74 protein-coding genes, 6 tRNA genes and 1 rRNA gene are annotated in these 81,381 nt (G+C 55.4%); 61 read left to right on the top strand and 20 right to left on the bottom strand.

Annotated elements, in window-relative coordinates; genetic code table 11:
• The 3 genes from rrf to ACMWKA_RS20350 all read left to right on the top strand — a co-directional run.
• Positions 1 to 92: ribosomal RNA gene (gene rrf / locus ACMWKA_RS20360) — 5S ribosomal RNA — on the top strand; the annotation flags it as partial.
• A 55-nt stretch (positions 93 to 147) separates the two neighbouring features.
• A tRNA-Asp gene (locus tag ACMWKA_RS20355) sits at positions 148 to 224 on the top strand.
• Positions 225 to 277: 53 nt separating this feature from the next.
• Positions 278 to 353, top strand: a tRNA-Trp gene (locus ACMWKA_RS20350).
• Between the two features lie 102 nt (positions 354 to 455).
• Here the strand turns inward: ACMWKA_RS20350 and hdfR are convergent.
• The gene (gene hdfR / locus ACMWKA_RS20345) at positions 456 to 1,277 is read right to left on the bottom strand and encodes an HTH-type transcriptional regulator HdfR (RefSeq protein ID WP_020685959.1); all 822 of its coding nucleotides are present in this window, start codon (positions 1,275 to 1,277) and stop codon (positions 456 to 458) included.
• 118 nt (positions 1,278 to 1,395) lie between these two features.
• Between hdfR and ACMWKA_RS20340 the strand changes: the two genes are divergently transcribed.
• Positions 1,396 to 1,734, top strand: coding sequence for a DUF413 domain-containing protein (locus ACMWKA_RS20340; protein WP_013099290.1), 339 nt, complete (start codon positions 1,396 to 1,398; stop codon positions 1,732 to 1,734).
• A 32-nt stretch (positions 1,735 to 1,766) separates the two neighbouring features.
• Here ACMWKA_RS20340 and ACMWKA_RS20335 read toward each other — a convergent pair whose 3' ends face one another.
• Complete coding sequence (locus ACMWKA_RS20335) at positions 1,767 to 3,287, bottom strand: YifB family Mg chelatase-like AAA ATPase (RefSeq protein WP_414760549.1); 1,521 nt, start codon at positions 3,285 to 3,287, stop codon at positions 1,767 to 1,769.
• Positions 3,288 to 3,629: 342 nt separating this feature from the next.
• Here ACMWKA_RS20335 and ilvL point away from each other — a divergent pair, with 342 nt between their 5' ends.
• The 7 genes from ilvL to ilvA all read left to right on the top strand — a co-directional run bounded on the left by ilvL (position 3,630) and on the right by ilvA (position 10,180).
• Positions 3,630 to 3,728: an ilv operon leader peptide gene (ilvL, locus tag ACMWKA_RS20330; protein ID WP_023620831.1), complete on the top strand. Its 99-nt coding sequence runs from the start codon at positions 3,630 to 3,632 to the stop codon at positions 3,726 to 3,728.
• Between the two features lie 86 nt (positions 3,729 to 3,814).
• Entirely contained in the window at positions 3,815 to 3,865 is a 51-nt protein-coding gene (gene ilvX / locus ACMWKA_RS20325) for a peptide IlvX (RefSeq protein WP_102046757.1), read from the top strand.
• Positions 3,866 to 3,867: 2 nt separating this feature from the next.
• Entirely contained in the window at positions 3,868 to 5,514 is a 1,647-nt protein-coding gene (gene ilvG, locus ACMWKA_RS20320; protein ID WP_414760548.1) for an acetolactate synthase 2 catalytic subunit, read from the top strand.
• Entirely contained in the window at positions 5,511 to 5,774 is a 264-nt protein-coding gene (gene ilvM / locus ACMWKA_RS20315; protein WP_003860184.1) for an acetolactate synthase 2 small subunit, read from the top strand. The genes ilvG and ilvM overlap by 4 nt, the downstream gene beginning before the upstream one ends.
• 18 nt (positions 5,775 to 5,792) lie before the next feature.
• Positions 5,793 to 6,722, top strand: a complete 930-nt coding sequence (ilvE, locus tag ACMWKA_RS20310) for a branched-chain-amino-acid transaminase (RefSeq protein WP_013099287.1) — start codon at positions 5,793 to 5,795, stop codon at positions 6,720 to 6,722.
• Positions 6,723 to 6,782: 60 nt separating this feature from the next.
• The gene (gene ilvD, locus ACMWKA_RS20305) at positions 6,783 to 8,633 is read left to right on the top strand and encodes a dihydroxy-acid dehydratase (protein WP_414760547.1); all 1,851 of its coding nucleotides are present in this window, start codon (positions 6,783 to 6,785) and stop codon (positions 8,631 to 8,633) included.
• A 2-nt stretch (positions 8,634 to 8,635) separates the two neighbouring features.
• Positions 8,636 to 10,180 carry a threonine ammonia-lyase, biosynthetic gene (ilvA, locus tag ACMWKA_RS20300; RefSeq protein WP_014833732.1) on the top strand — a complete coding sequence of 515 codons (1,545 nt, stop codon included), beginning with the start codon at positions 8,636 to 8,638 and terminating at the stop codon, positions 10,178 to 10,180.
• 45 nt (positions 10,181 to 10,225) lie between these two features.
• Here the strand turns inward: ilvA and ilvY are convergent, their stop codons facing one another.
• A complete protein-coding gene (gene ilvY / locus ACMWKA_RS20295; protein ID WP_013099284.1) occupies positions 10,226 to 11,116 on the bottom strand; it encodes an HTH-type transcriptional activator IlvY in 891 nt (296 codons plus the stop codon).
• A 152-nt stretch (positions 11,117 to 11,268) separates the two neighbouring features.
• Between ilvY and ilvC the strand changes: the two genes are divergently transcribed.
• On the top strand, positions 11,269 to 12,744 hold the full coding sequence (gene ilvC / locus ACMWKA_RS20290) for a ketol-acid reductoisomerase (RefSeq protein ID WP_013099283.1): 1,476 nt from the start codon (positions 11,269 to 11,271) through the stop codon (positions 12,742 to 12,744).
• A gap of 85 nt (positions 12,745 to 12,829) precedes the next feature.
• On the opposite strand, the gene ppiC is transcribed toward ilvC, so the two are convergent.
• Entirely contained in the window at positions 12,830 to 13,111 is a 282-nt protein-coding gene (ppiC, locus tag ACMWKA_RS20285) for a peptidylprolyl isomerase PpiC (RefSeq protein WP_013099282.1), read from the bottom strand.
• Between the two features lie 85 nt (positions 13,112 to 13,196).
• Here ppiC and rep point away from each other — a divergent pair, with 85 nt between their 5' ends.
• The gene (gene rep / locus ACMWKA_RS20280) at positions 13,197 to 15,221 is read left to right on the top strand and encodes a DNA helicase Rep (RefSeq protein WP_013099281.1); all 2,025 of its coding nucleotides are present in this window, start codon (positions 13,197 to 13,199) and stop codon (positions 15,219 to 15,221) included.
• A 51-nt stretch (positions 15,222 to 15,272) separates the two neighbouring features.
• Here the strand turns inward: rep and gppA are convergent, their stop codons facing one another.
• Positions 15,273 to 16,757, bottom strand: coding sequence for a guanosine-5'-triphosphate,3'-diphosphate diphosphatase (gene gppA, locus ACMWKA_RS20275; RefSeq protein WP_048971960.1), 1,485 nt, complete (start codon positions 16,755 to 16,757; stop codon positions 15,273 to 15,275).
• A 6-nt stretch (positions 16,758 to 16,763) separates the two neighbouring features.
• Complete coding sequence (rhlB, locus tag ACMWKA_RS20270; protein WP_013099279.1) at positions 16,764 to 18,029, bottom strand: ATP-dependent RNA helicase RhlB; 1,266 nt, start codon at positions 18,027 to 18,029, stop codon at positions 16,764 to 16,766.
• Positions 18,030 to 18,173: 144 nt separating this feature from the next.
• Here rhlB and trxA point away from each other — a divergent pair, with 144 nt between their 5' ends.
• The 17 genes from trxA to ACMWKA_RS20185 all read left to right on the top strand — a co-directional run bounded on the left by trxA (position 18,174) and on the right by ACMWKA_RS20185 (position 33,325).
• Positions 18,174 to 18,503 carry a thioredoxin TrxA gene (gene trxA / locus ACMWKA_RS20265; RefSeq protein WP_004386384.1) on the top strand — a complete coding sequence of 110 codons (330 nt, stop codon included), beginning with the start codon at positions 18,174 to 18,176 and terminating at the stop codon, positions 18,501 to 18,503.
• Between the two features lie 340 nt (positions 18,504 to 18,843).
• Complete coding sequence (gene rho, locus ACMWKA_RS20260) at positions 18,844 to 20,103, top strand: transcription termination factor Rho (RefSeq protein WP_001054528.1); 1,260 nt, start codon at positions 18,844 to 18,846, stop codon at positions 20,101 to 20,103.
• Positions 20,104 to 20,345: 242 nt separating this feature from the next.
• The gene (wecA, locus tag ACMWKA_RS20255; RefSeq protein ID WP_014833726.1) at positions 20,346 to 21,449 is read left to right on the top strand and encodes a UDP-N-acetylglucosamine--undecaprenyl-phosphate N-acetylglucosaminephosphotransferase; all 1,104 of its coding nucleotides are present in this window, start codon (positions 20,346 to 20,348) and stop codon (positions 21,447 to 21,449) included.
• A gap of 13 nt (positions 21,450 to 21,462) precedes the next feature.
• Complete coding sequence (wzzE, locus tag ACMWKA_RS20250; RefSeq protein ID WP_028028025.1) at positions 21,463 to 22,509, top strand: ECA polysaccharide chain length modulation protein; 1,047 nt, start codon at positions 21,463 to 21,465, stop codon at positions 22,507 to 22,509.
• Between the two features lie 56 nt (positions 22,510 to 22,565).
• Positions 22,566 to 23,696: a non-hydrolyzing UDP-N-acetylglucosamine 2-epimerase gene (wecB, locus tag ACMWKA_RS20245; RefSeq protein WP_028028026.1), complete on the top strand. Its 1,131-nt coding sequence runs from the start codon at positions 22,566 to 22,568 to the stop codon at positions 23,694 to 23,696.
• Positions 23,693 to 24,955 (top strand): UDP-N-acetyl-D-mannosamine dehydrogenase, encoded by a 1,263-nt coding sequence (gene wecC / locus ACMWKA_RS20240; protein ID WP_095455721.1) that lies wholly within the window; start codon positions 23,693 to 23,695, stop codon positions 24,953 to 24,955. Before wecB ends, wecC begins: the two co-directional genes overlap by 4 nt.
• The gene (rffC, locus tag ACMWKA_RS20235; protein ID WP_414760546.1) at positions 24,952 to 25,629 is read left to right on the top strand and encodes a dTDP-4-amino-4,6-dideoxy-D-galactose acyltransferase; all 678 of its coding nucleotides are present in this window, start codon (positions 24,952 to 24,954) and stop codon (positions 25,627 to 25,629) included. The genes wecC and rffC overlap by 4 nt, the downstream gene beginning before the upstream one ends.
• A gap of 4 nt (positions 25,630 to 25,633) precedes the next feature.
• A complete protein-coding gene (gene rffA / locus ACMWKA_RS20230; RefSeq protein WP_414760545.1) occupies positions 25,634 to 26,764 on the top strand; it encodes a dTDP-4-amino-4,6-dideoxygalactose transaminase in 1,131 nt (376 codons plus the stop codon).
• 1 nt (position 26,765) lies between these two features.
• Positions 26,766 to 28,016, top strand: a complete 1,251-nt coding sequence (gene wzxE, locus ACMWKA_RS20225; RefSeq protein WP_414760544.1) for a lipid III flippase WzxE — start codon at positions 26,766 to 26,768, stop codon at positions 28,014 to 28,016.
• Positions 28,013 to 29,092: a TDP-N-acetylfucosamine:lipid II N-acetylfucosaminyltransferase gene (locus ACMWKA_RS20220; RefSeq protein WP_013099271.1), complete on the top strand. Its 1,080-nt coding sequence runs from the start codon at positions 28,013 to 28,015 to the stop codon at positions 29,090 to 29,092. Before wzxE ends, ACMWKA_RS20220 begins: the two co-directional genes overlap by 4 nt.
• Complete coding sequence (wzyE, locus tag ACMWKA_RS20215) at positions 29,089 to 30,441, top strand: ECA oligosaccharide polymerase (RefSeq protein ID WP_014833719.1); 1,353 nt, start codon at positions 29,089 to 29,091, stop codon at positions 30,439 to 30,441. Before ACMWKA_RS20220 ends, wzyE begins: the two co-directional genes overlap by 4 nt.
• Before the next feature lie 12 nt (positions 30,442 to 30,453).
• Positions 30,454 to 31,194, top strand: a complete 741-nt coding sequence (gene wecG, locus ACMWKA_RS20210; RefSeq protein ID WP_013099269.1) for a lipopolysaccharide N-acetylmannosaminouronosyltransferase — start codon at positions 30,454 to 30,456, stop codon at positions 31,192 to 31,194.
• A gap of 197 nt (positions 31,195 to 31,391) precedes the next feature.
• Positions 31,392 to 32,777, top strand: a complete 1,386-nt coding sequence (thrP, locus tag ACMWKA_RS20205) for a bifunctional threonine/serine APC transporter ThrP (RefSeq protein WP_251998735.1) — start codon at positions 31,392 to 31,394, stop codon at positions 32,775 to 32,777.
• Positions 32,778 to 32,879: 102 nt separating this feature from the next.
• Positions 32,880 to 32,956: transfer RNA gene (locus ACMWKA_RS20200), tRNA-Arg, on the top strand.
• Positions 32,957 to 33,023: 67 nt separating this feature from the next.
• Positions 33,024 to 33,099: transfer RNA gene (locus tag ACMWKA_RS20195), tRNA-His, on the top strand.
• A gap of 20 nt (positions 33,100 to 33,119) precedes the next feature.
• Positions 33,120 to 33,206, top strand: a tRNA-Leu gene (locus ACMWKA_RS20190).
• 42 nt (positions 33,207 to 33,248) lie between these two features.
• Positions 33,249 to 33,325, top strand: a tRNA-Pro gene (locus tag ACMWKA_RS20185).
• Positions 33,326 to 33,831: 506 nt separating this feature from the next.
• On the opposite strand, the gene ACMWKA_RS20180 is transcribed toward ACMWKA_RS20185, so the two are convergent.
• The 5 genes from ACMWKA_RS20180 to hemC form a co-directional block, all read right to left on the bottom strand.
• Positions 33,832 to 35,043 (bottom strand): MFS transporter, encoded by a 1,212-nt coding sequence (locus tag ACMWKA_RS20180; RefSeq protein ID WP_222169264.1) that lies wholly within the window; start codon positions 35,041 to 35,043, stop codon positions 33,832 to 33,834.
• 155 nt (positions 35,044 to 35,198) lie between these two features.
• Positions 35,199 to 36,398 (bottom strand): protoheme IX biogenesis protein HemY, encoded by a 1,200-nt coding sequence (hemY, locus tag ACMWKA_RS20175; protein ID WP_014833715.1) that lies wholly within the window; start codon positions 36,396 to 36,398, stop codon positions 35,199 to 35,201.
• A gap of 2 nt (positions 36,399 to 36,400) precedes the next feature.
• The gene (gene hemX / locus ACMWKA_RS20170; protein ID WP_038985260.1) at positions 36,401 to 37,597 is read right to left on the bottom strand and encodes a uroporphyrinogen-III C-methyltransferase; all 1,197 of its coding nucleotides are present in this window, start codon (positions 37,595 to 37,597) and stop codon (positions 36,401 to 36,403) included.
• Positions 37,598 to 37,618: 21 nt separating this feature from the next.
• The gene (hemD, locus tag ACMWKA_RS20165) at positions 37,619 to 38,359 is read right to left on the bottom strand and encodes a uroporphyrinogen-III synthase (RefSeq protein ID WP_029883127.1); all 741 of its coding nucleotides are present in this window, start codon (positions 38,357 to 38,359) and stop codon (positions 37,619 to 37,621) included.
• The gene (gene hemC, locus ACMWKA_RS20160) at positions 38,356 to 39,297 is read right to left on the bottom strand and encodes a hydroxymethylbilane synthase (protein WP_248725808.1); all 942 of its coding nucleotides are present in this window, start codon (positions 39,295 to 39,297) and stop codon (positions 38,356 to 38,358) included. Before hemC ends, hemD begins: the two co-directional genes overlap by 4 nt.
• Positions 39,298 to 39,647: 350 nt before the next feature.
• Here hemC and cyaA point away from each other — a divergent pair, with 350 nt between their 5' ends.
• Positions 39,648 to 42,191, top strand: a complete 2,544-nt coding sequence (gene cyaA / locus ACMWKA_RS20155; RefSeq protein ID WP_013099262.1) for a class I adenylate cyclase — start codon at positions 39,648 to 39,650, stop codon at positions 42,189 to 42,191.
• Between the two features lie 73 nt (positions 42,192 to 42,264).
• Here the strand turns inward: cyaA and cyaY are convergent, their stop codons facing one another.
• Complete coding sequence (gene cyaY / locus ACMWKA_RS20150; RefSeq protein WP_013099261.1) at positions 42,265 to 42,585, bottom strand: iron donor protein CyaY; 321 nt, start codon at positions 42,583 to 42,585, stop codon at positions 42,265 to 42,267.
• A 135-nt stretch (positions 42,586 to 42,720) separates the two neighbouring features.
• Between cyaY and lptM the strand changes: the two genes are divergently transcribed.
• The 8 genes from lptM to corA all read left to right on the top strand — a co-directional run bounded on the left by lptM (position 42,721) and on the right by corA (position 49,682).
• Positions 42,721 to 42,924 (top strand): LPS translocon maturation chaperone LptM, encoded by a 204-nt coding sequence (gene lptM, locus ACMWKA_RS20145; RefSeq protein WP_013099260.1) that lies wholly within the window; start codon positions 42,721 to 42,723, stop codon positions 42,922 to 42,924.
• A gap of 35 nt (positions 42,925 to 42,959) precedes the next feature.
• Positions 42,960 to 43,784 carry a diaminopimelate epimerase gene (gene dapF / locus ACMWKA_RS20140; protein ID WP_013099259.1) on the top strand — a complete coding sequence of 275 codons (825 nt, stop codon included), beginning with the start codon at positions 42,960 to 42,962 and terminating at the stop codon, positions 43,782 to 43,784.
• Positions 43,781 to 44,488: a DUF484 domain-containing protein gene (locus ACMWKA_RS20135; RefSeq protein ID WP_023621549.1), complete on the top strand. Its 708-nt coding sequence runs from the start codon at positions 43,781 to 43,783 to the stop codon at positions 44,486 to 44,488. The genes dapF and ACMWKA_RS20135 overlap by 4 nt, the downstream gene beginning before the upstream one ends.
• Positions 44,485 to 45,387, top strand: a complete 903-nt coding sequence (gene xerC, locus ACMWKA_RS20130; RefSeq protein ID WP_013099257.1) for a tyrosine recombinase XerC — start codon at positions 44,485 to 44,487, stop codon at positions 45,385 to 45,387. Before ACMWKA_RS20135 ends, xerC begins: the two co-directional genes overlap by 4 nt.
• Positions 45,387 to 46,103, top strand: a complete 717-nt coding sequence (yigB, locus tag ACMWKA_RS20125) for a 5-amino-6-(5-phospho-D-ribitylamino)uracil phosphatase YigB (RefSeq protein ID WP_013099256.1) — start codon at positions 45,387 to 45,389, stop codon at positions 46,101 to 46,103. Before xerC ends, yigB begins: the two co-directional genes overlap by 1 nt.
• A gap of 108 nt (positions 46,104 to 46,211) precedes the next feature.
• Positions 46,212 to 48,374 carry a DNA helicase II gene (uvrD, locus tag ACMWKA_RS20120; protein ID WP_094085291.1) on the top strand — a complete coding sequence of 721 codons (2,163 nt, stop codon included), beginning with the start codon at positions 46,212 to 46,214 and terminating at the stop codon, positions 48,372 to 48,374.
• A 149-nt stretch (positions 48,375 to 48,523) separates the two neighbouring features.
• Positions 48,524 to 48,580, top strand: a complete 57-nt coding sequence (ysgD, locus tag ACMWKA_RS20115; RefSeq protein ID WP_212743980.1) for a YsgD/CorL family protein — start codon at positions 48,524 to 48,526, stop codon at positions 48,578 to 48,580.
• A 151-nt stretch (positions 48,581 to 48,731) separates the two neighbouring features.
• Positions 48,732 to 49,682, top strand: coding sequence for a magnesium/cobalt transporter CorA (gene corA / locus ACMWKA_RS20110; protein WP_008501540.1), 951 nt, complete (start codon positions 48,732 to 48,734; stop codon positions 49,680 to 49,682).
• A gap of 70 nt (positions 49,683 to 49,752) precedes the next feature.
• Here corA and rarD read toward each other — a convergent pair whose 3' ends face one another.
• Both rarD and yigI read right to left on the bottom strand, forming a co-directional pair.
• Positions 49,753 to 50,649 (bottom strand): EamA family transporter RarD, encoded by an 897-nt coding sequence (gene rarD, locus ACMWKA_RS20105; protein ID WP_029883129.1) that lies wholly within the window; start codon positions 50,647 to 50,649, stop codon positions 49,753 to 49,755.
• 51 nt (positions 50,650 to 50,700) lie between these two features.
• Positions 50,701 to 51,168: an acyl-CoA thioesterase YigI gene (gene yigI, locus ACMWKA_RS20100; protein WP_013099253.1), complete on the bottom strand. Its 468-nt coding sequence runs from the start codon at positions 51,166 to 51,168 to the stop codon at positions 50,701 to 50,703.
• A 162-nt stretch (positions 51,169 to 51,330) separates the two neighbouring features.
• Between yigI and pldA the strand changes: the two genes are divergently transcribed.
• The 3 genes from pldA to rhtC all read left to right on the top strand — a co-directional run bounded on the left by pldA (position 51,331) and on the right by rhtC (position 54,802).
• The gene (pldA, locus tag ACMWKA_RS20095; RefSeq protein ID WP_013099252.1) at positions 51,331 to 52,200 is read left to right on the top strand and encodes a phospholipase A; all 870 of its coding nucleotides are present in this window, start codon (positions 51,331 to 51,333) and stop codon (positions 52,198 to 52,200) included.
• A 90-nt stretch (positions 52,201 to 52,290) separates the two neighbouring features.
• Complete coding sequence (recQ, locus tag ACMWKA_RS20090; protein WP_414760543.1) at positions 52,291 to 54,120, top strand: ATP-dependent DNA helicase RecQ; 1,830 nt, start codon at positions 52,291 to 52,293, stop codon at positions 54,118 to 54,120.
• 61 nt (positions 54,121 to 54,181) lie between these two features.
• Positions 54,182 to 54,802 carry a threonine export protein RhtC gene (gene rhtC / locus ACMWKA_RS20085; protein WP_414760542.1) on the top strand — a complete coding sequence of 207 codons (621 nt, stop codon included), beginning with the start codon at positions 54,182 to 54,184 and terminating at the stop codon, positions 54,800 to 54,802.
• Here the strand turns inward: rhtC and rhtB are convergent.
• Complete coding sequence (gene rhtB / locus ACMWKA_RS20080) at positions 54,799 to 55,419, bottom strand: homoserine/homoserine lactone efflux protein (RefSeq protein ID WP_013099249.1); 621 nt, start codon at positions 55,417 to 55,419, stop codon at positions 54,799 to 54,801. The genes rhtC and rhtB overlap by 4 nt on opposite strands.
• A 111-nt stretch (positions 55,420 to 55,530) precedes the next feature.
• Between rhtB and pldB the strand changes: the two genes are divergently transcribed.
• The 3 genes from pldB to ACMWKA_RS20065 all read left to right on the top strand — a co-directional run bounded on the left by pldB (position 55,531) and on the right by ACMWKA_RS20065 (position 58,331).
• Positions 55,531 to 56,523 carry a lysophospholipase L2 gene (gene pldB / locus ACMWKA_RS20075; protein ID WP_013099248.1) on the top strand — a complete coding sequence of 331 codons (993 nt, stop codon included), beginning with the start codon at positions 55,531 to 55,533 and terminating at the stop codon, positions 56,521 to 56,523.
• A 25-nt stretch (positions 56,524 to 56,548) separates the two neighbouring features.
• A complete protein-coding gene (gene yigL, locus ACMWKA_RS20070) occupies positions 56,549 to 57,349 on the top strand; it encodes a sugar/pyridoxal phosphate phosphatase YigL (RefSeq protein ID WP_013099247.1) in 801 nt (266 codons plus the stop codon).
• Between the two features lie 82 nt (positions 57,350 to 57,431).
• Entirely contained in the window at positions 57,432 to 58,331 is a 900-nt protein-coding gene (locus ACMWKA_RS20065; RefSeq protein WP_023621553.1) for a carboxylate/amino acid/amine transporter, read from the top strand.
• Here ACMWKA_RS20065 and metR read toward each other — a convergent pair.
• Complete coding sequence (gene metR / locus ACMWKA_RS20060) at positions 58,219 to 59,172, bottom strand: HTH-type transcriptional regulator MetR (RefSeq protein WP_013099245.1); 954 nt, start codon at positions 59,170 to 59,172, stop codon at positions 58,219 to 58,221. The two genes, ACMWKA_RS20065 and metR, sit on opposite strands and share 113 nt — an antisense overlap.
• A gap of 115 nt (positions 59,173 to 59,287) precedes the next feature.
• On the opposite strand from metR, the gene metE reads away from it, so the two are divergent.
• The gene (gene metE, locus ACMWKA_RS20055; RefSeq protein ID WP_284156435.1) at positions 59,288 to 61,549 is read left to right on the top strand and encodes a 5-methyltetrahydropteroyltriglutamate--homocysteine S-methyltransferase; all 2,262 of its coding nucleotides are present in this window, start codon (positions 59,288 to 59,290) and stop codon (positions 61,547 to 61,549) included.
• A gap of 59 nt (positions 61,550 to 61,608) precedes the next feature.
• Here metE and ACMWKA_RS20050 read toward each other — a convergent pair whose 3' ends face one another.
• Positions 61,609 to 62,415: a dienelactone hydrolase family protein gene (locus tag ACMWKA_RS20050; protein ID WP_013099243.1), complete on the bottom strand. Its 807-nt coding sequence runs from the start codon at positions 62,413 to 62,415 to the stop codon at positions 61,609 to 61,611.
• 255 nt (positions 62,416 to 62,670) lie between these two features.
• Between ACMWKA_RS20050 and udp the strand changes: the two genes are divergently transcribed.
• From udp to tatD, 9 genes are all read left to right on the top strand, one after another.
• Positions 62,671 to 63,432: a uridine phosphorylase gene (gene udp, locus ACMWKA_RS20045; protein WP_248048888.1), complete on the top strand. Its 762-nt coding sequence runs from the start codon at positions 62,671 to 62,673 to the stop codon at positions 63,430 to 63,432.
• A gap of 138 nt (positions 63,433 to 63,570) precedes the next feature.
• Positions 63,571 to 65,028: a DNA recombination protein RmuC gene (gene rmuC / locus ACMWKA_RS20040; protein WP_058683735.1), complete on the top strand. Its 1,458-nt coding sequence runs from the start codon at positions 63,571 to 63,573 to the stop codon at positions 65,026 to 65,028.
• A gap of 66 nt (positions 65,029 to 65,094) precedes the next feature.
• The gene (gene ubiE / locus ACMWKA_RS20035) at positions 65,095 to 65,850 is read left to right on the top strand and encodes a bifunctional demethylmenaquinone methyltransferase/2-methoxy-6-polyprenyl-1,4-benzoquinol methylase UbiE (RefSeq protein ID WP_013099241.1); all 756 of its coding nucleotides are present in this window, start codon (positions 65,095 to 65,097) and stop codon (positions 65,848 to 65,850) included.
• A gap of 13 nt (positions 65,851 to 65,863) precedes the next feature.
• Positions 65,864 to 66,469, top strand: a complete 606-nt coding sequence (ubiJ, locus tag ACMWKA_RS20030) for a ubiquinone biosynthesis protein UbiJ (protein WP_414760541.1) — start codon at positions 65,864 to 65,866, stop codon at positions 66,467 to 66,469.
• Positions 66,466 to 68,106: a ubiquinone biosynthesis regulatory protein kinase UbiB gene (ubiB, locus tag ACMWKA_RS20025; protein WP_020688734.1), complete on the top strand. Its 1,641-nt coding sequence runs from the start codon at positions 66,466 to 66,468 to the stop codon at positions 68,104 to 68,106. Before ubiJ ends, ubiB begins: the two co-directional genes overlap by 4 nt.
• A gap of 76 nt (positions 68,107 to 68,182) precedes the next feature.
• Positions 68,183 to 68,437: a Sec-independent protein translocase subunit TatA gene (gene tatA, locus ACMWKA_RS20020; RefSeq protein WP_013099238.1), complete on the top strand. Its 255-nt coding sequence runs from the start codon at positions 68,183 to 68,185 to the stop codon at positions 68,435 to 68,437.
• Between the two features lie 3 nt (positions 68,438 to 68,440).
• Positions 68,441 to 68,983, top strand: a complete 543-nt coding sequence (gene tatB, locus ACMWKA_RS20015; RefSeq protein ID WP_023621768.1) for a Sec-independent protein translocase protein TatB — start codon at positions 68,441 to 68,443, stop codon at positions 68,981 to 68,983.
• A gap of 2 nt (positions 68,984 to 68,985) precedes the next feature.
• Positions 68,986 to 69,756: a Sec-independent protein translocase subunit TatC gene (tatC, locus tag ACMWKA_RS20010; RefSeq protein ID WP_013099236.1), complete on the top strand. Its 771-nt coding sequence runs from the start codon at positions 68,986 to 68,988 to the stop codon at positions 69,754 to 69,756.
• A 41-nt stretch (positions 69,757 to 69,797) separates the two neighbouring features.
• The gene (gene tatD / locus ACMWKA_RS20005) at positions 69,798 to 70,580 is read left to right on the top strand and encodes a 3'-5' ssDNA/RNA exonuclease TatD (RefSeq protein ID WP_040021405.1); all 783 of its coding nucleotides are present in this window, start codon (positions 69,798 to 69,800) and stop codon (positions 70,578 to 70,580) included.
• Here the strand turns inward: tatD and rfaH are convergent.
• A complete protein-coding gene (gene rfaH, locus ACMWKA_RS20000) occupies positions 70,577 to 71,068 on the bottom strand; it encodes a transcription/translation regulatory transformer protein RfaH (protein WP_013099234.1) in 492 nt (163 codons plus the stop codon). The genes tatD and rfaH overlap by 4 nt on opposite strands.
• 173 nt (positions 71,069 to 71,241) lie before the next feature.
• On the opposite strand from rfaH, the gene ubiD reads away from it, so the two are divergent.
• Positions 71,242 to 72,744 (top strand): 4-hydroxy-3-polyprenylbenzoate decarboxylase, encoded by a 1,503-nt coding sequence (gene ubiD / locus ACMWKA_RS19995; RefSeq protein WP_161496900.1) that lies wholly within the window; start codon positions 71,242 to 71,244, stop codon positions 72,742 to 72,744.
• 30 nt (positions 72,745 to 72,774) lie between these two features.
• A complete protein-coding gene (fre, locus tag ACMWKA_RS19990; RefSeq protein ID WP_013099232.1) occupies positions 72,775 to 73,476 on the top strand; it encodes an NAD(P)H-flavin reductase in 702 nt (233 codons plus the stop codon).
• Positions 73,477 to 73,637: 161 nt separating this feature from the next.
• Here fre and fadA read toward each other — a convergent pair whose 3' ends face one another.
• Positions 73,638 to 74,801 (bottom strand): acetyl-CoA C-acyltransferase FadA, encoded by a 1,164-nt coding sequence (fadA, locus tag ACMWKA_RS19985; protein ID WP_020688730.1) that lies wholly within the window; start codon positions 74,799 to 74,801, stop codon positions 73,638 to 73,640.
• Positions 74,802 to 74,810: 9 nt separating this feature from the next.
• A complete protein-coding gene (fadB, locus tag ACMWKA_RS19980) occupies positions 74,811 to 77,000 on the bottom strand; it encodes a fatty acid oxidation complex subunit alpha FadB (protein ID WP_013099230.1) in 2,190 nt (729 codons plus the stop codon).
• Positions 77,001 to 77,190: 190 nt separating this feature from the next.
• On the opposite strand from fadB, the gene pepQ reads away from it, so the two are divergent.
• From pepQ to hemG, 4 genes are read left to right on the top strand one after another with little or no spacing between them, the layout of a single operon-like run.
• Complete coding sequence (pepQ, locus tag ACMWKA_RS19975; RefSeq protein WP_284156436.1) at positions 77,191 to 78,522, top strand: Xaa-Pro dipeptidase; 1,332 nt, start codon at positions 77,191 to 77,193, stop codon at positions 78,520 to 78,522.
• Positions 78,522 to 79,136: an IMPACT family protein gene (locus tag ACMWKA_RS19970; RefSeq protein WP_013099228.1), complete on the top strand. Its 615-nt coding sequence runs from the start codon at positions 78,522 to 78,524 to the stop codon at positions 79,134 to 79,136. The genes pepQ and ACMWKA_RS19970 overlap by 1 nt, the downstream gene beginning before the upstream one ends.
• A 40-nt stretch (positions 79,137 to 79,176) precedes the next feature.
• A complete protein-coding gene (trkH, locus tag ACMWKA_RS19965; RefSeq protein WP_013099227.1) occupies positions 79,177 to 80,628 on the top strand; it encodes a Trk system potassium transporter TrkH in 1,452 nt (483 codons plus the stop codon).
• Positions 80,629 to 80,638: 10 nt separating this feature from the next.
• The gene (gene hemG / locus ACMWKA_RS19960; RefSeq protein ID WP_048972348.1) at positions 80,639 to 81,184 is read left to right on the top strand and encodes a menaquinone-dependent protoporphyrinogen IX dehydrogenase; all 546 of its coding nucleotides are present in this window, start codon (positions 80,639 to 80,641) and stop codon (positions 81,182 to 81,184) included.
• Positions 81,185 to 81,381 lie beyond the last annotated feature (197 nt).

Here is an 81,381-nt window from a genome sequence, read left to right as displayed (position 1 = left end):
CCACCTGACCCCATGCCGAACTCAGAAGTGAAACGCCGTAGCGCCGATGGTAGTGTGGGGTCTCCCCATGTGAGAGTAGGGAACTGCCAGGCATCAAATTAAGTAGTAAGCCGGTGCATAAATCCGGTGGTTACAGCAGTCTTCGGTGGAGCGGTAGTTCAGTCGGTTAGAATACCTGCCTGTCACGCAGGGGGTCGCGGGTTCGAGTCCCGTCCGTTCCGCCACTTATTAAGACATTAAGCCTGCCTTATCGGCAGGCTTAATGGCAAAAAACTTTAGGGGCGTAGCTCAGTTGGTAGAGCACCGGTCTCCAAAACCGGGTGTCGCGAGTTCGAGTCTCTCCGCCCCTGCCATATAGAATCCTTTGCTTCGGCAAAGGATTTTTTTTGCCTTCAACACGGCCAAAATCCCTTCCTAATCAAAAACTGCAGCCAGCTATTATGCTGGCTGGTAAATCATTCCATAATATTGATTTTTAATAGATCTTTTATCTGCGATTGCTTATCGCTGTTCTGCAGCCAGATTGCATACAGCGGCCTGGAAAGCGTAGTGGAATCCAGTACGGTATGGAGTCCCGGTTTACTGTCTGCCCAGCAAACGGGTAACCACGTGCAGCCCTTTAGCAAGGAAAGCTGTTGGCAGGCGATCTCCGCTGAGCTGGTTGTTAACTGTGGAACATCGTCAGGGGCGATCAAACCGGTTTCATGCTGTTGAAAATCGGGGCCCCATTCAAGCCGCAGATAGGTTAGATCGGACTTCATCATCGCAGGCTCAGAAGCATACAGAGCCAGACCAAACTGCCCAACAATCTGGCTGCTAAATTCGTCCATCTTGGGGGCTTCAGTGGTGATCAGCAGATCAAGCTGGCGCTCGTGAAGTTGCTTAACCAGCGACTGCCGTTGCGCAATTCTGGCCTCAAATTGCAAATGCCCATGCGAATGGTATAACCGCGAAAGCCACTGACTGAGCATACATTCCCACAGGGAGGCGCTGGCCCCGATCGAGAACTCATTGTGCCTGGACGTATGAGCCACCTCTTTACGGGCCGCCTGCCAGGTATTCATCAACGTTTCTGCATACGGGAGCAGTTTCTCACCGGCCGGCGTTAAGCGGATATTGTTGCGGTGACGGGTAAATAGATTCACACCCAATTGATTTTCCAGCTGTCGAATACGAAAACTGACCGCTGACTGCGTCAGATAGAGGGCTTCAGCTGCTCGCCCGAAGTGGCGTGTCCTGCTCACTTCAAGGAAAGTTTTTAGCAATTCCGTATCCACATCTTTCTCCACAAAATTATTTGTCGTTATGATTTAAATGTTTTGTTTTACACTCTGTCAAGCGTAACTAATACTCCGCGCCATAAATAGCTCGGCCAAAGAATTAGGAGCGTGTAGGATGGCGGAAAGCTTTACGACGACTAATCGTTTTTTCGACAATAAAAATTATCCACGCGGGTTCTCTCGTCACGGCGATTTCACCATCAAAGAGGCGCAATTGCTTGAGCGTCATGGTTATGCCTTTAACGAGCTGGATCTGGGTAAACGTGAGCCTGCGACTGAAGACGAAAAACAGTTTGTTGCTGTTTGTCGCGGTGAGCGTGAGCCGCAGTCTGAAGCAGAACGTGTATGGATCAAGTACATGGCACGCATCAAGCGTCCAAAGCGTTTCCATACGCTGTCTGGCGGTAAGCCGCAGATGGAAGGTGCTGAAGACTACACCGAGTCTGACGACTAAGTTGATGAGAAAAGGAGCTTCGGCTCCTTTTTTTATGCCAGTAATTTTTGCAGGTGCAGCAACAACCGATCTATGGCGCGATAGCTCAGCGCTTCCTGCAGATGGTGTCTTTCAATCTCTGGGTCTCCTTCCACATCGGCAATAGTGCGAGCCACTTTCAGCAGGCGCTGCCATGCACGTATCGAGAGCCCAAATCGCGTCAATGTCTCTTCAAGCCAGCAGGCATCCTCAGCCTTAAGATGGCAAAACTGCCGAATCTCAGCATTATCCAGACGCGCATTCAGCTTATGTTGACGAGCGTACTGTCGGGCCTGTGAGGCGATAACCCGTTCGCGAACCTTCGCTGTGCTCTCACCGCGTATCGTTGTCTGGCTGAGCAAACCAGGGGGCGGTAATGGGATCTCCAGGGATAAATCAAAACGATCGAGGAAAGGGCCTGACAGCTTCCCCAGATAGCGCAGCGTCTGCTCAGGCGTGCAGCGATTATGATTTCCCTGATAATGGCCTGATGGGCTGGGGTTCATGGCGGCAACCAGCTGGAACTGTGCCGGGTAGCTTATTTTGGCGCGCGTGCGGGAGATATGGATCTCGCCAGATTCGATAGGTTCCCGCAGGGCATCCAGTACGCGGCGTTCAAACTCAGGCAGTTCATCAAGGAACAGGATGCCATTGTGTGCCAGCGAGATCTCTCCCGGCCCCGGAATGGAGCCCCCTCCGACCATGGCCATCAAGGAGGCACTGTGATGGGGAGAGCGAAAAGGGCGTCGTCGCCACTGTTTTTGCAATGATGCAGAGCTCACCAGGCTAAATATCGCTGCGCTTTCAAGTGCCTCATGATTATTGAGTGGCGGCAATAACCCATTCAGCCTGCTCGCCAGCATGGTTTTCCCTGTTCCCGGCGGGCCAATCAGCAACAGGTTATGTCCTCCGGCTGCGGTGATCTCCAGTGCCCGCTTCCCCTGTTCCTGCCCGATAATATCGCTGAGGTCGTCCGGGCTTTCAGGCAGGATATCTCCGGTTTCCTCTGGCTCGGAGAGGGTATGTCGGCCTTCAAGGTGCGCGCAGACTTCCTGTAAATGCCCCGCGACCAGGCATCCTTTCTCGGCAATCAGGCTCACTTCTGAGGCATTTTCATTGGCTACAATAATTTGTCGACCGGCATGAATGGCTTCCAGCGCACCAGAGATGGCGCCAGGAACGCCTCTTAACGCGCCTGTAAGCGCCAGTTCGCCAATGAACTCGTACGAGCCTAGCCTCGCAGTGTTGAGCTGCTCAGAGGCTGCGAGAAGCGCAATAGCGATAGGTAAATCGTATCGTCCGCCCTCCTTGGGCAGATCTGCGGGGGCAAGATTGATCGTAATCTTCTTTGCGGGGAAGGTATAACCGCTATTGATAATTGCGCTGCGAACCCGATCTCTGGCTTCTTTGACCGTGGTTTCTGGCAAGCCGACAAGCGTTAGCCCAGGGAGCCCATTACTCAGATGAACCTCCACAGAAATAAGCGGTGCCTTTACTCCGATCGCCGCACGCGTGTAAACAACTGACAGTGACATAAGCACCTCCTCAGTGAGTCACTATGTCAGTATTGATTTTGCCTGTTGAGCGTCAGTTGGCTGATTTACGACGCTCATTCCTGCTTTTTAGCGACATAGTGTAACTATTTTCACTCATTCGGAAGCCCTCTCGCAAAGAGAAGGACGGAACGTTGCAGAGTGCTAAAACACGCCAAAAAAATGAAAAATATTCACTATCTAATTTCCTTATATAAAACAAAGCTTTTCAGGAATATGATTTGCCTGCTAATCAAATCCGTCATAAATAAATCTTGTGTTTGGTTTGATAACTGTGATAACTCTTTAGGCATTCCTTCGAACAAGATGCACAAAGAACTGAAAATGACAGCCCTTCTACTAGTGATTAGCCTGGTCGTGATTAGCGTGGTGGTGATTATTATCCCACCGTGCGGGGCTGCACTTGGACGAGGAAAGGCTTAGAAATCAAGCCTTAACGAACTAAGACCCCCGCACCGAAAGGTCCGGGGGTTTTTTTATGACTAAAAAACTTAAACGAGGAGCAGAGAATGACAAATAGCACAAAATTCTGTTTCTCCCGATTTATGACGGGGAACTAACTATGAATGGGGCACAGTGGGTAGTACATGCGTTGCGCGCACAGGGAGTCGAAACCGTCTTTGGTTATCCGGGAGGCGCAATTATGCCGATTTACGATGCACTGTATGACGGCGGCGTGGAACACCTCTTGTGCCGACACGAGCAGGGCGCAGCCATGGCGGCCATTGGCTATGCACGTGCCACCGGTAAAACGGGTGTCTGCATGGCAACGTCTGGACCGGGCGCCACAAACCTGATCACCGGTCTGGCTGACGCGCTGCTCGATTCCGTTCCCGTGGTGGCGATCACCGGCCAGGTGGCCTCACCCTTCATCGGTACCGATGCCTTCCAGGAAGTCGATGTGCTCGGCTTGTCGCTGGCCTGCACCAAACACAGCTTCCTCGTGCAGTCCCTCGAAGAACTGCCAGGCGTGATGGCGGAAGCGTTCCGTATTGCCAGCTCTGGCCGTCCTGGCCCGGTTCTGGTGGATATCCCGAAAGATATTCAGGTCGCACTCGGCGAGCTGGAACCGCACTTCTCCACCGTTGAAAGTGACGACGCGTTCCCACATGCGGAAGTCGAAGAGGCGCGTCGGATGCTGGCGCAGGCAGCCCAGCCGATGCTGTACGTCGGCGGCGGCGTCGGCATGGCACAGGCCGTTCCGGCCCTGCGCGAATTCATCGCGGTAACGCAAATGCCTGCCACCTGCACGCTGAAAGGGTTGGGCGCAGTGGATGCTGACTACCCATACTACCTGGGCATGCTGGGGATGCACGGCACCAAAGCGGCAAACCTGGCGGTGCAGGAGTGTGATTTGCTGATTGCCGTCGGTGCCCGTTTTGACGATCGCGTGACCGGCAAGCTGAATACCTTCGCGCCAAACGCCAAAGTTATCCATATGGATATCGACCCGGCGGAAATGAACAAACTGCGTCAGGCGCATGTTGCGCTGCAGGGCGATCTCAACACGCTGCTGCCGGCGTTACAGCAGCCTTTGAATATCGGCGAGTGGCGCCAGCACACGGCTGAAATGCGTGCCGAGCACGCCTGGCGTTACGACCATCCGGGTGAGGCCATCTATGCGCCGCTGCTGTTGAAGCAGTTGTCTGACCGTAAACCGGCAGACAGCGTAGTGACGACCGATGTCGGCCAGCACCAGATGTGGTCTGCGCAGCACATGACCTACACCCGCCCGGAAAACTTCATCACCTCCAGCGGATTAGGCACGATGGGCTTCGGCCTGCCTGCCGCGGTGGGTGCTCAGGTTGCGCGTCCAAACGATACGGTCATCTGTATCTCCGGTGACGGCTCCTTCATGATGAACGTTCAGGAGTTGGGCACCGTTAAGCGTAAACAATTGCTGCTGAAGATCGTGTTGCTCGATAACCAGCGTTTAGGGATGGTTCGCCAGTGGCAGCAGCTGTTCTTCGAGGAGCGCTACAGCGAAACCACCCTGACTGATAACCCCGATTTCCTCACTCTGGCCAGCGCCTTTGGCATTCCTGGACAGCACATCACCCGTAAAGACCAGGTTGAAGCGGCACTCGACACCATGCTGTCAAGCGAAGGGCCTTACCTGCTTCATGTCTCAATCGACGAGCTTGAGAACGTCTGGCCGTTGGTACCGCCAGGTGCCAGTAACTCACAAATGCTGGAGAAATTATCATGATGCAACATCAGGTCGCCGTTCAGGCTCGCTTCAATCCAGAGACATTAGAGCGCGTTTTGCGCGTGGTCCGTCATCGTGGCTTTCAGATTTGCTCTATGAATATGGAGACGGCCACTGACGCCCAAAACATCAGTATCGAATTAACCGTTGCCAGCCCGCGCCCGGTCGACTTACTGTTTAGTCAGTTATCAAAGCTGGTGGATGTTGCCCATGTTGCCATCTGCCAGAGTACAACCACATCACAACAAATCCGCGCCTGAGCGTGACAGGAAGAGAAAATGACGACAAAAAAAGCTGATTACATTTGGTTCAATGGTGAGATGGTTCGTTGGGAGGACGCGAAGGTCCACGTGATGTCCCATGCGCTGCACTACGGTACGTCTGTGTTTGAAGGCATCCGTTGCTACGACTCTCACAAAGGGCCAGTGGTGTTCCGTCATCGTGAACATATGCAGCGTCTGCATGACTCAGCCAAAATTTATCGTTTCCCGGTTTCTCAGAGCGTTGATGAGCTGATGGAAGCCTGCCGCGAGGTGATTCGTAAGAACAACCTGACCAGCGCCTATATTCGTCCGCTGGTCTTCGTGGGTGACGTGGGCATGGGCGTAAACCCGCCAGCCGGTTACACCACTGACGTGATCATTGCTGCGTTCCCGTGGGGGGCGTACCTGGGTGCAGAAGCGCTGGAGCAAGGGATCGACGCAATGGTCTCGTCCTGGAACCGCGTGGCGCCTAATACCATCCCAACTGCGGCCAAGGCGGGCGGTAACTACCTCTCCTCACTGTTGGTCGGCAGCGAAGCGCGCCGCCACGGCTACCAGGAAGGCATCGCGCTGGATGTGAACGGTTATATCTCTGAAGGTGCAGGTGAGAACCTGTTTGAAGTGAAAGACGGTATCCTGTTCACCCCGCCGTTTACCTCTTCAGCCCTGCCGGGTATTACCCGTGACGCCATCATTAAGCTGGCGAAAGATCTGGGTATCGAAGTGCGTGAACAGGTTCTGTCTCGCGAATCCCTGTATCTGGCCGATGAAGTCTTTATGTCCGGTACGGCGGCTGAGATCACGCCGGTTCGCAGTGTAGACGGTATTCAGGTGGGCGCAGGCCGCTGTGGCCCGGTTACCAAACGTATTCAGCAAGCCTTCTTCGGCCTCTTCACCGGCGAAACAGAAGATAAATACGGCTGGTTGGATCAGGTTAATCAATAAGCATAAATATGGGACGGCACGCACCGTCCCATTTAATAGTCAGACGGGAGTAAATAAAGCATGCCTAAGTATCGTTCCGCCACCACCACCCACGGCCGTAACATGGCGGGTGCCCGCGCACTGTGGCGCGCCACCGGGATGACCGACGCTGATTTCGGTAAACCTATCATCGCCGTGGTGAACTCCTTCACCCAGTTTGTGCCGGGCCATGTGCACCTGCGCGATCTCGGCAAACTGGTTGCTGAGCAAATTGAAGCTGCGGGCGGTGTGGCGAAAGAATTCAACACCATTGCGGTGGATGACGGTATCGCGATGGGGCACGGGGGCATGCTCTATTCACTGCCGTCGCGCGAGCTGATTGCCGACTCGGTGGAATACATGGTTAACGCTCACTGTGCGGATGCCATGGTCTGTATCTCCAACTGCGACAAAATCACCCCGGGGATGCTGATGGCTTCCCTGCGTCTGAACATTCCGGTAATTTTCGTCTCCGGTGGTCCTATGGAAGCGGGCAAGACCAAGCTTTCTGACAAAATCATCAAGCTCGACCTGGTCGATGCGATGATCCAGGGCGCGGATCCAAAAGTGTCTGACGAGCAGAGCAACCAGGTGGAACGCTCCGCGTGCCCAACCTGCGGCTCCTGTTCCGGGATGTTCACCGCCAACTCCATGAACTGTCTGACCGAAGCACTGGGCCTCTCTCAGCCGGGCAACGGTTCGCTGCTGGCGACGCACGCTGACCGTAAAGCGCTGTTCCTCAACGCCGGTAAGCGCATTGTTGAACTGACCAAACGTTACTACGAGCAGGACGATGCCAGCGCGCTGCCGCGTAACATCGCCAGCAAGGCGGCGTTCGAAAATGCCATGACGCTGGATATCGCCATGGGCGGTTCTACTAACACCGTTTTGCACCTGCTGGCTGCGGCGCAGGAAGCGGAAATCGACTTCACCATGAGCGATATCGATAAGCTGTCCCGCAAAGTGCCGCAACTGTGTAAAGTCGCGCCAAGCACCCAGAAATACCACATGGAAGACGTACACCGTGCGGGTGGCGTCATCGGTATTCTTGGCGAGCTGGATCGCGCCGGGCTGCTGAACCGCGATGTGAAGAATGTTCTCGGTCTGACGTTGCCGCAGACGCTGGATAAATATGACGTGATGCTTACTCAGGATGAGGCGGTGAAAAACATGTTCCGCGCGGGTCCGGCCGGTATTCGTACCACGCAGGCCTTCTCCCAGGATTGTCGCTGGGACACCCTGGATGATGACCGCGCCGAAGGCTGCATCCGTTCGCTGGAGCACGCCTACAGCAAAGACGGCGGTCTGGCCGTGCTGTACGGCAACTTTGCGGAAAACGGCTGCATCGTAAAAACCGCGGGCGTGGATGACAGCATCCTGAAATTCACCGGCCCGGCCAAAGTGTACGAAAGCCAGGACGAGGCGGTAGATGCCATCCTGGGCGGCAAAGTTGTGGAAGGCGACGTGGTGGTCATCCGTTATGAAGGGCCGAAAGGCGGTCCAGGCATGCAGGAGATGCTCTACCCAACCACCTTCCTGAAATCGATGGGCCTCGGTAAAGCCTGTGCGTTGATCACCGACGGACGTTTCTCGGGCGGTACGTCCGGCCTCTCCATCGGCCACGTATCACCGGAAGCGGCGAGCGGCGGCAACATTGCGATCATCGAAGACGGTGACCTGATTGAAATCGACATTCCGAATCGCGGGATCCAGCTCAATCTGAGCGATCAGGAAATCGCGGCTCGTCGTGAAGCACAGGAAGCGCGCGGCGATAAAGCCTGGACGCCGAAGGACCGCCAGCGTGAAGTCTCCTTCGCCCTGCGCGCTTACGCGAGCCTTGCGACCAGTGCAGACAAAGGCGCGGTACGCGATAAATCGAAACTTGGGGGCTAATGATGGCCGAGTCACAACCCTTATCCGCCGCCCCTGAGGGGGCGGAATATCTCCGGGCAGTGCTACGCGCGCCGGTCTATGAAGCGGTGCAGGTCACCCCGCTGCAGAAAATGGAAAAACTCTCTTCGCGCCTCGACAACGTGATTCTGGTGAAGCGCGAAGATCGTCAGCCGGTGCACAGCTTCAAGCTGCGCGGGGCCTACGCGATGATGGCCGGGTTGACCGACGAGCAAAAAGCACGCGGCGTGATTACCGCGTCGGCGGGCAACCACGCGCAGGGTGTGGCGTTCTCGTCTGCCCGTTTGGGGTTGAAAGCGCTGATCGTGATGCCGGTTGCCACGGCAGACATCAAAGTGGATGCGGTGCGTGGCTTCGGCGGCGAAGTGCTGCTCCACGGCGCTAACTTTGACGAAGCAAAAGCCAAAGCGATCGAGTTGGCGCAGCAGCAGGGCTTTACCTGGGTACCGCCGTTCGACCATCCGATGGTGATTGCAGGACAAGGTACCCTGGCGCTGGAACTGCTGCAGCAGGATGCCCATCTTGACCGCGTTTTTGTTCCGGTGGGCGGCGGTGGCTTAGCCGCAGGCGTGGCGGTGCTGATCAAACAGCTGATGCCGCAGATCAAAGTGATTGCCGTGGAAGCGGAAGATTCAGCCTGCCTGAAGGCCGCGCTGGATGCGGGTCATCCGGTCGATCTTCCGCGCGTTGGGCTGTTTGCCGAAGGCGTGGCCGTGAAACGTATTGGCGACGAAACCTTCCGTCTGTGCCAGGAGTATCTTGACGACATCGTCACCGTCGACAGCGATGCGATCTGCGCGGCGATGAAAGATCTCTTCGAGGATGTGCGTGCGGTGGCGGAACCGTCCGGCGCGCTGGCATTGGCTGGAATGAAAAAATACATCGCCCAGCACAACATTCGCGGCGAGCGCCTGGCGCACGTGCTCTCGGGCGCTAACGTCAACTTCCATGGTCTGCGTTACGTTTCTGAACGCTGCGAGCTGGGTGAGCAGCGTGAGGCCCTGCTGGCGGTGACCATTCCGGAAGAGAAGGGCAGCTTCCTGAAGTTCTGTCAGTTGCTTGGCGGCCGTTCGGTAACGGAGTTCAACTACCGTTTTGCCGATGCGAAAGACGCCTGTATTTTTGTCGGCGTGCGTTTAAGCCGCGGTCTGGAAGAGCGCAAAGAGATCCTCAACCTGCTGCACGAAGGCGGCTACAGCGTGGTCGATCTCTCTGACGATGAGATGGCGAAGCTGCACGTGCGTTATATGGTCGGCGGTCGTCCGTCGAAGCCGCTTAAAGAACGTCTTTACAGCTTTGAGTTCCCGGAATCCCCGGGCGCGTTGCTGAAGTTCCTGCATACGCTGGGCACGCACTGGAACATCTCCCTGTTCCACTACCGCAGCCACGGCACCGACTATGGCCGCGTGCTGGCCGCGTTTGAACTGGCCGAGCACGAGCCGGATTTCGAAACGCGTCTGAATGAGCTGGGCTATGAGTGCCATGATGAAACGCACAACCCGGCGTTCCGCTTCTTCCTCGCGGGCTAAGGGGAGGTCTGCGTATAGGTCGGGTAAGCGTAGCGCCACCCGACTTTAATGGTTCGGCAATATCTTCCAGAACGCATCAATAAGCGGCTCATGCAGCCGCTTTTTTTGTGCACACACGCCAAGCTCGAACGGCGTCTTTTCGTCGCTGCGCTCCAGAATCATCACGCGATTGCGCACCGGTTCCGGGCTGTTTTCCAGCACCACTTCCGGCAGCAGCGCCACGCCGCAGCCAAGCGCCACCATCGAGACCATCGCCTCGTGTCCACCCACCGTCGCGTAAATCGACGGATTACTGATTTTCTGACGACGGAACCAGAGTTCGATACGGCGTCGCACCGGACCCTGATCGGCCATGATAAACGGCACCGATGACCAGTCCGGCTTTTCCACCGACACCTGATTACGCACCGGGCAGGGTAGCGCCGGGGCGATCAGCACCACCGCCAGATTCTCCAGCATGGAGAACGCCACCGCGCCCGGCAGGGTTTCGGGCTTCCCGGCAATGGCCAGATCGGCTTCGCCTGTGACGACTTTTTCCATGGCATCGGCGGCATCGCCGGTGGTGAGCTTAATTTCAACCGAGGGATGCTCCGCGCGGAAACGGTCAAGGATAGGGGGAAGATGGCTATAGGCGGCCGTTACGGAACAGAAAATATGCAGCTCGCCGGATAAAGACGGCCCTTTCTGATCGATGGCGTGTCGTAGCTGCTGATACTGCAGCAACGTCTGCTGAGCAAAGACCCGCAGCTCTTCGCCCGCTTCCGTGAGGGTAACGGTGCGATTATCCCGCACAAACAGCGGCTGGCCGAGGTCCTCTTCAAGGCGCTGGATCTGGCGCGAAAGCGTGGACGGGCTGACGTGCATGGCCCGGGCGCTACGGCCAAAATGGCGGCTTTCCGCCAGATGCAGGAACATTTTCAGATCGCGTAAATCCACGGATTCCATCCCCCCTTTTTACATTGCAGATATTGCAACGTGACGTTGTGAATATATCAATTTCCGCAATAAATTTCCTGTTGTAATGTGGGTACATTCTCGCTGAAACGCGAACCGAACAATAAGACACACAACATCACGAGGTATCACCCATGGCTAACTACTTTAATACACTGAACTTGCGCCAGCAGCTGGCGCAGCTGGGCAAATGCCGCTTCATGGCGCGCGATGAATTTGCTGATGGCGCGAGCTACCTTCAGGGTAAAAAAGTGGTCATCGTCGGCTGTGGCGCGCAGGGTCTGAACCAGGGCCTGAACATGCGTGACTCCGGGCTGGATATCTCTTACGCCCTGCGCAAAGAAGCAATTGCTGAAAAACGCGCTTCCTGGCGTAAAGCGACCGAAAACGGCTTCAAAGTGGGTACCTACGAAGAGTTGATCCCGCAGGCGGATCTGGTTGTTAACCTGACGCCAGACAAACAGCACTCTGATGTTGTGCGCTCCGTTCAGCCGCTGATGAAAGACGGCGCGGCGCTGGGTTACTCTCACGGCTTCAACATCGTTGAAGTGGGCGAGCAGATCCGTAAAGACATCACCGTAGTGATGGTGGCTCCGAAGTGTCCGGGTACAGAAGTCCGTGAAGAGTACAAGCGTGGTTTCGGCGTGCCGACGCTGATCGCGGTTCACCCGGAAAACGATCCGAAAGGCGAAGGGATGGCGATCGCTAAAGCATGGGCAGCGGCTACCGGTGGCCACCGTGCGGGCGTTCTGGAATCTTCCTTCGTGGCTGAAGTGAAATCTGACCTGATGGGCGAGCAGACCATTCTGTGCGGCATGCTGCAGGCCGGTTCACTGCTGTGCTTCGATAAGCTGGTGGAAGAGGGTACCGACCCGGCATACGCAGAAAAACTGATTCAGTTCGGCTGGGAAACCATCACCGAAGCGCTGAAGCAGGGCGGTATCACGCTGATGATGGATCGTCTGTCCAACCCGGCGAAACTGCGTGCTTTCGCGCTGTCCGAACAGCTGAAAACCATTATGGCGCCGCTGTTCCAGAAACATATGGACGACATCATCTCCGGCGAGTTCTCTTCCGGCATGATGGCTGACTGGGCGAATGATGATAAGAAACTGCTGACCTGGCGTGAAGAGACCGGTAAGACCGCGTTCGAAACTGCGCCACAGTATGAAGGTAAAATCGGCGAGCAAGAGTACTTCGACAAAGGCGTACTGATGATCGCGATGGTAAAAGCGGGTGTTGAGCTGGCGTTCGAAACCATGGTGGATTCCGGCATCATCGAAGAGTCTGCGTACTACGAATCACTGCACGAGCTGCCGCTGATCGCGAACACCATCGCCCGTAAGCGTCTGTACGAAATGAACGTGGTTATCTCCGATACCGCTGAGTACGGCAACTACCTGTTCTCTTATGCATGCGTACCGCTGCTGAAAGAGTTCATGACCACCCTGCAGCCGGGCGATCTGGGCAAAGCCATTGCGGAAGGTGCGGTAGACAACGCGCAACTGCGTGATGTGAACGAAGCGATTCGCAGCCACCAGATCGAGAAAGTAGGTCACAAACTGCGTGGCTACATGACCGATATGAAACGTATCGCGGTAGCGGGTTAACAACCTTGTCGGGTGGCGCTTCGCTTACCCGACCTACAAAACGCTAAGACGTAGGCCGGGTAAGGCGCAGCCGCCACCCGGCTTTTTATTTGCGATAGAGGACCTTGATCACGTGATAGCCGAACTGCGTATGCAGTGGGCCAGTCGGCTCCAGTACCGGGCAGGAGAAGACCACTTTGTCGAACGCCGGAACCATCTGACCCTGACGGAATTCACCTAAGTCACCGCCGCGTTTGCCTGACGGGCAAATGGAGTGCTTCTTCGCCAGCTTGCCGAAGTCGGCGCCGTTTTTGAGCTGTTCCAGAAGATCCAGAGCCAGTTTCTCTTCTTTAACAAGGATATGCAGTGCTGCTGCTGTTTTTGCCATGATCGTGCCTTGAGTGGTATGGATTAGGCTCGCTATACTACCACGCTGTTATTCTCCCCTCCTGACTTTCATTGAGTGATCATTTATGCGTTTAAACCCCGGACAACAACAAGCTGTCGAATTTGTCACCGGACCGTGTCTGGTGCTGGCGGGGGCTGGCTCCGGCAAAACGCGTGTGATCACGAACAAAATTGCCCACCTGATCCGCGGCTGCGGTTATCAGGCCCGGCATATCGCTGCGGTGACCTTTACCAACAAAGCGGCGCGCGAAATGAAAGAGCGTGTCGGCCAGACGCTGGGGCGTAAAGAGGCGCGAGGCCTGATGATCTCCACGTTCCACACGCTGGGGCTGGATATCATCAAACGTGAATACGCGGCGCTGGGGATGAAGTCTAACTTCTCGCTCTTCGACGACACCGATCAGGTGGCATTGCTTAAAGAGCTTACCGAGGGGCTGATCGAAGATGACAAAGTGCTGTTGCAGCAGCTGATCTCGACGATCTCCAACTGGAAAAACGATCTGATGACCCCCGCTCAGGCGGCGGCAAGCGCCAAAGGTGAGCGGGATCGGATCTTCGCTCACTGCTACGGTCTGTACGATGCACATATGAAAGCGTGTAACGTGCTGGATTTTGACGATCTGATCCTGCTGCCCACGCTGCTGTTGCAGCGTAATGAAGAGGTGCGTGAACGCTGGCAGAACAAAATCCGCTATCTGCTGGTGGATGAATACCAGGACACCAACACCAGCCAGTATGAGCTGGTGAAGCTGTTGGTGGGACAGCGCGCGCGTTTCACCGTGGTAGGCGATGACGACCAGTCAATCTACTCCTGGCGCGGTGCGCGCCCACAAAACCTGGTGCTGCTGAGCAAAGATTTTCCGGCGCTGCAGGTGATCAAGCTGGAACAGAACTACCGCTCATCCGGGCGCATCCTGAAAGCGGCAAATATCCTGATTGCCAATAACCCGCACGTCTTCGAAAAGCGCCTTTTCTCGGAACTTGGCTATGGCACGGAGCTCAAAGTGCTCAGTGCCAATAATGAAGAGCATGAAGCGGAGCGCGTGACGGGCGAGCTGATTGCGCACCACTTCGTCAATAAAACGGAATATAAAGATTACGCGATCCTCTATCGCGGCAACCACCAGTCGCGCGTCTTTGAAAAGATGCTGATGCAGAACCGCATCCCCTACAAAATTTCCGGCGGAACCTCCTTCTTCTCGCGCCCTGAAATCAAAGATCTGCTGGCCTATCTTCGTGTACTCACCAACCCGGATGACGACAGCGCCTTTCTGCGTATCGTGAACACGCCGAAACGTGAAATCGGCCCGGCGACGCTGCAAAAGCTCGGTGAATGGGCGATGACGCGCAACAAAAGCCTGTTCACCGCCAGCTTCGATATGGGGCTGAGCCAGACGTTAACCGGGCGCGGTTATGATTCCTTAACCCGCTTTACCCACTGGCTTGGCGAAGTCCAGCGTCTGGCGGAGCGCGAACCGGTTGCTGCCGTTCGCGATCTGATCCACGGCATCGACTATGAGTCCTGGCTGTATGAAACCTCTGCCAGCCCGAAGGCGGCAGAGATGCGGATGAAAAACGTTAACCAGCTGTTCAGCTGGATGACGGAAATGCTGGAAGGCTCAGAAATCGACGAGCCGATGACCCTGACCCAGGTCGTTACCCGCTTTACGCTACGCGACATGATGGAGCGCGGTGAGAGCGAAGAGGAAGCCGATCAGGTTCAACTGATGACGCTGCATGCGTCTAAAGGGCTGGAGTTTCCGTATGTCTACCTGGTCGGCATGGAAGAGGGCTTACTGCCGCACCAGAGCAGCATTGATGAAGATAACGTCGATGAAGAGCGTCGTCTGGCCTACGTGGGCATTACCCGCGCGCAGAAAGAATTAACATTTACGCTGTGTAAAGAGCGCCGTCAGTATGGGGAACTGGTTCGCCCTGAGCCGAGCCGTTTCCTGCTGGAGTTGCCGCAGGATGACCTGATCTGGGAGCAGGAGCGCAAGGTGATTACCGCTGAAGAACGGATGCACAAAGGTCAGGCTAACGTCGCGAACATTCGCGCCATGCTGGCAAAAGCCAAAGAGAAGGGATAAAAACTTGCAGGCCGGGTCAGGCGAAGCCGCCGCCCGGCAATGCACAGCGTGTTACTTCACTTCAAGCGCCCAGTGGACATAGCTCTGCCACTGGCACTCTTGCTCAATCATCTCTGCCCCAAGCGGGTGATTATCAATCCAGTTTTCCGGCAGCGTCAGAGACAGCCTTTCGTCATCCGCCACCAGATGAATATTGGGCAGCAAATCATCGCGACGTCGGCTGGCAAACAGAATTGCCAGACGCAGCAGGCGGCACAGATGCTCGGCCACGCGCGGCGGCACGGCGTTTTGCTGATGTAACGAGGAGAGGTCAACGGCGTTGGTCTGGTTCAACAGTAACGTTGCCAGCAGTTTCTTTTGTGCCGGCGTGTAGCCCGGCAGATCGAGATTACGCACCAGCCAGGCTGCGTGCAGCGGCGCCTGCTTATACTCGACGCTCAGCCCAATTTCATGCAGCGCGCAGGCACTTAGCAGCAGATCGCGGCTCAACGGGTCAATATCCCAGCTGTTTTTTACCTGATCGGCAAACAATGATGCCAGCTGACCTACCCGTTGCGCTTGATCGGTATCGACAATAAAGCGACGCTGTACGTTACGCAGGGTTCGGGTGCGGATGTCCTGATCAACCGAAAGATGCAGCATTCCGTAGACCAGACCTTCACGCAGCGCACCACCGGCCAGCGTCATACACTGGATGTTCAGCTCGGTAAAAATGGCGATCAAAATGGCCAGGCCGCTCGGGAAGACCAGCGCGCGTTCCAGCGTCAGGCCTTCTATTTCCAGCTCTTCCAGGCGACCACATTGAATCGCGCGCAGTTTTAACTGCTGGAGCTTGGTAAGCGTGATCCGCTCGTCCATCCCCTGGGCCATCATGATTTCCTGCAACGCCTGCACGGTACCTGACGCACCCACGCAGACTTTCCAGCCGTGATAGCGCAGTTCGTCCATTACCGGACGTAACACCTCGCGGGCGGCATTTTCCGCTTCGTCGAAGTTCTCTTTACCGAGATTTCGATCGGCAAAGTAGCGCTCAAGCCAGGTCACACAGCCCATCGACAGGCTGAACAGCGAAGTCGCCTGCGCGCCCGTGCCGGTGACGAGCTCGGTGCTGGCACCCCCGATATCGACGACCAGACGGCGATCGTCGCCGCCCGTCGTGTGCGCAACACCCTGATAGATCAGACGTGCTTCTTCTTCACCGCTGATAACCTGAACCGGGCACCCGAGAATTTCCTGCGCTTTGGCAATAAAATCCACGGCATTGACTGCCAGGCGCAGCGTCGCGGTGGCGACAACGGTAATTTGCGAATAGGGAATATCCTGCAGGCGTTCGGCAAAGAGACGCAGACACTGCCAGCCACGTTCCATGGCTTCGGGAGAGAGATAATTATCGCTGCTCAGGCCCGCCGCGAGGCGGACCTTGCGCTTAATGCGCGTCAGCGTTTGTATGCTTCCCGCCACCTCGCGCACAACCAGCATATGAAAACTATTCGAACCGAGATCAATTGCCGCATAAAGCGAGGTGGAGCTGAGCATATTTTCTTAACCTGAACGACGACGATTACGCGGTGCGCCAGAACGACGCGGGCCATTGCCGGAGCGGGCGCGGGTAAGGCGCTTAGGCGGCGGCAGTTCGCTTAACAGCGCATCCGGATTGTATTTACTCTGTGGAATAGAGTGACCAATGTAGGCCTCAATCGCCGGGAGATTCAGCGCATATTCTTCACACGCAAGGCTAATGGAGTGACCGCTTGCACCTGCACGACCGGTACGACCAATGCGGTGTACGTAGTCTTCGCAGTCATCCGGCAGGTCATAGTTGAAGACGTGCGTGACGGCGGGAATGTGCAGACCACGCGCGGCCACGTCGGTTGCGACCAGAATATCGAGATCGCCACGGGTAAATTCGTCGAGAATACGCAGGCGTTTTTTCTGTGCCACATCGCCGGTCAGAAGACCCACACGGTGACCATCCGCAGCCAGATGGCCCCAGATATCTTCACAGCGGTGTTTGGTGTTCGCGAAGATAATGGCGCGATCTGGCCACTCTTCTTCGATCAGCGTTTGCAGCAGGCGCATTTTCTCTTCATTGGAAGGATAGAAGAGCTCTTCTTTAATGCGGTGACCTGTTTTCTGCTCCGGCTCCACTTCCACGTATTCGGCGTTGTTCATCTGCTCGAACGCCAGCTCGCGTACGCGATAAGAAAGGGTAGCGGAGAACAGCATGTTCAGACGCTGGTTCGCCGGAGGCATGCGACGGAACAGCCAGCGGATGTCTTTGATGAAGCCCAGATCGTACATACGGTCGGCTTCATCCAGCACCACAACCTGGATTGCGCCGAGGTTAATGTGATTCTGTTTTGCATAATCGATAAGACGGCCAGTGGTACCGATCAGGATATCCACGCCGCTTTCCAGCACTTTCAGCTGCTTATCGTAGCCATCGCCGCCGTAAGCCAGGCCAATCTTCAGGCCGGTCGCCTGCGTCAGAGGTTCAGCGTCTGCGTGGATCTGTACCGCCAGTTCTCGCGTCGGAGCCATGATAAGCGCGCGCGGCTGGTTAACTTTGCGGTCTGCAATCGCTGGATGAGAAAGTAAATAATGAAACGTTGACGTTAAAAACGCCATCGTTTTGCCAGTACCGGTTTGCGCCTGCCCTGCTACGTCACGACCGGCCAGCGTCAGCGGCAGGGCGAGAGCCTGAATGGGCGTGCAGTTATGAAACCCTTTATTTTCAAGGGCTTCAATCACTTTTGGGTGCAGGGCGAAGTCGGAAAACTTCTGTTCTGTTAAATGTGTTTTGCTCATAGTGTGGTAGAATATCAGCTTACTATTGCTTTACGAAAGCGTATCCGGTGAAATAAAGTCAACCTTTAGTTGGTTAATGCGACATCAACACGTCGTTGATGAAGGCGAAACCAACGCACCAGGCTTATTCCTGTGGAGTTATATATGAGCGATAAAATTATTCACCTGACTGACGACAGTTTTGACACGGACGTACTTAAGGCTGACGGGCTGACCCTCGTCGATTTCTGGGCTGAATGGTGTGGTCCTTGCAAAATGATCGCCCCGATTCTGGATGAGATCGCTGACGAATATCAGGGCAAACTGACCGTTGCCAAGCTGAACATCGACCAGAACCCGGGTACCGCGCCAAAATACGGCATCCGTGGCATCCCGACCCTGCTGCTGTTTAAAAACGGCGAAGTGGCGGCGACCAAAGTGGGCGCACTGTCTAAAGGTCAACTGAAAGAGTTCCTCGACGCTAACCTGGCGTAAGGTTTCTCCGCTGCGCGTCCAGAGGCCAAAATGATGTGCAACTCTGGACGCCCGGCTTAAGTCGTGCTAAGTTAGCTATGACTTCGTTTTAAACATATCTTGTTGTTTGAATCTTGTTTTACCCGAAACTTCCCGTTGTTAACATAAACAGTGCGTGAAGTGGCTAAATTCCGGGCTTGTCACTCAATCCGTCTTGTCGTTTCAGATCTGCGTTCTTTCCCTGTGACCAGACAGCGAACAGACATGAGTTGATGGCCGCTAAACAGGCATGGATGACCCTGCCATACCATTCACAACATTAAGTTCGAGAATCACCCCGAGTTTAAGAACCCACACCATTATGAATCTTACCGAATTAAAGAATACGCCGGTTTCTGAGCTGATCACTCTCGGCGAAAATATGGGACTGGAAAACCAGGCTCGTATGCGCAAGCAGGACATCATTTTCGCCATCCTGAAGCAGCACGCTAAGAGTGGCGAAGATATCTTTGGCGACGGTGTGCTGGAGATATTGCAAGACGGATTTGGTTTCCTCCGCTCTGCAGACAGCTCCTACCTCGCCGGCCCTGACGACATCTACGTATCCCCCAGCCAAATCCGCCGTTTCAACCTCCGCACTGGTGACACCATTTCAGGTAAGATTCGTCCTCCAAAAGAGGGTGAACGCTACTTTGCGCTGTTGAAAGTTAACGAAGTTAACTACGACAAACCGGAAAACTCGCGTAATAAGATCCTCTTCGAGAACTTAACGCCGCTGCACGCGAACTCTCGTCTGCGTATGGAGCGTGGTAACGGTTCTACCGAAGACTTAACCGCGCGCGTGCTGGATCTGGCTTCGCCAATTGGTCGTGGTCAACGTGGTCTGATTGTGGCACCGCCAAAAGCGGGTAAAACCATGCTGCTGCAGAACATCGCGCAGAGCATTGCCTACAACCACCCTGACTGTGTGCTGATGGTACTGCTGATTGACGAACGTCCGGAAGAAGTGACCGAGATGCAGCGTCTGGTGAAAGGTGAAGTTGTGGCGTCGACCTTTGACGAACCAGCATCCCGTCACGTTCAGGTTGCGGAAATGGTTATTGAGAAGGCGAAACGCCTGGTTGAGCACAAGAAAGACGTTATCATTCTGCTCGACTCTATCACCCGTCTGGCGCGTGCCTACAACACCGTGGTTCCGGCTTCCGGTAAAGTACTGACCGGTGGTGTGGATGCCAACGCCCTGCATCGTCCGAAGCGCTTCTTCGGTGCTGCACGTAATGTGGAAGAGGGCGGTAGCCTGACCATCATCGCGACGGCTCTTATCGATACCGGCTCCAAAATGGACGAAGTGATCTACGAAGAGTTTAAAGGGACAGGTAACATGGAACTGCACCTCTCTCGTAAGATTGCAGAAAAACGTGTATTCCCTGCTATCGACTACAACCGTTCCGGTACCCGTAAGGAAGAGCTGCTCACCACTCAGGAAGAGCTGCAGAAAATGTGGATCCTGCGCAAAATTATCCACCCAATGGGTGAAATCGACGCAATGGAATTCCTCATTAACAAACTGGCGATGACCAAAACCAACGACGATTTCTTCGACATGATGAAGCGCTCGTAACGCAAATAAAGCCAGTGAACGCCACGTTTTTACGTGGCGTTTTTCTTTTATGGACTATACGCTATTACCACACACTCCCAATTTTGACCGGTCGGTGCGACAATAGGACCGTTTGTACAGTCAAAGAAATAATTGATTGAAAAATATACAAAGGGAGTTGTAAGAAGCCACCTTTAATACTTCTGAGGCGGAGGCTTCATGGTTATACTTCCGGGACTAACATTTGTTGAGAGCAATCCATTGTGAATCTACTCACCGCCGTTACTGAGCTGATCAGTATTTTTTTATTCACAACCTGTTTTTTGTTCATCGCGCGTAAGGTGGCAAAAAGAATAGGGTTGGTGGATAAGCCCAATTTCCGTAAACGTCATCAGGGACTTATTCCTCTGGTTGGAGGGATTTCTGTTTACGCTGGCATTTGTTTCACATTTGGCATTGCGGATTATTATATTCCACACGCAGCACTCTATCTTGCCTGTGCGGGTGTCCTGGTCCTTGTCGGGGCACTGGATGACCGATTCGATATCGCGGTGAAAATCCGCGCCACCGTTCAGGCGGCGATTGGCGTGATAATGATGGTCGTCGGCGGACTTTACCTGAGAAGCCTCGGCTATGTCTTTGGCCCATGGGAGTTAGTCCTGGGTCCATTTGGCTTCTTCCTGACGCTTTTTGCCGTCTGGGCGGCGATTAACGCTTTCAACATGGTGGATGGTATTGACGGTCTGCTTGGCGGATTGTCATCGGTTTCGTTTGCCGCAATCGGCATCATTCTCTGGTTTGATGGTCAGTACAGCCTGTCAATGTGGTGTTTTGCCATGATTGCCGCCATCCTGCCTTATATTCTCCTTAATCTCGGTGCGCTGGGGCGTCGCTATAAAGTCTTTATGGGTGACGCCGGCAGTACGCTAATCGGTTTTACCGTTATCTGGATTTTGCTCGAAACTACGCAGGGTAAAACTCACCCGATTAGCCCGGTAACCGCGCTGTGGATTATCGCCATTCCATTAATGGATATGGTGGCGATTATGTATCGCCGTCTGCGTAAAGGGATGAGTCCTTTCTCTCCTGATCGCCAGCATATTCATCATCTCATCATGCGTGCGGGCTTTACTTCCCGTCAGGCGTTTGTCCTGATTACCCTTGCCGCCGCTATTCTGGCCGCGATTGGCGTTGCCGCAGAATATGCTCATTTCATTCCTGAATGGGTAATGTTGGTATTATTCTTGCTAGCATTTTTCCTGTACGGCTACTGCATTAAGCGCGCATGGAAAGTGGCGCGATTCATTAAACGTCTGAAACGCAGGATGCGTCGTAACAATGACAAAAACACAACATTAACTAAGTAAAACCGGGACTATGATGACTCAACCGTTGGCGGGAGCGAAATCAGTGGTAACTGAGAATGAACTGGATATTCGGGGTTTGTTTCGCGTGTTATGGGCAGGCAAACTTTGGATTGCGGGGATCGCGCTGGGGTTCGCACTGTTAGCGCTGGCCTACACTTTCTTTGCAAAGCAGGAGTGGAGCGCCACGGCAATTACAGACAGACCAACGGTTAACATGCTCGGCGGGTTTTATTCCCAGCAGCAGTTCCTGCGCAACCTGGATATCAAGGCGAATCTGGCGACGCCCGATCAGGCTTCCGTTATGGATGAGGCGTATAAAGAGTTTGTCATGCAACTGGCCTCCTGGGACACGCGTCGTGATTTCTGGAGCCAGACGGATTATTACAAGCAACGCATGGTGGGCAACAGCAAAGCCGATGCCGCGCTACTGGATGACCTGATTAACAACATTCAGTTTATGCCGGGCGATGCGCTGCGTAATGTTAATGACAGCGTCAAACTGATTGCAGAGACGGCGCCGGATGCCAATAACCTGTTGCGCCAGTATGTCGCTTTTGCCAGCCAGCGCGCCGCAAGTCATCTTAATGAAGAACTCAAAGGCGCCTGGGCGGCCCGTACCATCCAGATGAAAGCGCAGGTAAAACGTCAGGAAGAGGTGGCTAAAGCCATATTCTCCCGCCGTGTTCATAACATTGAACAGGCACTCAAAATTGCGGAACAGCACAATATTTCTCGCAGCGAAACGGACGTTCCGGCGGATGAACTGCCTGATTCTGAAATGTTCCTGCTTGGTCGTCCAATGCTGCAGGCTCGTCTGGAAAACCTGCAGGCCGTTGGCCCTGATTTTGACCTCGACTACGATCAAAACCGCGCCATGCTCACCACCCTGAATGTTGGTCCAACGCTGGACCCGCGTTTTCAGACCTATCGTTATTTGCGAACGCCTGAAGAACCTGTAAAACGCGATAGTCCGCGTCGTGCATTCCTGATGATCATGTGGGGGATTGTAGGCGCACTGACGGGCGCTGGCGTGGCGTTAATACGTCGTCGCACAAATTAAGAACGCCGTCTACGATGAAGGCTACGGCCTTCATCGCCTAATCGAAGAGAATCGATGTGAAAGTACTTACCGTATTTGGCACCAGGCCGGAGGCCATCAAGATGGCGCCTCTGGTGCATGCGCTGGCCAGCGATCCTGATATTGAAGCGAAAGTGTGCGTCACGGCGCAACACCGGGAGATGCTCGATCAGGTTTTAACGCTCTTTTCCATCGTCCCGGACTACGACCTCAATATAATGAAGCCGGGGCAGGGATTAACGGAGATTACCTGCCGTATCTTGCAAGAGTTAAAGCCCATTCTGGAATCCTTTAAGCCTGATGTCGTGCTGGTGCATGGCGACACCACCACTACCGTGGCAACCAGTCTGGCAGCGTTTTATCAACGTATTCCTGTCGGCCACGTTGAAGCGGGCCTGCGCACCGGCAACCTTTATTCGCCGTGGCCGGAAGAAGCCAACCGCACGCTTACCGGACATCTGGCGATGTACCACTTTGCACCTACCGAAAATTCGCGCCAGAACCTGCTGCGTGAAAATATTGCCGACAAAAAAATATTTGTGACCGGCAATACGGTTATTGATGCCCTGATTTGGGTGCGTGACCGTGTGCTGGCTAACAACGAACTTCAGGCAGAACTCGCTGCGCGCTACCCGTTCCTGAACAACGGCAAAAAAACCATTCTTGTCACCGGCCACCGTCGTGAAAGCTTTGGCCGGGGTTTCGAGCAAATCTGTCATGCGCTGGCTGAAATCGCCGCGCAAAACGAAGATGTGCAGATTGTCTATCCGGTGCATCTCAACCCTAACGTCAGCGAGCCGGTCAACCGCATTCTGGGACATGTTGAAAATGTCCTTCTGATTGAGCCGCAGGACTACATGCCGTTTGTCTGGCTTATGAATCATGCCTGGCTGATCCTCACCGATTCAGGCGGTATTCAGGAAGAAGCACCTTCACTCGGGAAGCCGGTGCTGGTAATGCGTGAAACCACCGAGCGCCCGGAGGCGGTAAAAGCGGGCACGGTGCGTCTGGTCGGCACGGATAAGCAGCGTATCGTCGATGAAGTGACACACCTGCTGCACGACGAAGAAGCGTATCAGGCGATGAGCCGGGCCCATAACCCGTACGGTGATGGGCTGGCTTGTGGCCGTATTTTGCATGCACTTAAACACAATCGGGTATCGCTATGAGTTTTACTACCATCTCTGTCATTGGTCTTGGCTATATTGGCTTGCCTACTGCGGCAGCATTTGCCTCTCGTCAAAAACAGGTTGTAGGCGTGGATATCAATGCGCGCGCGGTGGAAACCATTAACCGTGGCGAAATCCATATTGTGGAGCCCGATCTCGACCGCGTGGTCAAAGAGGCCGTTGATGGGGGATTCCTGCGCGCCAGTACCACGCCGGTTGAAGCCGATGCTTATCTCATTGCTGTGCCGACGCCATTCAAAGGCGACCATGAACCCGACATGGTCTACGTCGAGGCCGCTGCGAAATCTATTGCACCTGTGCTCAAGAAAGGGGCGCTGGTGATCCTGGAGTCCACTTCTCCGGTTGGCGCAACCGAGCAGATGGCACAGTGGCTGGCAGAAGCCCGGCCGGATTTAAGCTTCCCGCAGCAGGCGGGAGAGCAGGCCGATATCAATATCGCCTACTGTCCGGAGCGCGTGCTGCCGGGGCAGGTGATGGTCGAACTGATTAAAAACGACCGCGTGATTGGCGGGATGACGCCTGTTTGTTCCGCTCGTGCCAGCGCGCTGTACAAGATTTTCCTCGAAGGCGAATGCGTGGTGACGAACTCCCGTACCGCAGAAATGTGCAAACTGACGGAAAACAGCTTTCGCGATGTGAACATCGCTTTTGCCAACGAACTGTCGCTCATTTGTGCCGATCAGGGGATTAACGTCTGGGAATTAATCAGCCTGGCGAATCGTCATCCGCGCGTTAACATTCTGCAGCCAGGCCCGGGCGTGGGCGGTCACTGTATCGCCGTCGATCCATGGTTTATCGTGGCGCAAAACCCCGATCAGGCACGCCTGATCCGCACCGCGCGTGAAGTTAACGACAGCAAGCCACACTGGGTTCTCAACCAGGTTAAAACCACGGTGGCAGATTGTCTGGCTGAGAGTGGCAAACGGGCCAGTGAACTGAAAATTGCCTGCTTTGGCCTGGCATTCAAACCTAACATCGACGATCTGCGCGAAAGCCCGGCGATGGAAATTGCTGAGATGATTGCCCAATGGCACACGGGCGAAACGCTGGTAGTCGAGCCGAATATTCATGAACTGCCGGCAAAACTGGCGGGGCACTGCACGCTTACCGCGCTGGATGACGCGCTGGCCACGGCGGACGTACTGGTGCTGCTGGTGGATCATAAAGAGTTTAAAGCGACCCCCGCTGATGCCGTACAGCAGCGTTACGTTGTTGATACCAAAGGTGTCTGGCGTTGAGCAACCTGAACGGGACGCTTGAGTCCCTTGAGTGGGAGAGCCATTTTTTTGGCCTGCCTTCAGCCATTCTGCGTCTGCGAGAAACTGCACCGGCACTGACCGACGCCGACTTTCGCGTCTGGCAGCGGGTACAGGCGAAGATCCCGGCGGACCGCGCCGACCTGCTTGATACGCTTCAGCAACACGGTTTTCAGCTGGTGGAAGGCGAAGTCGATCTTGCCATTACGCTAACCCGGCATGAGGCGCCAGGTGCGGAGGTTGCCGCTAAGCAGGATATCCCGGTGCTGCGCGAAATGGCGGCGCAGGCGTTTGCCCGCAGCCGCTTTCGTGCCCCCTGGTATGCACCTGAGGACAGCGGACGTTTCTATGCCCAGTGGATTGAGAATGCGGTAAAAGGGACGTTCGATCATGTTTGTCTGGTGTTCCGCGCGGCGGACGGCCAGATTCAGGGTTTTGTTTCGCTTCGCAAGCTCAACGAGCGCGAGGCGCGTATCGGCTTATTAGCTGGCCGGGGTATGGGCGAGAAACTCATGCAGGCGGCGCTACACTGGGCGCAGCAGCAACAGGTCTCGACGCTGCGGGTGGCAACCCAGATGGGCAACACCGCTGCGCTTAAACGTTATATTGCGAGTGGTGCCAACATCGACGCCACCGCCTACTGGTTATACAGGTGACAAGATGATTCCATTTAACGCACCACCCGTCGTGGGAACCGAACTCGATTATATGCAGTCTGCTATGGGCAGCGGCAAACTCTGCGGTGATGGTGGGTTTACCCGTCGCTGCCAGCAGTGGATGGAACAGCGTTTTCACAGCGCTAAAGTGCTGCTGACCCCTTCCTGTACGGCGTCGCTGGAAATGGCTGCGCTGTTGCTCGATATTCAGCCCGGTGATGAAGTGATTATGCCGAGCTACACCTTCGTCTCCACGGCAAACGCGTTTGTGTTACGCGGGGCGAAAATCGTCTTTGTGGATATTCGTCCGGACACCATGAATATCGATGAAACGCTGATTGAAGCGGCGATCACTGATAAAACGCGGGCGATTGTTCCGGTCCATTACGCGGGCGTGGCCTGTGAAATGGACACCATTATGACGATCGCGAAAAAGCATAACCTGTTTGTGGTGGAAGATGCCGCTCAGGGCGTGATGTCCACCTACAAAGGACGCGCGCTCGGCACCATCGGCCATATCGGCTGCTTTAGCTTCCACGAAACCAAAAACTATACCGCAGGTGGTGAAGGCGGCGCGACGCTGATTAACGACCGCGCGCTGGTTGAGCGTGCGGAAGTGATCCGCGAAAAAGGCACCAACCGCAGCCAGTTCTTCCGTGGCCAGGTTGATAAGTATACCTGGCGCGATATTGGCTCAAGCTATCTGATGGCGGATCTGCAGGCGGCGTATCTGTGGGCACAGCTGGAGGCGGCAGAGCGCATTAACCTGCAGCGTTTGTCCCTGTGGCAGACCTATTACGACGCGCTGGCACCGCTGGCAAAAGCCGGGCGTATTGCGCTGCCGACCATTCCGGCAGACTGCGTCCACAATGCCCATATGTTCTACATCAAACTGCGCGATAACGACGATCGCAGCAAGCTGATTGCCTGGCTGAAAGAGGCTGAGATTATGGCGGTGTTCCACTACATTCCGCTGCACTCCAGCCCGGCCGGTGAAGCGTTCGGGACATTCGCGGATGAAGACCGCTATACCACGAAAGAAAGTGAGCGTTTGCTTCGCTTACCACTGTTCTACAACCTCGCGCCGGTTAACCAGCGTACGGTGATTAATACCCTTCTGAGCTATTTCGGCTGATATGTCTCTGGCAAAAGCATCGGTGTGGACCGCCGCGTCCACGCTTGTCAAAATTGGCGCCGGGCTGCTGGTCGTCAAGCTGTTGGCCGTCTCATTCGGCCCTTCTGGGGTGGGACTGGCGGGTAATTTCCGCCAGCTTGTCACCGTCCTTGGGGTATTGGCCGGCGCCGGGATCTTCAACGGCGTTACGAAATACGTTGCACAGCATCAGCATGACGCAGCGCAGTTGCGCAAAGTCGTCGGCACATCGTCGGCGATGGTGTTAGGTTTCTCTACTCTGCTGGCCGCGGTGTTTCTGCTGGCGGCGGCCCCCATTAGCCAGGGGCTGTTTGGACACACGCATTATGAAGGGCTGGTGCGTCTGGTCGCTCTGGTTCAGATGGGGATCGCGTGGGCTAACCTGCTACTGGCGCTGATGAAAGGGTTTCGTGATGCTGCCGGGAACGCGCTTGCGCTGATCCTGGGCAGCGTTATAGGTGTTATCGCCTATTACTTCTGCTACCGCCTGGGCGGGTATGAAGGCGCGCTGCTGGGTCTGGCGCTGGTACCTGCGTTAGTGGTCGTTCCGGCGGCGTTTATGCTGATGCGTCGTGGCGTTATCCCCTTAAGCTACCTGAAACCGCAGTGGGACAAGGTGCTTGCGGGTCAACTGGGTAAATTTACCCTGATGGCGCTCATTACCTCTGTTACGCTGCCAGTGGCTTACGTGATGATGCGAAACCTGCTGGCGGCGCATTACAGCTGGGATGAGGTGGGAATTTGGCAGGGCGTAAGTAGCATTTCTGACGCCTACCTCCAATTTATAACGGCTTCCTTTAGCGTCTGGTTGCTGCCAACCTTATCGCGTCTGAGCTCCCGACAGGATATTACCCGCGAGATTACCCGCTCGCTGCGTTTTGTACTTCCCGCCGTGGCGGCGGCCAGTTTTACCGTGTGGTTATTGCGCGATGTCGCCATCTGGCTGCTCTTTTCGGCGAAATTCATCGCCATGCGCGATCTGTTTGCCTGGCAGCTGGTGGGGGATGTACTGAAAGTAGGCGCTTACGTATTCGGGTATCTGGTGATTGCGAAAGCCTCGCTGCGTTTGTATATCCTGGCAGAGATAAGCCAGTTTACGCTCCTGACGGCGTTCTCACACTGGCTGATCCCGGCACACGGTGCACTGGGGGCGGCTCAGGCCTATATGGCAACCTATATCGTTTATTTCGCTGCCTGTTGCGGCGTATTTTTACTTTGGCGTAAACGCGCATGACTGCACTGATTCACATACTGGGATCGGATATCCCACACCATAACCAGACCGTTTTACGGTTCTTCAACGATGAGCTGGCCCCGGGCAATCCCGATGCACGCGAGTTTATGGTTGCAGGCCAGGACAGGGGGCTGAGCGAGATGTGTCCGGCGCTGACGCTTACCTTCTGGCCGGATAAAGCCGCACTGGCGAAGGCAGTTGTCGCGAAAGCGAAAGCGGATCGTGAGCAGCGCTTCTTCTTCCATGGACAATTTAATACCGGTCTGTGGCTGGCTCTTCTGAGTGGCGGGATTAAACCTTCCCAGTGCAGCTGGCATATCTGGGGAGCCGATCTCTATGAAGTCTCCCGCGGCTGGAAGTTCCGACTCTTCTACCCGCTACGGCGTATGGCGCAGGGGCGGGTTGGCTGTGTTTTCGCCACCCGTGGCGATCTCAATTACTTCGCGAAACAGCACCCCAACGTTCGCGGTGAGCTGCTCTATTTCCCGACACGCATGAACCCGGCGCTGAATAACATGGCAAACGATACGCCGCGTGAGGGTAAGCTGACGATCCTGGTGGGTAACTCTGGCGATCGCAGCAACGAGCATATTGCTGCGCTGAAGGCGGTACATCAGCAGTTTGGTGACACGGTGAATGTCGTTGTGCCGATGGGCTATCCGGCCAACAATGATGCTTACATCAACGACGTTCGTCAGCAGGCTCTGGGATTGTTTAGCCCGGAGAATGTGAACATCCTGCGCGATAAGCTGGAATTTGATGAATATCTTGCGCTGCTTCGCCAGTGCGATCTCGGCTATTTCATCTTTGCCCGCCAGCAGGGAATTGGCACGCTGTGCCTGCTGATTCAGGCAGGCGTTCCCTGTGTGCTTAATCGCGATAATCCGTTCTGGCAGGATATGGCTGAACAACACATTCCGGTGCTGTTCACCACGGATACCCTGAACGTGGAGGTGGTACGCGAAGCTCAGCGTCAACTGGCGCTGGTGGATAAAAGTACCATCGATTTCTTTAGCCCGAACTATCTTACGCCGTGGCATCGTGCGCTGCGTATCGCTTCAGGAGACAACGCATGAGCCAGTTGCAATTCAGCGGCTTGTTAGTGGTATGGCTTCTGAGCACGCTATTTATCGCCACTCTGACCTGGTTTGAGTTCCGCCGCGTGCGTTTTAACTTTAACGTCTTCTTCTCGTTACTGTTTCTTCTGACCTTCTTCTTCGGTTTTCCGCTGACCAGTATTCTGGTTTTCCGTTTTGACGTGAGTGTCGCGCCGCCGGAAATCCTGCTCCAGGCACTCTTGTCGGCGACCTGCTTCTATGCGGTGTACTACGTCACCTATAAAACGCGTCTGCGTGCGGTGAAAGCGAGTGCGCCGCGTCGTCCGCTGTTCACCATGAACCGGGTAGAGACCCATCTGACGTGGGTAATGCTGATGACCATCGCGCTGGTCAGCGTGGGGATCTTCTTCATGCATAACGGCTTTTTGCTGTTTAAGCTGCACTCCTACAGTCAGATTTTTTCTGCCGAAGTTTCGGGCGTGGCGCTTAAGCGCTTCTTCTATTTCTTCATCCCGGCAATGCTGGTGATCTTTTTCCTGCGCCAGGACAGTAAGGCCTGGCTCTTCTTCCTGGTGAGCACGGTCGCCTTTGGTTTCCTGACCTACATGATTGTGGGTGGGACGCGCGCCAACATTATTATCGCCTTTGCGATTTTCCTGTTTATCGGCATCATTCGCGGATGGATCTCCCTGTGGATGCTGGCGGCAGCGGGCGTGTTTGGCATTGTGGGGATGTTCTGGCTGGCCCTTAAGCGCTATGGACTGAACGTGGCCGGTGACGAAGCGTTTTACACCTTCCTGTATCTCACGCGCGACACCTTCTCGCCGTGGGAAAACCTCGCTTTACTGCTGCAAAACTACGACAAGATCGATTTCCAGGGGCTGGCGCCCATTGTGCGTGACTTTTATGTGTTTATCCCGTCGTGGCTGTGGCCTGACCGCCCGGGTGCCGTGCTCAACACAGCGAACTACTTCACCTGGGAAGTGCTGAACAACCATTCAGGTCTGGCCATTTCCCCTACGCTGATTGGTTCGCTGGTGGTAATGGGCGGAAGCTGGTTTATTCTGCCGGGCGCGGTTGTGGTAGGGCTGATTATCAAATGGTTTGACTGGCTCTATGTGCTCGGCAACGAAGAGACTAACCGCTACAAGGCCGCCATTTTGCACAGTTTCTGCTTTGGTGCCATTTTCAATATGATCGTTCTGGCGCGCGAGGGGCTGGATTCCTTCGTCTCGCGCGTGGTTTTCTTTATGGTCGTTTTCGGCGTCTGCCTGCTGCTGGCCAAACTGCTGTACTGGCTGTTTGACAGTGCAGGGCTTGTGCATAAGCGCGAGCCACAGGGCAGCAGAACGCTGTCGCAAGTCTGAGTAAGGATAGTCATGACCGACACAACCTCTGCACCGCGCTACGCGCTGCGTGGCCTGCAGCTTATTGGCTGGCGCGATATGCAACACGCGCTGGATTTTCTCTTTGCGGGTGGCCAGATGAAATCCGGTACGCTGGTCGCCATCAATGCGGAGAAAATGCTGGCGGTAGAAGATAACGCTGAAGTCAGAAGTCTGATCGAGGCCGCCGAGTTTAAATACGCGGACGGTATCAGCGTGGTACGCTCGATCCGCAAAAAGTTTCCTGGTGCTAATGTTTCACGCGTCGCGGGGGCCGATCTCTGGGAACAGCTGATGGCACGTGCAGGGGCAGAAGGCACGCCCGTATTTCTTATTGGCGGTAAGCCTGAGGTCCTGGCGCAGACCGAGCAGAAGCTGCGGCGTCAGTGGAATGTTAATATTGTGGGTAGTCAGGACGGCTATTTTAAACCAGAGGATCGGCAGGCGCTTTTTGACCGCGTGCGCGACAGCGGGGCGAAAATTGTCACCGTGGCGATGGGCTCACCGCGCCAGGAAATTTTGATGCGTGATTGCCGTCTGGTTTGCCCGGATGCCCTCTATATGGGCGTCGGCGGGACCTATGACGTCTTCACTGGCCATGTAAAACGTGCGCCGAAGGTATGGCAAAACCTGGGACTGGAGTGGCTGTACCGCCTGCTGTCGCAACCAACACGTATTAAACGCCAGCTCCGTCTGCTGCGTTATCTCGCCTGGCACTACACCGGGAAAATGTAATCAAAATGTAGCGCGATATGCTGTTCGCGCTGCAACTCCCCTGCAAAACTGCTGCGAAACTGTGCAATGCATTTATTTTTTTAATGCATTGTTTGCCATTTTGCAGAATTTAAGAAACCATTCGCTCCGTATTTTAGTACCCCTAAAAAACAATACCTGGTATTAAGCCGGGAAACAGCAAACACAACCGAGGATCTATGGCAGAGAAAAAACCGGAGCTACAGCGTGGGCTGGAAGCTCGTCATATTGAACTGATAGCGCTGGGCGGCACTATTGGTGTGGGCCTGTTTATGGGCTCTGCAAGCACGCTCAAATGGGCCGGGCCATCCGTTCTGCTGGCATATATTATTGCTGGCCTGTTCGTTTTCTTCATCATGCGTTCGATGGGCGAAATGCTCTTCCTGGAGCCAGTGACCGGCTCTTTCGCCGTCTATGCGCACCGCTACATGAGCCCGTTCTTCGGCTATCTGACGGCCTGGTCATACTGGTTTATGTGGATGGCGGTGGGTATCTCGGAGATTACCGCAATCGGGGTGTATGTGCAGTTCTGGTTCCCGGACATGGTTCAGTGGATACCGGCACTGATTGCTGTGGGGCTGGTGGCAATGGCAAACCTGGCAGCCGTTCGCCTTTATGGTGAAATCGAGTTCTGGTTTGCGATGATTAAAGTCACCACCATCATCGTGATGATTGTGGTTGGACTCGGCGTCATTTTCTTCGGCTTTGGCAACGGTGGTCACGCGATTGGCTTCGGTAACCTGACCGGGCACGGCGGCTTCTTCGCTGGTGGCTGGAAAGGCTTCCTGACGGCGCTGTGTATCGTTGTCGCGTCCTATCAGGGCGTTGAGCTTATCGGTATTACAGCCGGTGAAGCGAAGAACCCGCAGGTCACGCTGCGTAGTGCGGTGGGTAAGGTGCTGTGGCGTATCCTGATTTTCTATGTGGGGGCGATCTTCGTTATCGTGACCATCTTCCCGTGGAATGAGATCGGCACGACAGGCAGCCCGTTTGTCTTAACATTCGCGAAGATAGGTATTACGGCGGCAGCAGGTATCATCAACTTTGTCGTCCTGACGGCGGCGTTGTCTGGCTGTAACAGCGGAATGTACAGCTGTGGTCGTATGCTCTATGCGCTTTCGAAGAACAACCAGTTGCCTGCGGCAATGAGTAAAGTGTCCCGCGCGGGTGTGCCTGTTGCGGGTGTGGCGGTGTCGATTGTCATCCTGCTGATTGGCTCATGCCTGAACTACATTATTCCAAACCCGCAGCGCGTATTTGTTTATGTCTACAGTGCCAGCGTGCTGCCGGGGATGGTGCCGTGGTTCGTTATTCTGATTAGCCAGCTGCGTTTCCGCCATGCGCATAAACAGGCGATTGCCAGCCATCCGTTCCGCTCGATTCTGTTCCCGTATGCGAACTATTTGACGATGGCGTTCCTGATTTGCGTATTAATCGGGATGTACTTTAATGATGATACCCGCATGTCGCTGTTTGTCGGGATGATCTTCCTGGCGGCAGTCACTGCAGCCTACAAGCTATTTGGGCTGGGGCGCCGCGGCACCACGCAGAAAGTGGAGGAATAAGCGGCAAAATGTGCAAACCATAACCAAACGCGCATTTTTTTCAAAAAAGCACTAGACAGCGGGGTCGGAGGTACGTAATATCCAGCCCCGCAACGGCGCTAAGCGCCCGTAGCTCAGCTGGATAGAGCGCTGCCCTCCGGAGGCAGAGGTCTCAGGTTCGAATCCTGTCGGGCGCGCCATTTTAGTCCCGGCGCTAGAGCTGCGGTGGTCTGAGAAGTAGTCAGTACCGCGTGAAAGAATACAGTGGTGGCTATAGCTCAGTTGGTAGAGCCCTGGATTGTGATTCCAGTTGTCGTGGGTTCGAATCCCATTAGCCACCCCATTATTGAAGAGTTGTGAATTGCGAAGGTGGCGGAATTGGTAGACGCGCTAGCTTCAGGTGTTAGTGTTCTTACGGACGTGGGGGTTCAAGTCCCCCCCCTCGCACCACGACTTTAATGAATTGAACTAAAAATTCAAAAAGCAGTACATCGGCGAGTAGCGCAGCTTGGTAGCGCAACTGGTTTGGGACCAGTGGGTCGGAGGTTCGAATCCTCTCTCGCCGACCAATTTTGAACCCCGCTTCGGCGGGGTTTTTTGTTTTCTGCGGCTTTTCACCTCTGTATCCATTCCCCGACATACGCGTTTCCTGTTGTCGCGAACCAGCGACACTTAATTAATTGAAAACTAAAATAATATTGCATCAGCGTCTTAACCGTCTCTTTCTGACGACACTTCTGCGCTTTTACCGATATCTTATGGTGCGTCAGACGGATCTTAGCAGCAGAAATTCCTTTTATCTTAAAATGTTGCGCGATGTAAAATTTCTTCGTGTAACGTTGGCATGTAACGTGCAATAATATACGTGTAGATGCTCATTCCATCTCTTATGTTCGCCTTCGTGCCTCATAAACTCAGGAATGATGCAGAGCCATTTACGGTGCTTATCGTCCACTGACAGATGTCGCTTCGGCCTCATCAGACACCATGGGCATAACGTTGAGTGAAGCACCAAATATGTTGTCTTACAGACCTGTTTTAACGCCTGCTTTTATAGCAGGCGTTTTTTTATGCCTTATTCACGGTAACGAAACATGACCAGGGCTGCCAGAAGCAGCGCACCCGCAGAGACAATATACATTGCCTGTAGTGCCTCTAACGCGGCGGTTAATGCCGCTGCAATACCGGTGAACAAAGAGGCACTGAGCGTTTGCCAGCGCCAGACTTTTCCACTCGCTGAAGCAGTCTGCGTAGAGTGAAAGTTGCTTAGCACACCGTATGTTCCCACCGCGAAAACAACGTTTGATGCCAGATGCGCAATAAAAATCATCCCCAGTGCACACACCATCCAACCAGATAAAAACGGGATCACACCGTAAGCCGCTAAAAAGAGGCTAAGGCAGAGCATTAACAATGGTGTGTGCGCAGTGAGCCGCGGCAGGCTGTCTCTCTTCAGCAGTATAGGGCCGCAAAGCTGCCCCATACTCCTGGCAAAGAGAAGCGGTAAGGCGAGATCCGCAGCATCCTCCGGTTGGATCTGCTGCGCTAGCGCCGGTAAAAGCGCCATGGCGGGTGAACCGACGGCTGCCAGAACGGGCAAAATGAGTAAACTGCGTTTTTGCCGGAGGGTCAGCGCATGCCACCGCAGCATAACCGGGGAGCCTTCGTCTGGGGATAAAGAGCGTGCTTGCGCAGTAAATGTCCTTCCAGCCAGCCACAGCATAAACATTGACCCCAGAAAGCTGGCAGCATCGATTGCCAGCAATGTCATCACCGATATTCGCTGGAAAAGTACTACGCCCAGTCCGGTACCGAGCAGTACCTGAGCCGCAAAAATCACGTTTTCAAGACAGGTTGCTGCAGGAAGCTCTGCTTTACTGAGTCCGCGTTTAAAGAGCAACGTTAGCGCCGGCCAGCTCATCCCATTCAACAGGGCTTCGGTGGATTGCACAGCAAGCAGCGCTGAAATACTGTGATAATGAATACCCAGCAGTGGGAATAACAGGGCGAGTAAGCCCAACCCCTCTGACAGGATCAACAAAGAGACGGGAGAATAGTGTGCGCACAGTTTTTCGCTGATGATGCTGCCGATAAAACCAGGCACCGTTGCAAAAAGAAAGGCGAGCGTAAGCAGAGTGGCTGGTGCCGACCAGTCTAAAAGTAAACCGAAGACAACAACCTGAGTTAACCCATTTCCCAACGACGTAAAAATAAAGGCGCAGGCCAGCAAACGCAGCCAGCGATGACAGCGCAGCGCTTCAACAAGCGCATACAAAAGCGAGTTCATGACGATTTCCTTTCAAAAACGATTTAGTCCACGCGGCTGATGCGCGTGTGTGTAAAAAGGTTAATGAAAAGAGATCGTTACATTGGCCGGAACGTTTCCTGATGGATATGCAAAAAGGGTGCGTAAAAAAGGAGGCCGTCCGGCCTCCTTAACGATTATTGCTGATTTCCATTATTCTGCAACGTCAAAAGCAGCCCGTCGCGCCGCATGGCGGCAGCTTCTTCCGGTTTATGCTGCTTGTCGAGCGTATCGGCAAGCCACGCGTAGTCAAACGCGTCCGGGCGCTGTTTTAACGCCGCACGGAAGGCGAGGCTCGCCTCCTGCCATTCACCGTGTTTCATCAGCGACTGACCCAGCGTGCTCCAGAGCAGCGGACGATCGCCAACGGTTTTGATCTGTTGGCGCAGCACTTTTTCGATTTGCTCAGGGTTGTTGGTTTTCAGACGCGGGATCACCATGACCAGACGATCGTCGTACTGGCGCTTCAGACCGTCGAGGAGGATCTCCTGAGCCGTGTCATGATCGTCACATTCAATCAGGTGTTCCGCCATTGCCACCTGCAGAGGAACCTGCTGACGTGTTTTGCGGCTCTGATTCTTCCACCAGGTTTTCAGACCATCGCTGCCCAGATCGGCACGCGCCTGATCCATCAAACCAATCCACGCCATGCGCTGGAGTTCGTCACGATGTTCATCATCACCCACGTCGGCTTTCGCCATCGAAGGAATAATGTCCAGCAGTGAACCCCAGGCACCGGTACGGATATAGGCCTGCTCGGCAAGGCGCAGCACTTCAGGGTGGCGAGGGGTGATTTCCAGCAGACGGTCAACGCCGTGGCGCGCCGCATGGTTTTCATTACGTGCCAGCTGCAGGCGAACACGGGTGATCTCAACCGGGATCTGGTTGTCGGACGCCATCTCCGACGCGCGCTCCAGATGCTGATTGGCACGGGCCTCGTCACCACGCTGTTGAGCTGCTTCAGCAGCCAACAGATAGTTCACGACGGGTTGTTCGGCGTGATCGGCGTTTTTGGACATCAGCTTTTCCACCTGCTGATAGTCGCCCTCGGCGAGCTTAATCAGCGCCTGCTCGGTCTGCTTACGGGCGCGACGGCGCTTGCGGCCAACGAACCAGCCACGGGTATGGGCACCGGTGCGGAAAATACGGCGCAGGATCCACTCCAGCGCCAGCAGCACCACAACGCCCAGGATCAGAATGATCACCAGACCCGTTACGCTGGTTTCGATGTTGTAATTGTCGGTCTGGATCAACACGTATCCCTGGTGACCGGCAAGCATCGGCCCAAGGACGATCCCGGCGATCAGCAGGATAAAGAGTAAGAGTACTTTAAGCATCGTTACTCTCCTTGTGGGGCGCTTTCAGGCGCGGGCGCAGCGGCTGGTGCAGGTTCACCCGTCTGCGCAGCCGGAACGCCCGGCTGTGCCAGCAGGTTACGTACGCGCGTTTGCATCAGCTTTTCCAGAATCGGCTGGCTGGCCAGTTTATCCGGCACGTTCATGGTGATGTTCTGCTGACTCAGTTTGTCGATGTCATCGAGGAACGCCGTGGTGGTGGCATCATCGGTATCGTAGTAAGCACGTACCCATGTGGAGACGTTATCCAGCGCCTGTTTGTAGGTCTCTTCCTGATGACGTGGCACGGCCTGGGCCGCGACCAGCAGACGGGAACGAATGTTCTCACGCAGGTAGATATCCTGGTTCGGCGCTAACAGCGGCACGGCGGTTTCATCACGGCGACGAATGGTGATGAAGCTGTCCATAAAGTTCTGCCAGCTTTTTTGCAGGTTTACACGCCACTCGCTCAGGGAGCTGGACAGCTCGGTGCCGTCGGAATCCATGGGCGAATCGTCGTCGTTGTTATCAGCCAGCTGCAGGTTATCAATCTGGTTCGAGAGCTGATTTACCTTGAGGATGATGCCGTCATAATCCACCTGAGAAACGGCGGAGAGGCTGGCGATGTCTTCGGTAATGGCGCGACGTGCGGTGATGAGGCTTGGATCGTTCATGTCCGCCAGACTCGCATCTGCGCTTTTCAGCAGAGCGGCGGCGGTGGTGACATCCTGATCGCTCCAGAGCTTACGCCCGGCCAGTTTCACCAGAAAATCGGCCTGAGAAAGCAGCCAGGTTTTGGCATCGGTACCGGAAATGGAGGCCACTTTTTGCTGCACTTCGTCCAGCTGTTTGGTTAGCTCTTCCTGTTTGCTGTTCGCATCGGCAAGCGCGGCGGCCTGCTGTTTGATGACGCCTTCCAGCTCGGTTTTTTGTGTCTCCTGCGCTTTTTGCAGCGCAGCGAGCTGATTAACCAGCGCGTCGCTGGTTGCCGTCTGATTGGTGCTTTGCTGTTTCACCAGGCCGTAGAGGCTGACGCCTGCTGCCAGCGCAATGGCGATGGCAATCGCGCTCAGCGCGAGGCTGGTCTTGTTGCTGCCGTTTTTCTTCTCAACGGTTTTCTCAGTCGTTTCTAACTGTGGCGTCATGTCCACAGTCTCCCTGGTCTCTTCAACCACGGCGGAGGATTTGTCGTGTTCCGTCATTATGGCATCCCATTATGAGAGTTATTGTAATGCGCGCAGCAGCGCATCGTTGTCGGCGTTATCAGCGATCCGAATATCTTGCCAGCCCAGTTCCCGGGCGAGGTTCGCCAGACGCTCACTGACGACCAAAAGCCGACAGTGGAGTAACCAGTTTTCACGATACCAAAGCGGCACCAACGACCAGAGTTGCTGCAGCATTTCGCCGCTGGTCACCACCAGCGTTGTAATGCCGCGCGTATGCCAGCGCATCGCCTCTTGTGCACCATCGTAATGTTTTGCACAGCGTTGATAACATTCGCAAAACGTGACGTCAGCTCCGCGTTCACGCAGCGTTTCGCCTAACAGTTCGCGTCCGCCGTTACCGCGTAAAATCAGCGCACGTTTTCCGATTAGGGTTTGTAATTCAGGTAATTGTAGCAAGACTTCGCTGGTTTCCCGATCTAACGGGTAACGCACGTCTGCTCCACTTACGGTATGCAGCGCCAGGGCGGTGGAACGGCCAATCGCGAAATAGCGTGGCGCGGTAGGCCAGTTCAGTCCCTGCTGTTGTAGCTGCGCATGGGCAAATTCCACGGCATGTTGCGACAAGGCAAACAGCAGGTCGCCTTCCTGAAGGGTATTCATATGGTCGGCGAGCGCGGACAGCTCCCGACCCGGGGAGAATTCAATAAGCGGAAAACTCCAGGCCACCTGCCCCAGTGCGCGCAGACGGCTCACTAACTGCTCTCCTGCGGGAGAAGGGCGGGTGACGAGAATACTCATGCAGGGGGCTCTCCATCGTAAACGTCAGCCAGAATCTCGCGGGCACCGTTATCCAGTAACTCTTCCGCCAGCGAAACGCCAAGCTGCTCAGCATCTTGCGGTTTACCGCGGCGCTCACCGCGTACCATCTGCGAACCGTCCGGCGCGCCAACCAGCGCACGCAGCCACAGTTCACCGTTAATTAATTCAGCATAGCTGCCAATCGGCACCTGGCACCCCCCTTCAAGGCGGGTATTCATCGCACGCTCGGCTTTGACGCGAATGGCCGTCTCGTCATGATTCAGCGGCGCAAGCAGTTCACGGGTACGCCTGTCATCCAGACGGCACTCAATACCTACAGCGCCCTGTCCCACGGCCGGCAAAGAGAGCTCCGGTGGCAACGCGACGCGAATGCGTGACTCCAGCCCCAGACGCTTAAGTCCTGCTACCGCGAGGATAATGGCATCGTAATCGCCGTTATCCAGCTTGCCCAGACGCGTGCCAACGTTACCGCGCAGCGAGCGTATGATCAGATCCGGACGGCGTTCAGCCAACTGACACTGGCGGCGTAAACTGGACGTGCCAACCACGCTGCCTTTGGGCAACGCATCTAGCGAGTCAAACTGGTTAGAGACAAACGCATCGCGCGGATCCTCGCGCTCGCAAATGGTCACCAGTCCCAGCCCTTCCGGGAACTCGACGGGCACGTCTTTCATCGAATGCACGGCGATATCGGCGCGGTTCTCAAGCAATGCCAGTTCCAGTTCTTTGACAAACAAGCCTTTGCCGCCCACTTTCGCCAGCGGCGTATCAAGGATCACATCGCCGCGCGTAACCATGGGCACCAGCTCGACGCGCAAGCCGCTGTGGCAGGCTTTCAGGCGCTGCTTAACATAATGTGCCTGCCAGAGCGCAAGAGGGCTTTGGCGTGTGGCAATTCTCAAAACATTGTCTAACATGCTTGTTACCGTCATTATCAATCGCTAACCATCCTAACATTGTTGACTCTGGGATGGCAGTTTTACGGTGATGAAGAAGAGAGGGACAGGGCGGGAGTTCTCGTCAGCCACAGCCGTATTAAGGAATTTACACGTACAGAACGGTGCTACACTTTGTATGTAGCGCAACTTTCTTTACGGTCAATCGGCAAGGTGTTAAATTGATCACGTTTTAGACCATTTTTTCGTCGGTACCAGCATAATGATAAGGGCGAAAAAGGGTAACGGTTATCTTTTTGAAATACTGCGGGCTCGCTGTTATTTTTGTTTTTGAATAGCTTGCGACACCCGGAAACATCAGGCGATACGTCTTGTACCTCTATATTGAGACTCTGAAACAGAGACTGGATGCCATCAATCAACTGCGTGTGGATCGCGCGCTTGCTGCCATGGGCCCTGCTTTCCAGCAGGTATACAGTCTGCTGCCGACATTATTGCACTATCACCATCCGCTGATGCCGGGTTACCTTGACGGTAACGTTCCCAAGGGCATTTGCCTTTTCACGCCTGATGAAACCCAACAGCATTATCTCAACGAACTTGAACTCTACCGTGGCATGCCGCCGCAGGAATCCCCGAAAGGTGAACTGCCTATCACCGGCGTTTACTCCATGGGGAGCACCTCTTCGGTAGGGCAAAGCTGTTCGTCTGACCTGGACATCTGGGTCTGTCATCAATCCTGGCTCGATAACGAAGAGCGTCAGTTGCTGCAGCGTAAATGTAGCCTGCTGGAAAGCTGGGCGGCATCGCTTGGCGTGGAAGTGAGCTTCTTCCTGATTGATGAAAACCGTTTCCGCCATAACGAAAGCGGCAGTCTGGGTGGTGAGGACTGTGGCTCCACGCAGCACATTTTATTGCTGGACGAATTTTACCGTACGGCAGTGCGTCTGGCCGGGAAGCGTATTCTGTGGAATATGGTCCCGTGCGAAGAAGAAGAGCATTACGATGATTACGTGATGTCGCTCTACGCGCAGGGCGTACTGACGCCAAACGAATGGCTGGATTTGGGCGGCCTGAGCTCCCTGTCGGCCGAAGAGTACTTTGGCGCGAGCCTCTGGCAGCTTTATAAGAGCATCGACTCACCGTATAAAGCGGTGCTGAAAACGCTGTTGCTCGAAGCCTATTCCTGGGAATACCCAACCCCACGCCTGCTGGCGAAAGATATCAAGCAGCGTCTGCACGACGGGGAGATTGTCTCCTTTGGGCTTGACGCCTACTGCATGATGCTGGAACGCGTTACCGAATACCTGAAAGCCATTGATGACACCACGCGTCTCGACCTGGTGCGTCGATGTTTCTATCTCAAAGTTTGTGAGAAATTGAGCCGCGAACGCGCCTGCGTGGGCTGGCGTCGTGAAGTAGTTTCTCAGCTCGTCAAAGAGTGGGGATGGGGCGAAGAGCGTCTCTCCATGCTCGACAATCGCGCCAACTGGAAAATCGATCAGGTGCGTGAAGCGCACAACGAACTGCTTGATGCGATGATGCAAAGCTACCGTAACCTGATCCGCTTTGCGCGCCGTAACAACCTCAGCGTGTCCGCCAGCCCACAGGACATCGGGGTATTGACCCGCAAGCTGTATGCCGCGTTTGAAGCGCTGCCGGGCAAAGTCACCCTGGTTAACCCGCAAATTTCGCCCGATCTGTCAGAGCCAAACCTGACCTTTATCTATGTGCCGCCGGGCCGCGCGAACCGCACCGGGTGGTATCTGTATAACCGTGCCCCAAGCATGGATTCAATCATTAGCCATCAGCCGCTGGAGTATAACCGCTACCTGAACAAGCTGGTGGCCTGGGCCTGGTTTAACGGCCTGCTGACCTCGCGCACCCGCCTGTTTATCAAAGGCAACGAAGTGGTCGATTTAGCCAAACTGCAGGAGATGGTGGCGGATGTCTCCCATCACTTCCCGCTGCGTCTGCCGGCACCCACGCCAAAAGCGCTCTACAGCCCGTGTGAAATTCGTCATCTGGCGATTATCGTCAACCTGGAATATGACCCGACGGCGGCCTTCCGCAATCAGGTCGTGCATTTTGACTTCCGCAAGCTGGACGTCTTCAGCTTTGGCGAGCAGCAAAATTGCCTGGTCGGCAGCGTGGATCTGCTGTACCGCAACTCGTGGAACGAAGTGCGTACGCTGCACTTCAACGGTGAGCAGGCGATGATCGAAGCGTTGAAAACCATTCTCGGTAAGATGCACCAGGATGCCGCGCCGCCGGACAGCGTGGAAGTGTTCTGCTACAGCCAGCACCTGCGTGGTTTGATTCGTACCCGCGTGCAGCAGTTAGTTTCAGAGTGTATTGAGCTGCGTCTTTCCAGTACCCGTCAGGAAACCGGTCGCTTTAAAGCGCTGCGTGTTTCAGGGCAAACCTGGGGTCTGTTCTTCGAACGCCTGAACGTGTCGGTGCAGAAGCTGGAGAACGCCATTGAGTTTTACGGCGCGATTTCGCACAACAAACTGCATGGCCTGTCGGTTCAGGTGGAGACCAACCACGTCAAGCTGCCGCAGGTGGTGGATGGCTTTGCCAGTGAAGGGATTATCCAGTTCTTCTTTGAAGAGTCGGGAGACGATGCTGGTTTCAACATCTATATTCTTGATGAGACCAACCGCGCAGAGGTGTATCACCACTGCGAAGGCAGTAAAGAGGAACTGGTGCGTGACGTTAGCCGCTTCTACTCCTCATCACATGACCGCTTCACCTACGGCTCCAGCTTCATCAACTTCAACCTGCCGCAGTTCTACCAGATTGTGAATGTCGATGGCCGTGCGCAGGTGATTCCGTTCCGTACTCAGGCCGTCACGCCTGCCGTGCCTGCGAATCAGGATACCGCACCGCTGTTGCAGCAGTATTTCTCGTGATGCTTTTCGCCGGGTGGCTACGGTCCGAGCCGTTGTAGGCCCGGTAAGGCGTAGCCGCCACCGGGCAACAACACTACCTGAAACTCACATCTTCACCCGCCTGCGCGGTTGCAGCCTGCTCCAGCAGATCCCAGAAGGTTTCGCCGCTACGGTCACAAACCCATTCATCCCCTTTCAGATCGAAATGGTAGCCACCCTGTCTGGCCGCCAGCCATACCTGGTGAAGCGGCTCCTGGCGGTTAATAATAATTTTGCTGCCGTTTTCGAAACTGAGGGTCAGGATACCGCCGTTGATTTCACAATCGATATCGCTGTCGCCTTCCCAGTCGTCCAGGCGCTCTTCAATGGTCATCCACAGGGTGTCGGCAAGGCGATGGAATTCACTGTCGTTCATGGTTTTGTTCCTGTTTTTCGTGATGCCGGCAGTATAACCCTAAATAATTCCCGTTGCAGGAAAGCGGCAAACTCTTGCTTTTGTGTCTTCTCCTGCGATGATAGAAACAGATTTGAACTTACGGGCAACTTTATAATGAAAAACGCTTTCCGAACGCTTGCCGTTCTCATCACGCTGTTTAGTCTGACTGGCTGTGGGCTGAAGGGGCCGCTGTACTTCCCGCCAGCGGATAAAACCGCGCCGCCGCCGACGAAACCTGTGAACAGCGGCATTGAGTCATCTACGCCAGACACTAACGATCGTGGCAACAACGGTGGCCCGACTCAGGTTAATCTCTGACGATCACGTTCTGTACCCGCGCAATGGAGCAAATGATGCAGTTCTCTAAAATGCATGGCCTTGGTAACGATTTTATGGTCGTCGACGCGGTAACGCAGAATGTCTTTTTCTCCCCGGAACTGATCCGCCGCCTGGCGGATCGACACCTGGGCGTGGGGTTCGATCAGCTGCTGGTGGTTGAACCGCCGTACGATCCCGACCTCGATTTCCACTACCGTATTTTCAATGCGGATGGCAGCGAGGTGAATCAGTGCGGCAACGGAGCGCGCTGTTTTGCCCGCTTTGTCCGCCTGAAAGGGTTGACCAACAAACGCGATATCCGTGTCAGCACGGCGAATGGCCGCATGGTGCTCAGCGTTACCGATGACGAGCTGGTGCGCGTGAACATGGGCGAACCAAACTTCGAACCTTCTGCGGTGCCGTTTCGCGCAAACAAAGCGGAAAAGACCTATATTATGCGTGCGGCCGAGCAGACAGTATTGTGTGGCGTCGTCTCGATGGGCAACCCACACTGTGTGATTCAGGTCGATAACGTGGAAACGGCCGCGGTTGAAACCCTGGGTCCGGTGCTGGAAAGCCATGAACGTTTCCCGGAACGGGCGAATATCGGTTTTATGCAGGTGGTGAAGCGTGAGCATATCCGTCTGCGCGTGTACGAGCGCGGCGCGGGCGAAACGCAGGCTTGCGGAAGCGGTGCCTGTGCTGCGGTGGCCGTCGGCATCTCTCAGGGGTTACTGGCCGAAGAGGTTCGCGTGGAGTTACCAGGCGGTCGTCTTGATATCGCCTGGAAAGGACCGGGTCATCCACTGTATATGACTGGCCCGGCGGCACATGTCTATGACGGGTTTATCCATCTATGAAACAACCAGGGGAAGAACTGCAGGAAACGGTGACGGAACTGGACGACAGGGCTGTTGTTGATTATCTGCTGCGCAATCCTGAGTTTTTTATTCGCAATGCACGCGTCGTCGAAGCGATGCGTGTGCCGCATCCGGTTCGCGGGACCGTGTCGCTGGTCGAATGGCACATGGCACGCTCGCGCAACCACATCAGTCAGCTTGAAGAGAACATGACGCTGCTGATGGAGCAGGCCAACACGAACGAAAGCCTGTTCTATCGTCTTCTGCATCTGCAGGCGCGTCTGGCCTCGGCGCACAGCCTCGAAGAATTTCTCAGCCGCTTCCACCGTTGGGCGCGTGAACTGGGGCTGGCTGGCGCAACGATTCGTCTTTTCCCTGACCGCTGGCGCATTGGCGCGCCGTCCGGTTTTACCCATCTGGCGTTGAGTCGCCAGGCGTTTGAACCCCTGCGTATTCAGCGTCTGGGCCACGAACATCACTATCTTGGGCCGCTTAACGGGCCGGAACTGCTGGTGGTACTGCCGGAGGCGAAAGCGATAGGCTCGGTGGCGATGTCGATGATGGGGCGTGATGGCGATCTGGGGGTGATGTTATTTACCAGCCGCGACGCGCATCATTACGAGCAGGGACAAGGCACGCAGCTGCTGCAGGAGATCGCCCTGATGCTGCCTGAGCTGCTGGAGCGCTGGATTGAACGTGTATGACGGACGCCCTGCTCGCGACTGACGTCTCGCGCTTTCTGCGCTACCTGGGCGTTGAACGTCAGCTAAGCCCCATTACGCTGCTGAACTATCAGCGTCAGCTTGATGCCATCATGCAGATTGCCGATGAGATCGGCCTGAAAAGCTGGCAACAATGTGACGCTGCGACCGTCCGTGGGTTTGTTGTGCGCAGCCGTAAAAAAAACCTAAGCCCGGCGAGTCTGGCACTCAGGCTTTCTGCGCTGCGCAGTTTCTTCGACTGGCTGGTGAGCCAGGGCGGCTTAAAAGCCAACCCGGCGAAAGGCATCGCCACGCCGAAAGCCCCGCGTCACCTGCCGAAAAATATCGACGTCGACGATGTAAACCGCCTGCTGGATATTGACCTCAACGACCCGCTGGCCGTGCGCGATCGCGCGATGCTGGAGGTCATGTACGGTGCGGGTCTGCGTCTTTCCGAACTGGTTAATCTCGATTTAAAACATCTCGATCTGGAGTCCGGCGAAGTGTGGGTGATGGGTAAGGGCAGCAAAGAGCGCCGCCTGCCGATTGGCCGTAATGCCGTCTCGTGGATTGAGCACTGGCTGGATCTGCGCGGGCTGTTTGGCGCCGAGGAGGATGCGCTGTTCCTGTCGAAACTCGGCAAGCGGATCTCGGCGCGTAACGTGCAGAAACGCTTTGCAGAGTGGGGCATTAAGCAGGGGCTCAACAGCCACGTCCATCCACATAAGCTGCGCCACTCCTTTGCTACCCATATGCTGGAATCGAGTGGCGATCTGCGTGGCGTGCAGGAACTGCTCGGCCACGCGAATCTCTCCACCACCCAAATCTATACCCACTTAGACTTTCAACACCTTGCGTCGGTGTATGACGCGGCGCATCCACGCGCCAAACGGGGGAAATAATGCGTTTTTACCGCCCACTGGGTCACATCTCAGCCCTGACTTTTGATCTTGATGACACCCTTTATGACAACCGTGAAGTGATCCTGCGAACTGAGCAGGAGTCACTGGCTTTTGTTCAGAACTACCATCCGGCGCTAAAGACGATGCAGAACAAAGACTTTCAGCTGCTGCGTCAGTCCCTGCGTGAGACCGAGCCGGATATTTATCACGATGTAACCGAATGGCGTCGCCGTGCGGTGGAGCAGGCAATGCTCAACGCTGGGCTGAGCGCACAGGATGCGGCCGTCGGGGCTGAAGCCGCAATGGAAAACTTCGCCAAATGGCGCAGCCGTATCGACGTGCCGCAGGAAACGCACGACACCCTGGCAAAACTGGCAGAAAAATGGCCGCTGGTCGCCATCACCAATGGCAATGCGCAGCCGGAGCTGTTTGGTCTGGGGGATTACTTTGAATTTGTGCTGCGGGCGGGTCCGCACGGGCGCTCGAAGCCGTTTAACGATATGTATCATCTGGCGGCGGAGAAGCTGAACCTGCCGCTCGGCGAAATGTTGCATGTGGGTGATGACCTGACCACAGACGTAGCGGGTGCCATCCGCTGCGGTATGCAGGCCTGCTGGATCAAGCCAGAAAAGACGGACCTGATGATCGCCCCGGACAGCCGTCTTCTGCCGCACCTGGAAATTTCACGGTTGGCATCCCTCACGACGCTGATATAATCACCAGTAATATTGTATAAATTACCAGGGTTTTTGCAGTTGTAGGCCCGGTAAGCGAAGCGCCACCGGGCGCTTTGCTGTGTTCCTGAATACTATGTGACGGTGCCAATGGACGTTTCTTACCTGCTCGACAGCCTTAATGACAAACAGCGTGACGCGGTTGCCGCCTCGCGTACCAACCTGCTGGTGCTGGCTGGGGCGGGCAGTGGTAAGACGCGCGTGCTGGTTCACCGTATCGCCTGGCTGCAGAGCGTGGAAAACTGCTCTCCGTACTCCATCATGGCGGTCACGTTCACCAACAAGGCGGCGGCGGAGATGCGCCACCGTATTGCCCAACTGATGGGCACCAGCCAGGGCGGCATGTGGGTCGGCACCTTCCACGGTCTGGCGCACCGTCTGCTGCGTGCGCACCATATGGACGCCAATCTGCCGCAGGATTTCCAGATCCTCGACAGTGAAGACCAGCTCCGTCTGCTGAAACGCCTGATTAAGGCGATGAATCTCGACGAGAAACAGTGGCCGCCGCGTCAGGCGATGTGGTACATCAACGGCCAGAAAGACGAAGGGTTGCGCCCGCACCATATTCAGAGCTTTGGCAATCCGGTGGAGCAGACCTGGCAGAACGTTTACAAGGCCTACCAAGAAGCGTGTGACCGCGCCGGGCTGGTGGACTTTGCCGAACTGTTGCTGCGCGCCCACGAACTGTGGCTGAACAAACCGCATATCCTGCAGCATTACCGTGAACGCTTCACCAACATCCTGGTGGACGAATTCCAGGATACCAACAACATCCAGTACGCCTGGATCCGCCTGCTGGCCGGGGATACCGGCAAGGTGATGATCGTAGGGGATGATGACCAGTCTATCTACGGCTGGCGCGGGGCGCAGGTAGAGAACATCCAGCGCTTCCTCAACGATTTCCCCGGCGCGCAAACCATCCGACTGGAGCAGAACTATCGTTCAACCAGCAACATTCTGAGCGCGGCCAACGCCCTGATTGAAAACAACAACGGGCGTCTGGGTAAAAAGCTGTGGACCGACGGCGTCGACGGCGAACCCATTTCGATTTACTGCGCCTTCAACGAGCTCGACGAAGCGCGCTTCGTGGTGAACCGCATCAAAACCTGGCAGGACAACGGCGGCGCGCTGGAGCAGTGTGCCATTCTCTATCGCAGCAACGCCCAGTCGCGCGTGCTGGAAGAGGCGCTGCTGCAGGTGAGCATGCCGTACCGTATCTACGGCGGCATGCGCTTCTTCGAACGTCAGGAGATCAAAGACGCGCTCTCTTATCTGCGCCTGATCGCTAACCGAAACGACGATGCGGCGTTTGAACGTGTGGTGAATACGCCAACCCGCGGCATTGGTGACCGAACGCTGGACGTGGTGCGTCAGGCCTCGCGCGATCGTCAGCTTACGCTCTGGCAGGCGTGCCGCGAGCTGTTGCAGGAAAAAGCCCTCGCCGGACGCGCTGCCAGCGCGCTGCAGCGCTTCCTGGAATTAATTGACGCGCTGGCGCAGGAAACTGCCGACATGCCGCTACACGTGCAGACTGACCGGGTGATCAAAGACTCCGGCCTGCGCACCATGTACGAGCAGGAGAAAGGCGAGAAGGGCCAGACCCGTATTGAGAACTTAGAGGAACTGGTGACGGCAACGCGCCAGTTCAGCTACAACGAAGAAGACGAAGACCTGATGCCGCTGCAGGCGTTCCTTTCTCACGCCGCGCTGGAAGCGGGCGAAGGGCAGGCGGATACCTGGCAGGATGCGGTTCAACTGATGACCCTGCACTCTGCCAAAGGCCTCGAATTCCCGCAGGTGTTTATCGTCGGCATGGAAGAGGGCATGTTCCCGAGCCAGATGTCGCTGGATGAAGGCGGGCGTCTGGAAGAGGAGCGCCGTCTGGCTTACGTAGGCGTGACGCGAGCGATGCAGAAGCTGACGCTGACCTACGCTGAAACCCGCCGTTTGTACGGTAAAGAGGTCTATCACCGTCCGTCGCGCTTTATCGGCGAATTGCCGGAAGAGTGTGTCGAAGAGGTTCGTCTGCGTGCCAGTATCAGCCGCCCGGTCAGCCATCAGCGGATGGGCTCGCCGATTGCGGAAACCGACACTGGCTACAAGCTGGGCCAGCGCGTGCGCCATTCGAAGTTTGGCGAAGGCACCATCGTCAATCTGGAAGGCAGCGGCGAGCACAGTCGCCTGCAGGTGGCGTTCCAGGGGCAGGGGATCAAATGGCTGGTGGCCGCGTATGCCAAGCTGGAAGCAGTGTAACTTTCAGAAAAATATCATTATTTTGTAATAATCTGCTAGCCTTATACGTTGAAGGTCAATTAATGCCCTTCAGCGTTTCGTTGCGTGTTGACGCCACAGTTGCTGCTGGCGTAACATGCGCGCACGATTACGCTAAGAGGACATTCGCCTTGGACACACCCAGTAGATACTGGCTCAATTCCCTGTCATCCAGGAACAACTCCTAAGGCTATCTCCTCTTGCTGATGGCCTTAGTGGTTGTCAGCGACCTGCATTATTCCCGTCGCGCTGAGTCAGGCTGTTTAATGGTCTGAAACCCAATTTGTTTCTGTGTGCCCACCGAACTGTCCGATATTTTTTGCATTGGGAGTCCCGGTCATGTTGAGCGCATTTCAACTCGAAAATAACCGACTGACTCGGCTTGAAGCCGAAGAGTCACAGCCCCTCATTGATGCCGTATGGGTGGATCTGGTCGAGCCGGACGACGATGAACGCCTGCGCGTACAATCTGAGCTGGGGCAGAGTCTGGCAACTCGCCCGGAACTGGAAGACATCGAAGCATCCGCACGTTTTTTTGAAGACGAAGACGGCCTGCACATTCACTCCTTCTTCTTCTTTGAAGATGCCGAAGACCACGCGGGGAACTCCACCGTGGCATTTACCATTCGCGACGGTCGCCTGTTTACCTTGCGAGAGCGCGAACTGCCGGCGTTTCGTCTCTACCGTATGCGCGCCCGCAGCCAGGCGATGGTGGACGGCAATGCTTACGAATTGCTGCTCGATCTGTTCGAAACCAAAATTGAGCAACTGGCGGATGAGATTGAAAATATCTACAGCGATCTGGAAAAACTGAGCCGCGTCATCATGGAAGGCCATCAGGGCGATGAATACGACGAAGCGCTCTCCACGCTGGCGGAGCTGGAAGATATCGGCTGGAAGGTGCGTCTGTGTCTGATGGATACCCAGCGCGCGCTGAACTTCCTGGTGCGCAAGGCGCGTCTGCCGGGCGGCCAGCTGGAACAGGCGCGTGAGATCCTGCGCGATATCGAATCCCTGCTGCCGCACAACGAATCACTGTTCCAGAAGGTCAACTTCCTGATGCAGGCGGCGATGGGCTTTATCAACATCGAGCAGAACCGCATTATCAAGATCTTCTCGGTGGTATCCGTGGTGTTCCTGCCGCCGACGCTGGTGGCATCCAGCTATGGGATGAACTTTGAGTTTATGCCAGAGCTGAAGTGGAGTTTCGGCTATCCGGGGGCGATTATTTTTATGATCCTCGCCGGGCTGGCACCGTATCTCTATTTCAAGCGTCGCAACTGGCTGTAAAAATCTGGCGGGTGGCGCTGCGCTTACCCGCCCTACGATCGAATTCCCTCTCCCACCGGGAGGGGGGAAATCACAGCCCTTTACGCACCCGGCGCTGGGTATAAATCGCGTCAGCGACAAAAATCGCCAGTGCCACCCAGATAAACGCGAACGTCACCATCTTATCCGCACCCGGCACTTCGCCGTAAAACACCACCGCCAGCAGGAACATCAGCGTTGGGCCGATGTACTGGAAAAAGCCCAGCGTGGACAGACGCAGGCGCGTTGCCGCACCGGTAAAGCAGAGCAGTGGGATAGTCGTCACCACGCCTGCGGCCATCAGCATCACATTCAGGGACCACGGGTTGCTGCCCATGTGGCTGGTCGGGCTGTCGGCAATGCCGAACAGATAGATAGCGGCCACCGGCAACAGCCACAGGGTTTCAAACAGCATGCCGGTTTGCGCTTCCACGGCAATCTTCTTACGCACCAGCCCGTAGAACGCAAAGCTGAACGCCAGCCCCAGCGCAATAACAGGCAGTGAACCGAAGGTCCACAGCTGAACCAGCACGCCGCAGAAGGCGAGGATCACCGCCAGCCACTGCATCCGGCGGAAGCGCTCGCCGAGGAAAATCATCCCCAGCACAATATTCACCAGCGGGTTAATAAAGTAGCCCAGACTCGCTTCGAGCATGTGATGGTTATTCACCGCCCAGATAAACAGCAGCCAGTTTCCGCCAATCAGTACTGCCGAGAGTGCCAGCAGGAAGATCTTCTTCGGAGTTTGTAGCAGCGTTTTGACGCCAGACCACTGACGACTAACGCTCATCAGCGCGATCATGAAGAAGAAGGACCAGATGACGCGGTGAGTGAGGATCTCATCAGCCGGTACGTAAGCGATAAATTTAAAGTAGGCGGGTGCGACACCCCAAATAAAATAAGCGGCAAGGGCGAGTAACACGCCCTGCCGCGTCTGTTTAGCATCCATCGGGAAAATCCGTGACAAAAAAGTGAATTAACTTTACCCGATTTTTCAGCTTCAACCCACCATATAAGTGGCGGTTGCGCTGGCGATATAAAGTTGTTCTTCGTTATGCAATTCAACACGCGCCACGGCGACCTTATTACCCGCACGGAGCAGGCTGCTGCTGCAGGTGAAGCGGTTTCCGCGCCCGGGACGCAGATAATCGACGCGTAAATCGATGGTACCCATGCGGGATAAGCGCTGACGCAGCTCGTCTTCGTTGATGGTGTCATGGCGGGTCAGGGTGCTGCCAACACATACCAGCCCTGCAGCCACGTCCAGCGCGGAGGCAATCACCCCGCCATGTAAAATGCTCTGTGCCCAGTTGCCTACCATCATCGGCTGGTTGTTAAAACTGAGCTGTGCAAAGTCTTTTTCGTAACGCTCCAGCTCCAGTCCCAGCGCACGGTTAAACGGCATATGGTAAACAAAAATCTCGCCCACGAGTTTTAACGCTTCTTCAGCGGTTAGCATGGCTGACATGAGACATTACATCCTTAATGTTAATAAAATGTTGATTTTATGCCCGGGTAGGCAAGAATGCCACTTTCAGAAACGAGGATGCAGCAGTTGCTGCAGAAGTCTGTAGAATGTGCGCCATATAACGATTCAGATCATTTAACATTTTGCAGGAGAACACCACCGATGCGGACGTATCTGGCAGGGTTACTGGCAGCGGTTGCGCTGCCCCTCACAGCCTATGCGCAGGAAGCGACAGTCAAAGAGGTGCATGATACGCCAGCAGTTCGCGGTAGCATTATCGCTAACCTGCTGCAGGAGCATGATAATCCCTTCACGCTCTACCCGTACGACACCAACTATGTGCTCTATACCTGGACCAGCGATCTCAACAAAGAGGCGATTCGCTCCTATGACTGGGCTGAGAATGCGCGCAAAGATGAGGTGAAATATCAGCTCAGCCTCGCGTTTCCGTTCTGGCGCGGCATTCTGGGGCCGAATTCGGTTCTCGGTGCGTCTTATACCCAGAAATCCTGGTGGCAGCTTTCCAATAGCGGTGAATCTTCACCGTTCCGTGAAACCAACTATGAGCCACAGCTGTTCCTGGGGTTCGCCACGGATTATGAGTTTGCTGGCTGGACATTGCGTGACGTTGAAGTGGGCTTCAACCATGACTCCAACGGCCGTTCCGATCCAACCTCACGTAGCTGGAACCGCGCCTATACGCGCCTGATGGCGCAAAACGGTAATATGATGGTGGAAGTGAAGCCGTGGTACGTGGTGGGCAGCACCGATGACAACCCGGATATCACCAAATATATGGGCTACTATCAGCTCAGGATTGGCTATCAGCTGGGTGATGCGGTGCTGAGCGCCAGGGGCCAGTACAACTGGAACACCGGTTACGGCGGCGCAGAAGTGGGCTTAAGCTACCCGATGACCAAACACGTGCGTATTTATACGCAGGTCTACAGCGGTTACGGCGAGTCGCTCATCGATTACAACTTCAATCAGACCCGCGTGGGTGTCGGCGTGATGCTGAACGATATTTTCTAAGACGCTCGAATGTTTTTGCGTTAAACGTTGAAGTTTCTCTCTCAGGCGCTGAAAATAGCGCCTGTTTCATTTCTGGCATATGGGGTTAACGTGGCGCAGGCGGAAGTATTGAATCAGGAGTCGCTGGCTAAACAGGTTATGCATGAAACCTTTGGCTACCAGCAGTTCCGTCCTGGCCAGGAAACCATCATTGAAACCGTGCTGGAAGGCCGTGATTGCCTGGTGGTAATGCCGACCGGTGGCGGTAAATCGCTCTGCTATCAGGTGCCCGCGCTGGTACTTAATGGCCTGACGGTCGTGGTATCGCCGCTGATTTCTCTGATGAAAGACCAGGTTGACCAGCTGCTCGCCAACGGCGTGGCGGCGGCCTGTCTTAACTCCACGCAAACCCGCGAGCAGCAGCAAGAGGTGATGGCCGGTTGCCGTACCGGACAGGTTCGCTTGCTGTATATCGCACCAGAACGGTTGATGCTGGATAACTTCCTCGACCATCTGGCGCACTGGAATCCCGTTCTGCTGGCCGTTGATGAAGCACACTGTATCTCGCAGTGGGGCCACGATTTCCGCCCGGAATATGCGGCACTTGGTCAGCTGCGTCAGCGCTTCCCTGAACTGCCGTTTATGGCGCTGACCGCCACGGCAGATGACACCACGCGGCTGGATATCGTCCGCCTGCTGGGGCTGAACGACCCGCTGATCCAGGTCAGCAGCTTCGACCGCCCGAACATCCGCTATATGCTGATGGAAAAATTTAAGCCGCTGGATCAGCTTCTGCGCTATGTGCAGGAGCAACGCGGCAAGTCAGGCATCATCTACTGCAATAGCCGCGCGAAGGTGGAAGACACCGCTGCGCGTCTGCAAAACCGCGGCTTTAGCGCGGCGGCCTATCATGCCGGGTTAGAAAACCACATCCGCGCCGACGTGCAGGAAAAATTCCAGCGTGATGACCTGCAGATTGTGGTGGCGACGGTGGCGTTCGGCATGGGCATTAACAAGCCCAACGTCCGCTTTGTGGTGCACTTCGACATTCCGCGAAATATCGAATCCTACTACCAGGAAACCGGCCGCGCCGGCCGTGATGGCCTGCCTGCGGAAGCGATGCTGTTTTACGATCCGGCCGATATGGCGTGGCTGCGCCGCTGCCTTGAAGAGAAACCGCAGGGACAGCTGCAGGATATCGAGCGTCACAAACTCAACGCCATGGGCGCGTTTGCGGAAGCGCAGACCTGCCGTCGTCTGGTGCTGCTCAACTACTTTGGTGAAGGGCGTCAGGAGCCGTGCGGCAACTGCGATATCTGTCTCGACCCGCCAAAGCAGTACGATGGCCTGATGGACGCGCGTAAGGCACTTTCGACCATTTACCGTGTTAATCAGCGCTTCGGGATGGGCTACGTGGTGGAAGTGCTGCGCGGCGCCAATAACCAGCGTATCCGCGACATGGGCCACGATAAGCTACCTGTCTACGGTATTGGCAAAGACCAGAGCCACGAGCATTGGGTCAGCATTATTCGTCAGTTGATTCACCTCGGTTTTGCCACACAGAACATCGCCCAGCACTCCGCGCTTCAGCTCACCGAAGCCGCGCGCCCGGTGCTGCGTGGGGATGTTGAACTCAAGCTCGCCGTGCCGCGCGTAGTGGCCCTGAAACCGCGGGTGATGCAGAAATCCTACGGCGGTAACTACGACCGCAAGCTGTTTGCCAAACTGCGCAAGCTGCGTAAAGCGATTGCCGATGAAGAGAACATTCCGCCATATGTGGTCTTCAACGACGCGACGCTGATCGAGATGGCCGAGCAGATGCCGCTCAGCGCCAGCGAAATGCTCAGCGTCAACGGCGTGGGCACGCGCAAGCTGGAGCGCTTTGGTAAAGAATTCATGGCGCTCATCCGTTCACATGTCGATGGTGATGATGAGGAGTAGTCAGCCGCGCAAAAAAGTGCCAGGATGATGACTCACTGAATTATTTCCCCGCGAGCGAATTATGTTAATGCTATTTCTTACCGTGGCGTTGGTGCACATTGTTGCGCTGATGAGCCCGGGCCCTGACTTTTTCTTCGTGTCACAAACCGCCGTCAGCCGCTCCCGCAAAGAAGCAATGATGGGGGTGTTGGGTATCACTATGGGTGTTATGGTCTGGGCGGCCGTGGCGCTGCTTGGCCTGAACCTCATCCTGGCGAAGATGGCGTGGCTGCATGACATCATCATGGTCGGTGGCGGTCTGTACCTGTGCTGGATGGGCTACCAGATGCTGCGCGGGGCGCTGAAGAAAGAAGAGAAAAAACCGCAAGAGCCAAAGGTTGAGCTGGCAACGGGCGGCCGTAGCTTTGTTAAAGGGCTGCTGACCAACCTGGCGAACCCGAAAGCGATTATCTATTTCGGTTCCGTCTTCTCCCTGTTCGTGGGCGACAGCGTGGGCGCGGGTGCACGCTGGGGTATCTTCCTGCTGATTGTGGTTGAGACGTTTGCGTGGTTCACCGTTGTTGCCAGCCTGTTTGCCTTACCGGCGATGCGCCGTGGCTATCAGCGCATCGCGAAGTGGATTGACGGCTTCGCCGGCGCGCTGTTCGCCGGCTTTGGTATCCATCTTATTATCTCTCGCTAAGCATGACGCGCTGACGCAAGCAGCGCGCCAACCAGCATAAACAGCGAACCAAACACTTTGTTCAGGGCCTTCATTTGCTTAGGCCCTTTAATCCATGCTGCAATCCGCTGCGCCAGCGTCGCATAGCCAATCATCACAATAATATCGACAACAATGGTGGTCACGCCCAGGACTACGTACTGCATTACTTGCGGCTGATGCGGGACGATAAACTGCGGGAACAGGGCAGCCAGAAAAACGATGCTTTTTGGGTTGGTCAGATTCACAAACACCGCCCGCTTAAACAGGCGACCGCGCGTTTGCGTCCGGGCAAGAGTGTTGAGGTCAATTGAGCCTGCTGCGCGCCACTGCTGAATGCCGAGCCAAATCAGATATGCCGCACCGGCCCATTTCAGCACTTCAAATGCCAGCACCGAGCGGGAGAAGAGCGTCCCTAAACCCACGCCCACCAGCACAATGTGAATCCCCAGTCCGGTTTGCAAACCGGCAATGGATGCTGCCGCCCCGCGATAACCGTGGTTAATGGAGGTTGTCATGGTATTAATTGCCCCCGAACCCGGTGACAGGCTGAGGATGATGGATGTCAGCAGGTAAGCGAACCACCACTCGAAGGTCATTTGAAACTCCCGAATCGTCTGTTTTTATGCCACAATACGCTATTGTTGAGTCATTTTGTGACCAGTTACGAAAAAAACGATATTCCCTGAATGACGGGGGGTGGAAACCCGATGTTGCAGCAGAAAAAGGACTGGGAAACACGAGAAAACGCATTTGCTGCTTTCTCCATGGGGCCGCTGACCGATTTCTGGCGTCAGCGTGAGGAAGATGAGTTTACGGGCGTCGGGAATATCCCGGTGCGCTTTGTTCGTTTCCGTGATGAAAAAAATGACCGGGTGATTGTGGTCTGCCCCGGGCGTATCGAAAGCTACATCAAATATGCCGAGCTGGCGTACGACCTGTTCCATCTGGGTTTTGACGTGTTAATTATCGACCATCGCGGGCAGGGGCTTTCTGGTCGAATGTTGCCGGATACCCATCGCGGCCACGTAGATAACTTCAGCGATTATGTCGACGATCTTGCTGCCTTCTGGCAGCAGGAAGTGCAGCCCGGCCCGTGGCGTAAGCGCTATATTCTTGCGCACTCCATGGGCGGCGCGATCTCTACGCTCTTTTTGCAGCGCTACGATCACCAGTGCGATGCCATTGCGCTGACCGCGCCGATGTATGGCATTGTGATACGTTTTCCGGACTGGATGGTGCGCCATCTTCTCGACTGGGCTGAGGGCCATCAGCGCATTCGTGAAGGCTACGCCATCGGAACAGGGCGCTGGCGGGCTTTGCCGTTTGCCCTCAACGTCTTAACCCATAGCCGTCAGCGTTATCGCCGCAACCTGCGCTTCTATGCCGATGAGCCTCGCTTGCGCGTTGGCGGCCCCACCTGGCACTGGGTGCGGGAGGGGATACATGCAGGGGAGCAGGTTCTGGCGGGTGTTGGTGATGATGACACGCCGACACTCCTGATTCAGGCTGAAGAAGAGCGTGTGGTGGATAACCGCATGCATGACCGTTTTTGTGAACTGCGCGCTGCCGCCGGTCACCCTTGTGAAGGGGGTAAACCGCTGGTCATCAACGGCGCGTACCATGAGATCCTTTTTGAAAAGGACGCTATGCGCTCAGTCGCGCTTAACGCCATCGTCGAGTTTTTCGACCGGCATAACTGATTTTCTATTGAGGTTAAATTTTCCTATGTACCAGGTTGTTGCATCTGATTTAGATGGCACGCTGCTTTCCCCCGACCACACCCTGTCGCCGTACGCGAAAGAGACCTTAAAGCTGCTGACTGCCCGTGGCGTGCACTTTGTGTTTGCCACCGGGCGCCACCACGTGGATGTGGGGCAGATCCGCGATAATCTTGAGATTAAATCGTACATGATCACCTCCAACGGTGCGCGTGTTCACGACACCGATGGCAATCTGATCTTTACCCACAACCTGGATCGCGATATTGCCGCCGATCTGTTCGGTGTGGTGCACAATAATCCGGCTATCGTCACGAACGTTTACCGCGACGATGACTGGTTCATGAACCGCCACCGCCCGGAAGAGATGCGCTTCTTCAAAGAAGCGGTGTTTAACTACTCCCTGTATGAGCCAGGTCTGCTCGAGCCGGAAGGGATCAGCAAAGTCTTCTTTACCTGCGAAAGTCACGAAGAACTGCTGCCGCTGGAGCAGGCGATCAACGCCCGCTGGGGCGATCGCGTCAACGTAAGTTTCTCCACGCTGACCTGCCTGGAAGTGATGGCGGGTGGCGTTTCCAAGGGGCACGCTCTGGAAGCGGTGGCCAAACGCATGGGCTTTGAGCTGAAAGACTGTATCGCCTTTGGTGATGGCATGAACGATGCTGAAATGCTCTCGATGGCGGGTAAAGGCTGCATCATGCAGAACGCGCACCAGCGCCTGAAAGACCTGCACCCGGAGCTGGAAGTGATCGGCACCAACGCAGACAATGCGGTACCAAAATATCTGCGCAAGCTGTTCCTTGAATAATCTTCATTTGGTTGTTTATTGCTCAGTTGTCAACTAAAGAGTTCGCTACAATGCCTCTCCTTCTTTCTGAGAGACAAGCATTGTGGCGCTACTCATTATCACCACTATCCTGTGGGCCTTCTCCTTTAGCCTGATTGGCGAATACCTTGCCGGATCGGTCGACAGCTATTTCTCGGTGCTGATGCGCGTGGGGCTGGCGGCGCTGGTGTTCCTGCCCTTTTTGCGTACGCGCGGACAATCCCTGCAAACCGTTTTGCTGTATATGCTGGTGGGGGCGATGCAGCTCGGCATCATGTATCTGTTCAGCTTTCGGGCGTATATCTACTTGTCCGTCTCGGAGTTCCTGCTCTTTACGGTGCTGACGCCGCTCTACATCACGCTGATTTACGACCTGCTCAGCAGGCGCCGTCTGCGTTGGGGCTATCTGTTGAGCGCGGCGCTGGCGGTGATTGGCGCGGCGATTATTCGCTACGATAAAGTGAGCGATCACTTCTGGACCGGCCTGATGTTCGTGCAGTTAGCAAACATCAGCTTCGCTATTGGTATGGTGGGCTACAAGCGCCTGATGGAAACCCGCCCGATGCCACAGCACAACGCGTTTGCCTGGTTCTATATGGGGGCGGCGGTGGTCGCGGTCGCAGCCTGGTTTATGTTGGGTAACCCGCAAAAATTACCTACCACCACTGTGCAGTGGGGCATTCTGGTCTGGCTGGGCGTGGTGGCCTCGGGGCTGGGGTACTTCATGTGGAACTATGGCGCAACTCAGGTAGACGCCGGTACGCTGGGCATCATGAACAACGTGCACGTGCCCGCGGGGCTACTGGTAAACCTTGCTATCTGGCAGCAACAGCCCCACTGGCCGAGTTTCCTTATTGGGGGAGCGGTGATCCTGGCTTCGCTGTGGGTACATCGCCGTTGGGTCGCTCCGCGCTCCGCACAAACGGAAGATGGTCGCACGCGTGGTTCCGCGTTGAGCGAATAAACGCTTCCGTGATCGGCTGACGCTGCTCGCCATCGCGCACGGCGGCGTACAGCCGGCTCCACAGTCCTTCTCCCAGGGTTTTGGTGACCACCAGGCCCTGGCGTTCAAAACTCTCTACTACCCAGTGCGGCAGCGCCGCGATGCCCATTCTGGCGGCAACCATCTGAATCAACAGCAACGTATTATCCACGCTTTTCAGCTGTGGGCTGATGCCCGCCGGCTGCAGGAAATGGCGCCAGATATCCAGGCGACTGCGCTGCACCGGGTATATCAGCAGCGTTTCAGTCGCCAGGTCTTCCGGGGTAATACGCGTCTTGCTGGCCAGCGGATGATCCGGTGCCAGCACCAGACGCACCTCATAATCGAACATTGGCGAATAATGCAGGCCGCTACGCGGCAGAATGTCTGACGTCATCACCAGATCCAGCTCGCCCTGCTGGAGTGACGGCTGCGGGTCAAACGTCACGCCGGAGGTAAAGTCCATTTCTACCTGCGGCCACTTCTGGCGGAAGTTCTCAAGCGCGGGGGTCAGCCACTGAATACAGCTGTGGCACTCAATGGCGATACGCAATTTAGTTTGCTGCGGCTCATTGCAGGACTGAAGCGCGCTGGCAATTTGCGGCAGCACCTGATTTGCCAGCTGCAGGAGGATCTCGCCCTGGGGAGTAAAGCGCAGCGGCTGGCTCTTACGCACAAAAAGACGAAAGCCGAGACGTTGTTCCAGATCGCTGAACTGGTGAGAAAGGGCGGACTGAGTCTGGTGCAGTGAGGCCGCCGCCGCCGCGAGAGAACCGCAGTTTCGCAACGCTTGTAGCGTTTTCAGGTGTTTTATCTCGATCATGAAAGTCCTTCACTTCGCCATGAACATTTTGCGCTTGAGGAATATACAGTACCTGCCAATTATAGATGTGTAAACATCTGGACGTCTAAATAACGAATTTCACAAGGGGCATGACATGACAATCCGCAATCACACTCTCGGTTTCCCTCGCGTTGGCCTGCGTCGCGAGCTGAAAAAAGCACAAGAAAGCTACTGGGCAGGAAACACCACGCGTGAAGAGCTGCTGGCAGTGGGCCGCGAACTGCGTGCCCGCCACTGGGAGCAGCAAAAACAGGCGGGCGTAGACCTGCTGCCGGTGGGCGATTTCGCCTGGTACGACCATGTTCTGACGACCAGCCTGCTGCTTGGCAATGTCCCGGCTCGTCATCAGAACAACGATGGATCGGTAGATATCGACACGCTGTTCCGCATCGGCCGTGGCCGTGCACCAACCGGTGAGCCAGCGGCAGCGGCGGAAATGACCAAGTGGTTTAACACCAACTATCACTATATGGTGCCGGAGTTTGTTAAAGATCAGCAGTTCAAACTGACCTGGACCCAGTTGCTGGATGAAGTGGACGAAGCGCTGGCGCTGGGGCACCAGGTGAAACCGGTGCTGCTGGGGCCAGTGACCTACCTGTGGTTAGGAAAAGTCAAAGGCGAGCCGTTCGATCGTCTGAGCCTGCTGAAGGATATCCTGCCGGTATACAAACAGGTGCTGATTGAGCTGGGCAAACGCGGTATTCAGTGGGTGCAAATCGACGAACCGGCGCTGGTGCTCGAGCTGCCGCAAGCGTGGCTCGATGCCTTCAAACCGGCTTACGATGCACTGACCGGGCAGGTAAAGCTGCTGCTTACCACCTACTTTGAAGGTGTGACGCCGAACCTCGGCACCATCACCAAATTGCCAGTGCAGGGCCTGCACGTTGACCTGGTGCATGGAAAAGATGATGTTGCAGAACTGCACAAGCGCCTGCCAGCGGAGTGGCTGCTCTCTGCCGGGCTGGTGAACGGTCGTAACGTCTGGCGCGCCGATCTGACAGAAAAATATGCTCAGATTAAGGACATCGTCGGCAAACGTGAGCTATGGGTGGCCTCTTCGTGTTCACTGCTGCACAGCCCTATCGATCTCAGCGTTGAAACCCGCCTGGATGCGGAAGTGAAAAGCTGGTTTGCCTTTGCCTTGCAGAAATGTGAAGAGCTGACTCTGCTGCGTGACGCCCTGAACAGCGGTGACACGGCGGCGATTACCGAATGGAGCGCTCCGATTCAGGCCCGTCGTCATTCGTCTCGCGTTCACAACCCGGCGGTGGAAAAACGTCTGGCGGCTATCACCGCGCAGGACAGCCAGCGTCAAAGCCCCTATGAAGTGCGTGCAGAAGCCCAGCGCGCCCGTTTCAACTTGCCTGCGTGGCCAACCACCACCATCGGTTCCTTCCCGCAAACTACCGAGATCCGCGGCCTGCGCCTGGACTTCAAAAAGGGCAACCTTGATGCGGCCAACTACCGCACCGGCATCGCGGAACATATCAAACAGGCGATTGTGGAGCAGGAGCGCTTAGGCCTGGACGTGCTGGTTCACGGGGAGGCAGAGCGTAACGACATGGTGGAGTACTTCGGTGAACATCTGGACGGTTTCGTCTTTACCCAAAACGGCTGGGTACAGAGCTATGGTTCCCGCTGTGTAAAACCACCGGTGGTGATCGGTGACGTCAGCCGTCCGCACCCGATCACCGTCGAATGGGCTAAATATGCCCAGTCCCTGACCGACAAGCCGGTAAAAGGCATGTTGACCGGTCCGGTGACCATTCTTTGCTGGTCCTTCCCGCGTGAGGACGTGACCCGTGAAACCATCGCGAAGCAAATTGCGCTGGCGCTGCGCGATGAAGTGGCGGATCTGGAAGCGGCGGGGATTGGCATCATCCAGATTGACGAACCGGCCCTGCGCGAGGGATTACCGCTGCGTCGCAGCGACTGGGACGCCTACCTGCAGTGGGGTGTGGAAGCGTTCCGCATCAATGCCGCAGTGGCGAAGGACGACACGCAGATCCACACCCACATGTGTTACTGCGAATTTAACGACATCATGGATTCCATCGCCGCACTGGATGCCGACGTGATCACCATCGAGACCTCGCGTTCAGATATGGAACTGCTGGAGTCATTCGAAGAGTTCGATTATCCGAACGAAATTGGGCCGGGCGTATATGACATTCACTCCCCGAACGTGCCGAGCGTGGAGTGGATCGAAGCCCTGCTGAAGAAAGCCGCCCAGCGCATTCCGGCAGAGCGCCTGTGGGTGAACCCGGACTGCGGTCTGAAAACCCGCGGCTGGCCGGAAACCCGCGCGGCGCTGGCGAATATGGTGAAAGCGGCGCAGAATTTGCGTCAGGGTTAAGACAGAGTCGATCCCATTATGTAGCCCGGTAAGGCATCGCCGCCACCGGGCTTTTATGTTTACGCTTTCTTGCCGCCGTACTGGCTAAACCACGCCAGCATCCGCTGCCAGCCATCTTTGGCTGATTCCGCGTGATAGCTCGGACGATAATCGGCGTTAAACGCGTGTCCGGCATCCGGGTACACGACAATGTCGGCCTTTGCATTCGCCGCGCGTAGCGCATGGCGCATGGTCTCTACCGTATCGAGTGGAATACCCGTGTCCTGACCTCCGTACAGTCCCAGCACCGGGGCATTTAAGTCTGTGGCGATATCAACCGGATGTTTTGGCGAGTTCAGCGTTTTTTCGCCCACCAGTTTACCGTACCAGGCCACAGCAGCTTTCAGCTGCGGATTGTGCGCGGCATACAGCCAGCTAATGCGTCCGCCCCAGCAGAACCCCGTTATCATCAGTCGATGCGCATCACCGCCGTTACGCGCCGCCCAGTTGGCAACATGATCCAGATCGGCCAGCACCTGTGCATCCGGCACTTTACTGACCAGGTTGCTCAAAAGCGTTGGGATATCGCTGTAGTCGTTCGGATCGCCCTGACGGAAATAGAGCTCTGGCGCAACGGCCAGGTAACCTTCCAGCGCCAGTCGGCGGCAGAGGTCGCGAATATGTTCGTGAACGCCGAAAATTTCCTGAACCACAATCACGATCGGCAGCGGACCGTCTGCCGATGCTGGTCGCGCGTGGTAAGCAGGCATATTTTCCCCCTGCGAGGGAATAGAGGTCTCTCCCGCCGTAATGGCGTCTTCAGGCGTTGAGACGATGGTTGAGGCATGCGGAGCCGCAGCAGGTGCAAAACCGGTTTTTTCAGTCATGGCATTCTCCGTACCAATGAGTTAGCGCAAAGGTAAATATAGACACCAGGTTAACAACCCACAGTGCCTTAAACGGTCTATCTTTTGTGCAGCACACCACGATATAACTTGTTAATGTGATGTAAATCACTCTTTTATGGAAATCTACTGCAATCATTTTCATTCATGGTGAGATGTGTCACGAAATTATGCGTATCGCTTCTGTAAAGTACCGTTTTACTTCTTCTGACTAACCGACCCACAGAGGAGTCACCTATGTCTAAGTCTGATGTTTTTCATCTCGGCCTCACCAAAAACGATTTACAAGGGGCTACGCTCGCGATCGTCCCGGGCGATCCTGAGCGTGTGGAAAAGATCGCCGCGCTGATGGATAAGCCGGTTAAGCTGGCAGCCCATCGTGAATTCACCACCTGGCGTGCAGAGCTCGATGGTAAGGCCGTGATTGTGTGCTCTACCGGTATCGGTGGCCCATCTACCTCCATTGCCGTTGAAGAACTGGCGCAGCTGGGCATCCGGACGTTCCTGCGTATCGGGACGACCGGTGCGATCCAGCCGAATATCAACGTGGGTGATGTATTGGTGACTACCGCGTCCGTGCGTCTGGACGGGGCGAGTCTGCACTTTGCACCAATGGAATTCCCGGCGGTTGCCGATTTTGAATGTACGACGGCGCTGGTTGAAGCAGCGAAATCCGTTGGCGCAACCACGCACGTGGGCGTAACCGCCTCGTCGGACACCTTCTACCCGGGTCAGGAGCGTTACGACACCTTCTCTGGCCGTGTGGTGAGCCGTTTTAAAGGCTCTATGGAAGAGTGGCAGTCTATGGGCGTGATGAACTATGAAATGGAATCTGCAACGCTGCTGACCATGTGCGCAAGCCAGGGTCTGCGTGCCGGTATGGTGGCGGGGGTTATCGTCAATCGTACCCAGCAGGAAATCCCGAACGCCGAAACCATGAAACAAACCGAAAGTCATGCGGTAAAAATCGTGGTTGAAGCGGCCCGTCGTCTGATCTAATCCTCTCTTCTGACATCAAAGGCCGACACGTTCGGCCTTTATTTTTTGCGTAGCGCCTCGCAGGAAAACCCTTTCAAACTGGACGTTTATACAGCACAATCTTATTTTGTGCGGTAATACGTTGATGCAGGGGGCATTGTGGATCTCTCAATTCTGATTTACGCGGTGATTGCGCTCGCGGGCGTGGCGATAGGCTGGCTGATTTCCAGCTATCAGCACGCGCAGCAAAAGGCCGATCAGCTGGCAGAGCGTGAAGAGATAGTCGCCGAGTTAAGCGCGACAAAACAGCAACTTGCGCTGAGTGAACACTGGCGAGACGAGTGCGAGTTACTCAACAACGAACTGCGCAATCTGCGTGATATCAACACCTCACTGGAAGCCGATCTCCGTGAAGTCACGACCCGCCTGGAATCCACTCAACTGCATGCGGAAGACAAAATCCGCCAGATGATGAACAGCGAGCAGCGCCTCAGCGAACAGTTTGAGAATCTCGCGAACCGCATTTTTGAGCACAGCAACCGCCGCGTTGACGAACAAAACCGCCAGAGTCTGAACAGTCTCCTGACGCCTCTGCGTGAGCAACTGGACGGTTTCCGTCGTCAGGTGCAGGACAGCTTTGGTCAGGAGGCCCGCGAGCGGCACACCCTGGCACACGAAATTCGTAATCTGCAGCAGTTGAATGCACAAATGGCGCAGGAAGCGGTCAACCTGACCCGCGCCCTGAAAGGGGATAACAAAACGCAGGGTAACTGGGGTGAAGTCGTCCTCACGCGGGTGCTGGAAGCCTCTGGACTACGCGAAGGGTATGAATACGAAACCCAGGTCAGCATAGAAAACGATGCCCGCTCGCGAATGCAGCCAGATGTCATCGTGCGTCTTCCGCAGGGTAAAGATGTGGTGATTGATGCCAAAATGACGCTGGTGGCCTATGAGCGTTACTTCAACGCGGAGGATGACTACACCCGCGAATCGGCGTTGCAGGAGCACATTGCCTCCGTGCGGAACCATATTCGTCTGCTGGGCAGAAAAGACTATCAGCAGTTGCCGGGTTTGCGCTCGCTTGACTATGTTCTGATGTTTATCCCGGTAGAGCCTGCTTTTCTGCTGGCACTCGACAGACAGCCGGAACTGATAACTGAAGCGCTGAAAAACAACATTATGCTGGTCAGCCCCACCACGCTGCTGGTGGCGTTACGCACCATTGCCAACCTGTGGCGCTATGAACATCAGAGCCGCAACGCGCAGCAGATTGCCGATCGCGCCAGCAAGCTGTACGACAAAATGCGCCTCTTTGTGGATGATATGTCCTCGGTCGGGCAAAGCCTGGACCGCGCGCAGGACAACTACCGCCAGGCGATGAAAAAACTCGCCTCCGGGCGGGGTAATCTGCTGGCGCAAGCCGAAGCCTTCCGCGGCCTGGGGGTGGAGGTTAAACGCGAGATTAATCCGGAACTGGTTGAGCAAGCCACGGCACAGGAGGAAGAGTTTCGCCTGCGCGAAGGCGCTGATGGACAAAAGAGAGACAGTGAAGACAACGAGTTAGCGGCAGAGTTATCGCCAGACCCGCATCTGGCGCGTTTCTTACGTGGTGGTTGAAACGTAGGGCAAACGCGCCCAATCTGTTACACTTCACGAACATTTTACTGATAAGCAGGCTCTGAGATGGTTGACGATTCACAAGACACAACGCACTTTGGCTTTCAGACTGTCGCCAAAGCGCAGAAAGCTGACATGGTGGCCCACGTATTTCATTCCGTGGCGGCGAAGTACGATGTGATGAATGACTTGATGTCATTCGGCATTCATCGCTTGTGGAAGCGCTTCACCATCGACTGTAGCGGTGTGCGTCGTGGACAAACGGTACTGGACCTTGCCGGCGGCACGGGCGATTTGACCGCGAAATTCTCCCGTCTGGTGGGTGAAACCGGGCGTGTTGTTCTGGCTGATATTAACGACTCCATGCTGAAAATGGGGCGTGAGAAGCTGCGTAACATCGGCGTGGTGGGGAATGTGGAATATGTGCAGGCAAACGCCGAGGCGCTGCCGTTCCCGGACAATACCTTTGACTGCATCACTATCTCTTTTGGCCTGCGTAACGTCACCGATAAAGAAAAAGCGCTGCGCTCAATGTATCGCGTGCTGAAGCCGGGCGGACGTCTGCTGGTGCTTGAGTTCTCCAAACCGATTATCGAGCCACTGAGCAAAGCTTACGACGCCTATTCATTCCATGTTCTGCCGCGTATTGGCGAACTGGTGGCAAACGACGCAGAAAGCTACCGCTATCTGGCGGAATCCATTCGCATGCACCCGGATCAGGACACCCTGAAGGCCATGATGCAGGATGCGGCGTTTGAAAACGTTGAGTATTTCAACATGACGGCGGGTGTCGTCGCACTGCATCGCGGTTATAAGTTCTGAGTGGAGGTGTCCTGTGCCCTTTAAACCCTTAGTCACCGCAGGCATCGAGAATGTACTGAATGCCTTTCTCTATCGTGCGCCAGCGCTAAAAGCCGCGCGGCAGCGACTTAACGGGAAGGTATTGCGGATCGTTTTAAAAGAGTTCTCGACGCCGCTTGTGCTGGTCTTCAGCGAACGCCAGCTTGATGTTCTGGTGGAGTGGGAAGGAGACGCCGACTGCTCTGTCATCACGCGCATGAGCGTGCTGCCAAAACTGCGTGACCGCCAGCAACTGACGGCGCTGATCCGCAGCGGTGAGCTGGAAGTGGAAGGCGACATTCAGGTCGTACAAAATTTCGTTGCGCTCAGCGATCTGGCCGAGTTTGACCCGGCGGAACTGCTTGCCCCATTTATTGGCGACATTGCAGCGGAAGGGATCGGCAAAGCCCTGCATGGTGGTACCGCCTTCCTGCGTAAAAGCTTGCAACGTCAGCAGCGCTATGCGGCAGAAGTGCTGACTGAAGAGTGGCGTATGGCCCCTGGACCGCTGGAAGTGGCCTGGTTCGCGGAAGAGACTGCGGCTGTTGAACGTGCGGTTGATGCGTTAACCAAACGGCTGGAAAAACTGGAGGGCAAATGACGCCTGGTGAAATTCGGCGCCTCTATTTTATCGTCCACACCTTTTTGAGTTACGGGCTCGACGAGCTTATCCCCAAAATGCGTATCACGCTGCCGCTTCGTATCTGGCGGCGGATGTTGTTCTGGATGCCTAATCGCCACAAAGGACAGCCGCTGGGTGAACGCCTGCGTCTGGCGCTACAGGAGCTGGGCCCGGTATGGATTAAATTCGGCCAAATGCTCTCGACCCGTCGCGATCTTTTCCCGCCCCAGATTGCCGATCAGCTGGCACTGCTGCAGGATCGCGTGGCCCCGTTTGACGGCGTGCGCGCGAAAAAACAGATCGAAGAGGCGATGGGCAATATTCCTGTTGAGACCTGGTTCGACGATTTCGACATTCAGCCGCTGGCTTCTGCCTCCATTGCCCAGGTGCACACCGCGCGTCTGAAAGAGAATGGCAAAGAAGTCGTTATCAAAGTTATCCGCCCGGATATTCTGCCGATCATCAAAGCGGACATGAAGCTTATCTATCGTCTGGCGCGCTGGGTTCCGCGTCTGCTCCCTGACGGACGCCGCCTGCGCCCGCTGGAAGTGGTACGGGAATATGAAAAAACGCTGATCGATGAACTAAACCTGCTGCGCGAATCGGCAAACGCCATTCAGCTACGGCGCAATTTTGAAAACAGCCCGATGCTGTATGTTCCTGAAGTCTATTCTGACTACTGCAGCCAGAACATGATGGTCATGGAACGTATTTACGGTATTCCCGTCTCGGATGTCGTGGCCCTGGAGAAACAGGGAACGAACATGAAGCTGCTGGCCGAACGTGGCGTACAGGTCTTCTTTACTCAGGTCTTCCGCGACAGCTTTTTCCACGCAGACATGCATCCGGGCAATATCTTTGTGAGCTATGAGCATCCGGACGACCCGCAATATATCGGCATTGATTGCGGTATTGTCGGCTCGCTCAATAAAGAAGATAAGCGTTATCTGGCGGAGAATTTTATCGCCTTCTTTAATCGCGACTACCGTAAAGTGGCTGAACTGCACGTTGACTCAGGTTGGGTTCCGCCGGACACCAATGTCGAAGAGTTTGAGTTTGCCATCCGTACCGTCTGTGAACCGATTTTTGAAAAACCGCTGGCGGAAATCTCGTTCGGTCACGTGTTGCTGAATCTGTTTAACACCGCTCGCCGCTTCAATATGGAAGTGCAGCCACAGCTTGTTTTACTTCAGAAAACATTACTTTACGTTGAAGGTGTAGGTCGACAGCTCTATCCTCAGTTAGACTTGTGGAAGACCGCGAAACCGTTCCTGGAATCCTGGATTAAGGATCAGGTTGGCATTCCGGCTCTGGTGCGGGCTTTCAAAGAGAAAGCCCCGTTCTGGGTTGAAAAAATGCCGGAACTTCCTGAACTGGTGTATGACAGTTTGCGTCAGAGCAAGAACCTTCAGCTCAGCATGGATAAAATCGCCCACGAGCTTCAGTCAAACCGCGTACGCCAGGGCCAGTCTCGCTATCTGTTTGGCATTGGCGCAACCCTGCTGCTCAGTGGTACGTTGTTGTTAATCAACCGTCCGGACTGGCAGATGATGCCCGCCTGGCTAATGGCTGCCGGAATAGTGGTCTGGTTCGTTGGCTGGAGAAAGACGCGCTGAACAGGCATCGCTATCACCAGGTCGCATACGTATAATGCGGTCTGACTAATTAATCATCTATCTCTGAGGAATATGTATGGGTGGTATCAGTATCTGGCAATTAGTCATTATTGCCGTCATCGTCGTGCTGCTGTTTGGCACCAAAAAGCTCGGTTCTATCGGTTCCGATCTGGGCGCGTCTATCAAAGGCTTCAAGAAAGCAATGAGCGATGATGAGAGCAAGCAGGATAAAACCAGCCAGGACGCTGACTTTACTGCTAAATCCATCTCCGACAAGCAAGAAGATGCCAAAAAGGAAGACGCTAAACGCCACGATAAAGAGCAGGTGTAAGTCGTGTTCGACATTGGTTTTAGTGAGCTGCTGCTGGTCTTTGTGATTGGCCTCATCGTGCTGGGGCCACAGCGTTTACCCGTTGCAGTAAAAACGGTTGTGGGGTGGGTGCGTGCGCTTCGTTCGCTGGCATCCACCGTACAGAACGAGCTGGCGCAGGAACTTAAGCTGCAGGAGTTTCAGGAAAGCCTGAAAAAGGTTGAGAAGGCGAGCATGGATAACCTGACGCCGGAACTGAAAGCCTCCATGGATGAACTGCGCGAAGCGGCAGAATCCATGAAGCGCTCGTACAGCGTTAACGATCCTGAAAAAGCGAGCGATGAAGCGAACACCATCCATAACCCGGTGGTGAAAAATAGTGAAGCGCAGCGCGAGGGCGTAACGCCTGCCAGCGCGGAGCATCAGGCCACCGCGCCTGAACATACGCCGCAGGAACCTGAACTGAAAAAACAGGCGCAGCCGGAAGACCCTGTGGTCAACGCGGCTGAAGCAAAGCCCGCCGCGCCTGTTACCGAATCATCCCCCTCGTCGAGTGATAAAGCGTAAACATGGCAGTAGATGATACTCAACCGCTCATTACGCACCTCATTGAGCTGCGTAAGCGCCTGTTAAACTGCATTATTGCGGTTTTCGTTATTTTCTTATGCCTGGTTTATTTCGCCAACGACATCTACCAGGTTGTCTCCGCGCCGCTGATAAAGCAGATGCCGCTGGGCGCAACGATGATCGCGACGGACGTTGCTTCGCCGTTCTTTACGCCCATTAAGCTCACGTTCTGGGTATCGTTGATCGCTTCTGCACCCATCCTGCTGTATCAGATCTGGGCGTTTGTGGCGCCCGCTCTGTATAAGCATGAACGCAAACTGGTGATCCCACTGCTGGTCTCCAGCTCGCTGTTGTTCTATATCGGCATGGCGTTTGCCTATTTTGTTGTCTTCCCGCTGGCCTTTGGCTTCCTGACGCATACCGCGCCGGAAGGGGTACAGGTGTCGACCGATATTGCCAGCTACCTCAGCTTTGTGATGGCGCTGTTTATGGCATTCGGCGTGGCGTTCGAAGTGCCGGTTGCGATTGTGCTGCTTTGCTGGGTGGGTGTAACCACACCAGAAGACCTGCGTAAAAAGCGTCCGTATATTCTGGTCGGCGCATTTGTGGTCGGCATGCTGCTGACGCCGCCCGATGTCTTCTCGCAAACGCTGCTGGCCATACCGATGTACTGTCTGTTTGAGGTAGGCGTCTTCTTCTCACGTTTCTATGTGGGGAAAGGGCGTCGGTCAGAGGACGAAGACGACGTCTCTGAAAAGAGCACTGAAGAGTAAAACCAGCCGCCCGTCAGGGCGGTTGTCATATGGGGAATTGCATGTTTGATATTGGACTTAACCTGACCAGTTCACAGTTTGCCAAAGATCGCGACGACGTCGTGGCGCGCGCGTTTGCCGCCGGCGTAAAAGGTCTGCTGCTGACAGGCACCAACCTGCATGAAAGCGAGCAGGCGCAACAGCTGGCCCAACGCTACGACCGTTGCTGGTCTACCGCGGGCGTGCATCCTCATGACAGCAGCCAGTGGACGTCGGAGAGCGCTTATATCATTCACAGGCTGGCGAAAACCCCCGAAGTGGTGGCTATCGGGGAATGTGGGCTCGATTTCAACCGCAATTTTTCCACCCCTGCCGAACAGGAAAAAGCATTCACGGCGCAACTCGCCCTGGCGGCCGAGCTTGAAATGCCGGTGTTTATGCACTGTCGCGACGCGCATGAGCGCTTCCTCGCGCTGCTGGATCCCTGGCTGGATAAACTGCCAGGCGCGGTGCTGCACTGTTTTACCGGTTCACGTCAGGAGGCGCTGGACTGTCTGGATCGTGGGCTTTATTTGGGGATTACTGGCTGGGTGTGCGATGAGCGCCGCGGGCTGGAGCTTCGCGAACTGTTGCCGGTGATCCCGGCCGACCGGTTGCTCCTCGAAACCGACGCGCCTTATTTATTGCCGCGTGATATCAAACCAAAACCGGCATCGCGACGTAACGAACCGGCATGGCTGGGGCATATTGTTACGAGCGTGGCGCAGTGGCGCGGAGAGGATCCGCACGGGTTATCTGCGCAGACGGATGACAACGTGCGTCGCCTGTTTGGCATTGATTTTTAAACTTTGCGGAAGTCGGTGTTTTTCACGCTCTGTAGCACCTGCTTATTAAGCAGATTGAGCAATAACATGGAGCGTGCTTCACCGTCCGGCTCGGCGAAAATCGCCTGCAGGCCTTCGAAGGCACCTTCGGTGATGACGACACTGTCTCCCGCGTACGGGGTTTCCGGGTCGGTAATATCTTCAGGTTGTTGATAAACCGAAAGCTGATGGATCACCGTCGACGGCACCGTTGCCGGGTGCGCACCAAAACGAACAAAATGGCTGACGCCGCGCGTGGCGCTGATGGTGGTGGTGTGGATCACTTCCGGGTCGAATTCCACGAACAAATAGTTCGGAAATAGCGGCTCACTGACGGTTGTGCGCTTCCCGCGCTGCATTTTTTCAAGCGTGATCACGGGTGTCAGGCAATTTACAGACTGACGTTCTAAATGTTCCTGCGCGCGCTGAAGTTGCCCGCGTTTGCAATACAGTAAATACCAGGCCTGCATAATCACTCTTTCCCTTAGTTTCGGGCGCAAGCATATCAAAACCCTGGCGGGATCGCTAAGTTGATTATAATGGCCGAAAAGGGAACAGGATGCAGAAGTTCACGCTAATTTAACAAAATTACAGCATCACGCAGGCTTACGCCGTATAATGAAGCGCTTACAGAGAGGCCATGATTAACTGCATGAAATACCACGATCTCCGCGACTTCCTGACGCTGCTGGAAAAGCAGGGCGAACTCAAACGCATTACGCTTCCTGTCGATCCTTATCTGGAAATGACAGAAATTGCTGACCGCACCCTGCGTGCCGGTGGCCCGGCGCTTCTGTTTGAAAACCCGAAGGGTTATTCAATGCCGGTGCTGTGCAACCTGTTTGGAACCCCTCGCCGTGTGGCGTTGGGCATGGGCCAGGAGGACGTCACAGCGTTACGTGAAGTGGGTAAACTGCTGGCGTTTCTGAAAGAGCCGGAGCCACCGAAAGGCTTCCGCGATCTGTTCGACAAGCTGCCGCAGTTTAAGCAGGTGCTGAACATGCCAACCAAACGTCTGCGCGGCGCGCCGTGCCAGCAGAAAGTGCTGGAAGGGGATGCGGTAGATCTGACCAAAATCCCGATCATGCAGTGCTGGCCTGAAGATGCCGCGCCACTCATTACGTGGGGGCTCACCGTCACACGCGGGCCGCATAAAGAGCGTCAAAATCTGGGTATTTACCGCCAGCAGCTGATTGGCAAGAATAAGCTCATCATGCGCTGGCTGTCGCATCGCGGCGGCGCGCTGGATTTCCAGGAGTGGTGCGCTGCACACCCGGGCGAGCGTTTTCCGGTCTCAGTTGCGTTAGGGGCCGACCCCGCCACCATTCTGGGCGCGGTAACGCCAGTGCCGGATACACTCTCTGAATATGCCTTTGCAGGACTGCTGCGTGGCACCAAAACGGAAGTCGTGAAGTGTATCTCTAACGACCTCGAAGTGCCCGCGAGTGCAGAGATTGTCCTGGAAGGTTACATTGAACAGGGCGAGCTGGCACCCGAAGGCCCGTACGGTGACCACACGGGCTATTATAACGAAGTGGATAACTTCCCGGTGTTTACCGTCACGCACATTACCCAGCGTGAAGATGCGATTTATCACTCCACCTATACCGGACGTCCACCGGATGAACCTGCAGTACTGGGTGTGGCGCTGAATGAAGTGTTTGTGCCGATCCTGCAAAAGCAGTTCCCGGAAATTGTTGATTTCTATCTGCCGCCGGAAGGATGCTCGTATCGCCTGGCGGTGGTCACAATGAAGAAGCAGTATCCTGGTCACGCTAAACGCGTGATGATGGGCGTATGGTCTTTCCTGCGCCAGTTTATGTATACCAAATTTGTGATTGTCTGCGATGATGACGTTAACGCCCGCGACTGGAATGATGTTATCTGGGCCATTACCACGCGAATGGATCCGGCGCGCGATACGGTGTTAGTGGAAAACACGCCGATAGATTATCTGGATTTTGCCTCGCCGGTCTCCGGTCTTGGCTCAAAAATGGGACTGGATGCCACAAATAAATGGCCTGGCGAAACCGACCGTGAATGGGGTCGCCCGATCAAGAAAGATCCTGCTGTGACCGCGCGAATTGACGCGATCTGGGACGAACTGGCCATAATGAATAACGGTAAACCGCAGGCTGACCGTTAAGCCCTATAGACTTCCCGACAGAGAGAGCGAATGACAACCTTAAGCTGTAAAGTGACCTCGGTAGATGCTATCACCGACACCGTATATCGCGTCCGTTTAGTGCCTGAAGCGGCATTCTCTTTCCGTGCTGGTCAGTACCTGATGGTCGTGATGGATGAACGTGATAAGCGTCCTTTCTCTATGGCCTCAACGCCAGCGGAGCAGGAATTTATTGAGCTTCATATTGGTGCGTCAGAGCTTAACCTGTATGCAATGGCCGTCATGGACCGCATTCTTAAAGAGCGCGAGATCGTGGTGGATATTCCACACGGTGATGCATGGCTGCGTGACGATGAAGACCGTCCGCTGATCCTGATTGCCGGTGGTACAGGCTTCTCCTACGTGCGCTCTATTCTGTTGACGGCCCTGGCGCGTAACCCGAACCGTGATATCACTATCTACTGGGGTGGCCGCGAAGAGAAACATCTCTACGATCTCTCTGAGCTTGAAGCGCTGAGCGTTAACCATCCCAACCTGCGTGTTGAACCGGTGGTTGAGCAGCCGGAAGAGGGCTGGCGTGGGCGTAGCGGCACAGTGCTGACGGCGGTACTGCAGGATCATGGCACGCTGGCAGGGCACGATATCTATATCGCTGGCCGCTTTGAGATGGCGAAAATTGCCCGTGACCTGTTCTGTAACGAACGAGATGCGCGTGAAGATCGTCTGTTTGGCGATGCTTTTGCGTTTATCTAAATAAAAAACCCGCCCCTGACAGGCGGGAAGAACGGCAACTAAACTGTCTCTCTTCGCAAATGGCGTCACTTGCGGCGAGGTACCTCTCGTAGGCCGGGAAAGCGCAGCACCTCCCGGCAAAAGCCCGATGGCGCGATGCTTATCGGGCCTACGTTATAGCCTTACACTCTCTCAAACACCGTTGCGATACCCTGACCCAACCCAATACACATCGTTGCCAGACCAAACTGCGCGTCTTTGCGTTCCATCAGGTTAATCAGCGTTGTGCTGATACGCGCCCCGGAGCAGCCCAGCGGGTGACCGAGGGCGATCGCGCCGCCGTTGAGGTTAATTTTCTCGTCGATCTGCTCCATCAGCCCCAGATCTTTAATGCACGGCAGGATCTGCGCGGCGAAGGCTTCGTTCATCTCGAACACGTCGATATCACTGGTGGTCAATCCCGCTTTCTTCAGCGCCAGCTTCGAGGCCGGAACCGGGCCGTAACCCATGATAGAAGGATCGCAGCCTACCACCGCCATTGAGCGCACCCGGGCGCGAGGCGTTAACCCCAGCTCGCGGGCGCGGCTTTCGCTCATTACCAGCATCGCGGCCGCTCCGTCAGACAGCGCCGACGAGGTACCTGCCGTGACCGTACCGGTGACCGGGTCAAACGCCGGGCGCAGGGTGGATAGCGCTTCAACGGTGGTTTCCGGGCGGATCACTTCGTCGTAGCTGAACTGCTTCAGAACGCCATCAGCATCATGGCCGCCGGTCGGGATGATCTCATTCTTAAACGCGCCGGATTGCGTGGCGGCCCATGCACGAGCATGAGAACGCGCGGCGAAGGTATCCTGCATTTCACGGCTAATTCCGTGCAGGCGGGACAGCATTTCAGCGGTCAGGCCCATCATTCCTGCGGCTTTCGCCACGTTACGGCTCATGCCCGGGTGGAAATCGACCCCGTGGCTCATTGGCACATGGCCCATGTGCTCCACGCCGCCGACCAGGCAGGCCTGCGCGTCACCGGTCATGATCATACGCGCCGCATCATGCAGTGCCTGCATTGAGGAGCCGCACAGACGGTTGACGGTAACTGCCGGCACCGAATGTGGGATCTCCGCCAGCAGCGAAGCATTGCGGGCGATGTTGAAGCCCTGCTCAAGCGTCTGTTGCACACAGCCCCAGTAGATATCGTCGAGCGCAGCCGGGTCCAGCGCCGGATTACGCGCCAGCAGGCTACGCATCAGGTGCGCTGAGAGATCCTCTGCGCGCACGTTACGGAATGCGCCGCCTTTTGAACGGCCCATCGGGGTGCGAATCGCATCAACAATGACAACCTTTTCCATTGTGACTCCTTAAGCCGTTTTCAGCTCGCCAACCGGACGGGCTGGCTCAACTGCTGGGTAATAGGATTCGTTATGGCGCGCTTTATTACGCAGCCCTTCCGGCACGTCATACAGCGGGCCGAGGTGCTGATACTGCTGCACCATATCGAGATAGCGGGCGCTGCCGAGCGTATCCAGCCAGCGGAACGCGCCACCGTGGAACGGAGGGAAGCCCAGGCCATAGACCAGCGCCATATCGGCTTCTGCCGGACTGGCGATAATGCCTTCTTCCAGGCAACGCACCACTTCGTTGATCATCGGAATCATCATCCGGGCGATGATTTCATCGTCCGTGAAGTCACGTTTTGGCTGGCTAACCCCGGCCAGCAGGCTATCCACCGCCGGATCTTCTTCTTTCTTCGGTTTGCCTTTGCTGTCTTCTTTATAGCGCCAGAAGCCCAGACCGTTTTTCTGACCAAAGCGGTTGGCGTCAAACAGGGCGTCAATCGCATCGCGATAATCTTTCTGCATGCGCTGTGGGAAGCCCGCCGCCATAACCGCTTGCGCGTGATGCGCGGTATCAATGCCAACCACATCTAGCAGATACGCCGGCCCCATCGGCCAGCCGAACTGTTTTTCCATCACTTTGTCGACTTTGCGGAAGTCCGCGCCGTCGCGCAGCAGCTGGCTGAAACCAGCGAAGTAAGGGAACAGTACGCGGTTGACGAAGAAGCCCGGGCAGTCGTTGACCACAATCGGGGTTTTGCCCATCTTACTGGCCCACGCCACCACTTTTGCGATGGTGTCGTCAGAGGTTTTTTCGCCGCGGATCACTTCGACCAGTGGCATGCGATGCACCGGGTTGAAGAAATGCATTCCGCAGAAGTTTTCCGGGCGCTTCAGGACGCTTGCCAGCTCGCTAATCGGAATCGTCGAGGTGTTAGAGGCCAGTACGGTCTCCGGACGCACTTTCTCTTCCGTTTCGGCCAGCACCGCTTTCTTCACTTTCGGGTTCTCTACCACGGCCTCAACCACCACATCGACGCGGTCAAAACCGGTGTATTCCAGTACGGGCTGGATAGTAGAGATCACGCCTGAGAGTTTCAGACCGTCAATTTTGCCGCGTTCCAGCTGTTTATTGAGCAGCTTGGCTGCTTCGGTCATCCCCAGCGTCAGGGATTTCTCGCTGATGTCTTTCATCACCACCGGCACGCCCTTCCAGGCGGACTGGTAAGCGATGCCGCCGCCCATAATGCCAGCGCCAAGTACCGCCGCATGTTTTGGCGTCTCAACGTTTTTCGTCAGCTGTTTTGCTTTGCCTTTCACGAACTGATCGTTGAGGAAGATACCCACCAGCGCGCGGGCTTCATTGGTATGTGCCAGCGGGACAAAGCTCTGGTTTTCGAGTTTCAGGGCTTCGTCACGGCCAAAGCGGGCTGCGGCTTCGATAGTTTTCACCGCCGTGATCGGCGCCGGGTAGTGTTTACCCGCCGTCTGCATCACCATGCCCTTGGCGATGGTGAAACTCATGGCTGCTTCAATCTTGCTGAGCTTTAACGGCTCCAGTTTCGGCTGGCGTTTGGCCTTCCAGTCGAGATCGCCGTTAATGGCCTGACGCAGAATGGCGAGGGAGCCTTCAATCAGTTTTTCTGGCTTCACGACGCCATCAACCAGGCCGATTTTTTGCGCCTGCTCTGCGCCAACATCTTTACCTGCGGCAATAATTTCCAGCGCGCTGTCGGCACCCAGCATGCGCGGCATACGTACGGAGCCGCCAAAGCCCGGCATAATGCCCAGTTTGGTTTCCGGCAGGCCGATGCGCAGATCCGGCGTGGCGAGGCGGTAGTCGGTGGCCAGCACGCATTCACAGCCGCCGCCCAGCGCGTAGCCGTTAACGGCGGAAAGGGTCGGGACAGGCAGATCTTCCAGACGATTAAAGACGCTGTTGGCAAAGTGCAGCCACTGGCTCAGCTGTTCTTCAGGCACCAGGAACAGTGAAAGAAATTCGGTGATATCGGCACCAACAATAAAGGCCGCTTTGTTCGAGCGCAGCAGCAGCCCCTTTAAATCAGTTTGTTTTTCAAGTACATCCAGCGCCTGGCCAAGACTGGCCACCGTCGCGGTATCAAGCTTGTTGACTGAGCCGGGGGCATCGAACACCAGTTCGGCAATGCCATCTTCCAGCCAGTTGAGGTACAGGGTGTCGCCTTTGTAGAGCATGTCAGTCTCCTGAATCCAGCAAGTGGATCTGGTCATACCAGATGAGTCGGAGTGTGGGATTTGTGTTAATAAAATGCAAATTACTCATTAAGAAATTGCTGCATTGATCACGGTCGGTGGAAATCACGCAGCCGGAGACAGGTGTGCTAAGATGCGAGGACTTGAGGTCAAAAAAACGAAAGGAAGAATGATGGACTCACTGGCTTCGCTTTATAAAAATCATATCGTTACCCTACAGGAACGTACCCGTGATGTACTTGCCCGCTTTAAGCTGGATGCGCTGTTAATCCACTCTGGCGAGCTGATGAATACCTTTCTGGATGACCATGCGTATCCGTTTAAGGTTAACCCGCAGTTTAAAGCCTGGGTGCCGGTAACACAGGTGCCAAATTGCTGGTTGCTGGTGGATGGCGTGAACAAGCCGAAACTGTGGTTCTATCTGCCTGTGGATTACTGGCACAACGTTGAGCCGCTGCCGACCAGCTTCTGGACAGAAGAAGTGGACGTCATGGCTTTACCAAAAGCCGACGGTATTGGCAGCCAGTTGCCTGCCGCGCGTGGCAATATTGCCTACATTGGCCCGGTCCCGGAGCGTGCGCTGGGTCTGGATATCCCGGCAGACAAACTCAACCCGAAAGGGGTGCTGGATTTCCTGCACTATTACCGCGCGTATAAAACCGACTACGAACTTTACTGCATGCGTGAAGCGCAAAAAACGGCGGTGAATGGTCACCGTGCAGCGCATGAAGCCTTCCAGTCCGGTATGAGCGAGTTCGATATCAATCAGGCGTACCTCACCGCGACCGGTCACCGTGACACCGATGTGCCTTACAGCAACATCGTCGCCCTGAATGAGCATGCCTCTGTTCTGCATTACACCAAACTGGATCACCATGTGCCGTCTGAGATGCGCAGCTTCCTGCTGGACGCAGGCGCAGAGTACAACGGCTACGCGGCTGACCTGACCCGTACCTGGGCGGCCAATGCGGATACCGATTTTGCGCATCTGATTAAAGACGTTAACGATGAGCAACTGGCGCTTATCAGCACCATGAAAGCCGGAACCAGCTATGTGGATTACCATATCCAGTTCCATCAGCGCATCGCTAAACTGCTGCGTAAACACCAGATCGTGAAAGACATGAGCGAAGAGGCGATGGTCGAAAACGATCTGACCGGGCCCTTTATGCCGCACGGCATCGGCCACCAGCTGGGTCTGCAGGTTCATGATGTTGCGGGCTTTATGCAGGATGATACCGGCACGCACCTCGCCGCGCCGTCTAAATATCCTTACCTGCGCTGCACGCGTATCCTTGAGCCGCGCATGGTGCTGACCATCGAGCCGGGTATCTACTTTATCGAATCGCTGTTAGCGCCATGGCGCGAAGGTCAGTTCAGCAAGCACTTCAACTGGGAAAAAATTGACGCGCTGAAACCGTTTGGCGGTATTCGTATCGAAGATAACGTCGTGATTCATGAGAACGGTATCGAGAATATGACGCGAGACCTGAAGCTGGCCTGATGGAAAGCTGGCTGATACCGGCTGAGCCGGTCACCTTTGTTGAAGAAATCAAGAAAAGCCGCTTTATTACGCTGCTGGCACATACCGATGGCGTAGAGGCGGCAAAGGCGTTTGTTGAGTCTGTCCGCGCTGCGCATCCCGACGCCCGTCACCACTGCGTGGCGTGGGTCGCCGGGCCGCCAGACGATTCGCAGCAGCTGGGTTTTTCTGATGACGGTGAACCGGCGGGTACTGCCGGCAAACCTATGCTTTCCCAGCTCATGGGCAGTGGCGTGGGTGAAATCACCGCCGTGGTTGTTCGCTACTACGGCGGCATTCTATTAGGTACCGGTGGGCTGGTGAAAGCGTATGGCGGGGGCGTACAGCAGGCGCTTAATATGTTGGTCACTACCCGCAAAACGCCACTCACCGAATATACTTTGTTGTGCGACTACGCCCAGCTATCGGGTGTCGAAGCGCTGCTTAAACAGTTTAACGGTGTGATTGCACACAGTGATTACCAGGCAATGGTGCAATTGCGCGTGGCGCTTCCTCAGGCTGAACAGGCTGCTTTTTCGGCAAAACTGGCGGATTTTAGTCGCGGTTCGTTGCAATTGCTGCCGATTGAAGAATAATCCCCACCTCACTTTTTGAATACCAAAGGAAGCGGCAGAGATGCATTTTCGTGCCATAACCCGAATCGTTGGACTGCTGGTCATACTTTTTTCCGGGACGATGATTCTCCCAGGACTGGTGGCGCTTATCTACCGGGACGGCGCGGGGCGGGCATTTACCCAGACCTTCTTTGTTGCGCTGGCGATTGGCTCGCTGCTGTGGTGGCCAAACCGTCGTCAGAAAGGTGAGCTGAAATCACGTGAAGGGTTTCTGATTGTGGTGCTGTTCTGGACGGTGCTGGGAAGCGTCGGTTCGCTGCCCTTTATCTTCTCTGAACAGCCCAATCTGAGCATCACGGATGCCTTTTTTGAATCCTTCTCCGGCTTAACGACTACCGGCGCGACTACGCTGGTTGGGCTGGATTCGTTACCCCACGCCATTCTCTTTTATCGCCAGATGCTGCAATGGTTCGGTGGTATGGGGATCATTGTTCTGGCGGTGGCCATCCTTCCTATCCTGGGCGTCGGGGGCATGCAGTTGTACAGGGCAGAAATGCCGGGGCCACTGAAAGATAACAAGATGCGCCCGCGTATTGCCGAGACGGCGAAGACCCTGTGGCTGATTTATGTTTTACTGACCGTTGCCTGTGCGCTGGCGCTGTGGTTTGCCGGTATGCCCGCGTTCGATGCCATCGGGCACAGCTTCGCGACAATCGCCATCGGCGGGTTCTCTACCCACGATGCCAGTGTGGGCTACTTTGATAGTCCAACGATCAACACCATTATTGCTATTTTCCTGCTGATCTCCGGCTGTAACTACGGTCTACACTTCTCATTACTCAGCGGACGTAGCCTGAAGGTGTACTGGCGCGACCCGGAGTTCCGTATGTTTATTGGCGTCCAGCTCACGCTGGTGGTCATCTGTACGCTGGTGCTCTGGTTCCACGATGTCTATAACTCGGCGCTGACCACGCTAAACCAGGCGTTCTTCCAGGTGGTGTCGATGGCGACAACCGCAGGTTTTACCACGGACAGCATTGCACGCTGGCCGCTGTTCCTGCCTGTGCTGCTGCTGTGCTCGGCATTTATTGGTGGTTGCGCAGGGTCGACGGGCGGTGGCCTGAAGGTGATTCGTATTCTGCTGCTCTTCAAGCAGGGGAACCGTGAATTAAAACGCCTGGTTCACCCAAATGCAGTCTATAGCATCAAGCTGGGCAACCGTGCCCTGCCGGAACGTATTCTCGAAGCGGTGTGGGGATTCTTCTCGGCGTATGCCCTGGTCTTTATCGTCAGTATGCTGGCAATCATCGCGACGGGGGTGGATGATTTCTCTGCCTTTGCGTCCGTTGTGGCAACACTTAATAACCTCGGGCCTGGCCTGGGGGTCGTGGCGGATAACTTTGCCAGTATGAACCCGGTCGCGAAATGGATCCTAATCGCCAATATGCTGTTTGGGCGTCTTGAGGTCTTTACGCTGCTGGTGCTGTTCACCCCAACATTCTGGCGCGAGTAAGGAGTCGTCGGTGAAAACACTTATTCTATTCTCTACGCGAGACGGGCAAACGCGTGAGATTGCCTCTTATCTGGCTTCTGAACTACAAGAGCTGGGCATTTACTCTGATGTGGTGAACCTGAACCGTACGGAGCAAATCGCCTGGCAGGATTACGACCGCGTGGTGATTGGGGCGTCTATCCGTTACGGGCATTTCCATCCTGCGCTGGATCGCTTTGTGAAAAAGCATACGGCAGCGCTCAATAAGCTGCCCGGGGCGTTCTACTCGGTCAATCTGGTGGCCCGCAAACCTGAAAAGCGTACACCGCAGACCAACAGCTACACGCGCAAGTTTTTGCTGAATTCGCCATGGCAGCCAGACGTGTGTGCCGTCTTTGCAGGGGCGCTGCGTTATCCCCGCTATCGCTGGTATGACCGCTTTATGATTCGGCTGATTATGAAAATGACCGGCGGTGAAACCGATACGCGTAAAGAAGTGGTTTATACCGACTGGACGCAGGTGAGCAGTTTTGCCCGGGAAATCGCGCATTTATCACCCGAATCGCGGCGTATTTAAGCGTGGAGTTTGAAAAGTGAGCGAACGAAAAGTTTTTTGTATTTTGTGCTTGTCACTTCAGAATAACTCCCTATAATGCGCCTCCACTGACACGGAACAACGGCACACACGCCGCCGGGTCAGCAGAGAAAAGCAAATTAAACGCTTGACTCTGAAGCGGGAAAGCGTAATATGCACACCCCGCGCCGCAGCGAAAA

The organism is Enterobacter sp. 03-F-07-AD-ECC, from assembly GCF_047530935.1.
Taxonomy (GTDB): Bacteria; Pseudomonadota; Gammaproteobacteria; order Enterobacterales; family Enterobacteriaceae; genus Enterobacter; species Enterobacter cloacae.
The sequence above is the reverse complement of the archived record's forward strand: the minus strand, read 5'-3'. Positions and strand labels throughout refer to the sequence as shown.

Excerpts from the sequence above, each read along its gene's own strand:
- ACMWKA_RS20340 (WP_013099290.1), top strand. The coding sequence starts at position 1,396 with ATGGCGGAAAGCTTTACGACGACTAATCGTTTTTTCGACAATAAAAAT.
- ACMWKA_RS20335 (WP_414760549.1), bottom strand. The coding sequence starts at position 3,287 with ATGTCACTGTCAGTTGTTTACACGCGTGCGGCGATCGGAGTAAAGGCA.
- ilvL (WP_023620831.1), top strand. The coding sequence starts at position 3,630 with ATGACAGCCCTTCTACTAGTGATTAGCCTGGTCGTGATTAGCGTGGTG.
- ilvG (WP_414760548.1), top strand. The coding sequence starts at position 3,868 with ATGAATGGGGCACAGTGGGTAGTACATGCGTTGCGCGCACAGGGAGTC.
- ilvM (WP_003860184.1), top strand. The coding sequence starts at position 5,511 with ATGATGCAACATCAGGTCGCCGTTCAGGCTCGCTTCAATCCAGAGACA.
- ilvE (WP_013099287.1), top strand. The coding sequence starts at position 5,793 with ATGACGACAAAAAAAGCTGATTACATTTGGTTCAATGGTGAGATGGTT.
- ilvD (WP_414760547.1), top strand. The coding sequence starts at position 6,783 with ATGCCTAAGTATCGTTCCGCCACCACCACCCACGGCCGTAACATGGCG.
- ilvA (WP_014833732.1), top strand. The coding sequence starts at position 8,636 with ATGGCCGAGTCACAACCCTTATCCGCCGCCCCTGAGGGGGCGGAATAT.
- ilvC (WP_013099283.1), top strand. The coding sequence starts at position 11,269 with ATGGCTAACTACTTTAATACACTGAACTTGCGCCAGCAGCTGGCGCAG.
- ppiC (WP_013099282.1), bottom strand. The coding sequence starts at position 13,111 with ATGGCAAAAACAGCAGCAGCACTGCATATCCTTGTTAAAGAAGAGAAA.
- rep (WP_013099281.1), top strand. The coding sequence starts at position 13,197 with ATGCGTTTAAACCCCGGACAACAACAAGCTGTCGAATTTGTCACCGGA.
- gppA (WP_048971960.1), bottom strand. The coding sequence starts at position 16,757 with ATGCTCAGCTCCACCTCGCTTTATGCGGCAATTGATCTCGGTTCGAAT.
- rhlB (WP_013099279.1), bottom strand. The coding sequence starts at position 18,029 with ATGAGCAAAACACATTTAACAGAACAGAAGTTTTCCGACTTCGCCCTG.
- trxA (WP_004386384.1), top strand. The coding sequence starts at position 18,174 with ATGAGCGATAAAATTATTCACCTGACTGACGACAGTTTTGACACGGAC.
- rho (WP_001054528.1), top strand. The coding sequence starts at position 18,844 with ATGAATCTTACCGAATTAAAGAATACGCCGGTTTCTGAGCTGATCACT.
- wzzE (WP_028028025.1), top strand. The coding sequence starts at position 21,463 with ATGACTCAACCGTTGGCGGGAGCGAAATCAGTGGTAACTGAGAATGAA.
- wecC (WP_095455721.1), top strand. The coding sequence starts at position 23,693 with ATGAGTTTTACTACCATCTCTGTCATTGGTCTTGGCTATATTGGCTTG.
- rffA (WP_414760545.1), top strand. The coding sequence starts at position 25,634 with ATGATTCCATTTAACGCACCACCCGTCGTGGGAACCGAACTCGATTAT.
- wzxE (WP_414760544.1), top strand. The coding sequence starts at position 26,766 with ATGTCTCTGGCAAAAGCATCGGTGTGGACCGCCGCGTCCACGCTTGTC.
- ACMWKA_RS20220 (WP_013099271.1), top strand. The coding sequence starts at position 28,013 with ATGACTGCACTGATTCACATACTGGGATCGGATATCCCACACCATAAC.
- wzyE (WP_014833719.1), top strand. The coding sequence starts at position 29,089 with ATGAGCCAGTTGCAATTCAGCGGCTTGTTAGTGGTATGGCTTCTGAGC.
- wecG (WP_013099269.1), top strand. The coding sequence starts at position 30,454 with ATGACCGACACAACCTCTGCACCGCGCTACGCGCTGCGTGGCCTGCAG.
- thrP (WP_251998735.1), top strand. The coding sequence starts at position 31,392 with ATGGCAGAGAAAAAACCGGAGCTACAGCGTGGGCTGGAAGCTCGTCAT.
- ACMWKA_RS20180 (WP_222169264.1), bottom strand. The coding sequence starts at position 35,043 with ATGAACTCGCTTTTGTATGCGCTTGTTGAAGCGCTGCGCTGTCATCGC.
- hemY (WP_014833715.1), bottom strand. The coding sequence starts at position 36,398 with ATGCTTAAAGTACTCTTACTCTTTATCCTGCTGATCGCCGGGATCGTC.
- hemX (WP_038985260.1), bottom strand. The coding sequence starts at position 37,597 with ATGACGGAACACGACAAATCCTCCGCCGTGGTTGAAGAGACCAGGGAG.
- hemD (WP_029883127.1), bottom strand. The coding sequence starts at position 38,359 with ATGAGTATTCTCGTCACCCGCCCTTCTCCCGCAGGAGAGCAGTTAGTG.
- hemC (WP_248725808.1), bottom strand. The coding sequence starts at position 39,297 with ATGTTAGACAATGTTTTGAGAATTGCCACACGCCAAAGCCCTCTTGCG.
- cyaY (WP_013099261.1), bottom strand. The coding sequence starts at position 42,585 with ATGAACGACAGTGAATTCCATCGCCTTGCCGACACCCTGTGGATGACC.
- lptM (WP_013099260.1), top strand. The coding sequence starts at position 42,721 with ATGAAAAACGCTTTCCGAACGCTTGCCGTTCTCATCACGCTGTTTAGT.
- dapF (WP_013099259.1), top strand. The coding sequence starts at position 42,960 with ATGCAGTTCTCTAAAATGCATGGCCTTGGTAACGATTTTATGGTCGTC.
- ACMWKA_RS20135 (WP_023621549.1), top strand. The coding sequence starts at position 43,781 with ATGAAACAACCAGGGGAAGAACTGCAGGAAACGGTGACGGAACTGGAC.
- xerC (WP_013099257.1), top strand. The coding sequence starts at position 44,485 with ATGACGGACGCCCTGCTCGCGACTGACGTCTCGCGCTTTCTGCGCTAC.
- yigB (WP_013099256.1), top strand. The coding sequence starts at position 45,387 with ATGCGTTTTTACCGCCCACTGGGTCACATCTCAGCCCTGACTTTTGAT.
- uvrD (WP_094085291.1), top strand. The coding sequence starts at position 46,212 with ATGGACGTTTCTTACCTGCTCGACAGCCTTAATGACAAACAGCGTGAC.
- corA (WP_008501540.1), top strand. The coding sequence starts at position 48,732 with ATGTTGAGCGCATTTCAACTCGAAAATAACCGACTGACTCGGCTTGAA.
- rarD (WP_029883129.1), bottom strand. The coding sequence starts at position 50,649 with ATGGATGCTAAACAGACGCGGCAGGGCGTGTTACTCGCCCTTGCCGCT.
- yigI (WP_013099253.1), bottom strand. The coding sequence starts at position 51,168 with ATGTCAGCCATGCTAACCGCTGAAGAAGCGTTAAAACTCGTGGGCGAG.
- pldA (WP_013099252.1), top strand. The coding sequence starts at position 51,331 with ATGCGGACGTATCTGGCAGGGTTACTGGCAGCGGTTGCGCTGCCCCTC.
- rhtC (WP_414760542.1), top strand. The coding sequence starts at position 54,182 with ATGTTAATGCTATTTCTTACCGTGGCGTTGGTGCACATTGTTGCGCTG.
- rhtB (WP_013099249.1), bottom strand. The coding sequence starts at position 55,419 with ATGACCTTCGAGTGGTGGTTCGCTTACCTGCTGACATCCATCATCCTC.
- pldB (WP_013099248.1), top strand. The coding sequence starts at position 55,531 with ATGTTGCAGCAGAAAAAGGACTGGGAAACACGAGAAAACGCATTTGCT.
- yigL (WP_013099247.1), top strand. The coding sequence starts at position 56,549 with ATGTACCAGGTTGTTGCATCTGATTTAGATGGCACGCTGCTTTCCCCC.
- metR (WP_013099245.1), bottom strand. The coding sequence starts at position 59,172 with ATGATCGAGATAAAACACCTGAAAACGCTACAAGCGTTGCGAAACTGC.
- metE (WP_284156435.1), top strand. The coding sequence starts at position 59,288 with ATGACAATCCGCAATCACACTCTCGGTTTCCCTCGCGTTGGCCTGCGT.
- ACMWKA_RS20050 (WP_013099243.1), bottom strand. The coding sequence starts at position 62,415 with ATGACTGAAAAAACCGGTTTTGCACCTGCTGCGGCTCCGCATGCCTCA.
- udp (WP_248048888.1), top strand. The coding sequence starts at position 62,671 with ATGTCTAAGTCTGATGTTTTTCATCTCGGCCTCACCAAAAACGATTTA.
- ubiE (WP_013099241.1), top strand. The coding sequence starts at position 65,095 with ATGGTTGACGATTCACAAGACACAACGCACTTTGGCTTTCAGACTGTC.
- ubiB (WP_020688734.1), top strand. The coding sequence starts at position 66,466 with ATGACGCCTGGTGAAATTCGGCGCCTCTATTTTATCGTCCACACCTTT.
- tatA (WP_013099238.1), top strand. The coding sequence starts at position 68,183 with ATGGGTGGTATCAGTATCTGGCAATTAGTCATTATTGCCGTCATCGTC.
- tatC (WP_013099236.1), top strand. The coding sequence starts at position 68,986 with ATGGCAGTAGATGATACTCAACCGCTCATTACGCACCTCATTGAGCTG.
- tatD (WP_040021405.1), top strand. The coding sequence starts at position 69,798 with ATGTTTGATATTGGACTTAACCTGACCAGTTCACAGTTTGCCAAAGAT.
- rfaH (WP_013099234.1), bottom strand. The coding sequence starts at position 71,068 with ATGCAGGCCTGGTATTTACTGTATTGCAAACGCGGGCAACTTCAGCGC.
- fre (WP_013099232.1), top strand. The coding sequence starts at position 72,775 with ATGACAACCTTAAGCTGTAAAGTGACCTCGGTAGATGCTATCACCGAC.
- fadA (WP_020688730.1), bottom strand. The coding sequence starts at position 74,801 with ATGGAAAAGGTTGTCATTGTTGATGCGATTCGCACCCCGATGGGCCGT.
- fadB (WP_013099230.1), bottom strand. The coding sequence starts at position 77,000 with ATGCTCTACAAAGGCGACACCCTGTACCTCAACTGGCTGGAAGATGGC.
- pepQ (WP_284156436.1), top strand. The coding sequence starts at position 77,191 with ATGGACTCACTGGCTTCGCTTTATAAAAATCATATCGTTACCCTACAG.
- ACMWKA_RS19970 (WP_013099228.1), top strand. The coding sequence starts at position 78,522 with ATGGAAAGCTGGCTGATACCGGCTGAGCCGGTCACCTTTGTTGAAGAA.
- trkH (WP_013099227.1), top strand. The coding sequence starts at position 79,177 with ATGCATTTTCGTGCCATAACCCGAATCGTTGGACTGCTGGTCATACTT.